96 protein-coding genes and 1 pseudogene (1 of these 97 cut by a window edge) are annotated in these 86,900 nt (G+C 63.6%); 58 read left to right on the top strand and 39 right to left on the bottom strand.

What is annotated here, in order from left to right; all coding sequences use genetic code 11:
• On the bottom strand, positions 1 to 432 hold a 432-nt coding region (locus OOZ51_RS05055), incomplete at its 3' end, for an acetyl-coenzyme A synthetase N-terminal domain-containing protein (RefSeq protein WP_323054677.1).
• A gap of 423 nt (positions 433 to 855) precedes the next feature.
• Between OOZ51_RS05055 and OOZ51_RS05050 the strand changes: the two genes are divergently transcribed.
• Genes OOZ51_RS05050 through OOZ51_RS05040 form a run of 3 tightly spaced genes read left to right on the top strand, consistent with a single transcriptional unit; the run spans position 856 to position 3,544 of the window.
• The gene (locus OOZ51_RS05050) at positions 856 to 2,064 is read left to right on the top strand and encodes a hypothetical protein (protein ID WP_265978040.1); all 1,209 of its coding nucleotides are present in this window, start codon (positions 856 to 858) and stop codon (positions 2,062 to 2,064) included.
• A 2-nt stretch (positions 2,065 to 2,066) separates the two neighbouring features.
• Positions 2,067 to 2,867: an endonuclease III gene (nth, locus tag OOZ51_RS05045; RefSeq protein WP_265978039.1), complete on the top strand. Its 801-nt coding sequence runs from the start codon at positions 2,067 to 2,069 to the stop codon at positions 2,865 to 2,867.
• Positions 2,864 to 3,544: an NUDIX hydrolase gene (locus tag OOZ51_RS05040; protein ID WP_265978037.1), complete on the top strand. Its 681-nt coding sequence runs from the start codon at positions 2,864 to 2,866 to the stop codon at positions 3,542 to 3,544. The genes nth and OOZ51_RS05040 overlap by 4 nt, the downstream gene beginning before the upstream one ends.
• Positions 3,545 to 3,596: 52 nt before the next feature.
• Here the strand turns inward: OOZ51_RS05040 and OOZ51_RS05035 are convergent, their stop codons facing one another.
• The 3 genes from OOZ51_RS05035 to OOZ51_RS05025 form a co-directional block, all read right to left on the bottom strand.
• Positions 3,597 to 3,797, bottom strand: coding sequence for a YegP family protein (locus tag OOZ51_RS05035; RefSeq protein ID WP_265978036.1), 201 nt, complete (start codon positions 3,795 to 3,797; stop codon positions 3,597 to 3,599).
• Positions 3,798 to 4,005: 208 nt separating this feature from the next.
• On the bottom strand, positions 4,006 to 4,869 hold the full coding sequence (locus OOZ51_RS05030; RefSeq protein WP_265978035.1) for a CHAD domain-containing protein: 864 nt from the start codon (positions 4,867 to 4,869) through the stop codon (positions 4,006 to 4,008).
• Between the two features lie 44 nt (positions 4,870 to 4,913).
• The gene (locus tag OOZ51_RS05025) at positions 4,914 to 6,608 is read right to left on the bottom strand and encodes a bifunctional 3'-5' exonuclease/DNA polymerase (protein ID WP_265978046.1); all 1,695 of its coding nucleotides are present in this window, start codon (positions 6,606 to 6,608) and stop codon (positions 4,914 to 4,916) included.
• Positions 6,609 to 7,019: 411 nt separating this feature from the next.
• Between OOZ51_RS05025 and ssd the strand changes: the two genes are divergently transcribed.
• From ssd to OOZ51_RS04960, 14 genes are all read left to right on the top strand, one after another.
• Positions 7,020 to 8,039, top strand: a complete 1,020-nt coding sequence (ssd, locus tag OOZ51_RS05020; protein WP_265978034.1) for a septum site-determining protein Ssd — start codon at positions 7,020 to 7,022, stop codon at positions 8,037 to 8,039.
• Positions 8,036 to 9,334 carry a TadA family conjugal transfer-associated ATPase gene (locus OOZ51_RS05015; RefSeq protein WP_265978032.1) on the top strand — a complete coding sequence of 433 codons (1,299 nt, stop codon included), beginning with the start codon at positions 8,036 to 8,038 and terminating at the stop codon, positions 9,332 to 9,334. The genes ssd and OOZ51_RS05015 overlap by 4 nt, the downstream gene beginning before the upstream one ends.
• On the top strand, positions 9,331 to 10,122 hold the full coding sequence (locus OOZ51_RS05010; protein WP_265978031.1) for a type II secretion system F family protein: 792 nt from the start codon (positions 9,331 to 9,333) through the stop codon (positions 10,120 to 10,122). The genes OOZ51_RS05015 and OOZ51_RS05010 overlap by 4 nt, the downstream gene beginning before the upstream one ends.
• Positions 10,122 to 10,769: a type II secretion system F family protein gene (locus OOZ51_RS05005; RefSeq protein WP_265978030.1), complete on the top strand. Its 648-nt coding sequence runs from the start codon at positions 10,122 to 10,124 to the stop codon at positions 10,767 to 10,769. Before OOZ51_RS05010 ends, OOZ51_RS05005 begins: the two co-directional genes overlap by 1 nt.
• 197 nt (positions 10,770 to 10,966) lie before the next feature.
• Positions 10,967 to 11,215 carry a hypothetical protein gene (locus tag OOZ51_RS05000; RefSeq protein WP_265978029.1) on the top strand — a complete coding sequence of 83 codons (249 nt, stop codon included), beginning with the start codon at positions 10,967 to 10,969 and terminating at the stop codon, positions 11,213 to 11,215.
• A gap of 18 nt (positions 11,216 to 11,233) precedes the next feature.
• The gene (locus OOZ51_RS04995) at positions 11,234 to 12,670 is read left to right on the top strand and encodes a recombinase family protein (RefSeq protein ID WP_265978028.1); all 1,437 of its coding nucleotides are present in this window, start codon (positions 11,234 to 11,236) and stop codon (positions 12,668 to 12,670) included.
• Positions 12,671 to 13,338: 668 nt separating this feature from the next.
• Positions 13,339 to 13,587, top strand: coding sequence for a hypothetical protein (locus tag OOZ51_RS04990; RefSeq protein WP_265978027.1), 249 nt, complete (start codon positions 13,339 to 13,341; stop codon positions 13,585 to 13,587).
• Positions 13,584 to 13,841, top strand: coding sequence for an FDXHR family putative zinc-binding protein (locus OOZ51_RS22600; protein WP_489667150.1), 258 nt, complete (start codon positions 13,584 to 13,586; stop codon positions 13,839 to 13,841). Before OOZ51_RS04990 ends, OOZ51_RS22600 begins: the two co-directional genes overlap by 4 nt.
• On the top strand, positions 13,838 to 14,221 hold the full coding sequence (locus OOZ51_RS04985) for a hypothetical protein (protein WP_265978026.1): 384 nt from the start codon (positions 13,838 to 13,840) through the stop codon (positions 14,219 to 14,221). The genes OOZ51_RS22600 and OOZ51_RS04985 overlap by 4 nt, the downstream gene beginning before the upstream one ends.
• Positions 14,218 to 14,982, top strand: a complete 765-nt coding sequence (locus tag OOZ51_RS04980) for a hypothetical protein (RefSeq protein ID WP_265978025.1) — start codon at positions 14,218 to 14,220, stop codon at positions 14,980 to 14,982. Before OOZ51_RS04985 ends, OOZ51_RS04980 begins: the two co-directional genes overlap by 4 nt.
• Entirely contained in the window at positions 14,982 to 15,326 is a 345-nt protein-coding gene (locus tag OOZ51_RS04975; protein ID WP_265978023.1) for a hypothetical protein, read from the top strand. Before OOZ51_RS04980 ends, OOZ51_RS04975 begins: the two co-directional genes overlap by 1 nt.
• Positions 15,320 to 16,243, top strand: coding sequence for a hypothetical protein (locus tag OOZ51_RS04970; RefSeq protein WP_265978022.1), 924 nt, complete (start codon positions 15,320 to 15,322; stop codon positions 16,241 to 16,243). Before OOZ51_RS04975 ends, OOZ51_RS04970 begins: the two co-directional genes overlap by 7 nt.
• A gap of 15 nt (positions 16,244 to 16,258) precedes the next feature.
• Positions 16,259 to 16,522, top strand: coding sequence for a hypothetical protein (locus tag OOZ51_RS04965; protein WP_265978021.1), 264 nt, complete (start codon positions 16,259 to 16,261; stop codon positions 16,520 to 16,522).
• Positions 16,519 to 16,734: a hypothetical protein gene (locus OOZ51_RS04960; protein WP_265978020.1), complete on the top strand. Its 216-nt coding sequence runs from the start codon at positions 16,519 to 16,521 to the stop codon at positions 16,732 to 16,734. Before OOZ51_RS04965 ends, OOZ51_RS04960 begins: the two co-directional genes overlap by 4 nt.
• A 130-nt stretch (positions 16,735 to 16,864) precedes the next feature.
• Here OOZ51_RS04960 and OOZ51_RS04955 read toward each other — a convergent pair whose 3' ends face one another.
• The 4 genes from OOZ51_RS04955 to OOZ51_RS04940 all read right to left on the bottom strand — a co-directional run bounded on the left by OOZ51_RS04955 (position 16,865) and on the right by OOZ51_RS04940 (position 18,790).
• Complete coding sequence (locus tag OOZ51_RS04955) at positions 16,865 to 17,401, bottom strand: DUF2510 domain-containing protein (RefSeq protein WP_265978018.1); 537 nt, start codon at positions 17,399 to 17,401, stop codon at positions 16,865 to 16,867.
• Positions 17,402 to 17,618: 217 nt separating this feature from the next.
• Positions 17,619 to 18,014, bottom strand: coding sequence for a hypothetical protein (locus tag OOZ51_RS04950; RefSeq protein ID WP_265978016.1), 396 nt, complete (start codon positions 18,012 to 18,014; stop codon positions 17,619 to 17,621).
• A gap of 99 nt (positions 18,015 to 18,113) precedes the next feature.
• Positions 18,114 to 18,506, bottom strand: a complete 393-nt coding sequence (locus OOZ51_RS04945; RefSeq protein ID WP_265978014.1) for a hypothetical protein — start codon at positions 18,504 to 18,506, stop codon at positions 18,114 to 18,116.
• A 107-nt stretch (positions 18,507 to 18,613) separates the two neighbouring features.
• Complete coding sequence (locus OOZ51_RS04940) at positions 18,614 to 18,790, bottom strand: hypothetical protein (RefSeq protein ID WP_265978012.1); 177 nt, start codon at positions 18,788 to 18,790, stop codon at positions 18,614 to 18,616.
• Between the two features lie 112 nt (positions 18,791 to 18,902).
• On the opposite strand from OOZ51_RS04940, the gene OOZ51_RS04935 reads away from it, so the two are divergent.
• Positions 18,903 to 19,583 (top strand): recombinase family protein, encoded by a 681-nt coding sequence (locus OOZ51_RS04935; protein WP_265978011.1) that lies wholly within the window; start codon positions 18,903 to 18,905, stop codon positions 19,581 to 19,583.
• On the opposite strand, the gene OOZ51_RS04930 is transcribed toward OOZ51_RS04935, so the two are convergent.
• On the bottom strand, positions 19,574 to 19,837 hold the full coding sequence (locus tag OOZ51_RS04930; protein WP_265978010.1) for a hypothetical protein: 264 nt from the start codon (positions 19,835 to 19,837) through the stop codon (positions 19,574 to 19,576). The two genes, OOZ51_RS04935 and OOZ51_RS04930, sit on opposite strands and share 10 nt — an antisense overlap.
• Before the next feature lie 129 nt (positions 19,838 to 19,966).
• Between OOZ51_RS04930 and OOZ51_RS04925 the strand changes: the two are divergent.
• From OOZ51_RS04925 to OOZ51_RS04910, 3 genes and pseudogenes are all read left to right on the top strand, one after another.
• Positions 19,967 to 20,095 (top strand): annotated as a pseudogene (locus tag OOZ51_RS04925) (DUF4244 domain-containing protein); the annotation flags it as partial.
• Entirely contained in the window at positions 20,092 to 20,733 is a 642-nt protein-coding gene (locus OOZ51_RS22395) for a TadE family type IV pilus minor pilin (protein WP_323054674.1), read from the top strand. The pseudogene OOZ51_RS04925 and the gene OOZ51_RS22395, both read left to right, overlap by 4 nt.
• A 104-nt stretch (positions 20,734 to 20,837) precedes the next feature.
• Positions 20,838 to 21,215 (top strand): Rv3654c family TadE-like protein, encoded by a 378-nt coding sequence (locus tag OOZ51_RS04910; protein WP_265978008.1) that lies wholly within the window; start codon positions 20,838 to 20,840, stop codon positions 21,213 to 21,215.
• A 73-nt stretch (positions 21,216 to 21,288) separates the two neighbouring features.
• Here OOZ51_RS04910 and OOZ51_RS04905 read toward each other — a convergent pair whose 3' ends face one another.
• Entirely contained in the window at positions 21,289 to 23,613 is a 2,325-nt protein-coding gene (locus tag OOZ51_RS04905; protein WP_416346345.1) for a DEAD/DEAH box helicase, read from the bottom strand.
• Between the two features lie 95 nt (positions 23,614 to 23,708).
• A complete protein-coding gene (locus tag OOZ51_RS04900; RefSeq protein WP_265978005.1) occupies positions 23,709 to 24,404 on the bottom strand; it encodes a GNAT family N-acetyltransferase in 696 nt (231 codons plus the stop codon).
• A 125-nt stretch (positions 24,405 to 24,529) separates the two neighbouring features.
• Between OOZ51_RS04900 and trhO the strand changes: the two genes are divergently transcribed.
• On the top strand, positions 24,530 to 25,423 hold the full coding sequence (gene trhO / locus OOZ51_RS04895; RefSeq protein WP_265978004.1) for an oxygen-dependent tRNA uridine(34) hydroxylase TrhO: 894 nt from the start codon (positions 24,530 to 24,532) through the stop codon (positions 25,421 to 25,423).
• 50 nt (positions 25,424 to 25,473) lie between these two features.
• Here trhO and OOZ51_RS04890 read toward each other — a convergent pair whose 3' ends face one another.
• Positions 25,474 to 26,010, bottom strand: coding sequence for a DUF6023 family protein (locus OOZ51_RS04890; RefSeq protein ID WP_265978002.1), 537 nt, complete (start codon positions 26,008 to 26,010; stop codon positions 25,474 to 25,476).
• 58 nt (positions 26,011 to 26,068) lie between these two features.
• A complete protein-coding gene (locus OOZ51_RS04885) occupies positions 26,069 to 26,506 on the bottom strand; it encodes a DUF6023 family protein (RefSeq protein WP_265978000.1) in 438 nt (145 codons plus the stop codon).
• Between the two features lie 95 nt (positions 26,507 to 26,601).
• Here OOZ51_RS04885 and OOZ51_RS04880 point away from each other — a divergent pair, with 95 nt between their 5' ends.
• From OOZ51_RS04880 to proC, 8 genes are all read left to right on the top strand, one after another.
• Positions 26,602 to 28,308: a DUF7059 domain-containing protein gene (locus OOZ51_RS04880; protein WP_265977999.1), complete on the top strand. Its 1,707-nt coding sequence runs from the start codon at positions 26,602 to 26,604 to the stop codon at positions 28,306 to 28,308.
• 9 nt (positions 28,309 to 28,317) lie between these two features.
• On the top strand, positions 28,318 to 28,959 hold the full coding sequence (locus OOZ51_RS04875; protein WP_265977998.1) for an ArsR/SmtB family transcription factor: 642 nt from the start codon (positions 28,318 to 28,320) through the stop codon (positions 28,957 to 28,959).
• 231 nt (positions 28,960 to 29,190) lie between these two features.
• On the top strand, positions 29,191 to 31,914 hold the full coding sequence (gene topA, locus OOZ51_RS04870) for a type I DNA topoisomerase (protein WP_265977997.1): 2,724 nt from the start codon (positions 29,191 to 29,193) through the stop codon (positions 31,912 to 31,914).
• Positions 31,915 to 32,052: 138 nt separating this feature from the next.
• A complete protein-coding gene (locus OOZ51_RS04865) occupies positions 32,053 to 33,114 on the top strand; it encodes a hypothetical protein (protein WP_265977995.1) in 1,062 nt (353 codons plus the stop codon).
• 135 nt (positions 33,115 to 33,249) lie between these two features.
• The gene (locus tag OOZ51_RS04860; protein WP_265977993.1) at positions 33,250 to 33,747 is read left to right on the top strand and encodes an SseB family protein; all 498 of its coding nucleotides are present in this window, start codon (positions 33,250 to 33,252) and stop codon (positions 33,745 to 33,747) included.
• 71 nt (positions 33,748 to 33,818) lie between these two features.
• Positions 33,819 to 34,883: a Ppx/GppA phosphatase family protein gene (locus tag OOZ51_RS04855; protein ID WP_265977991.1), complete on the top strand. Its 1,065-nt coding sequence runs from the start codon at positions 33,819 to 33,821 to the stop codon at positions 34,881 to 34,883.
• A gap of 1 nt (position 34,884) precedes the next feature.
• Positions 34,885 to 35,721: a sugar phosphate isomerase/epimerase family protein gene (locus OOZ51_RS04850; RefSeq protein ID WP_265977989.1), complete on the top strand. Its 837-nt coding sequence runs from the start codon at positions 34,885 to 34,887 to the stop codon at positions 35,719 to 35,721.
• Positions 35,722 to 36,085: 364 nt separating this feature from the next.
• Positions 36,086 to 36,916 (top strand): pyrroline-5-carboxylate reductase, encoded by an 831-nt coding sequence (gene proC / locus OOZ51_RS04845; RefSeq protein ID WP_265977987.1) that lies wholly within the window; start codon positions 36,086 to 36,088, stop codon positions 36,914 to 36,916.
• 44 nt (positions 36,917 to 36,960) lie between these two features.
• Here proC and OOZ51_RS04840 read toward each other — a convergent pair whose 3' ends face one another.
• Genes OOZ51_RS04840 through OOZ51_RS04825 form a run of 4 tightly spaced genes read right to left on the bottom strand, consistent with a single transcriptional unit; the run spans position 36,961 to position 40,271 of the window.
• Positions 36,961 to 37,932, bottom strand: coding sequence for a magnesium transporter CorA family protein (locus OOZ51_RS04840; RefSeq protein WP_265977985.1), 972 nt, complete (start codon positions 37,930 to 37,932; stop codon positions 36,961 to 36,963).
• A 49-nt stretch (positions 37,933 to 37,981) separates the two neighbouring features.
• Positions 37,982 to 38,620, bottom strand: coding sequence for a potassium channel family protein (locus OOZ51_RS04835; protein ID WP_171983496.1), 639 nt, complete (start codon positions 38,618 to 38,620; stop codon positions 37,982 to 37,984).
• A gap of 40 nt (positions 38,621 to 38,660) precedes the next feature.
• A complete protein-coding gene (locus tag OOZ51_RS04830; protein WP_265977984.1) occupies positions 38,661 to 40,094 on the bottom strand; it encodes a TrkH family potassium uptake protein in 1,434 nt (477 codons plus the stop codon).
• A 54-nt stretch (positions 40,095 to 40,148) separates the two neighbouring features.
• Entirely contained in the window at positions 40,149 to 40,271 is a 123-nt protein-coding gene (locus tag OOZ51_RS04825; protein WP_265977982.1) for a hypothetical protein, read from the bottom strand.
• On the opposite strand from OOZ51_RS04825, the gene OOZ51_RS04820 reads away from it, so the two are divergent.
• Positions 40,270 to 41,418 (top strand): acetoin utilization protein AcuC, encoded by a 1,149-nt coding sequence (locus OOZ51_RS04820; protein ID WP_265977980.1) that lies wholly within the window; start codon positions 40,270 to 40,272, stop codon positions 41,416 to 41,418. The two genes, OOZ51_RS04825 and OOZ51_RS04820, sit on opposite strands and share 2 nt — an antisense overlap.
• 39 nt (positions 41,419 to 41,457) lie before the next feature.
• Here OOZ51_RS04820 and OOZ51_RS04815 read toward each other — a convergent pair whose 3' ends face one another.
• Entirely contained in the window at positions 41,458 to 41,940 is a 483-nt protein-coding gene (locus OOZ51_RS04815) for a hypothetical protein (RefSeq protein WP_265977978.1), read from the bottom strand.
• 175 nt (positions 41,941 to 42,115) lie between these two features.
• Between OOZ51_RS04815 and OOZ51_RS04810 the strand changes: the two genes are divergently transcribed.
• Positions 42,116 to 42,670 carry an ArsR/SmtB family transcription factor gene (locus tag OOZ51_RS04810; protein ID WP_265977977.1) on the top strand — a complete coding sequence of 185 codons (555 nt, stop codon included), beginning with the start codon at positions 42,116 to 42,118 and terminating at the stop codon, positions 42,668 to 42,670.
• 91 nt (positions 42,671 to 42,761) lie between these two features.
• Here the strand turns inward: OOZ51_RS04810 and OOZ51_RS04805 are convergent, their stop codons facing one another.
• On the bottom strand, positions 42,762 to 44,066 hold the full coding sequence (locus OOZ51_RS04805; protein WP_416346343.1) for an alpha-hydroxy acid oxidase: 1,305 nt from the start codon (positions 44,064 to 44,066) through the stop codon (positions 42,762 to 42,764).
• Between the two features lie 79 nt (positions 44,067 to 44,145).
• Here OOZ51_RS04805 and OOZ51_RS04800 point away from each other — a divergent pair, with 79 nt between their 5' ends.
• Positions 44,146 to 44,850, top strand: a complete 705-nt coding sequence (locus tag OOZ51_RS04800) for a FadR/GntR family transcriptional regulator (protein ID WP_265977976.1) — start codon at positions 44,146 to 44,148, stop codon at positions 44,848 to 44,850.
• On the opposite strand, the gene OOZ51_RS04795 is transcribed toward OOZ51_RS04800, so the two are convergent.
• Complete coding sequence (locus OOZ51_RS04795) at positions 44,840 to 45,853, bottom strand: LacI family DNA-binding transcriptional regulator (protein WP_265977975.1); 1,014 nt, start codon at positions 45,851 to 45,853, stop codon at positions 44,840 to 44,842. The two genes, OOZ51_RS04800 and OOZ51_RS04795, sit on opposite strands and share 11 nt — an antisense overlap.
• Before the next feature lie 316 nt (positions 45,854 to 46,169).
• Between OOZ51_RS04795 and OOZ51_RS04790 the strand changes: the two genes are divergently transcribed.
• The 3 genes from OOZ51_RS04790 (at position 46,170) to OOZ51_RS04780 (ending at position 47,955) form a co-directional block, all read left to right on the top strand.
• Entirely contained in the window at positions 46,170 to 47,312 is a 1,143-nt protein-coding gene (locus OOZ51_RS04790; protein ID WP_265977974.1) for a 3-deoxy-7-phosphoheptulonate synthase, read from the top strand.
• Between the two features lie 158 nt (positions 47,313 to 47,470).
• Positions 47,471 to 47,683 (top strand): helix-turn-helix domain-containing protein, encoded by a 213-nt coding sequence (locus OOZ51_RS04785; protein WP_265977972.1) that lies wholly within the window; start codon positions 47,471 to 47,473, stop codon positions 47,681 to 47,683.
• Between the two features lie 173 nt (positions 47,684 to 47,856).
• Positions 47,857 to 47,955, top strand: a complete 99-nt coding sequence (locus tag OOZ51_RS04780; protein WP_003792170.1) for a 30S ribosomal protein bS22 — start codon at positions 47,857 to 47,859, stop codon at positions 47,953 to 47,955.
• A gap of 255 nt (positions 47,956 to 48,210) precedes the next feature.
• Here the strand turns inward: OOZ51_RS04780 and OOZ51_RS04775 are convergent, their stop codons facing one another.
• Complete coding sequence (locus tag OOZ51_RS04775) at positions 48,211 to 49,029, bottom strand: HAD family hydrolase (protein ID WP_265977838.1); 819 nt, start codon at positions 49,027 to 49,029, stop codon at positions 48,211 to 48,213.
• 143 nt (positions 49,030 to 49,172) lie between these two features.
• Here OOZ51_RS04775 and OOZ51_RS04770 point away from each other — a divergent pair, with 143 nt between their 5' ends.
• Both OOZ51_RS04770 and OOZ51_RS04765 read left to right on the top strand, forming a co-directional pair.
• Positions 49,173 to 49,427 carry a glutaredoxin family protein gene (locus OOZ51_RS04770; protein ID WP_265977837.1) on the top strand — a complete coding sequence of 85 codons (255 nt, stop codon included), beginning with the start codon at positions 49,173 to 49,175 and terminating at the stop codon, positions 49,425 to 49,427.
• 50 nt (positions 49,428 to 49,477) lie between these two features.
• Complete coding sequence (locus tag OOZ51_RS04765; protein ID WP_395798710.1) at positions 49,478 to 50,200, top strand: redox-sensing transcriptional repressor Rex; 723 nt, start codon at positions 49,478 to 49,480, stop codon at positions 50,198 to 50,200.
• Between the two features lie 68 nt (positions 50,201 to 50,268).
• Here OOZ51_RS04765 and OOZ51_RS04760 read toward each other — a convergent pair whose 3' ends face one another.
• The 3 genes from OOZ51_RS04760 to OOZ51_RS04750 form a co-directional block, all read right to left on the bottom strand.
• Complete coding sequence (locus OOZ51_RS04760) at positions 50,269 to 51,111, bottom strand: hypothetical protein (RefSeq protein ID WP_265977835.1); 843 nt, start codon at positions 51,109 to 51,111, stop codon at positions 50,269 to 50,271.
• 244 nt (positions 51,112 to 51,355) lie between these two features.
• On the bottom strand, positions 51,356 to 51,826 hold the full coding sequence (locus tag OOZ51_RS04755) for a hypothetical protein (protein WP_265977834.1): 471 nt from the start codon (positions 51,824 to 51,826) through the stop codon (positions 51,356 to 51,358).
• A 430-nt stretch (positions 51,827 to 52,256) separates the two neighbouring features.
• Positions 52,257 to 52,805 (bottom strand): YceI family protein, encoded by a 549-nt coding sequence (locus OOZ51_RS04750; RefSeq protein ID WP_265977832.1) that lies wholly within the window; start codon positions 52,803 to 52,805, stop codon positions 52,257 to 52,259.
• A gap of 203 nt (positions 52,806 to 53,008) precedes the next feature.
• Here OOZ51_RS04750 and OOZ51_RS04745 point away from each other — a divergent pair, with 203 nt between their 5' ends.
• Genes OOZ51_RS04745 through ccsB form a run of 5 tightly spaced genes read left to right on the top strand, consistent with a single transcriptional unit; the run spans position 53,009 to position 57,897 of the window.
• Positions 53,009 to 53,674: a histidine phosphatase family protein gene (locus tag OOZ51_RS04745; protein WP_265977831.1), complete on the top strand. Its 666-nt coding sequence runs from the start codon at positions 53,009 to 53,011 to the stop codon at positions 53,672 to 53,674.
• A 2-nt stretch (positions 53,675 to 53,676) separates the two neighbouring features.
• Positions 53,677 to 54,327: a TlpA family protein disulfide reductase gene (locus tag OOZ51_RS04740; protein ID WP_265977830.1), complete on the top strand. Its 651-nt coding sequence runs from the start codon at positions 53,677 to 53,679 to the stop codon at positions 54,325 to 54,327.
• Between the two features lie 14 nt (positions 54,328 to 54,341).
• Positions 54,342 to 55,097: a cytochrome c biogenesis CcdA family protein gene (locus OOZ51_RS04735; RefSeq protein ID WP_265977829.1), complete on the top strand. Its 756-nt coding sequence runs from the start codon at positions 54,342 to 54,344 to the stop codon at positions 55,095 to 55,097.
• Entirely contained in the window at positions 55,097 to 56,833 is a 1,737-nt protein-coding gene (gene resB / locus OOZ51_RS04730; protein WP_265977828.1) for a cytochrome c biogenesis protein ResB, read from the top strand. Before OOZ51_RS04735 ends, resB begins: the two co-directional genes overlap by 1 nt.
• Positions 56,833 to 57,897 carry a c-type cytochrome biogenesis protein CcsB gene (gene ccsB, locus OOZ51_RS04725; RefSeq protein WP_265977827.1) on the top strand — a complete coding sequence of 355 codons (1,065 nt, stop codon included), beginning with the start codon at positions 56,833 to 56,835 and terminating at the stop codon, positions 57,895 to 57,897. Before resB ends, ccsB begins: the two co-directional genes overlap by 1 nt.
• A 232-nt stretch (positions 57,898 to 58,129) precedes the next feature.
• On the opposite strand, the gene OOZ51_RS04720 is transcribed toward ccsB, so the two are convergent.
• Positions 58,130 to 58,507 (bottom strand): PLD nuclease N-terminal domain-containing protein, encoded by a 378-nt coding sequence (locus OOZ51_RS04720; RefSeq protein ID WP_265977826.1) that lies wholly within the window; start codon positions 58,505 to 58,507, stop codon positions 58,130 to 58,132.
• An 81-nt stretch (positions 58,508 to 58,588) separates the two neighbouring features.
• On the opposite strand from OOZ51_RS04720, the gene OOZ51_RS04715 reads away from it, so the two are divergent.
• On the top strand, positions 58,589 to 58,897 hold the full coding sequence (locus OOZ51_RS04715) for a DUF4229 domain-containing protein (RefSeq protein WP_265977825.1): 309 nt from the start codon (positions 58,589 to 58,591) through the stop codon (positions 58,895 to 58,897).
• A gap of 91 nt (positions 58,898 to 58,988) precedes the next feature.
• On the opposite strand, the gene OOZ51_RS04710 is transcribed toward OOZ51_RS04715, so the two are convergent.
• The 5 genes from OOZ51_RS04710 to OOZ51_RS04690 all read right to left on the bottom strand — a co-directional run bounded on the left by OOZ51_RS04710 (position 58,989) and on the right by OOZ51_RS04690 (position 63,365).
• A complete protein-coding gene (locus tag OOZ51_RS04710) occupies positions 58,989 to 59,870 on the bottom strand; it encodes a 1,4-dihydroxy-2-naphthoate polyprenyltransferase (RefSeq protein WP_265977824.1) in 882 nt (293 codons plus the stop codon).
• A gap of 57 nt (positions 59,871 to 59,927) precedes the next feature.
• Positions 59,928 to 61,061 carry an AMP-binding protein gene (locus OOZ51_RS04705; protein ID WP_265977823.1) on the bottom strand — a complete coding sequence of 378 codons (1,134 nt, stop codon included), beginning with the start codon at positions 61,059 to 61,061 and terminating at the stop codon, positions 59,928 to 59,930.
• An 8-nt stretch (positions 61,062 to 61,069) separates the two neighbouring features.
• On the bottom strand, positions 61,070 to 62,023 hold the full coding sequence (locus tag OOZ51_RS04700) for a 1,4-dihydroxy-2-naphthoyl-CoA synthase (RefSeq protein ID WP_265977822.1): 954 nt from the start codon (positions 62,021 to 62,023) through the stop codon (positions 61,070 to 61,072).
• A 21-nt stretch (positions 62,024 to 62,044) separates the two neighbouring features.
• On the bottom strand, positions 62,045 to 62,482 hold the full coding sequence (locus OOZ51_RS04695) for a VOC family protein (RefSeq protein ID WP_265977821.1): 438 nt from the start codon (positions 62,480 to 62,482) through the stop codon (positions 62,045 to 62,047).
• Positions 62,483 to 62,636: 154 nt separating this feature from the next.
• Entirely contained in the window at positions 62,637 to 63,365 is a 729-nt protein-coding gene (locus OOZ51_RS04690) for a CPBP family intramembrane glutamic endopeptidase (RefSeq protein ID WP_265977819.1), read from the bottom strand.
• A 202-nt stretch (positions 63,366 to 63,567) separates the two neighbouring features.
• Between OOZ51_RS04690 and OOZ51_RS04685 the strand changes: the two genes are divergently transcribed.
• Positions 63,568 to 65,043, top strand: a complete 1,476-nt coding sequence (locus tag OOZ51_RS04685; RefSeq protein ID WP_265977818.1) for an amino acid permease — start codon at positions 63,568 to 63,570, stop codon at positions 65,041 to 65,043.
• Between the two features lie 75 nt (positions 65,044 to 65,118).
• Here the strand turns inward: OOZ51_RS04685 and OOZ51_RS04680 are convergent, their stop codons facing one another.
• Positions 65,119 to 65,844: a dienelactone hydrolase family protein gene (locus OOZ51_RS04680; protein WP_265977817.1), complete on the bottom strand. Its 726-nt coding sequence runs from the start codon at positions 65,842 to 65,844 to the stop codon at positions 65,119 to 65,121.
• Between the two features lie 72 nt (positions 65,845 to 65,916).
• Between OOZ51_RS04680 and OOZ51_RS04675 the strand changes: the two genes are divergently transcribed.
• From OOZ51_RS04675 to OOZ51_RS04655, 5 genes are all read left to right on the top strand, one after another.
• A complete protein-coding gene (locus OOZ51_RS04675; protein ID WP_265977815.1) occupies positions 65,917 to 66,375 on the top strand; it encodes an SRPBCC family protein in 459 nt (152 codons plus the stop codon).
• The gene (locus tag OOZ51_RS04670) at positions 66,375 to 67,034 is read left to right on the top strand and encodes a pentapeptide repeat-containing protein (RefSeq protein ID WP_265977814.1); all 660 of its coding nucleotides are present in this window, start codon (positions 66,375 to 66,377) and stop codon (positions 67,032 to 67,034) included. Before OOZ51_RS04675 ends, OOZ51_RS04670 begins: the two co-directional genes overlap by 1 nt.
• A 166-nt stretch (positions 67,035 to 67,200) precedes the next feature.
• Positions 67,201 to 68,430, top strand: a complete 1,230-nt coding sequence (locus OOZ51_RS04665) for a thiolase family protein (RefSeq protein ID WP_265977813.1) — start codon at positions 67,201 to 67,203, stop codon at positions 68,428 to 68,430.
• A complete protein-coding gene (locus OOZ51_RS04660) occupies positions 68,430 to 69,212 on the top strand; it encodes an enoyl-CoA hydratase/isomerase family protein (RefSeq protein WP_265977812.1) in 783 nt (260 codons plus the stop codon). Before OOZ51_RS04665 ends, OOZ51_RS04660 begins: the two co-directional genes overlap by 1 nt.
• Positions 69,209 to 70,072: a 3-hydroxyacyl-CoA dehydrogenase family protein gene (locus OOZ51_RS04655; protein WP_265977811.1), complete on the top strand. Its 864-nt coding sequence runs from the start codon at positions 69,209 to 69,211 to the stop codon at positions 70,070 to 70,072. Before OOZ51_RS04660 ends, OOZ51_RS04655 begins: the two co-directional genes overlap by 4 nt.
• A gap of 68 nt (positions 70,073 to 70,140) precedes the next feature.
• Here OOZ51_RS04655 and OOZ51_RS04650 read toward each other — a convergent pair whose 3' ends face one another.
• Positions 70,141 to 71,094, bottom strand: a complete 954-nt coding sequence (locus OOZ51_RS04650; protein WP_265977810.1) for an endonuclease domain-containing protein — start codon at positions 71,092 to 71,094, stop codon at positions 70,141 to 70,143.
• Between the two features lie 146 nt (positions 71,095 to 71,240).
• Between OOZ51_RS04650 and OOZ51_RS04645 the strand changes: the two genes are divergently transcribed.
• Positions 71,241 to 71,834: a GNAT family N-acetyltransferase gene (locus OOZ51_RS04645; protein WP_265977809.1), complete on the top strand. Its 594-nt coding sequence runs from the start codon at positions 71,241 to 71,243 to the stop codon at positions 71,832 to 71,834.
• Positions 71,835 to 71,885: 51 nt separating this feature from the next.
• Here the strand turns inward: OOZ51_RS04645 and OOZ51_RS04640 are convergent, their stop codons facing one another.
• A complete protein-coding gene (locus OOZ51_RS04640) occupies positions 71,886 to 72,740 on the bottom strand; it encodes an SGNH/GDSL hydrolase family protein (protein ID WP_265977807.1) in 855 nt (284 codons plus the stop codon).
• Between the two features lie 265 nt (positions 72,741 to 73,005).
• On the opposite strand from OOZ51_RS04640, the gene OOZ51_RS04635 reads away from it, so the two are divergent.
• The 4 genes from OOZ51_RS04635 to OOZ51_RS04620 all read left to right on the top strand — a co-directional run bounded on the left by OOZ51_RS04635 (position 73,006) and on the right by OOZ51_RS04620 (position 77,563).
• Positions 73,006 to 73,641 carry a LysE family translocator gene (locus OOZ51_RS04635; RefSeq protein WP_265977806.1) on the top strand — a complete coding sequence of 212 codons (636 nt, stop codon included), beginning with the start codon at positions 73,006 to 73,008 and terminating at the stop codon, positions 73,639 to 73,641.
• A gap of 185 nt (positions 73,642 to 73,826) precedes the next feature.
• Positions 73,827 to 74,552, top strand: a complete 726-nt coding sequence (locus tag OOZ51_RS04630; protein WP_265977805.1) for a tyrosine-protein phosphatase — start codon at positions 73,827 to 73,829, stop codon at positions 74,550 to 74,552.
• A gap of 241 nt (positions 74,553 to 74,793) precedes the next feature.
• Positions 74,794 to 76,896 (top strand): phenylacetic acid degradation bifunctional protein PaaZ, encoded by a 2,103-nt coding sequence (gene paaZ / locus OOZ51_RS04625; RefSeq protein WP_265977804.1) that lies wholly within the window; start codon positions 74,794 to 74,796, stop codon positions 76,894 to 76,896.
• A gap of 259 nt (positions 76,897 to 77,155) precedes the next feature.
• Complete coding sequence (locus OOZ51_RS04620; protein WP_265977802.1) at positions 77,156 to 77,563, top strand: VOC family protein; 408 nt, start codon at positions 77,156 to 77,158, stop codon at positions 77,561 to 77,563.
• A gap of 150 nt (positions 77,564 to 77,713) precedes the next feature.
• Here OOZ51_RS04620 and OOZ51_RS04615 read toward each other — a convergent pair whose 3' ends face one another.
• From OOZ51_RS04615 to OOZ51_RS04605, 3 genes are read right to left on the bottom strand one after another with little or no spacing between them, the layout of a single operon-like run.
• Entirely contained in the window at positions 77,714 to 78,316 is a 603-nt protein-coding gene (locus OOZ51_RS04615) for a TetR/AcrR family transcriptional regulator (protein ID WP_265977801.1), read from the bottom strand.
• Positions 78,317 to 78,369: 53 nt separating this feature from the next.
• Positions 78,370 to 79,710 carry a phenylacetate--CoA ligase PaaK gene (paaK, locus tag OOZ51_RS04610; RefSeq protein WP_265977800.1) on the bottom strand — a complete coding sequence of 447 codons (1,341 nt, stop codon included), beginning with the start codon at positions 79,708 to 79,710 and terminating at the stop codon, positions 78,370 to 78,372.
• A 7-nt stretch (positions 79,711 to 79,717) separates the two neighbouring features.
• Positions 79,718 to 80,200, bottom strand: a complete 483-nt coding sequence (locus tag OOZ51_RS04605) for a hotdog fold thioesterase (protein WP_265977799.1) — start codon at positions 80,198 to 80,200, stop codon at positions 79,718 to 79,720.
• Positions 80,201 to 80,449: 249 nt separating this feature from the next.
• Here OOZ51_RS04605 and OOZ51_RS04600 point away from each other — a divergent pair, with 249 nt between their 5' ends.
• The 3 genes from OOZ51_RS04600 (at position 80,450) to OOZ51_RS04590 (ending at position 82,188) form a co-directional block, all read left to right on the top strand.
• Positions 80,450 to 81,004 carry a GNAT family N-acetyltransferase gene (locus OOZ51_RS04600; protein ID WP_265977797.1) on the top strand — a complete coding sequence of 185 codons (555 nt, stop codon included), beginning with the start codon at positions 80,450 to 80,452 and terminating at the stop codon, positions 81,002 to 81,004.
• 66 nt (positions 81,005 to 81,070) lie between these two features.
• Positions 81,071 to 81,928: a response regulator transcription factor gene (locus OOZ51_RS04595; RefSeq protein WP_265977796.1), complete on the top strand. Its 858-nt coding sequence runs from the start codon at positions 81,071 to 81,073 to the stop codon at positions 81,926 to 81,928.
• 83 nt (positions 81,929 to 82,011) lie between these two features.
• On the top strand, positions 82,012 to 82,188 hold the full coding sequence (locus tag OOZ51_RS04590; protein ID WP_265977795.1) for a hypothetical protein: 177 nt from the start codon (positions 82,012 to 82,014) through the stop codon (positions 82,186 to 82,188).
• Between the two features lie 284 nt (positions 82,189 to 82,472).
• Here the strand turns inward: OOZ51_RS04590 and OOZ51_RS04585 are convergent, their stop codons facing one another.
• The 3 genes from OOZ51_RS04585 to OOZ51_RS04575 form a co-directional block, all read right to left on the bottom strand.
• Complete coding sequence (locus tag OOZ51_RS04585; RefSeq protein WP_265977794.1) at positions 82,473 to 84,119, bottom strand: hybrid sensor histidine kinase/response regulator; 1,647 nt, start codon at positions 84,117 to 84,119, stop codon at positions 82,473 to 82,475.
• A 66-nt stretch (positions 84,120 to 84,185) separates the two neighbouring features.
• A complete protein-coding gene (locus OOZ51_RS04580) occupies positions 84,186 to 86,405 on the bottom strand; it encodes a S9 family peptidase (RefSeq protein WP_265977792.1) in 2,220 nt (739 codons plus the stop codon).
• Positions 86,406 to 86,469: 64 nt separating this feature from the next.
• Positions 86,470 to 86,900, bottom strand: the end of a protein-coding gene (locus OOZ51_RS04575) for an LCP family protein (protein WP_265977791.1). The gene runs 625 nt beyond the window's last position; the window shows 431 of its 1,056 coding nt (coding positions 626-1,056); the start codon falls outside the window, past its right edge — the gene reads right to left on this strand; it ends in the stop codon at positions 86,470 to 86,472.

Raw genomic sequence — 86,900 nt, 5'->3', positions numbered from 1 at the left:
GTTCGCGCACCTTTTGACCTCCTCGGTCAGCTGCGCGTACGTGTAAGAGCGCGTGTCGCCGGGTTCGCCCTCGAAATGGATCGCCACCCGGTCCCCGAGCCCGTTTTCAACGTGCCGGTCCAGGGCGTTGTAGGCCGCGTTGACCTGCCCGCCGACGAACCACTTCGCGAACGGCGGGTCGGACCAGTCCAAGGCCTGGTCGAAGTCCGTCTCCCAGTCCAGGAGTTCCCGGGCCTGCCTGGCCCAGAACGCGGGACGGTCCGCATTCGCTTCCGCGTAGACTTCCGCGCCGACCACGGCGTTGGCGGCGAATTCCGCGGTGGGCGCGAACTTCCGGTTCTCATGGAGAAGGTTTTCGAGGGCATCGCCGTTGACTGCCCCGTCAGATCCGGGTGCAGCGGTGGTCGTCGATCCATTTGCGTCCTGGGACATGTGAACCTCATCATTCATCGATCTCTGCCACGCGGGTCCTGTGGTGGGCTGCCCTGCCCAGACGCGCGTAGCATGCACGGCGTTGGGCTGCGGCGCCTCACGGGATTCCGCAAAGAGCTTTTCCGGAACCCACCTTAGCGTTTTGAGCTGACAACAAGTGTCTGCGGTCACAATCTGGACCGTGAGCGGCGCCTGATTCGCGCCGAACGGCTCCGGCGGCTCTTAGGGTAGCTCCAAAAGCGGAGATTACAGGCCCGCCTCCCAGTCTCCACGCACGTACCAGCTAGTGGACTGTCAGAAGGGTGGCATAGGCTGAAGAGGTCTCGAGACGCGAAGACTTGGCGCCCCTGCCTTGCCCGAAAATACTGGGTGCAGCCTTGGGCGGCAGCGTATCGGGCACCGCCGTACAAAGGAGATTTGCACATGAACCAGACGAGCCAAGGCCCGAAATACGGTGCGCTCGCGCCCGGATCGGGCCCCGAAGCAGCAGCTGGAGCCGGGGCGCCAGAGCCGGGTAGCAAGACCTCCCCGAAGTACCAAGCGATACTGGGACCTTTCACCATCCGGGACGTGACTGTTTTCGGCTCCACTTTGCTGATGTTTGTAGGTTCCCTCCTGCCGATGTTTGGTGGGCGCTACAACCTGTGGAACCTGGACAACCTCTTTTTCCTGGCCCTGGGCATCATCCTTCCCCTTGTGGTGACGGCGTTGTTCGTTGCGCGACGCCTGCAGCCGGGGAACGTCGTGAGAATCGGTTCGCTTTCGATTGACCAGTTCGCTTCCGTTGTGGCGTCGTTTGCCGTGACCATGTTCTTCCTCGCCACGGCAGGGGCGTTTACTGTTTACGCCCTGGCGGGCCTGATCGGCTCGGTGGGCCTTCTCGCTGCGACGGTCCTGGCTCCGCACTTGCCGGTGCTCCGCGAGGACTTCAAGGACCGGGCCGAACAGCCCGCGCACGTTGTGGCCCGGGAAGCAGCCATCCCAACACGCAAGCCCGTCGCGCCGAAGCCGGTGGTGCCCAAGCCCGAAGCCTCGCCTGAAGCTTCCGCCCCCTCCACTCCTGAGCCCTCCACGCCGGCAGTCGTCACGTCGGTGCCCGAAACGCCAGCTTCCGAAGCTTCAGCGCCGTGGGCTCCGGCAGCTGCCGCTCCGACGTCGTTCGGTCCAGCTGACGCAGTACCGTCCAGTCCGGCGGTAACAGAGTCCGCTGACGCCGCACCCGCCGCTGCCCCCGCTGCCGGGGACGCCGCCGTCGTACCCGCCGAGCCCGCCAGGCCCACCGGAACCGCCACCCAGCACATCGGGACAGTCCACACGGCAGGCGTGGGGAACCAGCCCAACCCAGAGCAGCCCAATCTCGAGCAGACCAGGGCGCATCAGATCATCGGAGCCACCGTTGATCCGGCGACGCGAACAGACGAAGAAGGACACAGCTCCGGGTACGAGGCCTTCTGGTTCGCCGTGGCCCATCCCCGGGCCGTCGTCGACGAGCGCACAGGAATGCCCGTCTTCACTATCGAACCGGGAACGTGGGTCCTGGCCCTTGAAGACCGAGGCCGGGAATTCCTGGTGCAGGATACCGATGGCAAAGTGGGCATCCTGCGCGATCTCAGCCACATCGAACGCGGCTAGCCATGCCCGCCGTGGACACCGCCGTCGAAACCCCTCTGGCGTTGAAGCGGCGTGCTCGCAAAATCAATAAGGCTCTCGCCGAGCTTTATCCCTACGCCCATGCGGAGCTTGATTTCCGGAACCCGTTCGAACTGGTCGTGGCCACGGTGCTGTCCGCCCAGACCACCGACGTGCTGGTCAACCAGGTCACCAAGATCCTGTTTTCCCGCTATCCGGATGCCAGGAGCATGGCTGAGGCCGAGCCCGCCGAGCTGGAGGCGATCCTGCAACCCACCGGTTTCTTCCGCGCCAAAGCGCGGAACGTCCTGGCCCTCAGCACGCGTTTGGTGGACGAGTTCGACGGCGAGGTTCCCGGCAGGCTGGAAGATTTGGTGACGCTCCCCGGCGTCGGGCGCAAAACGGCGAACGTCGTGCTCGGCAACGCTTTCGGTGTTCCCGGAATCACGGTGGACACGCATTTTGGCAGGCTGGCGCGCAGGTTTGGGTGGACGACGTCCGAGGACCCAGTGAAGATCGAATTCGACGTCGCCGAACTGTTCGAGCCCAAGGACTGGACCATGCTGTCCCACCGGGTGGTTTTCCACGGACGCAGGGTCTGCCATGCGCGCCGGCCGGCGTGCGGAGCGTGTCCGGTGGCCAATTGGTGTCCCAGCTACGGTGAAGGCGAAACCGATCCAGCCAAAGCCGCCAAGTTGCTCAAATACGAACTGGCGCCGGGCAACGAAGCACTTTTGGCAAGGCTGCTCGCCGAGACCCACCGTGCTGCGGAGATTCGGATGGAATCGCAAAGGAGCCCACGATGACCGCGCTGGAAGACTTGGTCAGCCTCATCACCCAGATTGATTCCGGCCTTCACCCAGGCCCCGATCCGCGGATTGCTGCCGCAACGGTGGATCCCGACAAGGCAAGAAAAGCCGCCATTCTCATGCTGTTCGGCGTCTTGGACGATGTCCCCGCTGAATCCGGGAAACCTGTGGCCCCCGCCGACTTGGATGTGTTGCTCCTGGAACGCGCGCACACCCTGGACGATCATCCGGGCCAGGTGGCGTTCCCCGGCGGCAGCATCGATCCCGGGGATGAATCAGCCGTAGCGGCAGCCCTTAGGGAAGCGGTAGAGGAGACCGGCCTGGACAGCGGAGGCGTGCAGGTGCTGGGCGTCATGCCGGAACTCGGGCTGATCCGCAGCAATTTCGTCGTCACCCCGGTGTTGGCATGGTGGGCGTCGCCCTCGCCCGTTCGCGTTGTGGACTACGCCGAATCGGCGCAAGTGTTTCGAGTTCCCGTGCAGGACCTCCTGGACCCTGACAACCGTTACACCGGGACGCTCACCCGATTCGGCCGGACCTTCTCGAGTCCCGTCTTCAAAGTCAACGGACTAGTGGTCTGGGGTTTCACCGGGATGGTGCTCGGCGGCCTTTTCGATGCCTTGGGGTGGACGGTTCCGTGGGACGCGGAACGGGTTCTCGAAATCGAGATCTAGCCCGCGGGCGTGCCGCCGACAGGCCGGGCGCCCGGCGGCGCCGCGGGTCCCGCTACGCTGCGTGCGGGGTTATTTTTGAGTGATCCACCACGATGCCCGTGGCGGCATTTTCCCGCACGGCGGTGATGCCGGCCGCCACGGCCTTCAGGTGCTTAAACTGCGGAGACTCCGCAACCAGCGTTCCGTTGGCTGTCACCAGCCGGAATCGGTAGCCGTCTTCGCCGTCCTTGAGAATTTCGAATCGTCCAGCCATCGTTGCTGTTCCCCCTTGTTTACTGCTCGGACAGTGAGTGCGTCTTTGCACCGTGGCGCTCCTCACTTCGAACGCCATAAGGCGAGACTATCCAGAAGGAAGGGAGTGCTGAAGTTACTTTGGGGTATATTACTTGCCTGAGTCATGCTAGGTTCGTTTCCGCCTTATGACTCGCTTTCGGCCCCGTTGGGGGCTATCGTTCCGGACTTCAAAAGGTCAGTGCTCGCCTCGGGGCCGGCACCGGATATTCCGCGATGGCCATCCGGAATTCTTCCTCTGCGTTGAGTCGCCGCCGGACTTCCATTGCCTCCAACCTTTGGGTATCGCCCGCGTCTACGCCGGGGGTGTTCGCCAGTTCCCTGATCCAGTCTCCGGCCACGACGGCGTCGTGCTGCTCGCCCAACAACCGCTGCAGACCGATCGCCGGTTGGATCACTCCGGCTGCATGGTGGCTGAAGGCGTCCGCAACCGCCTCCACCGAGTACCGGAGGCACTTGACGTCTTTGCGGGCTTGGTGGAGCGCGGCGTTGCGCACGTCCGCGTCATCGCTGCCCGCTTCCTCCGCGAGGCTGTGCTGCAGCCGCTCCCACTGCACTTGGAGGCGCTCCGCAAGGTCCGCCGTCGGGGACTTGTATTCCCTGGCATCGGGGGCGTCCACTAGCGCCGCCCTGGCAGCCCGCACTGCCCGCCTGCTGCGCTTGCGCCTGCCGAGGGCGGACGCCAGCCGGGCGCTGGACGATTCCAGTTCCTCAACGGCCAGGCGCAAGGACTCGGGAGCGTTCCATGAATCCTTCGTGTCAAGGGAGAGCCGTATCCTCTGGGCCAGGACGTAGGCATCCCGGGACTCGCCGAGCGAGGTTGCCAGCCATCTGACTTCCTCGCGCGCCGGCCGAGGGAGCTTTGGGACCAGGCCGCGATAGCAGCTGAGCACGGAACGGATCCGGCGAAGCGCGAGCCTGGCATTGTGTACGGCTTCCGGATCAGCCGCTCCGATCAACGGCAATTGGCCCTCCAGCTCTGTCAGCTGGAAGGCGATGTATGCGGCCAATAGCGTCCGGCCTTTGCTTCCCACGGGGCAATCGTCCTCCGCTGTTGAGCCGGGGGCAATAGGGGTGCCTACTTCGCCTTGTCGTACGAATCGACGACGGCGATACTCACCGGAAATTCCACCGGAACCCGCCCGAACAGCAGCTCCTTCGCAGCTGCCGCGGCCTCCTCGATGGCGCTGATGCAGGCATCCACGGACTCGATAGGTGCGTGAACCATGACTTCGTCGTGCAGGAAGAACACGAGTTCCCCGGCAGGCAGGCCATTGGCTCGTTCGGTGCGCAGCCGCCGTCGAAGTTCAGCCAGCCAGCACGACGCCCAGTCCGCGGCGGAACCTTGCACCACAAAGTTCCGCGTGAAACGTCCCCGTGACCGGGCGATGCTGTCCGCCCGCCGCTGTTCTTCCGCCGTCGTGGATTGCTGGCTGCGGATCCAGCGGTCCGACGGCGGCGGGCTGCTGCGGCCTAACCTGGAGGTCACGGTTCGGCCGGCTTCGCCGTCGCGGGCTGCCTGCTCGACGTAACCGACTGCTCGCGGATAGGTCCGGGTCAACTGAGGCATGAGCCGCCCTGATTCGCCCGTGGTGGCGCCGTAAATTGCACCCAGCAACGCGATTTTGGCCTTCGCGCGGTCGCCACCGAAGCCTTGAGCGGCGATGCCGGCGTACAGATCCTTGTCCCGGGCAGCCTCGGCCATCTTCGAATCCTGAGCCAGGGCCACCAGGACACGCGGCTCAAGCTGGGAGGCGTCGGCGACGACCAACTTGTAGCCAGGGTCGGCATGCACCGCGCCCCGGATCTGGCGGGGGATCTGCAAAGCGCCGCCTCCCCTGGAAGCCCAGCGGCCGGAAACCACGCCACCCACCACATACTCGGGACGGAACCGGCCTTCGCTCACCCACGCGTCCAGCCAGGACCAGCCATTGGCCGTGAACAAGCGGGAGAGCTTTTTGTATTCCAGAAGGGGCTCGATGGCCGGGTGCTTTGATTCCTTGAGTTCCCATTGGCGGGTCGTCTTCACCTCGATGCCGTTCCGGTGGAGGGCACGCATGAGGTCCTGTGGTGAGTCCGGGTTCAGCCTGGGAGTGTTGAGGATCCCGCGGAGCTCGTTGCACAGTGCCTCGAGCCGGGCTGGCCGGTGGCCGACCACAGGGCGGGGACCCAGGTGGCCTTCCAGGATTTCTTCGTGCAGTGTCTCCTGCCAGGGCACCCCGGCGAACTGCATTTCCGCGGCGATCATGGCGCCGGCGGATTCCGCGGCCAGCAGGAGTTTCAGGCGGTGCTGGCGGCCTTCTTCCGTGGAAGCCTGGCCAAGCGCGTCCTGCTGGGCCGCGAACTCGGCGCGGATGTGGTCGAGGCCGGGCTGCGTGTTGCGAGGGACAAGATCGTCAAAAAGCGCGTCTTGCTCGGCGGGGGCCGGAGGGGGCTGCAGGACGCGCGGAGGAACCGGCATTTCATCGTCCTGCGTGAGCTTTTCCGCATTGCGGGCGTAGTCGGTGTGTGCCGTGAATTCCGAGTGGACCAGGATGGCGCGGCAGAGCGTGAGGTCATGGCACCGTTCCAGCTCCACTCCGGCCTGAAGCATCGCCGGGTACCAATCCTGCGTCCGGTTCCAGATCCAGCGAGGCCTCCGCTTCTCCAGCCCGCGTACGACGCCGGGAAGATCGGCTTTTCTTACGACGCGCGGCTCTGCCAGGGCTGCTCCAGCCGCATTGCATTCCTGAATAGCTGCGCCGTCTGGATGGGCGGCGAGCAGCAGGTACATGATCTCAATTCTGCCCTGCGGTTCGGTGGAACCTTGCACGTTGCGGACAACTGCCGTCCGCAATCCTTCTGAGCGCATTGCTTCGGTGCGCAAGGCTTTTCTTCGTAGCGCTTTGTTCGGGCGGACTCGTCCTCCACAGGGCCTTTTGTGGTTGCTTGTCCACATAGGCCAATACGGTTCTTCAATGCTCCCGGGTAACCGGGGGACAGTGGCTTCATGAGCGGGCAACATCTCCAACAGAGCGACGACAGCGGTGGCAGAGCCGCTGGCAGGGGCGGCGGTGTACCTCGCGCCGAGATGCTTCAACGTCGCGGCCACCGGTCAAGGACATCCCGCACGGGGCCCGGGCCTGATCCTGGCTCGGTGCCGGGGGAGTCATGGCTTCCCGTCGATTCCGCCGAAGTCCTGTTGGTGACTGGCAATACCCGGCTTCAGGCTGAGATGGAAAGGATTGCAGCGGCCGTAGGTGCCAGCCTTCGGACCGCGGTTGATTCGTCCGAGGCCTTGTCGGTGTGGGACTCCGCCCGGATGGTGCTGCTGGGTAGCGATATCCGCGAACTGCCGCCCCGCCGTCGTGCGCCTTCTGTCTTGCTTGGACTCAACGGCGAGGGGGACTCTTTGTGGCAGTTGGGGGCCGCCTTGGGGGCCGAACGCGTCGCCGTGTTGCCGGAAGCCGCCGCATGGCTGGCGGAGCACCTCAGCCGCTCCCATGCCCCTGACCCCGGAGGCCTGGTGCTCGGAGTGACAGGAGGATGCGGCGGTGCAGGCGCCTCCACGGCCGCAGTCTGGCTGGCCCAGGAAGCGGCCATCCATGGGGTGCGGACATTGTTGGTTGATGGTGACCCCCGGGGAGGCGGTCTTGAGCTTTGCCTTGCTGCGGAAGACGCGCCGGGGCTGCGCTGGCCCGATCTTGCCGGCGCCAGTGGCAGCATCGACCCCGGGCAGCTGAGCGACTCACTGCCGGTAGCAGGCGGATTCTCTTTCCTGTCCTGGCCAGGCAGCCGCGACCGCACCTCGGAGGTCGGGTCGGGTGCAGTCGCAGCTGTTCTGGATGCGGGCAGACGGGGTTTTGAACTGGTCATTGTCGATATTGGCCGAGGAACGGAATCGCTTGGCAGCTTCGGCTGGGACTGCGACAAGATCCTACTGGTAGCCCCGGCACAGCTCCGGGCAGCCGTCGCCGGTGCCCGGCTTCTCCAGGAGCTGCCGCCCGTGGAAACGGCGCTCGTGATCCGCGGTAACACCGGTTCTGCCGTGGATGGACCTCTCATTGCCGAGTCGCTTGGCCTTCCCCTCCACGGCGTCCTGCCCGAGCTTCGGGGAACCACCGGGGCCGCGGAGCATGGACGCCTCTTGGAGTTCGGTAAGCGCAAGGCCGTGCGTCGCTTTGCGGTATCCGTCCTTCAACTGCTCGACGGGGGAGCAGCATGAGTACGCCTGGATTCCCAACCGGCGGGCGCCGGCGTCTGCCGCAGCGTTTGGACGCCGCGCTCCTTAAAACCGTTCGGGAAACGGTTATGTCCGACGCCGGCCCCGTCACGCCATCGCGGGTGGCCGCAGCCGTCCATGCCACGGGCCGTCTACTCGGAACCGCCGGTGCGCTCGCCGCCGTCGAATCGATCAGCGCTGAACTGAGTGGGCTGGGGCCTCTCCAACAACTTGCACGGGATGCCTCCGTGACGGACATCTTCGTGAATGGCCCGGACTCCGTCTGGTTCGACCGCGGCAAAGGACTGGAAAGAGCCCAACTGCATTTTGACGGCGAACCTCAAATCCGTGCCCTTGCCTCCCGGCTTGTGGCAGCCGGCGGACGCCGCTTGGATGACGGATCACCCTGCGTCGATGTCCGGCTCGACGGCGGCTACCGGGTGCACGCGGTGCTTCCGCCGATTTCCACGGCCGGTACCTTGTTGTCCGTGCGGATCCGGCGCGAGGAAGTGTTCTCCATGGATGAGCTTTGCGAGGGCGGAATGTTCGGGCCATCCATCCGGCAGGTGTTGGAAGCCATGATTGATCGCCGGCTGAGCTTCCTGATCAGCGGTGCCACCGGGTCCGGAAAGACCACATTGCTGTCCACGATGCTCGGGCTGAGTAGTCCCCATGAGCGGCTTGTGCTGATTGAAGACGCCTCAGAACTAAACCCGGTGCACCCGCACGTCGTGTCCCTTGAGTCCAGGCATGGAAATCTTGAAGGCGGCGGCGTCTTGGACCTCGGCGAGCTCGTCCGGCAGGCGTTGCGGATGCGGCCGGACCGGCTCATCGTGGGCGAATGCCGGGGAGCCGAAGTCCGCGAACTGCTGACGGCACTCAACACCGGCCATACGGGTGGCGGCGGCACGATCCACGCAAACGCAGCCGCCGCCGTTCCCGCCAGGCTCGTCGCCTTGGGCGCCCTTGCAGGACTGAGCAGGGATGCCGTCGGCTTGCAACTTTCAACAGCATTGGATGCCGTGGTCCACGTTGAGCGGACCCCTGCCGGAAGGATGGTTTCGTGCATCGGGCTATTGGCGAACGTCGGAACAGGCCAATCCGTGGTGCCTGCCGTAGAGCTGCGCGAAGGCGCCGCTGTTGCCGGTCCCGCCTGGACGGAGCTTGCAGCCCGCCTTGAACTGGACCCGGGGCTCCTGCCTGCTTCACTCGAGTTGCCGCGGCAGGCTTCGTCCGAATTGCTCAGGCCGGATGGACCGATTGCACGTTCGGATCATCGTCTTGGAGCTGTCACGTGACCGGGATCCTCATATTCGTCCTTGCAGGCGCTGCGTGGGTCACGTTCCAGCCGTCCCGGCGACGTGGCAAACGGGTGGTGCGCGCTCTGGCACCTACTCCCTCGGTCCCGGCTGTAGTGCGCAGGCCGTGGAGACGCACCCGCGTGGACGCGTTGCCGCTCACCGTGCTCGTGCAGCAGTTGGCTGCGCTCCTCCGAGGCGGCCGGTCGCCGTCAAGGCTTTGGGAGGAACTGTGGACGGTTCATGGCTGCAGGGACCAGGGCGATGGTTCGGCCGACGCCGGGGTACCAAAGGCACGCGGGAAGGCTTCGGGATCACCCGGGCTGTCGTCCGGCTCCCTTCGCGTTCTGGCGGCAGCGCGGTCGGCCTCCACGATCGGGGCGTCCGTCGCCGAAGCCATCAGAACGTCGGCGGCGAAGGATCTGACGGCCGGGCTTCCCATAGAACGGCGAATCTGGGGAGAACTTGCCGCGTGCTTGGACGTTGCCGAGGCAAGTGGTTGTCCGTTGGCGGATGTGTTGACGCGGTTTGCCTCCCAGCTTGAAGCGGAAGACGACGCCGGTGATGCCCGGCAGACTGCACTGGCCGGTCCGAAGGCCACCGTCCGTCTCCTGACTTGGTTGCCCGTGTTCGGGCTTGGACTGGGCATGGTGCTGGGGGTGGATCCCTTGGGGATCCTGACGGCCAATGGCATCGGATTGGCGGCGTTCGCGGCGGGGATCGTCTTGACGATAGCGGGCAGGATCTGGTCATCGCGATTGGTGCTGGTGGCGGCGGGCATCGACTGATGGATTCGACTTTCCCTGCCATCGCGGTGTCCGTGGTCTTGATTTCTGCAGTAGTCCTCGGGCTCGCGAATCCGGGAAGATCCCGGCAGCGTACAGTCCTGCGGATGCTTCGCGGCTCGCCTGGGGGCATTGAGCCGCCGAAGCACCTTCATGGGGGCCAGTCCTCCGGCGTGGCCCGGAATTCCCAGAGGCGGCGATCAGATGGGCACGAAGGACTGCGCAACGTGCCAATGATTCTTGAGCTGGTGGCCGCCATGCTCGATTCAGGGGCGGGACTTGGACGGACGCTCGAATTGATCGCTGGATGTGCGAGCCCGCAGCTCAGCCGCTCCCTGGGATCCGTGGTTGCCGCTCTGGACATCGGAACGGACTGGGAGACCGCGTGGCGAAGTTCGGGCCAGCAGTGCGCTGAAGCACGCAGGCTCAAGGACGCCCTCGCCTTCGCCGCCCTGACAGGCGCGCCATCCTCGGCCATTCTTTATGCCCAGGCAGCCCGCCTGCGGCGTGAACAGTTCAGGGCTGCGGAAAAGCGCGCAGCGGCCCTCGGGGTGAAACTCGTCATCCCGCTGGGCTTGTGTTCCTTGCCCGCCTTTATCTGTCTCGGAATCGTCCCGGTTCTGTTGGCCATGCTTCCGTCAGCGGGATAGTCGGGCGCGCGGCCTGAGGCGGCGGCGGCGCTTGAGCCTGGTGCGGCGCGTGGCGCAGCCTCTCGAGTCTTCCTCCCCATGAGGTGCCAGAAGCGCGTTTTTCCACATAGGAAACTTGGGTTCTTTTGAAGACCAGATCCCAACGGGAGAGTCGAAGTATGGCCGGCAGCAAGCCGGTCCCAGCGAAAGGAATTGAAATGAACGCAACCGCGGATACCTTGATCCAAGCCACCCCTTCCCAGCCGGAGGCCGAGGTTCTGGGGCTGTTCCCGGGCTCACAGCGAAATCAGCCCGTCCGGCCACCCATCCACCCGCGCTCCTCCAGCGAAACAAGCCCCACGCAGTCCGACGCGGAGCTTCCTGCAATCAGACCGTCCATGAGGCGGCTTATTGGATCCGAGCTTGGGATGGCCACAGCCGAGTATGCCACCATCGCTTCAAGTTAGCAGGGCTACACTTAGACCGTGACACTACCCAGACCGCGAAGAGCGGCCATCTACACGCGCATCAGTCGAGACATTGAAGGCAGCGGCCTTGGTGTCGAGCGTCAGCTTCAGGACTGCGAGAAGTTCGCGGAGGCCAAGGGCTACGAGGTGGCAGGGCTCTACTCGGACAACGACATCAGCGCATCAGGCGCCAAGCGCAGGCCGGACTATGAGCGCATGCTCTCAGACATCGAGGCCGGAAAGATTCAGACCGTCGTTGCTTGGCATAGCGACCGTCTCCACCGGAAGACCCTTGAGCTTGAGCGGTACATCAGCCTCTGCCAGACGCACAACGTCGAGACGCACACGGTACACGCCGGGCACCTTGACCTCAGCACAGCAAGCGGCCGGGCAGTGGCAAAGATCCTCGGCTCGATTGCACAGCAGGAGTCAGAGCAGAAAGCCGAGCGTATCCAGCGCCAGAAGCAACAGGCCGCTAAGGCAGGCAAGTTCTTGGGCGGGCGGATCCCGTGGGGCTGGCAGCGCGACGGCGAGGCAATCGCCCTTGAGCCAGTAGCGGCGCGGTTCATTCTTGCAGGATCCAAAGCCATCCTCGAGGGGCATTCGCTGATTGAGGTTACGCGGCAATGGGCTGACGGCGGGGCGGTTAGTCTCAGTGGCACGAGGATGAACACAACGCAGGTGCGGCGGGTGCTGCTGCGCTCGCGGAATGCAGGACTCGTGACCTTCCACGGCGAAGTGGTGTCGGACGGCTGGCCGCCCATCGTGACTATTCAGCAGTTTCGGGCGGTGGAGGCGAAGCTGAACGATAAGAGCATCCCGCGGCAGTCGGCTGCCAAGTTCAAATACCTGCTATCCGGGCTGGTGCTGTGCCACTGCGGGCGGTACCTGACGGGCTACGGCGCACAAGCGACGGCGGAGAAGCCCAGCTATCGGAGGATGTACCGGTGCAAGATCCACCAGGAGGGCGGACGATTTGTCCGCGGACACGTCATCCGGGAGATGGGCAAGCTGGACAAATACGTGCAGTGGATGATCGCGACCTATCTGAACCAGGAAGACATCGGGCCGGCACTGCTGGCCGAGGCAACGGCTCTATCTGCGAGCGCACGGACGAGCCCCGCGGACACGTCCCAGCTACTGCACCGCAAGCAGGAACTCGCCCGCATGTTTGCCGCTGGTGTCATTGAAGAGTCGCAACTGGTGGAAGGCACCGCGCAGATCCGGGCAGAGCTTGCCGAGATTGAGCGCTCTGCCGTCTCAGCAGGCGGCAACAGCGAGCTAATCGCCGTTCTCATGTCCGACGATCCGGCGGGAGGCTTTCTAAGAGCGCAGATCGGCGCACAGCGCTCAATCATCCGCGCCGTTGCAGACGTTCGTATATTGGCAGGGGCGAAGCCGGGCGCCGGTTTCAACCCTGATCTAGTGGATTTCGATTGGAAGGTGGGCAGGTAGTGACACGCCGCGAGAGTGACAAGAATCGCCGGAAGGCAGAGCGCAGTTCTCCCGAGGGCATGGCCGCATATTACGCGAACCGCGCCCAAGAGATGGAAGTCAAGGGATGGGATGCCGGAGATGCCACCTTGGCCCGGGCCGACGAACGCTACGAGGCAGACACAGGCAAGGCAGCTTTTAGGCACGCTAGAGGGCCACTACGGCCCACGGCGATTCTCGCGGCCCGCTGCCGTGGCTGCTTTCTCTTGATCGCGCAGCTCAGCTACCAAGGAAGTATGCAGTGGGAATCGACAGAACAACTCGCCCGGTACGCGTATTGGACTGCGCCCAAGATTGGGATGGGGCCGAAAGGGAGGCGCAGACCTTGCCTGGATTCCGGAAGTCTTCCCGATCCGGCCGACCTCTTGCCCCAGATCGACAAGGCCCGCGCCAGCAAAAGGGGCCAGCTAGTGCTTCAGGATGACGAGTTTGATCTACCTGATCGCAGGAATATCTACGAGATTCGACTTTCGCCGCATACATAAGCTACGTTGTACCCGTAGTAAACACAGCTCTACGTGGGCTGACGGTGGCCACCAAGCCCCCCGCAATCAGCGGGCAGTCAGAATCCCCAATACGTACTGATGGTTGAGCGCGTCGGTCAGTGCCCTTGAAAGGGGTCTGGCTGCATGCCTATGCCAACCGTAATTCCAACCGTGTTCAGCGCTCGCGGAGCCAATGCCATTGCTAAGCGCTGGCACCCTGAGCAAGTCCCTGATCGCAAGCGCGATCTCGAAGTCTCCAAACTCGCCGCACACATTGACGCCGTGGTTGCGGCCGCGCCAAAACCTACGCCAGCACAGCTCAAGGAACTCGCTCGGCTGTTACTGCCGAGCCTCACTAGCGGCACCAATTGCGCTGAGCGTGATGCAGCATGAGCGGGCTGGTGATCCACCCCAAGTGCGGCAAGCGCTTCGCATCCGGGGACCGTACCGGCCATTGTGCCGCGTGCTGTGAGACGTTCTACGGGCTCGCTGCGTTCGATCAGCACCTGATACGCGCAGACCACCGCGTTAGCTGCTCTGTGCCGACTGCTGACGGCGGGGAATGGCACCTCGACAGCGCCGGACGCTGGCACATCGGCGAACCCATGAGCGCGGCCGCTGTCGCTCGATTGCGGGGCGCCGCGTGAGCACAATAAAAGAAGTCCCCGCCAGCGGTGTAACTGACGGAGACTCAATCGAAAAGCTTCTCAAGCTCGACGCAGGATCCAGCTTACAGGGGCTTCCGGATGGCGTACAAGCCGCCTACGCCTTTGCGCCTGAAGATTGGCGTGCGGACTGCGAGCGCCTCATTCATGAACTCGCGGCAACGGGGCAGGTATTCACCGTGGACTCGTTGCGGCGCCACGGCATCGAGGAACCCGATAAGGCCGTCCGTTGGGGCAGTATTTTCGCGGCCATGCGCAAGCGCGGCGTCATCGAGCAGACGGGCGTACACCTTCACCAGGCAGCCCGCGGCGGTATCTCAGCAATCCGTGAGTGGCGCGGCGTTGCCCAGGTGAGCCCATGACCTGGCTGAAGCTTGGCGAAGAGTTCACAGTCGAGGTTGGCAACCTCGATCTGTCCGACGCTGCATTCAGGACTCATGTCGAGGGACTGGCATTTGCCACGGACCGGGAGAATGACGGGCTGTTTGCCGAGCGGGAGATTCGACGGTTTGCCGAGTCCCCCAACGCTGGGGAAGCGGCACAGGAACTCGTCGATAAGGGCCTGTGGCAGCGGCGGGCAGATGGCAAGCTGCAGATCATCCACCACATGGCCGAGCAGCCAACGGCCGACTACCTCCGCGGCAAGCGGCAGGTTGAAGCCAACAGGCAGCGGCGGCACCGGGAAACCAAGGTACTCGAGGCTCAAGGCCTGTCGGGTGAAGCTATCGAGGCAGTCTTGCAGGAGCGAGGTATCCCACTCGCTGCCACCGACGGGAAAGCCCGAAAGCCCAGGGCATCAGGCCCCAACACAACGCGTGACACGACGCGTGACGTAACGCGTGACACGACGCGTGACCCGGAACGGAACGGAGCGGAACTGAACGGAGCGGAGCGGAGCAGTAAAGAAGCTCTTGATAGAGAAGCTCTTTCCTTTGCTTCGAGTGATGTTTCTTCTCCCGCTCAGTCCGCACAGGATCAAGCTTGGCTCGCTGGGGAAGCTGTGGCGGTTGGTGTGGATCCGGGTAAGTGCACATCCCCGCTTTGTGGTGGCAGGGTCACGGATTACAACCAAGGGCAGGGCATCCGCGAATGCCTCGACTGCCTGAGGCGGGGGGCGAAGTGATGACGCACACCAGTCAGCGCCACCCCATGGAACAGAAGCCATCCGGGCGGAAAAGCGCAATCGAGCCCTTGGATGCCGCTGAGTCGCTCGCAATGAGCCATGCCGCACAGAGTGCCATCTCTCCCGCCAAAGGCCAGGAACGGCCGCGCCAAGCCCCAGCAGTGGCCGTAGCGGGGCGCGTATGGCCCAGCCAATGCGACCGCTGCATCCCCGTGGTTCGCATCGTCTCCGCTGACTTCTTTGTGACGGTCACCGAGACAGCCCACGAGCCCACTTGTATTCACCACCCCCTCGAGAACACCCAGACACTCAATTCACTTTCAAAGGAATCCACCACATGGTAAACGCCATCCTCGGCATGAGCTACGACCTCAGCCAAAAGCTCCAGTCCATCGAGACCAGACTCCGCGACCTTTCCACCCAGCCAATGCTCTTGAATGCCTCCACCGGGCAGGATGGTGGCAAGGGTCTGGTCACAAACAAGGACGGGTTGCATATCTTCAGTCCTTCCGGTGTTGAAGTGGCACGCCTCGAGACCTCAGACGGCGCCCTCGTCAACTACGACGCAAGCGGCAACGAAATTGCCCGCTACGGCCTCCTCACGCACACGGCAGCGGGCACGTACGGCGCTGAGGTTCTTGTCTCGGGAACGTGGGTCCAGCTCGGCGCGCAGACCACGACATGGGCAACAGTGTCAGGGAAGCCCGCCACATTCCCGCCGTCCGCCCACACGCACGTAGGCGCTGACATCACGTCCGGGACCGTGCCACAGTCGGACGGCTCACAGTACGGGTGGACAAACAACGTTGCCGGCACAACCCAATACGCCGTCTGGGTAGGCAATGACGGCGGCTTCCACTTCGGCCGCAACGTCTCAAGCATCCGGTACAAGGAAAACGTCCGGAGCCACCACACCAACCCCGCCAGCGTCCTCGCACTGACACCCGTGCTGTACGACAAGATCAGCGGCGGGCCTGACAATTACGGCCTCATCGCCGAACAGGTAGCCGAACACTGCCCCGAGCTCATCTCCTGGTTCGAAGGGAACATCGACTCAGTCCGCTATGACCTGCTCTCAGTCCAACTGCTGAACGTCGTCAAACACCAAGACGCGCAAATCCAAGCACTCAACAAAGCCATGGCCACCTTGGTCCCGGGCTTCACACCTCCGGCAGCGGGTCCTGTCGCGGCGAATGTTCCGTCGTCCATGGCTCCATCCCCGCAGCCCACACCGCTGACCTACACCATCCAACCCCAGTAACAGGAGACACGCAGCATGAGCACTTATCCAGAAGACCTTGAAGGCATCCTTCCAATGAACGAACAGTCCGAACTCTTCCAGGGCGCACTTCTGGCCCATCACTACGAACTCATGGGGCAGATTCAGAATCAGCTCGACATGATCAAATCGACACCGGAGGGCATGACGCCCGAAATCGCCACGTTCTTTGAGAATGTGCTGGACGCGGAGAGGCAGTGGCTCGAGTCCCACGGCATTTATTTCCCTGATTCCTCCGGGGGCGGAGGTGGAGGACAATGAGTGAGATGCAGGGAATTCAAGCGGCCATGGCGCCACTGACCAAGGCGAACGTGGCCGAGGTCATGGCCCAGCTCGAGGCGTTGCTCGAAGCGCTCCCTGCTGACACTTCCAGTGATACGGATGCGCGTCTCCGCCATGACATCGAGGTGCTCCTGGCTGGATACAAGGCGGGAACACCACGCCAGCGACCGCGGACACCAGCGACAAACTGACCCACCCCGGAACACAAAAGAGCCCTGCCCTGTGACTAGCAACCACGGGGCAGGGCTTGTTTTCGTTGGGTCGAGCAAATCATGGCGATCGCATGAGGTAATGCGTGACCATCGGACCCATGCGGGTCTTCTAACCGACGCTGACGGGTCCGCTCCACTGATGATCGGATGGGCTGTAAGTGATAGAGCACGTGTAGCTTGAGCGGATCTTGGCCCCGAAACTATTCTGAGCATCGACCGAGCCGGTGACGGTCCAGCTAGTCCCTGAACCAGAGACGCTCTCGTTGCTGAAGTCGGCTGTCGACGGTGCCTTCAGTTTGTCCTGAACCATTCCGCGGCAGGCGACTTTTGCGTATGCGCCGTCGCCCAGGTTTGCGGGGTCTTGCTTGCCAGCATTCGCCATGCAACTGGACATAACACTGCCAAAGATCAACGCAAGCACCAAGACCACTCCGCAGCCTATTGCCGTTTGCTTGCCGGTAGCCTTCGACTTCTCCGGCGCCTTTGTTGCTTGAGGCGCCATGGGCGGTGTGGGTGGGATCCGGGAAGCCCTGCCGACGCCTTGTGGATCAAACGGATGCGTCTGGCCCGTCCAGTCTTTGCCGTCCCAGTAGCGCGCTTGGTTCGCGTTGGACGGGTCTCGATACCAGCCTGCGAGATTGCTCATGAAATTCCCCCCATAGTCTCTGCATGAGCCTCCAGCGGCTCAAGGTTGATCGTAAGTTCTCGAACGATTCGGCGGGACTCCTGAGCCTCGGTGTCGTTTTCACATTGTGGGGCGGCGCGTCCTGCGGCGTGTGCTCTGTGGCACTGGTCGAGCGGCCTCGGAATCCGAGAGGATCGTGGCCCAGATGGGCCTCGGTCAATCGCACGGAACTGAGGCTTCAGTTCTTCAACTGTCCGCCGAGCTTCGCTTGAACGGCCTTGACCTCAAATTCTGGCCCCCTAATCATCCAATTCGCTCCGACCAAAATAGACTCCCTCGAAGCCGCGTACTTGACACTGGTAGTCACCTGTTGATCTAGGCCGGACTGGGAATCGGCGACGAGAAGCACGGTATTCATTCCGCAATTCACCGTCTGCCAGCCCCATTGGGCTTTCCCATCCTCGGTGACCTTGCTGTCACACTTTGGATCTGCGACCGCGCCCGTTGCGACGTACGCGTCCCTTAGCCCCAGGACATCACTATAAGAAGCGTCTTTCTGGATGCTCGATCCGCAACCCGTCAGGGCGAGAGTCGCTACGGCGGTTCCTATTAGGGCAAAAGCGATTCTATTCATTCGTTCCCCCTGAAATGAATACTGGAAACCTCGGCCGAAAAGCCGGATTTCTTCGGACGATATCATTCAACGGACCTGCCGGGCAGCAGCCCTTGCTGGTCACGCCCTCAGAAATGCTTGGAGGGCTGCGGCAGCATTCGCCAGGTACGCCGCTGCGGCTTCGATCTGCTCTCGAGAGCCGACCATCTCAAAGACGCTATCGTCGGCCGGACCGTCATATTCAAGCCCGATCCACTCGAGGCCCTCGTACGGGATCTGGACGGCAAAACCGATGTGCTCGCCTTCGTGGATCACGTCAGCGATACTCGCCGTGGATTCACCGTAAATGTCATCCGCGCCAAGGGATCGGGAGTTCTCTCTAGGCAGATCATCAGTCGAGCCGGTGCGTTCCCTGATGTCCGCGGCAAGGCATGCCGCCGCTCCATGGCGCACTCCATAGTCTGCAAGTGACGGCGGAGTAGCTGTGATCGTGCTGATTGTCGTGGTGCTCATGATATTTCCCCCTGCGGGACTAGTTGGTTTGGTTGTGGTGGGGAGCAACCGAGCGCAGACCTTGAATGCTCGGTGCTTTGTTGTTGTGAACTCGGGCGTTGTGGACGCTAGTCCGCGGGTACGACAATTTGCAGGTCTTCAGGGTGCAATAGCTCCCGGTGCCCGTCCGCAAAGGTGACCCAGATGCCGCGGGTGGTGACTCGCCAGACTTTCCCGGTCGGCCCGTCCGTGTTGCCCATCGGCCCGATGAACTGGACGCGCTTACCGGCGAACATGTCTTTCATGTTTTGAAGCTCCATGACTGGCGAGCCCTTCCGCGTCGTTATCTGCTGACATTGAAAGACTAGATCAGTTTCCCCATATACACAATGGGAACCCTTCATGTATATTTGAACTATGAACAGCAGCCAGCCACAGCAGCCACTCAAGGTGATCGGGTATCTCCGCGTAAGCACCAACAAGCAGGACATCGGGCCGGAAGTACAGCGCGCAGCGCTGGAGGCTGAAGCCAAGCGGAACGGCTGGGAGCTCACCATCCGCCGGGAAGAGGCAGCGTCGGCCACAAGCTTGAAGAATCGGCCCGTGCTCGCCTCAGCACTTGCAGACCTCAAGGCTGGCACCTATGAAGCTCTGGCAGTGTCGAAGCTTGACCGGCTTTCACGGTCGGTCAGCGACTTTGCCGGCATGCTGGAAACGGCGAACCGGCAGCGGTGGGCGCTCATCTGCCTAGACCTCGGCATTGATACCTCCACTATCACCGGCGCGGCCATGGCTCAGGTGACATGCGCTTTCGCGGAAATGGAGGCCAAGAAGATCTCGGAGCGTACCCGCGCTGGCATGGCGGAGATCAAGGCCACCACGGGCAAGCACATGGGGCGCCGAAGCGCACTGCCTGAGGCTACCGTCCGTCAGATCGTCTCAGAGCGCCAAGGCGGCGCGTCACTGGCTGGGATCGCCCGGAGCCTCAATGACGGCGCTGTGCCGACTGCTGCGGGCGGCAAATGGTACGCCTCCACAGTGAAGCAAGTGCTGGGGAGTGCCGCGGCGGCGCAGCTTGGGCTTCCCCGTCAGGTTTGATTGCTGGTGGCTTCCCCGGCGGCCTTGGCTTCGAGATATTCCCGCGTCCGCTGCTGGATCTTAGTGGCCCATCGAGACCAACCGACGCCCGCGATAATCACCAGGACGACGCCAGCGAAAGCCATAGATTGCGCGCCGGTGAAGCCGACGATCAGGCAGACGATGGCGGCGAGCATGATCCATGCGTATTTGGACTGTGATTTCCTGGCCTGTTCGATCGATTCGGCGGTGAACCGTAGAAGCTCTTCGGACATCATTCCCCCATACGAATATTCAAGCCCGGCCGAGACGGGGCCGGTAGTTCTCGGAGATTAGCACCCCCTACCCCGGCTGACGCGGACCGAAACCAAATCGTGATCATCGGAACCGGCTAACTTGAACCAACATCGGCATATGCCATCGCCACGCTTGCCGCGGTGGGCTTCGCCGGACTCTTGGTGGTCATCCTTCGCAGCGAGGAAGTGCGCGGTTTCCTCCTCAACCTCATTCGCAGCGCACTCGCCCTGCCATGACGAAGAGGCAGGGATCCAAGCGTTGTGCTGAGAATTCTGCACGCCCGTGGGCACGGGCTGCCAGGCGCTGGAGGCACAGCATCATCGCGCGGCGGCGTTCTTCCAGACGGTCTTCTTCGGAGGAAAAACTTCATGGCTCGGGGAAGGGCCGTCGGAGCCTCGCTCTCCCCGAGAGAGATCAAGGTGCCGTCGCTGCGGAGTTCGCAGTGGCACTCCCGGCTGTCTTGTTACTTTTGGCCTTACTTCTCGCCGGATCCGCGGCCGGAATTACCCAGCTGCGTTTGGAAGAAGCAGCGAGGGCCTGTGCCCGGGCTCTGGCCCGCGGTGATGGAAATTCGGCCGTGGAAGGGATCGTCCGGAGATTGGCAGGGGATGCCGCCATGGCTGTTGTTTCGGACGACGGCGAATGGATCAAGGTCACGGTCTCCGCCCCGGTGGCTGGCCCGCTCGGATCCCTCACCCCATGGACGCTTTCAGCCGCGGCTTCGGCCAAGGGAGAGACGCCTCGGACATCAGCGGCCACTTCGCTCTTCCCCTATGTCGGGGACAGGGTTGTTGATTTCAAGGGTGGCGCGCCAGTCGCGGCGCCGGTGGCGAGGCTGGGACTCCAACGCCTTGAGGAAGGGGTAGCGGCGTGAGGGCAGACATCGCCTGCGCCAATGAGGGCCGCGGTCATAGGGAGTGTGGCGTGCGTGCTGGGGTTGCCTGCGCCAACGTGGGCCCTAGCAATGCGGAACGTGGCGTGAGGGCAGATACCGCCCGTGCCAATGCGATCCGTAGTAAAGGGGAACGCGGCTCCGGCACCGTCCTGGCACTTGCCTTGGGACTTGTCGTCATGATCTGCATGTCAGGAGCACTCATGTTGGCCCAGGCCGCGGCGATGGCGCAACGCGCCGCCACCGCCGCCGACCTTGCCGCACTCGCCGGAGCGGACGCTGCCCGTGGACTGACAGCAGGAGATCCTTGCGTCGTCGCCAGCGAGGCCGCTGCGAGGCACGGAGCGTCGTTGTCGGCCTGCATTCTCAGGCATGGTGAGATCGTGGACGTCCGCACGGAGTTGGTTCGTGGCGCGGTTTTCGGGACGGCAACCGGCCGTTCAAGGGCTGGTCCGCCGCCCTAGGCGGCTGCTGCCCTGGCCAGCTGCTCTTGGACAGCGTCCCGCAGGAGCACGTCGATCAGGGTGACCGCCGCCCCTAGACAGCGTCCCGCAGGAGCACGTCGATCAAGGTGACCGCGGCATCCTTGTCCAGGGGGTTGTTCTTGTTGCCACACTTGGGGGACTGGACACAGGAAGGGCACCCGTTCTCACACTCACATGCCTTGATGGCATCTCTTGTGGCCGTCAACCACACTTTGGCTTTCTCGAAGCCACGCTCGGCAAATCCGGCACCGCCTGGATGGCCGTCGTAGACAAAGATCGTGGGAACCCCTGTATCGGCGTGAAGCGCCGTCGAGACACCGCCGATGTCCCAGCGGTCACTTGAAGCCACCAAAGGGAGAAGCCCGATCGCTGCATGCTCAGCAGCGTGGAGCGCACCCGGGAACTGTGCTTCGATAAGGCCCGCACCTGTCAGCGAGCGGTTGTGGACCACAAACCAAACTGCCTTGGTGAAGAGGTCCCTGGCCCCGAGTTCCAGCGGCTCTTCCCCTAAAACTTCATTGGAAATCAATGCCTTACGTTGGAAGGAAACTACCTGTGTTGTCACTTTCACTTCCCCGAAGTGAACTGCGATGTCGCCCCATTCCATGGTTCGGAGAGTCTGCAGGACTTCGATCTGTGTCACGTCCCGGGCTGTCGTGTAGTAGTCCGGGTTGGCTCGCCGAACCATCACGCAATGGTCTTCTTCGTTCAGTTCCTCAACTAGGTAACTTTCACCCTGATGCACATAGATGGCACCGGTGTGGGCCTGGTAGTGCGTTTGCGGCGAATCCATGGTGCCCAACAGAGAGCCAGTCTCGGAATCCACGATGCTCACGGGGCCGCCGCCGTCTGCGCGCAGGTTCACCATGGCCGCGGCGCTCTCCGGGTGGGTCCAGAACCAGCCGGCGGGCCGTTTCCTCAGGTACCCCTGCTCCACCAGCTGATTCAGCAGCGGTTCGGACGTTGGTCCAAACAGGCCAAGTTCAGCCACTCCGATTGGGAGCTCGGCGGCCGCCGCGCACAGGTGGGGACCGAGTACGTAGGGGTTCCCGGGGTCGAAGACGGTGGCTTCGACCGACACATCAAAGATTGCCTCCGGATGGTTGACGAGGTAGGTGTCCAGCGGATCGTCGCTGGCCACGAATGCGGCGATGGCGTCTTGGCCCGCGCGGCCTGCTCGTCCGATTTGTTGGAACAGGGAGGCCCTTGTCCCGGGCCAGCCTGCTACCAGTACCGCGTCCAGTCCGGAAATGTCGATTCCCAACTCCAACGCTGACGTGCTGGAGACTCCTAGCAGTTCGCCCGAGCGCAGGGCCTTCTCCAAGGCGCGTCTCTCCTCGGGGAGATAGCCAGAGCGATACGCGGCAACCCGCTGGGGCAAGCTGGGGTCTACTTCGTCGAGGAGGCGCTTGGCGATGGATGAAATTGTCTCCGCCCCACGCCTGGATTTGATGAAGGCGATGGTCCGGACGCGGGAGGACACCAGGTTGGCCAGCAAGTCTGCGGTCTCGGCCACGGCAGTCCTGCGGGCTTTTGCTCCGTTTTCGCCCTTCAGATCGGTCAGGGCAGGTTCCCAAAAAGCCACTGTGGTGGAGCCGTGTGGCGAACAGTCCTCGGAAACTTCGCGCACGGGAGTCCCGATGAGCCGGGCAAAGGACGTCCCGGGGTCCGAGGCCGTCGCGGACGCGGCAATGAACACAGGCTCAGGAAAGGAGTTGCCGGCACCGTAGTACGCGCAGATTCGGCGGAGCCTTCGCATGAGGTTGGCGACGTGTGACCCGAACACTCCGCGGTAGCTGTGGGCCTCATCCACGATGACGTACCGCAGCCGGCGGAAGAAGCGGGCCCACCACGTGTGGTTCGGCAGGATCCCAAAGTGCAACATGTCGGGGTTGGCGAGGATGAAGTTGGCGTGGTCGCGGATCCAGCGGCGCTGTGACTGGTCGGTATCGCCGTCGTACGTTTCGGCCCGGACCGTGGGGAGCTTGAGGGAGCGGATCGCTGCCAGTTGGTCGGCGGCGAGGGCTTTGGTGGGGGAAAGATAAAGGGTGACCGCACCGTCGTCGTGGATCTTGCCCGGTTCGGATAGCACCCGTAACTCGGAACGGTGGATCGCATCGAGGGCAGGCAACTGATAGGCAAGGGACTTCCCGGACGCGGTGCCCGTGGCAATGACGACGTGCTGGCCCGAGTGGGCGAGTTCGGCCGCTTCGATTTGGTGCCGGTACGGTTCGTGGATGCCCAAGGTTCCGTAGGCGGCAACGATATCCGGATGGGCCCAGCCCGGCCATGCCTCATGGATTGCTTGGCGTGCAGGAATGGTTCGGACATGTCGCAACTGCTCCGGGTCCGGGCTCCTGCCCAGCAGGGAGATCATAGATTCAGTTGCGTTCACTTAAGCATTCTGTCATCGCGCCGGAAACCGACCGTTGCTGACGCCGCTGCGGACCCGCTCCGGCCGCCGAAGGGACGCTACGCCACAGATAGATCAGTCTCGTCGACCCGCTTGGTAGACATCATGAGTACTTGGCTCACGTTCTTCCAGCCCAGGTGTGAATAGAGGTGCTGTCCGTCCAGCGAAGCCAGGAGGAGTCCGCTTTCGACGTCGTGCTCAAATGCCTGTGCGGCGAGGGCTTTCATGATGAAGCTGCCCAGTCCTCGGCGTTGGTAGTTGGGTTCGGTGACGATCTTGTCGAACACGGCCGTCTGCTTGACCACGAATACCTGGCCGCTGGCTGCCACCTTCTCGCCGGCGTGGACCACGGCGTAGTGCACGCCCTTGCTTTCGGAGGTCGTGAGTTTGAGATCGTCATCGGAGAGCCACGGGTCTTCGGCATCCTGCGTTTCCATGTCCACGATCATCATGGTCTGGGAATCGGAAGTGATGTTCAGCCCGTGCTCCCGCGCCAGCTGGTCATAGCGGGCGACGTCGTTCGTAAGTATGGTCAGGATGCGGGTGTCCGCTTGGGCGGTCTTGGCAGCAAGTTCGGCAAACTCGGCATCCGAGGGGTCGTGCGCAAAGTACTCCCAGTCGCCGGACTTGTCGGCACGCAGTGCCGCCGGGAACCGGCCTTCCTTCCGCGTCTCGTAACCCCGGGAACCTGACCAGCCAGCAACCCAGACTTCCAGCAGATCAGCGATGTCTTCAACCAAGGCGTCGTGACTCATGTAGAGAGACTATGCCAGCAGTCTGGGAATCAACAGGGGCGGCCAGTAACAGCTCAGTTAACACTTTGGGAAGGCGGACAGCTGCTCAACACAGGAGTTTGGGGCCACCAAGTACCCTTAAATACGTGGCTTTAAACAGAATCGTGCTCTTCTATGGCTTTACCCCGATTGCAGACCCGGACGCGGTGCGGCTGTGGCAGCGTGCCCTGTGCGAAAAGCTCGGCCTTACCGGCCGCATCCTTATTTCCCGGGACGGCATCAACGCCACAGTCGGCGGGGAGCTGAACAACGTCAAGCAGTATGTGAAGACCACCAAGGAGTACAAGGGCTTCCACGGTATCGACTTCAAATGGTTCGAAGGCGGCGCTGCCGACTTTCCCCGGCTCAGCGTCAAGGTACGCGATGAGATCGTGTCCTTCGGTGCTCCCGGAGAACTGAAAGTGGACCAGAACGGCGTAGTTGGCGGCGGCACTCACCTCCAGCCGGAAGAGCTCCACGCATTGCTGGAGCAAAAGAAGGCAGCCGGGCAGGAAGTGAAGTTCTTCGATGGACGCAACGCCTTCGAAGCCCAGATCGGCAAGTTTAAGGACGCAATCGTTCCCGATGTCGCCACCACCCACGACTTCATCAAGGAACTCGACTCCGGGAAGTACGACGAGCTCAAGGACCAACCCGTGGTCACATACTGCACCGGCGGGATCCGCTGCGAAGTCCTTTCCAGCCTCATGGTGAACCGCGGGTTCAAAGAGGTCTACCAACTCGACGGCGGCATAGTCCGCTACGGCGAAACCTTCAAGGACCAAGGCCTGTGGGAAGGCTCCCTTTACGTCTTCGACAAGCGCATGCACGTGGAATTCAGCGAGGATGCCAAGACCATCGGCCAGTGCGTCCGCTGCCAAGCGCCCACCAACAAGTTTGAGAATTGCTCCAACCTCAGCTGCCGCAACCTCACCCTGTATTGCGCCGAATGTGCCTCAAGCCCGGAAACGTTGCGCTGCCCGGAAGGCTGCCCGGCCTAGGTCCCGGTCGCCTAGGTCCCGGTCGCCTGGCTCTCTGTCGCCTGGGTCGCCTAGATGCGGCTCACGCGGTATGCGAAGTTCGCCGGGGCATTGGCTGTCACCGTAATACCCAGGACGGCATCTTTCTCGAGTTGCAGGACGTTGACCCGCGTGGTGCCGCACTGCAGCATCAGCTCGATGAGGACGTCACTCCCGTTTCGCACAGTGAATTCGGTGCTGCGGGCGCCGCGGCACGCGAGTGTCACGGCATAAGAACCGCCGGGAAGTTGGGTTGTTTCTTCAGCGCGGGATTCTCCACGTGACAACAGTCCGTAGCTGTTATAGAAGGATTGCCCGTTCGCGTCCGGAAGTACGTCCCGCGCCCAGGCTTTCAATGCATCGCCAGTGACGGTCTGGCTCAATGCCGGATCGCGGGGCAGCACGGGATCCGTGAAGACTGCAGACGGCGGACCGCTCACCGGCGCGCGACCGTCGTCGTAGGTGTATTCACACGAGGCCAGCGTGCCGCACGCGAGCACACCACAAAGCACGACGGCGGGAATCGCCACCCGTGTCTCCGGTACGTTCAGGGCGTGTACCCACCCCATAGTCCGACTCTACGCCGGGCCGCCACCGTAGGAACGCCGCCGTAGGAACAAGAGGGCGTCAGGAACCCGGAACCAGTTGGTACGCGTAGATCAACGGCGCATCGACGCTGCTTGTGCTGATGCTCAATGGACCGGACGAGGGAACCTTGATCCGGGATGTTTCGCGGCTGCCATTACACGCCGCTCCTGCCTCGGTGAGCTGCTTGCCGGACACGGAAACGGCGAAGAATGCCTTGCCACCGCCATCGCAGGCCACCGTCAAGGTGTACGTGCCTGCAGCCACGTTGGCTACGCTCTTGACCAACGGTTCGCGGTTCAGGATTCGTCCTGAATCCTCCAGGACGATCCCGGCCGCGGAGGGAATGGTCGTTGCCTTCCACGAAGGGATGTTGGCGTCGGTGATGGACCCTGCAGGGACGCACGCCGTCATTGCCAGAGTGCCGGCGCCGATAGCAAGGAGTGCTGCGTGCCGCCGGCTGGAGGAGTGAAATGCCATGATTCAACGCTACCCGCTCGGCCGCCTGCCCCGGGACGCGAAGGCCCGCTCCGAGACGGCGGGTGCCCACCCGCCAGCCCCAATAGACTTGCACGGTGACTGATCCCGCAACGCCCACCATCTTCGGGACCACCCCGAACACTCCCAACACTCCCAACGCTCCCCGCAGCGACCTCGCAGAACTGCTCACAGCGCTCGCCGGCGACCTGCGGAGCGTGGGCTACACAGTGGACGGAGTGGCAGAACTCCTCGGGGCGTCGGCCCACGCTGCCCTCGCCCGGGATCAGCTCATTCCCGCACTGATCGTCACCGAACCGACTGCCCGCACCGGAGAACCGGTGACCGGCGGCACAAAAGCCGCGCTCGCCGTCGTCGTCCGCTTGTGGCTCCTGGCCGTCCCCCAAACTGCAGACGACATCGACGCCGCCCTGCCGTGCGTCCGCTCCTCGGGCCTGCTGGAGCTTGGGTTGGTGGTGAAGAACGACGCCGGTGCTGTCGCCGCCAAGGTGGATTTGCGGCCCTATGGTTGGGATTCCAATGAAGACGGCAGCGGCGGTGCCGAGCTGTGGGTTGCCAGCGATCTCGCGGCCCATCAGCAACCCGGCGTGCTCCGGCATGACCACGTGCTAGGCATCGGTCAGGCGTCCACCACGCTTGTGCAGACCACTATCCGACGGCACTCGAAGCGCGCCCTGGACCTCGGCACGGGCTGCGGAATCCAGACCTTCCACCTGCTGCACCACAGCGAGCACGTCACGGCCACGGACATCTCCGAGCGGGCCCTCGCCTTCACGCGTTTCAACCTGATGCTCAACGCCGAGGCGTTGCACGTTGATCCGGCTGATCTTGAGCGGCGCGTGAGCTTGCGGCTGGGATCCCTTTTGGAGCCCGTGGCGGGTGAGACGTTCGATCTGGTGGTGTCCAATCCGCCTTTCGTCATTACGCCACGCAGTGCCGGCGAGCACGCGTCGGATCAGTTCACGTACCGCGACGGCGGGCTGCCCGGCGACGACATCGTCGCCAACCTCGTCCGCACGTTGCCGGACGTCCTCGCACCCGGTGGGACGGCGCAGATGCTCGGCAACTGGGAGATCCCCGCTGGCACTGGATGGAGCGATCGGCCCGCCTCGTGGCTGGCCGGTTCCGTCACGGAAGCGTGGTTCATCCAGCGGGAACAGGTGAGCCCGGAGCTCTACGCGGAGACCTGGTTACAGGACGCTTCCGAAGGCCGCGACCGTGAGCTCTACCGCGAGGCCTACGCCGCCTACCTCGATGATTTCGCCTCCCGGAATGTGGAGGCCATCGGTTTCGGGATGATCTGGCTGCGGCGGCCCGTGCGGGCGGGTATCGCGCGTCCCGGGGCGGTGGCCGCCCGTTTCGAGGAAATCACGTATCCCATCGAGCAGCCGATTGGTCCGCATCTTGCCGCCGCGATCGAACGCGCCGACTGGCTGGACTCCCACGAGCTCGCCGACGCCCACCTGGTGGTGGCCGAGGACGTGACCGAGGAACGCCACCAGCGGCCGGGCGCCGAACACCCCGGAGTCATCTTGTTGCGCCAGGGCGCGGGGCTGCGTCGGACGAACCTGTTGAGCACCGAGCTGGCCGGCTTCGTTTCTGCGTGCGACGGCGAACTGTCCGTCCGCCAGCTGATCGGCGCCTTGTCGGCGCTGCTGGGGGGAGGGGACGACTTCGACGACGATGCTTTCCGCTCCGGATTGCTCTCCGACGTCGCAAACCTGGTCCGCGACGGTTTTTTGCTGCCCGTGGCTTCGGACAATCAGGGCGACGCTGCCGGATAAACTGTTCCGGTGAATGAAGACAACGGGGTATCCAACGGGCTGGCATCCCCGAAACGCCGGAAACGGCCCGGGAAAACGGTGGAGATCACCGACCCCAAAGCCATCCGGGCGCTCGCCCATGCCGCCCGGCTTGAGGTCATCTCGGAGCTCTATTCAACCCAGCTGAGCCGCACGGCAACGGAACTCGCCGCACTGACAGGGCTCACGCCCAGCGCCATGAGTTACCACCTGCGGGCCCTCCAAAAATGGGGCATCGTGACTGCTGCGGACAACGAAGGCGATGCACGCGAACGCCGGTGGAAGGCCGCCGGTTCGGACTTCACCATCAAATCGGGCGGCAACGCACCGAGCCCGGAGATCGCGGTCGTCGAACTCGAACTGGACGCGTTCCGGCGTCGGGCCACCGCCTTCACCCGGGCCCGCGGTGAGCGGCGAAAGCGCGGCGAGTCAGCGAACGAGGCCGCCGCCATGCTCTTGTCCAGCGATCTGCTGTACTTGACTTCGGATCAGCGGACGGAGCTCAAGGCCAAATTCCATGACCTCATCAGGTCATATGAGCTCGAAAATCCCACGCAGATCCCCGAAGGCGCGGTGCGAATCGCTACGATGTGGTCAATGATTCCGGACGACCGGACGCCCCCCGCAAGCTAGTCCCCACCGGCTCCCAACCTTCGCAAGCTCAGGTCGGGGCCCTCGCCGGCGTGGGCCCACCCACCGCCACCCTAGCCTCGCAAGCGCGGCCAGGGAACCCTGGCGGCGTGGGCCCAACGCACTGTTCCTCCACAGCAGTTATCCACGTGGAAACGCACGATTCTGCAAAATATGGTGAACTAGGCCAATATGGGCACGAGCCCAAGCAATTCATTTTTCTGTAGGAGAACCGTGCCCAGCAAGGCAAAAACCGGCAAGAAACTCGTGATCGTGGAGTCCCCGGCCAAGAGCAAGACCATCGCCAAGTACCTGGGCGAAGGCTTCATTGTCGAGGCCTCGATCGGCCACATCCGCGACCTCCCGCAGCCGTCGGACCTCCCTGCAGAACTGAAGAAGACCTCGGTGGGCAAGTTCGCCGTCGACATCGAAAACGACTTCAAGCCGTATTACGTGGTGTCGCCGGATAAGAAGAAAAAAGTCGCCGAACTCAAGGCCCAGCTGAAAGACGCTGACGCGCTCTACCTCGCAACCGATGGGGACCGCGAGGGCGAGGCCATCGCGTGGCACCTCTTGGAGGTCCTGAAACCAAAGGTTCCCGTCTACCGCATGACCTTCGGTGAAATTACCAAGGAAGCCATCCACCGCGCCATGGACAACCTGCGCGACGTCGACAGCGCTTTGGTGGATGCCCAGGAAACGCGCCGCATCCTGGACCGCTTGTACGGCTACGAAATCTCCCCCGTGCTCTGGCGAAAGGTCGCCCGGGGCCTGTCGGCCGGCCGGGTGCAGTCCGTCGTGACCCGCATGGTGGTGGATCGCGAACGCGAACGCATGGCCTTCAAATCCGCGTCCTACTGGGACCTGACCGGCCAGTTCGGAACCGGTTCCGCGTCCTTCAAAGCGAAGCTTGCTGCCGTGGACGGCGCTAAGGTGGCCAGCGGCCGCGACTTTAACGACGACGGCGTCCTCACCTCTTCGAACGCCGTGCACCTCAACGAGGAACTCGCGACGTCGTTGGCGGCCGGACTGGAGACCGCGGATTTCCGCGTCCGCTCGGTGGACACCAAACCGTACACGCGCCGTCCCGCTGCACCGTTCACGACGTCGACACTTCAGCAGGAAGCCGGCCGCAAGCTGCGCTTCACCTCCAAGAGCACCATGCAGATCGCCCAGCGCCTGTATGAAAACGGCTACATCACTTATATGCGTACGGACTCCTCCGCATTGAGCGACGAAGCGCTCACGGCCGCCCGCCGCCAGGCCGCTGAGCTGTACGGTCCCGAGTATGTGCCGCAGTCTCCCCGCGTCTACGCCAACAAGGCCGCCAACGCGCAGGAAGCCCACGAAGCCATCCGCCCGGCGGGTGACTCCTTCCGCACCCCGGCGCAGGTGGCAAGCCATTTGACCGGCGACGCCTTCCGCCTCTACGAACTCATCTGGAAGCGCACCATCGCCTCACAGATGGGCGACGCCAAGGGCTCCACGGCCACCATCCGCCTCGGCGCGGTGGCTGCCGATGGGCGCGACGCCGAATTCTCGGCCTCCGGTACTGTCATCACCTTCCCGGGCTTCCTCGCGGCCTACGAAGAAGGCAAGGACGAGAGCCGCGGCGACGACGAGTCCGATGAAGCCCGCCGCCTGCCCAACGTGGCCAAGGACGATTCCCTAACGGCTTCGGAGATCGTCGCCGTGGGCCACGAGACGTCCCCGCCGCCGCGGTACACGGAAGCGTCGCTGACGGCGGAGCTTGAAAAGCGTGGCATCGGCCGTCCGTCCACCTACGCCTCCACCATCTCCACCATCCAGGACCGCGGCTATGTCCGGAAGCAGGGCTCCGCGCTGGTTCCCAGCTGGATCGCCTTCTCTGTAATCCGCTTGTTGGAGCAGCATTTCACTGACTACGTGGACTACGAATTCACGGCGGACATGGAAGGCGACCTGGACAAGATCGCCAACGGCCAGGCCGTCGGTGCCGCTTGGCTCAAGCACTTCTACTACGGTGAAGACGCCGATCCCGGACTGCTGAGCATCGTCAACAACCTCGGCGAAATCGATGCCCGCGAGATCAACTCCGTGCCGATTGCCGAAGGCATCACCCTGCGCGTCGGCAAGTTCGGCCCGTACCTGGAGAGCTCGATCCCCACTATCGACCCCAAGACCGGCGAGGTCGTGGAGTCGGCGCGTGCTAACGTCCCCGAGGACCTCGCACCGGACGAACTCACTGCGGCCAAGGCAGTGGAGCTCATGGAAACGGCAGCCCCCGAGGAACGCGTCCTCGGGGCGGACCCGCACACCGGGCACACCGTGGTTGCGAAGAACGGCCGCTACGGCGCCTATGTCACCGAAATCATTCCGGAAATGACGGAAGAACAACTGGCAAACCAGCCGGTGGAGTATTACAAGAACGGCAAACCCAAGCCGCCAAAGAAGCCCGTCAAGGCCAAGCCGCGCACAGGTTCGCTGTTCACGTCCATGTCTGTTGACTCGATCACGCTCGACGAAGCAATGCAGCTCATGAGCCTGCCCCGCGTCCTCGGCGCGGACGCCGAAGGCAACCCCATCACCGTGCAGAACGGCCGCTTTGGGCCTTACCTGAAGAAGGGCACGGACTCGCGCTCGATCGGATCCGAGGAAGAGATCTTCACCATCACCCTGGAACAGGCACTGGAGATATACTCCCAGCCGAAACAGCGTGGTGCACGCTCAGCCGTCCCACCGCTGGCCGAGTTCGGTCCGGACCCGGTCTCGGAGAAGAACATCGTGGTGAAGGAAGGACGTTTCGGCCCCTACATCACCGACGGCGTCACCAACATCACGGTCCCCCGCGCTACGTCCTTGGAAGAGCTGACCCGGGAGCAGGCAATCGAGCTGCTCGCCGAGAAACGCGCCAAGGGCCCGGTCAAGCGGACCACCACGGCCCGCAAAGCGCCGGCGAAGAAGGCTGCGGCGAAGTAGTAGCAGTTGCCGAAATCGTGGGTGGGCCGGGTGCTGCGTTCTTGAACGCAGCACCCGGCCCACACCCACGTAACGGGGTTTTGCACATAGCTAGATTGGCTGCTTCCGGGATCTCCAGCGTTCGAAGAAGCTGGTGCAATGAACAGTTACGGAAACATCGACTCTCGTATCCCGGTGGACCCGCTCGCGGAACTTTGGGATTACGTGGAACCGGCGAAAACCGCAGCAGGTTCAGCGCACGCGGGCCCGATAAGCACGGCAGTTTCAGCGCCCACAAGCTCGGGAGCGCCCTTGCTTCCCCTGCACGGAAACATGTGGCGGACAGAGGAATTGCTGTCCCAAGGACTGAGCAAGCGATGCATCAATGAGCACCTCCGCTCCGGCTCCCTGGTTAGGGCCCGGACGGGAGTCATGGTCCGTGGCAGCTTCTGGAATGGACTCGCGGACGACGGTCGCGAAAGAGCCCAGTTGGCCGCATATAGTCGACGAACTCTCCCGGCCTCCGCAGACGGATTGACGTTCAGCCACACCTCCGCCGCACGCCTGCATCGCTTGTACCTGTGGAAGGTGGATCAACTGATCCACGTCACCATTCCATACCACGCAGCAAGGGGATCCCACGCCGCCGACGTCAGAGCTCATTCAGGCCTCATCCTGCCCGGTCAGCGGATTGAGATTGACGGACTGCCGGTGACAACGCTTGATCGCACTGTTGTGGACTCCGCGCTGGTGTTGAACTATCGGCAGGCATTGATACTCCTCGACCACGCTCTGCGACGTGGCTGCGGCCATGAATGGCTGGAATCGGAATGCGCAGGGCTGGCCGGTGTGCGTGGAGTCGCTGCCTTCCGCAGGGCCTTGGCATTCTCGAACCCATTGTCCGAGTCCCCGGGGGAGACTCTCACCAGGGATGCGATCGCCAAACTGGGATTCCCGGAGCCAGTACTCCAGTTTCGGGTCCAGACGACTCGGGGCGCCAACAGGTTCGACTTCGCCTGGCCGCATCTTGGAGCCGCTTTGGAGTTCGACGGCAAGGCAAAATACTTCGACTACATGCCAACTGCGCAAGTGATCTTCGAAGAACGGCAAAGGGAGAAGCTGCTGACTGAGCAGGGCTGGCGGATCCTGCGCATCGATTGGAAAGACCTCTTCGACGAACGTGGCCTCAAGGTACGTCTACTCAGGCTCCTTCGAGGCTGAGATCGTGGGTGGGGGCCGAGGACTACGTTCCGGAACGCAGCCCCCGGCCCAGACCCACGATCTCGGCGGCGGACGGACTGCGGTTGGATGGTTAAGGAATTGCGTCCGGCATGGGAACCATGATCGAGTGGAACCATGACAGATCAGCCCGCCGCCCCGGAATCCCTGCCTTTGAACGACCTTGAGTCCAAGCTCGCAAAAGCCGGGCAACCTGACGCGAACCCGGTGGACGTCATCCTGGCCTTCCTGAACAACGAGGTCTACATCCTGAGCACCGACTCCTTGGAAAAGCCTGACGCAGCCGTGGAGCCACTTGTCCTCGCCAACTCCGAGGGCCAGCCCGTCCTTGCTGTCTTCAGCCACCCTAGCCGGGTGGAGTCGCAGTTCCTGGAGTCCGCGCCCAACGTCCTTGGTACCCATGGCGCTGCGATTCTGGACAGCATCGGTGACGAACTTGGCCTCGTGATCAACCCCGGCAGCGAGCACGGCTTCGAGATGGGCCCGGAGGGCATCGCCAACGTCCGCAGGGACTTCACCCGCGCCGACGAAGGTGCCGACGCGGCTCCACACGCGGCTCCACACGCAGCCACCAGTCCTGCCGATGGCGCCACAAACGCCGGGCCCCAGGAATAATTGACTAGCCGCCAACACGAATCGGCAGTCGCACTTGCTTCACTCGCTTCGAATCGGGGAATAATGGCAGAATGCGTCTTGGCGTCCTAGACATCGGTTCCAACACCGTCCATTTGCTTTTGGTGGACGCGCACCCGGGCGCACGCCCGGTCGCGTTTGCCTCCCATAAGCGACCCCTTTCGCTGGTCCAGTTCCTGGACGCCGAAGGTAACATCAACGACGCCGGACAACACGAGTTGATCGAGTTCGTCCTTGAGGCGTGGGAGTTCGCAGCCCGCCACAAGGCCGAGGATCTCCTTGCCTTTTGTACGTCGGCTATCCGGGAAGCCACCAACGGTCCCGAAGTCCTGGCCAGGGTGAAGCACGAGACCACCGTGACGCTGCAGGAACTGACCGGTAGCGAAGAGGCCTCCATGACCTTTTTCGCGGTTCGACGCTGGTATGGCTGGGGCGCCGGTCCCATCCTTGACCTGGACATCGGCGGCGGCTCTTTCGAAATGGCATTCGGCCAGGACGAGCTGCCCGAGCTCGCGGTCTCCGTCCCCCTGGGTGCCAGCCGCTTGACCCGCGACTGGCTCCACAATGACCCGCCGACGGCCAAGAGCGTCAAGGAACTGCGCAAGTACATCCGCCAAACACTCAAACCCGTGGTGCGTGAGTTCAAGCAACTCGGCCGGGCCAACCTGGTGGCCGGGACCTCCAAGACCTTCCGTTCGCTTGCACGCATCGCAGGCGCCGCCCCCAGCGGCGCCGGTCCCTACGTCAAACGCGAACTCCATGCCACGGACTTGGGACTCTGGACGCAGCGCATCTCGGCCATGACTGTCGAAGACCGGCTCTATCTCCCGGGGGTCTCGGATGCGCGGGCCGGGCAGATCCTTGCCGGAGCCCTCGTAGCAGAGGCGGCCTTGGAAATGTTCGAGTTTCCAAGCATGGAGATCTGTCCGTGGGCATTGCGCGAAGGCTTGATCTTGCGCCGACTCGACCAGCTGATCTTCGACGGCCCGCTGGCCCCGGCCCCGCACGTCGGGCTCGGCGGTGCGGTACCGGTGCCCCGTATGGGCGCCAACACCCGAACGGCCGCGCCCGCGGCAGCGTCCTTTCCCATCCCAACCGCTGGCAGGCAGGCCAACTGACATGAGCACCGACGTCGAGCACTCCGAAGAAGACACGCCGAGGATCCCGGTGGCGCTTTCCAGCGCTTCTGTCTATCCACTCAGCGTCCATGACGCGTTTGCGGTGGCCCAGGACCTGGGGTACGACGGCGTGGAGGTGATGGTGACCAATAACGCCACCAGCCAGAACCCGGATGCCCTGATCCAGCTCAGCCATCGTTACGACCAGCAGATCGTCTCCATCCATGCACCCACCTTGCTGCTGACCCAACAGGTCTGGGGTCCGGCGTGGAACAAGATCGAGATGTCCTGCCAAATGGCGCGGGAGGTCGGCTGCAACACGGTGGTGGTTCACCCGCCGTTCCGCTGGCAGTCGAACTACGCCGAGAACTTCGCCGCCGGTGTGCGCGAGATCGCTGCGATGTACCAAGTGCACATCGCGGTGGAGAACATGTATCCGTGGCGCGTGCGCGGCCGGGAAGCGCTTGCTTACCTTCCGCACTGGGACCCGATGGGCCAAGATTACGACGACGTCACATGGGACTTCTCGCACGCCGCCACTGCTGGGGCCAACAGTCTTGAGGCCGTGCGGGCGCTCGGGAGCAAGTTGCGCCACGTCCACCTCACCGACGGTTCCGGTTCGGGCAAGGACGAGCACCTGATCCCCGGGTACGGGACCCAACAGTGCGCCGAGGTGCTGCAGCACCTGGCATCCAACGGATTCGAGGGCACAGTGGTCGCCGAGATCTCCACGCGCAAGGCAAAAGCTGCCGGAGAGCGCGAGGAGTGGCTCGCTGAAACACTGCGCTTTGCGCGCCAGCATTTGGGAGCGCCACTCGTGGGAGCCTTCGAGATCTAAGGGCTGTTGAGATTTAGCCGCACGACGACGCCGGGCGGCTGAGTTGCTCTGCCCCGCCGTCGCGCATGCACGGGGTCGCCCCGCGTCGCGCTTGGTACGTGACCCGATCACGCGGCTTAAACGAGAAAGCACCGGCGGTCGACACGGGAAAATGGGGGGAAACCCGTTCGACCACCGGTGCTTGTGGCGGACATCCCCATGCCCGCCTCATCACTCGCACCCTCAATGAGGTAACTACTAAGTTACGGAGCGATATTGGGTGCAGCCTGCAATAAGCTTGGGAACTAGCTGGGAATCCTGGGCGCCTCTGGACAACCCTGCAATTGGATCTGCAGCGGCGCAGCTGAACTGGCATCATGGAGCCATGAGCATCCGAATCGCATTCCTTGGCTGTGGGTCCATGAACGAGGCCATTCTGGGTGGCTTGCTGGCCGCCGGAACGGATCCGTCGGACGTCGTCGCCACCGTACGCCGCGCAGAACGCGCCGCCGAACTGGCCGAGCGCCACCATGTCATGACCATCGCCGGAGCAGAGGAACCAGACAACAACAAGCTGGCCACCAAAGGCGCGTCGGTTGTCATCCTGGGTGTCAAGCCCGCGGGCATTGCTGATCTTGCCCGCGAGATCTCGCCCGCGCTGGCCAAGAACACCATTGTGATCAGTGTTGCCGCTGCCGTGTCCATCGCCCAGCTCGAAGCAGCGTTGCCGGCGGGCCAGCCGGTCATCCGCACCATGCCCAACACACCCGCCAAGCTCGGCCGCGGGGTGGTCTCAGTTTCTCCCGGAACCAACTGCACTCCCGAACAGCTTCAGCAGGCCAAGGACATCCTCGCCACTGCAGGAACCGTGGTGGAAATCCCCGAGGAACAGGTGGATGCCCTGTCTGCCATCAGCGGCTCCGGGCCCGCGTACGCGTTCTACCTTGCCGAGGCCATGGCCGCTGCGGGCGTCGAACTTGGCTTGGATCCCGAGCTTTCCCTCATGATTTCCAGGGAGACCGTGGCAGGCGCCGGCTTCATGCTTGCCGAGCCGGGCGCAGATCCGACCGCCCTGCGCATCGCGGTGACCAGCCCCAACGGCACCACGGAGCGCGCCATCGCCGCCTTCAACGAAGGCGGCATACCCGCCATCATCGCCGACGGTGCCCGTGCAGCCGCTGCCCGCGCCGCAGAAATCACGCAGCAACTCGCCTAGCCTTCTCCCTCAAAGAAGCACGCCGCCTGCGCCGCGGGAGTCGGCTAGATCCAGTCCCGTTTCTTGAACGCCAGGTACAGGAAAATTGATCCGCCGGCCATGAGTGCGCAGGACAACCAGAGACCGTAGTCGCTTTGGAAGCCGAAGAACGGCACGTTCTGTCCGAAGAAACCTGTGACGGCTGTGGGGACGGCGATGATCGCGGCCCAGCTGGTGACCTTTTTCATGACCAGGTTCATCTGGTTCCCCTGGATGCTGATATGCGTTTCCAGGATGGTGGTGACCAGGTCACGGAGCGATTCTGTCCATTCCGTGGCGCGCAAGACATGGTCGTAGACGTCCTGCAGGAAGGGCTGCATCTCGGGACTGCAGCCGACGAGGTCATCGCGGCGCAGGAGGGTGTTAAGGACTTCGCGCATGGGCAGGATCACGCGGCGGAGCCGGACCAGGTTCTTTCGCAGCTCGAAGGTCTTCCGCTGCAGGTCGTGGTCGGGGGAGTGGTCGTCAAAGAGTGATTCTTCGAGTGCGTCGATGTAACCGTCGAGTTCCTGGACGGCGTCGAAGTGCCCGTCGACGATCAAGTCCAGCAGGCCCCAGAAGAGGAAGGGCGCCCCATGGGCGGTCAGGTCAGTTTCCGCGTCCCAATGCGCCATCAACATGTCGGTGTCGAAATCAGGGCCGTGCACAGTCACGAGGGCGTTCCGCGTCACGAAAGCCGAGATTTCGGCGATCGAGAGTTCGCCGGTGCCGGACTTCAGCCCTGCCTGATAGGCCGACAGGAACAAATGGTTCGGGTACCGGTCCAGCTTGGGCCGCTGGAAGTCATGGACGGCGTCCTCAACGGCGAGGCGGTGGAGCCCGTATACCGTCTCGACGCCCAGGAGGTCATCCGCTGTCGGATTGGTGAAGTCGATCCACAGCACCACGTCATCCTGGTGGGCCAGGGCCTCGATCTCGTGGGCGCCGACGTCGTCGCGTTCGAGTTTTCCTTCGCGGTACAGCCGTATGAATACCATCCGCCCTATGTTACGGGAGCTGTCTCCGAACATTGGTCTCGAAGGGGACTTACGGCCGGGCCGCGAAGCGCTCCAGCAGGTCCACGTGGCCGGACACAATCAGCATGTCGCGGCCGGAAACCTTCGTGTCCGGCCGGGCATAGGTGAAGTCCTCGCCCGGGGATTTCACGCCGACAATCGTCACGCCGTACTTGGATCGGACCTTGGACTCATCCAGCGTGAAGCCGACGGTTTCCTTCGGCGGGTACATTTTCACGATCGCGAAGTCGTCGTCGAACTCGATGAAGTCCAGCATGCGCCCAGAGACGAGGTGGGCCGCACGGACCCCGGCGTCGGCCTCGGGATAGATAACGTGGTTGGCGCCGATTCGCGTGAGGATCTTGCCGTGTGAGGCAGTGATCGCTTTCACCCAGAGGTGCTCGATGCCCAGATCCACGAGGTTCACCGTGATGAGCACAGAGGACTCGATCGACGTACCCACGCCCACCACTGCGGAGCTGAATTCCTGCGCGCCGAGCTGGCGGAGGGCGTCGATGTTCGTGGCGTCGGCCTCCACCACATGAGTCAACACGGACGCCCAGTTCTGGACGAGCGTGCGGTCCCGCTCGATGGCCAGGACTTCGCGTCCCTGCTTGACGAGCTGCTCGGCAGTGGCTGCACCGAAGCGGCCCAGGCCGATCACCAGCACGGGGGCGTTGTGCGCCGGCCGGTTGGGGGCGCCTGTTGAATTAGCCAATGATTGGCCTCTCTTCCGGGTAATGGAATAGCTGCCTGCGCTGGCGGAGGGCCAGGGCGGAGGCAAGGGTGATGGTGCCGATGCGGCCGGCGAACATGAGGACGGCCAGAATGTAGACCCCCGACGGAGGCAACTCGGCACTGAGGTTCGTGCTGAGGCCCACTGTTGCGAAGGCTGAAATGGTTTCGAAGAGTACTCGGTCCAGGCTGGCCCCGCTGATGGCCAGCAACAAGAATGCTGCTGCGCAAACCAAGGTGGCACCGGCTACGATCACCGAGATGGCCACCCGCATGGTGCCCTCGGGGATCGTGCGGCCGTAGACCTTGACGTCGTCGTCGCCACGTGCCTCAGCGACGATGGCAAGGAACATGACCGCGATGGTGGTCACCTTGATGCCGCCCGCCGTCGACGCCGAACCGCCGCCGGCGAACATGAGCGCGTCCGACAGCAGCCTGGTAGTGGAATCCATATGGCTCTGGTCAACCAAGTTGAAGCCTCCGGAGCGCGTCATGACCGAGGCGAAAATGGAATGCGTGATCTTGTCCCCAAAGCTCATGTTGGCGATGGTGTTGGTGTTGTCCCACTCCATCAGGGCCCAGAGGACTGCGCCGGCAACGAGGAGAATCAGCGAAACCTGGATGGTCAGCTTGCTGTGGAGGCTCCACTTCTTCCAATTGAGGCCGTGCCTCCGGAGCACCAGCATCACGGGGAAGCCGAGGCTGCCGAGGAACACGCCAAGCATCAGCGGCACCAGAATCCACAGGTCCGCCTCGTACGGCACGATGCCGTCGGAATGGGGTGTGAAACCGGCATTGTTGAAGGAAGAAATCGAATAGAAGACCCCGTGCCAGACGGCCTGCCAGAAGTCCTCTCCGAGCGTCAGGAACCGGGGAATCATCGCGACGGCCAGTACGGCCTCGATGGTCACGGACGTCGAGATGACGATCCGCAACAACGTACCCACCTCGCCCAAACGTCCGGCGTTGTTCATCGCCTCCTGGGCAATGAGCTTGCCCCTCACGCCCAGCCGTTTGCTGACCATGAGTGCCAGGAGGGAAGCGAGTGTCAGGGTTCCCAAGCCCCCCACGAAGATGCCCACGAGAATCACGAGCTGGCCGAAGAAGGTCCAGTGCGTCGCCGTCGACACAACGGTCAAACCGGTCACACAGACGCTGGAGACAGCGGTGAACAAGGCCTGGTGGATGGGAGTGACCGCGCCGTCAGCCGATGCCGCTGGCAGGGAAAGCAGGCCGGTGAACAGGAGGATCGCGAGGCCATAGGCCGTCAGCGCCAATCGGGCCGGTGTGGTGTTGGCGATGTTGTCGATGAAGTCGCGAATACCCGTGAAAATCCACAGGCCTCCCCGCTCCGGCTGGACGGTTTGCCAGCTGGCCGGGTCTCGGGACCTCGACTGGCTCTGAGTCATGGCAGTGCTGTTCGCTTCTGGTCGATTGATTCTGCTTTCTTGAGTAGTAAACCACTAATCGCCCGCCGTAACGGGGCAGGTGCGCTCCCGCCGCTCGGGTAGCCTGTCATTGATGACTTCCTGGGCAGGCCCCCGTCCGTCCGCGCTGCCAACGACGGTGGCGTGGGATCCCGCCATGACCGCATACAATTTCGGTCCCTCGCATCCGATGGCCCCCGCGCGGCTGGAACTGACGGCCAGGCTCGCCGCGGCGCTCGGACTCTTCGACCTGGAGCATGTGTCCGTCCAAGCGCCCGAGGTCGCGACCGACGTCGAACTCCTCGCCGTTCACAGCGCCGAATACGTCGCCGCCGTGCGGCGCGCCAGTGAGGACCCGACGACGCCGGACCCGGAACGCGGACTCGGCACCGAAGATGATCCCGCGTTTGCGGGAATGCACGAAGCAAGCGCCCGTCTTGCCGGCGGATCGTTGCTCGCGGCCGAGGCCATCCTGTCCGGGACCGCGGTCCGGGCCGTCAACTTCGGCGGCGGCATGCATCATGCTTCCCGTGAGCGGGCCAGTGGGTTTTGTATCTACAACGACGCCGCCCTCGCCGCGCAGAGGCTGCTCGACGGCGGAGTCCGGAGGGTTGCGTACATCGACATCGACGCCCACCACGGTGATGGCACCCAGAGCATCTTCTGGAACGATCCCAGGGTCCTGACGATCTCCCTGCACGAGAGCGGCCTCTCGTTGTTCCCGGGAACGGGATTCGCCAACGAGATCGGCGGTCCGGATGCGCTCGGCGCAGCCGTCAATGTGGCGTTGCCTGCGTGGACGGGCGACGCCGGGTGGCTGCGCGCGTTCCATGCAGTGGTGCCGCAACTCGTGCGGGCCTTTGATCCGGAAGTCATCGTGAGCCAGCACGGCTGCGACTCCCACAAACTCGATCCGCTCACGCACCTCAACCTCAGTGTGGACGGTCAACGCGAGGCGGCCACCGCCATCGCGGGTCTCGCCGCCAGGGTCTGCGAGAACCGCTGGATTGCCACCGGGGGAGGGGGCTACGACATCACGGGAGTGGTACCGCGGACCTGGAGCCACTTGATAGGAATCGTGGCCCAGCATCCCGTGCAGTTGACAGCTCCGGTCCCGGAAATCTTCCGGAGCTACGTCAAGGAGAAATACGGGGACTCGGTTCCGGAACTCATGGGCGACGGCGTCGACACCTGGTGGCGTTCATGGGAGGTGGGGTACGACCCTGCCGACGCCGTGGACCGCACCATCATTGCCACCCGCAAGGAGATCTTCCCCCTCTACGGACTGGACCCCTGGTTCGACTAGCGTTCCCGCCAGCATCAAACCGATCGGCTGGCCTCAAGGCTAGTGGCTTGGCTTCTCTGTCTGGAAAACGACGCCGGCCGCTCCCACCAACCAGCCCAACAGGGACAGCGCGAAGGCGCCGATGAGATCCGTGGACGCCGTGCCCTTGAACAGCCAAAGGATCAGCACCAGCAGCCCGATCACCATGTACACCATGATCGCGGCGATAATCCGGCCGGACAGCCTGGCCGCCACCTCGCTCGGGTAGGAGGCAGTCTCCACCCTCTCGATGGTCTCGACGACGCGGTCCCGCCGGATTTCGGAAATCGTGAAGCCCAGGGCCGACGCCGTTAGTGAACTCAGAGACGTGGCCAGGACGCCCGCCGCAGTGACCAAGGCGCCGTTGAGGCTTGGTGCTGCGGCGTCGCCTACCGGAATCCAGGTCAGCACGCGGATGAGTACCGCCAGCCAAACGGCCACGAAAAGAAGCAGGAACACAGCGGCGATAACGTTGAACAGTTGCCGGCGGAAATATTCAGTCATGGCATCGCACCCCAACCCGCTCAAACGGCCCTGACCTGGATCCGCGCTTCCGGCGGGCCGTGGCGGACCGTGAATCCGTTCTAGCACCGGCCCCGGGCGCGGTCAACGATTCCTTGCTTCACGCCGACCGAAATAGTTGATGCCTTTTGGCGTATATGTCGCTAGGGTGGGAGGCATGGTGACTGACGACGTATTTGCCGTCATTGCTGAGGCAACCCGGCGTGACATTCTGGTTTCCCTCCGCTCTGGGGATAAAGCTGTGGGGGAACTGGTGGAGGAGCTCGCAGCGAGCCAGCCCACCATCTCAAAACATTTGAAGGTACTCCGCGAGGCGGATCTCGTCAGCATGCGCGCACAGGGGCAGAAACGCTACTACGCGTTGAACCCCAAGCCGCTCGCTGGGGTTGCCAGCTGGCTGGAGACGTTCGACGTCGGACCCGCCCGGCCTGCCGCCGAGGCAGCCGCCGCGGCTGGTAGCCCGCGCGCCGCGAGGAAGCAGCTCCCGCAGCCCGACGGCGAGCCGGAGGTCCCGACGTCGGCGAGCGCCGACGTCGCGCGCTCGCCTGAGCCCACGCCGGATTCGGGCGCCGCTGCCGCCGCCGCGGGAATGGACGACACCATGCCGCAGCAGATCGGCCGCACGGTTGGCCGTGCCGCCACGAAGGCAGCGGACCTCCTGGCGAACCTGCCGAACCTACCCAATCTGCCGAAGTTCGGCCGGAAGAAGTAGCGCGTAGCCACCCCAACTAGCTAGCAGTTGTTGTCGTTTTGGAGGCCCAAAACGTCATTAAGTGCGAGCTAGTTGGGAGGGTAGCCGCAGGTTAGTGCTGCAGGAGACGCACGTGGTCCGGGGTCAGTTCCGAGACCTTCGTTACTCCAAGCAGGGCCATGGTGCGCGCCATGTCCTTCTCCAGGATCTGGATGGTGCGGTCCACGCCGGCGCGGCCACCGGCCATGAGCCCGTAGAGGTAGGCCCGGCCGATCAGCGTGAAATCGGCGCCGAGGGCAAGGGCCGCCACGATGTCCGCGCCGCTCATGATGCCCGTGTCCAGGATGATGGCCGCGTCGCTGTTGTCCGCTTTCAGTGCGGCGGCGACCTCCGGAACGAGGTGCAGCGGAATCGGCGCGCGGTCCAGTTGGCGTCCGCCGTGGTTTGAAATCACGATGCCGTCTGCGCCGTGGTCCACCACCTTGCGGGCATCTTCGACCGTCTGGATGCCCTTGACTACCAGCTTTCCCTTCCACGTTTCGCGCAGCCAGTCGAGGTCGTCAAAGGTCAGGGTGGGATCGAACATGGAGTTGATGAGATCGGCCACTGTGCCCGTGTAGCGCGAGAGTGAAGCGAAGGTCAGTGGCTCGTGCGTGAGGAAGTTGAACCACCAGGCGGGCCGATAGGAAGCATCCAGCACGGTCTTCACGGTGAGCGCGGGCGGAATGGTCATGCCGTTGCGGACATCGCGCAACCGGGCGCCCGCGACGGCGGTGTCCACCGTGACCATGAGGGTGTCGTTTCCGGCCTTGGCAGCGCGCTCGATCAGTTCGAGTGACCTGTCCCGATCCGTCCAGAGGTACAGCTGGAACCAGTTGCGGCCGTTCGGAGCCGCTGCGGCAACGTCCTCGATGGAAGCAGTGCCCATGGTGGACAACGTGTAAGGAATACCAGCCGCTTCGGCAGCCTGCGAGCCCGCGTACTCACCTTCCGACTGCATCATGCGCGTGAATCCCGTAGGCGCTATGCCGAACGGAAGCCGGGACATTTTGCCCAGGATCTCGGTGCTGAGGTCGATGCTGGAGACGTCCCGCAGGATTCCCGGGCGGAACTCGATGTCCTGGAACGCCTGGCGGGCCCGGCGGAGGGTGATCTCCGCCTCGGCCGCGCCATCGGTGTAGTCGAATGGTGCTTGGGGAGTTCGCCGCTTGGCCATGTCCCGCAGTTCCCAAATGGTAGATGCGCGGCGCAGCCTCGCCGCGTTGCTGAACTCGGGCTTCTTGAATTTCATCAGGGGAGCCAGGTCTGCGTATTTGGGAATCCGACGCTTCAGCGCAGCGGGGCGCTCGACGGCAGTAGGGACGTTCGCGGGCACCTCGAGGGAAGGGGTGCTGCTCGGCTGGACGGTCTGCGTCATGATGCTGTCTCCAGGGTGATTGTGTGGTTGGACCACACTCTATGCCATGTGGTCCAACCACATCAACTAGTATTTATCCATGCGAACGCACGAACTCGTCCTCAGTTGGATCGAAAAGCAACTGTCGGACGGACATTTGGTGCTGGGCGGGCGGCTTCCTGCCGAACGGGCGCTCGCCGAGCAACTGGAAGTCTCACGGACATCGGTCCGTGAAGCCATCCGGATCCTGGAAGCCATGGGTGTGGTGCGGGCTGGCGTAGGGTCCGGCAAGGACGCCGGGACCGTAGTCATCGCCGAACCGGCCACGGCCCTCGGCTCCGCGCTCCGCCTTCACGTGGCCACGCAACATTTGCCCGTCGCCGACATCGTGCAAACCCGGGTCCTGCTCGAATCGTGGGCGGTATCCCGCGCCAAAGCCGACGCCCCTGAACTCGTGGAAGCAGCGAGGCTGCTGGACAAAATGGACGCAAGCTCCGCCGTCGACGACTTCCTCGCGCTGGACGTCGCCTTCCACCTGGCGCTGGCGGAAGCCGCCGGAAATGCCGTGGTGAGCACCATCATGGGCTCGCTGCGCGAAGCGATCGAGGGCTATGCCGCGGCACTGACTGCCAACCTGCCGAATTGGGATAGCACCGCGAACCGCCTGCGGTGCGAGCACCGCGCCATCTTGGAGGCGGTGCACGACGGCGACGGCGGCCGGGCAGCCACTCTCGTCACAGCGCATATCGAGGGGTACTACCGCGAGGCCGGGCTGGGCCGGCCGCCCGGGGAAACTAGGCCTTGACGGGCCCGGTGCTGCCCCTGAGCTCAATCCGCGGGGGAAAGTAATTCGTGGGGGAGGCGGCGTCGTTGGCCTGGATCTGCTCCCGCATGCGGCGCCACGCAAGATCGCCGAGGTCGGTGATCGGCACGGCCGCGGTGGTCAGCGGAGGCATGGTGTACCGGGCGAAGGGCATGTCATCGAAACCCGTGAGGGACAAGTCTTCCGGCACGCGGATTCCACGTTGGCTCAGGCCGCTCAACAGGCCCATCGCGGCGACGTCGTTGAAGACGAGGATGCCGGTAGCGCCGCATGAGGCGACGGCATCGCTCGACTCAAACCCGGCGTCGAACGTGTTGCCTCCCGGAATGAACTGCAATTCGACGTCCGGGTACTCAGCCGTGAACTTCTCGAGCCCGCGGAGCCGCTGCACGTTGGACGCGCTCCGGTCCGGACCTGTCAGGTAGGCCAATTTTCGATGGCCCAGCTCAACGAGATGGGCGGCAAGTTCCTGAATGCCTTGGCCATAGTCCACCACCAAGCTGGGCGTCGGAACCGACTCGGTGGTCCGGTTGATCAGCACGAGCGGATAGAGCGTGGGGGCGAGTTCTTCGAGTTCGGCGTCGCTCATGCGGGGGGCGCAGAGAACGACGCCGTCGCAACGCCGCCGGGCTTCCCCCGCGAGAATTGCTTCTTCACTGGAGACCTCGGATGAGTCCGCGATCAATACGCGGTAGCCATCGCGGGCGGCGGCAATGCTTAGCCCGCGAAGAATGGCCTGGAACGTGGGATTGGACAGGTCCGGAACCACGATTCCGATGGTGTCCGTCTTTCCCAGGGCCAGGCTTCGGCCCACCGGGTTCGGCTTGTATTTCAGTTCCGCGGCGGCTGCGCGAACGCGCGCGGCAATGACCACATCCACCGTGGTGTTACCGTTCATGACCCGGGAAACCGTGGCATGCGAAACGCCGGCCATGGATGCCACATCTGCGATGCCCACCCGCCGGGTATTTCTTCCGCCTGCCATGGGTTCCTTCCTGGAGCCGCTGCCGCCTCGGGAGCGGCGATTTTGTTCTGAGGTGAAGTTTATATTGCGCGGGGAAGCGGTTTCTCTTGATGTCGTTGCATTTCGATTTGCGGGCAGCTGGAAACCGACGCTATGGTTTCGCTATGACTAACCGTTGGTATGCGTATTTTTCGTTGGCTCTGGAGGGGCCCGCGTCTAACTGACACGCATCCAACTTTCCTTCAGAGCCAACAGGGCAGAGATCATTCTCTGCCCTTCGCCATTTCCAGGCGGGCTCTGAGTAGGGTCCGCTCCTCTCCGGAACAGGACCCACTTCATGACCAGCATCGCCGCAGAGCCCAGCACACATAACGCGGACGTCGGGACTGCCGCCGCGCAGTCGACGTCGAACCTGCGCGTCAGCCGCTTCGAACCGCTCCCCACGCCGCAGGACATCATCGCGGAACTGCCGCTGGACTCCAGGGCCTCCGCCGTCGTCGAGCGCGGACGCGACGGAGTCCGCGCCATCATGGACGGCGTTGACGACCGCCTCCTCGTGATCGTTGGCCCGTGCTCCATCCACGATCCGAAGGCCGGCCTGGAATACGCCCGCCGCCTCGTCAGCCAGGCCGAGAAGCACAAGGAGGACCTGCTGATCGTCATGCGGGCCTACTTCGAGAAGCCGCGCACCACCGTCGGCTGGAAGGGCCTCATCAACGATCCCCACCTGGACGGCAGCCACGACATCGCGGCCGGGCTCCGTGCGGCGCGTGGATTCCTGCAGCAAGTGACGGCCCTCGGCCTACCGACGGCCACAGAGTTCCTGGAACCCATCAGCCCGCAATACATGGCCGACCTCGTTGCGTGGGGCGCCATTGGAGCCCGTACCACCGAGAGTCAGATCCACCGCCAGCTCGCCTCCGGACTCTCCATGCCGATCGGCTTCAAGAACGGGACCGACGGCGACCTCCAGGTAGCGATCGACGCTTGCGGTGCGTCTGCCGCAGCGCAGGCATTCTTGGGGATCGACGGCGATGGCCGCGCCGCCCTCGTGGCGACCTCGGGCAACCCGGACACCCATGTGATCCTGCGCGGTGGCCGCAAGGGCCCGAACTACTCCGCCGACGACGTCGCCGATGCCTCGGAGAAGCTCTCGGCCAAGGGACTGAATCCCCGGCTGATCGTGGACGCGAGCCACGCCAACAGCGGCAAGAGCCACCATCGCCAAGCCGAGGTTGCACTGGAGATCGGCGCCCAGCTGGAGGACAACGTGGCTTCGCCGATCGCCGGCGTGATGCTGGAAAGCTTCCTCGTAGGTGGGGCACAGAACCTGGAGGTGGAACGGCAGCTGGCTGGGGAACAGGATTTGGTGTACGGCCAGAGCGTTACCGACGCCTGCATGGAATGGGACGTCACAGTGTCCGTCCTGGACCAGTTGGCGGCCTCGGCACGCAAGCGTCGTGTGGCAGCTGCAGACTAGCGAAAACCATGCCCACAGTTGGCCGAAACACTTTCACTTTGGTACCAGCAGCCTCTAGAGTATCTAGCACATGGTTGTTTGATGGCTCAGCATCGGCACACCAGGTAATGAATGCTGGGGTTCGCCGCTAACCGCTGAGAGCAAAGGAATATGGAGAAATGTCCGCAGAGACTAACTTCTCGAACGCGCGTTTCATGACCGTGGCCGAGGTTGCCGAAGTCCTCCGGGTTTCCAAAATGACCGTGTACCGCCTGGTCCACTCGGGAGAAATGCCAGCCGTCCGTTTTGGGCGGTCATTCCGTGTCCCCGAGGAAGCAGTGAACCAGTACCTCAAGGGTGCGGTCGTCGACGGACGCTCGGAGACCGCTTGAGACTTGCTTGGTTTCCATAGGGCCAGCGGTCATCGGGTGCCCCCGATAGGCGGTACCCTGTTAAGGAACGTTTTACGTCATTGTAAGAATCTGTCAGTTGTAAAAGTCTGTTGCTCAGTTCAAGGACCTCACCCAGCAGACAGAATCTCAATCTAGTTTGGTAAGGAACTTACGTGGGTTCAGTTATTAAGAAGCGCCGCAAGCGTATGGCCAAGAAGAAGCACCGCAAACTGCTTCGCAAGACCCGCCACCAGCGCCGCAACAAGAAGTAGAGATACTTCCTACAGCGTGAATGCCCGTTGCCTTTCGAGGCCGCGGGCATTTTTGCGTTTATCCCCCGACGACGCTCGCTCACGTTTGTAGCTTGTTTCGATGACGCCCGCTCACTTACGTCCCCAAAAAGCCGAACCCTCCTTCACATCGAGTCGCCCAGTTCATATCGAGTGCAGGAGGGTTCATCGTTTCGCCGAAAGATCCGCAGGAGGATCGGCTAAAACCGGCACGGAAGTGAGCGAGGATCGCGTGCGCTAGGCCCTGGGGCTGCGGAACTTGGAGAAGCCCCGCCAGAGGCCGTACACGGCGCCTCCGACGGTCGCAGCTTTGAGGCCTAGCGTGGCTGCCCGGCGGCCGGAACGGAAGTCGTAGACGGGCCAATTGTTCTCCCGCGCATGGCGCCGCAGTCTGGCGTCGGGATTGATGCACACGGGGTGGCCCACCAAAGTGAGCAGCGGGATGTCGTTATGTGAATCGCTGTATGCCCAGCAGCGGTTCAAATCCAGGCCTTCTTCGTCAGCCACGCGCTGCACCGCCACGGCTTTGGCCGGTCCATGGAGGATTTCGCCTACCAGGCGCCCGGTGTAGGCGCCATTTTCAACCTCGCCCACGGTGCCCAAGGCGCCTGTCAGCCGCAGCCGGGTGGAAATCACGGTGGCGACTTCGATGGGGGTGGCGGTCACCAGCCAGACCTTCCGGCCAACGCGCAGATGCTGTTCCGCCAAAGCCTTGGTACCGGGCCAGATCCGGGACTCGATCATCTCGTCGTAGACTTCTTCGCCCAGCTCCTGGATATCGGAAACCTTGATGCCTGCCGCGAGGATCAGTGCGGAATCCCGGACTGAATGGACGTCCTCCATGTTTTCGCCCCGCAGGACAAACTTGAACTGCTTCCAGGCGAAGCCCGCGGCTTGGGAGAGGGTGAACGCCTTACGTTCGTACATCTTGCGCGCGACGTGGAAGAGGCTGGCGCCCTTCATAAGGGTGTTGTCGACGTCGAAGAATGCAGCTTCGCCGCGTTGGTGCGTTGCGGCCGGCGTGATGGCCACAACAGCGTTCTTCTCGACGGGCATGCCATGAGTCTAGTCAATCGCCCGGCTCCGTGCCGTTCGTGAGGGTGCCTTGCGGTTCCGCGTCGAGCGTTCTTTGGGCTGCGTGACGCTGGGTTGAGGGCTGTTTTCAGGCTGGGTCCACGCCAACGCGATACCGTTGAACCATGCCGAATCCCGACGTCGTACTCCTCACCAAAGCTGACTGCCACCTGTGCACTGCGGCACGCGACGCCGTCGAACGCGCGACCTCAAGCCTTGGGCTCGAGTGGACTGAGCAGTCGATCGATACAGACCCGACACTCCGCGAACGCTATGCCGAGGAGATCCCGGTGGTATTCGTGGACGGAATACAGCGGGACTTCTGGAAAATCGATGAGGCGAGGCTGGTGCGGGTCCTGAAGAAGGCTTTGGCTTCCTGAACATGCGTCCAATGCTTTGTGGCAATAGAGTGGGAAAACAAAGCGACGCAATGGAGAAGAACGTGACTGCGCTGGAACCGTCCGCCGAAGCTCTACCCGGGGACGCTGTACCTGGGGACAAGGACTCTGCCGCGAAGCAGATACCCCCCGCGGCCGTGGCCCGGATGACGCTTTACCTGCGCGCGCTGAACTCCCTGCTGGGCGAGGGCGTGGAACGGGTTTCTTCCGAGGCGTTGGCCGAGGCGTCAGGAGTCAGTTCCTCCACCCTGCGCAAGGACCTCTCCTACGTTGGCTCCTACGGAACGCGTGGCGTGGGATACGAGGTGCAGTATCTGAGCCGGCACATTGCTGCGGCGCTGGGCCTGACCCACGACTGGAAAGTGGCGATTGTGGGTGCCGGCAACCTTGGCAAGGCCTTGGCCCGGTACGGCGGATTCGAATCGCGCGGCTTCGACGTGGTGGCGATCCTCGACGCCGATCCCATGGTCATCGGGAACGAAGTCGGCTGGCTGCGGGTCAGCGATGCCGCGAATCTTGAAACGGTCCTTCAGCGGACCGGCACCAACATGGTTGTCCTGGCTCTCCCGGCCGCGGTGGCGCAGGACGTCTGCGACCGCGTGATCAGCGCGGGGATCCGCAGCATCCTCAGCTTTGCTCCTGTGCTGCTGCAGGTTCCGCCTTACGTGAATCTGCGCAAGGTGGACATGGCCACCGAGCTGCAGATCCTTGCGTATCACGCACAACGGGCACAGACCCCGGGCCAGGCTCTTTAGGCCAAGGCCGGGTCTGCGCCCGTTGTATTCGTCGAGACGTGCCCCCTAGAGGCCGAACGACCTCAGGGCTAGCGGCCGTACGGCGCCTGGTTGTAGGGGTTCGCGAAAGGCTGTGCTTTCCGGAAATACGGTGCCGAGCCCGGCAAATACAACAGCACCATGGCGGCGATGCCCAAGAGGATGGTGATGGTCTGGATCAATCCGTAAAGCAGGCCGAACGTGAATGATCCACCAAGAAGGCCAAAGAGCGAAATCGCCGCGAAGACGGTTCCCAAGATCCGGGCCCAGTTCTTACCCTTACGGACCGGGAATGCGACAAGCGCATAAAGACCCAGCGATATCAGGCCGCCGATGATGGCGCCAAAGACGATGGCGCCCTGCATGCCTTGAAGAGCGCCGGCGGGAAGCCGCTGACCCTGCTGGGCTGCGGACTGCTGCATTATGGCCGTAAAGGTGTCGCCGCCGGTGAATGCGAGAACCAGTGCGCTGACGAAAGAGAGGACGGCAGCGGAGACGATCATCAAGAACGCAGTGTTCACCAGTTGCGGGATACCGGACGTCCCAGCGGGCTGCTGGCTCGGCCACGTGACGGGTCCGCTCTGCCCGTACTGCGGAACGGAGGACTGACCGTACTGCGGGACGGAGGACTGACCGTACTGCGGGACGGAGGACTGACCGTACTGCGGGACGGAGGACTGACCGTATTGGGGCTGTTGGCCCGGCTGCGGAGCCTGTTGGCCCGGCTGGGGAGCTTGCTGGCCGTACTGCGGAGCTTGCTGGCCGTACTGGGGTGCGGAGGGCTGGCCGTATTGCGGCTGTTGGCCCGGCTGCGGAGCTTGCTGGCCGTACTGGGGCTGCTCAGGTGTGGGGTTTTCGCCCGGAGTGGATGGCGGATACGGAGGGGTGCTCATGGCATTCCTTTGCGTGTCGACTGCAGATACGGCTGCCGGGTGCAACGTGCCCTGCCCCCAGCTCGGCTTAATTCCACCGTACCCCGGCAGAACAGTGCCCGGGATGATTCACGGCAAGAATTCTGCCCGGACTGGTTCGGCGGATCTCCCGCGTGTGAACAGTGCCGGGCAAAGGGAAGGCCGCGGGGTCCCCCGGGAACCTGCCGCGGCCTTCGACTCGAAAAACCGGCTTAGAGCAGTGTGGCTAAATGGTGCTCTTCACTGACTTGAACCATGTTTGCGAATTAGGCAGCCACATCAGGATGGTTGCCACGAGGCTGATGACGAAGCTGAACCAGTTGTTGCTCTGTCCATTGGCCATCGCTCCTCCCACGATCGAGAGAATCAGGGAAATACCTGCGATTACGGTCAGCGCGAGGCGCGCCCACTCCTTGCCTTCCTTCATCTTCATCGCGAAGACGATCTGGGCGGCCGCGACAACCAGCGCGACCAGCACCAAAAGGAGGACGACGACGGCGAGTCCCGGCGCGAGCGCGAAAAGCACCACGGAGCCAAAGAGGCCGAGCAGGCCACCCAGGAGGCCCAAGAGCCCGCCGATAAGCCAGATCCAGTACGAGACCTTCAGCTCGATGGGCATTCCGGTGACATTGAACATGCCGGAAAAACCGCCCCTGGGCAGGACATCGTTGAAGTTCTTTGGACCGTCAGTAGGCATCTCGAAGTGGAAACCTTCGCTGTGCCCGGGTTGGCCCGTCGGAGGGCTGCCGGGGGCTGGCTGCTCGTAACCGGGGGCTGGCTGCTGGTAGGACGGGGGCGCTTGGTAGGAAGGGGGTGCTGGGTATCCCTGCGGAGGCTGGTAACCCGCAGGAGGGGCGGTGCCGGGCTGCTGAGGCTCAGCTCCGGGCTGCGGTGGCTGGGCACCAGGCTGCTGAGGCTGAGGAGCTTCGTTTGGGTTACTCATGGCATCACTTTAGACCTGAGGTTTAAGGATTCATAGGAAATTCTTAGCCAATTCGCCGCTAAGTATCGGGTTTTTCCCGAACAATAAGCGGGTGACACCGCTAGCAACGAAATGGCGCCTCCGGGGCCGCACGATGGATCGCATGCAGCCCCGAAGACGCCATTCAGGCCAGGAACCGGGTGGATTAGGCAGCCGGTGCGATGAAAGCCAGTTCGAGGTTGATGACAACCTTGTCGCTGACGAGCACGCCGCCGGCTTCGAGCACGGCGTTCCAGGTCAGGCCGAAGTCTTTGCGGCTGATGGTGGTCTCACCGGAAACGCCTGCGCGGGTATTGCCGAAAGGGTCAACTGCCACGCCGTTGAACTCGGTCTCGATGGTCACCTCTTTGGTGACGCCCTTGATGCTCAGGTCGCCCACGAGGTCGAAGCTGTCGCCATTGGCCCTGACGTGGCGGGAGACGAAGGTGATTTCCGGGAACTTCTCCACGTCGAAGAAGTCCTCGCCCTTGACGTGGCCGTCGCGGTTGGCGTCGCCGGAGTCGAAGCTGGCGGTCTGGATGGTGGCGTTGACCTTGGAGTCAGCCAGGCCGCTGCCGAGTTCCAGGGTGGACTCGGCCTCGGTGAACTGGCCGCGGACCTTGCTGATGCCTGCGTGCCGGACGGTGAAGCCGATCTCGCTGTGGGAGTTGTCGAGGGTCCAGATGCCGGTGGTGACGTTGGCGGGAAGTGTCATGGCGTTCTCCTTGGGAAGGTGTGGTCGTAGCTTCATCGGACGTTCGATCGCACTTAGTTGAAGTGTCAACCGAACCTTGTGTCAAGTATAAACATGCAAATGCATCTTTTATTCCATCTTCAGGGAACATTCTGGAGAAACTTTCAGTTCTACGAAACGTAGAAGATTTCAGATCGCCCGCCTTCTTTGAGAAACTGGTAAACATGCCCCAAGCAACTGTCCATCTGCTCCGCCATGGCGAGGTCTACAATCCCGACCGTATTCTGTACGGCAGGTTGCCCGAATTCCACCTCTCCGAACGCGGCCGCGAGATGGCCCAGATGCTCGCGGACCACTTTGCTGCCCGCGCTGCGCAGGGGGCGAACATCGTCCACCTTGTCGCCTCGCCGTTGACCCGCGCACAGGAAACTGCCCTTCCCACGTCCCACGCGTTGAACCTTGAGATCCACACGGAACCGCGGATCGTCGAGGCCGCGAACCACTTCGAGGGGCTCAAGGCCAGCGCCTCCGAGTTCATCAAGCCCAAGCACTGGTTCGAGTATCGGAATCCGCTGCGTCCGTCCTGGGGCGAGGCCTACAAGGACCAGGTCACTCGCATGCGTGCCGCCGTCGAGGACGCCCGCCTGAAGGCGATCGAGCTCGGCGGCGACGGCGCGGAGGCAATCCTGGTCAGCCACCAGCTTCCCATTTACGCCACGCGCCTTAGCGCGGAGGGCCGACGGTTGTGGCACGATCCGCGCAAACGCGAGTGCACGCTGACGTCACTGACGTCCCTGGTGTTCGACGACGACGGCAAGGTTGCGCGGGTGGAGTACAGCGAACCTGCCGCCGTGCTGCTGCCCGGTGCCGCGAGCACTCCCGGAGCATGACAATGAACCGCACCGCCAACGGCATAAGCAATGGCATTAAGACCACCAGCGCAGCCCTGACCTCCCGCCGCAGCATCCTTGCCGCCGGGGGGCTGGCGCTCACTGCGCTGACCATGGGCCTGTCCGCCTGTGCGCAAGAAGACGCCCTCGCCAAGCAGGCGAAGGCCGGCGACAACAAGAACTACGTCGCCGGAGACGGCTCCGTGACGGAATTCGTCAAAACGGACCGAAAGGCCGCCGTCGGGATCAAGGGCACTTTGTTTGACGGAACTGCCGTGACACCGCAGGACCTGCTCGGCAAGGTGACCGTCCTCAACTTCTGGTTCGCCGCGTGCGCGCCGTGCCGAGTCGAGGCGCCGATCCTCGAAGAGTTGCATCAGGAGTTCAAGAGCAAGGGCGTCCAGTTCTACGGCGTGAACCTCAGGGACGAGAAGGCCACGGCCGATGCGTTCGACAAGACCTTCAACCTCACGTACCCCAGCTTCAATGACAAAGACGGTGCCGTGCTCCTGTCTGTCTCCGGCATTGTGCCTCCCGGCGCGGTGCCCACCACCTTGGTCCTGGACAAGGAAGGCAAGATCGCTTCCCGAGTCCTGGGTGAGATCGAGAAGAGCACCCTCAAGGCACTCATTACGTCCGCGGTTGCCGAGTAGGTGGCACGGACAGCGTGAACAGCCCCTTCGCCGAGACCATCCTGAGCGGTTCCTTGCTGCTGGCCATCCCCGTGGCCTTGCTTGCCGGACTCGTGTCCTTCCTGTCGCCATGCGTCCTGCCCCTGGTCCCTGGCTACCTCGGCTACGTGACCGGGCTGACCGGTATGGACCTCCAGAAGCAGAAGCGTGGGCGCATGCTCGCGGGAATCGGCCTGTTCGTGCTGGGCTTTTCCCTGATTTTTGTCCTGCTGGGTGGTGCCTTCGGCCAGTTGGGGACCCTCATTACCGGCCCGCAGAACGCCTGGATCACGCAATTGCTGGGCTTGCTGGTGATCATCATGGGCGTCGTTTTCCTCGGCGGCTTTGGTTGGTTGCAGCGCGACGCCAAAATCCATGCCAAGCCCCCAGCCGGGCTGTGGGGTGCGCCGTTGTTGGGCATCACCTTCGGGCTGGGCTGGGCGCCGTGCATCGGCCCCACCTATTCCGCCGTCCAGCTGCTGAGCCTCTCCGGGGGATCGTCCGCGGCGAAGGGGGCACTCCTGGCGTTTGTCTATAGTCTTGGCTTGGGCATCCCCTTCCTGCTGATCGCCCTCGCAGTCCGCCGGGGGATGGGTGTGATGTCTTTCTTCCGCAAGCACCGCTTGGCCATCCAGCGGATGGGCGGGGGCATTCTGATCCTCCTCGGAATCCTGATGGCCACGGGAGTGTGGGGCGCCTGGGTTACCGGGCTGCAGTACTGGTTCCAAACCGATGTGAAGTTGCCGATCTGATGAGCGAGCCTGTGCAAGGTAAAACGAAGTCCAACAAGTCCGCGAGCAAGCCTGCGGGTGGCAAGGCAGCTGACAAGCCGATTGACAAGCCGATCGACAAGGCAGTTGACAGGGCTAAAGCCCAGGCAGCACTGCCGGTTCTGGGGATCGTGGGCATGCTGCGCTGGGCCTGGACCCAGCTGACCAGCATGCGCACCGCGCTGTTCCTGCTGCTGCTCCTGGCCGTCGCGGCGGTGCCCGGCTCGCTGTTCCCGCAGCGCCCGGTGAACCCTTCGATCGTGACCCAATACATCAAGGACCACCCGGACTACGGCAAGATCCTTGACTCCGTGCAGCTCTACGACGTGTACTCCTCTGCCTGGTTCTCGGCCATCTACATTCTGCTGTTCATCTCGCTTATCGGTTGCGTCACGCCGCGGGCCATTGCCCACTACAAGGCGATGCGCTCGCAACCGCCACGGACGCCCAAGCGTCTCTCCCGCCTTCCGGAGTACGGCACACTCGTGCTGCCCGCCGACGCCGGGATCCCGGCGTCGAAGGCTATTTCGGATGCCGCTGCCGTGCTGAAGAAGCGCGGCTACCGCGTGGAGGTGCGCGACGCGGACGGAGCCATGCCTTCCTTGGGTGCCGAGCGCGGCTTCCTCAAGGAAGTGGGGAACCTGGTGTTCCACGCCTCGCTGATCGGGGTGCTGGTTTCAGTTGCCGTCGGAGGGCTGTTTGGCTACAGCGGGCAGCGCATCCTGGTGGAAGGCGACACCTTCGTGAACACCTTGGTGGGCTATGACCAATTCAGCCCTGGCACAAATTTCCAGAGCAGTTGGCTGCAGCCGTACTCCATCCAGCTGAACAAGTTCGACGTCCAGTTCGATCGTGAATCGCCTGCGCATTTCGGCCAGCCCATCGACTTCACAGCGGCCGTCACCACCAAGGACACGCCCGATTCGCCCGCCAAGAAGCAGACCCTCAAGGTCAACGATCCCGTGACGCTTGGCGACACCAGCATCTACCTGACGGGCAATGGCTATGCCCCCGTGGTCACAGTCCGGGACGGCGCCGGCAACGTCGCCATGCAGGGACCTGTGGTGGCCAAGCTGCAGGGTGACAACTACTATTCCTCGGTGGTCATCAAGGTTCCCGATGCCAAGCCCGATCAGCTCGGCTTCGCTGGGTTCTTCCTGCCCACGGCGATGGTCACGGACAAGGGTGTCGCCTTCAGCGGCGATCCCGAACTCATCAACCCGCAGTTGAACCTCAACTCGTACTACGGCGACCTCGGCCTGAACAAGGGCACGCCGCAGAACGTCTTCGAGCTCGACGTGGCCAAACTGACCCCGCTCAATGGCCGTGGCATGGCGGAGAAGGCCATCGCGCTCGCCCCGGGAGGCACATACACGCTTCCGAACGGCAAGGGCAGCATCACTTTTGACGGCGTCAAGAAGTACGTTGGCGTTGACATCCACCACAACCCGGGCCAAGCCACTGCGCTGATATTCGCGTTGCTCGCGGTCGCCGGACTGATTCTCTCCCTCTACCTGAACCGCCGCCGCGTCTGGGTCCGGACGGGAACCCACGACGACGGGCGCACAATGGTGGAGTATGGCCTCCTTGCCCGCGGCGAGGACCACGGGCTGGCCGGCGAAGCCGCCGCGATCCGCGAACTGTTGCAACGAGAATGGCTGCCCTCCGCGGAGCAACCCACCGACACCGTTTCTTCCTCAACCTCGAAGGACCAGTAATGTTCCCCATCAACGAAACCATGGGCCAATACAGCGAGCTTTTCATGCTGCTCGCGGCCGGCACTTACACGGTGGCGTTTATCGCTTTCGCGTGGGACCTCGCCAAGAGCAGCAAGACGCTGCGGGCGGTGGACCTGAAGGCAGCCTCTGCTGAGGCCGTCGAGGTCAAGGTGCCGGTGGCTGCCGGACGTGCCGGTGGGAACGACGTCGGGGGACCTGCTGGCCGCATTGAGCGCCCGACGTCGGCGGTCACCTCAGTCAGCCAGACCGCCGGCGGCGACATGAAGTATGCCGCTGAGCGCCGCATTCCCGCTCGCGTTGCCGTGGCGGTCGCCATTATCGGCGTGGCTATCCACGGAGCCGGTGTGATCACCCGTGCGATCGGCGCGGGGCGCGTGCCGTGGGGCAACATGTACGAGTTCCTGACCACTGGCGCGTTCCTGGTTGTTGCTGTCTTCCTGCTGTCGCTGATCCGCCGGGACTTGCGCTTCCTTGGCACGTTCGTCCTGGGCCTGGCAGTGATCATGCTGGTAGCGGCGTCCGTGGCTTACTGGACTCCCGTAGGGCATTTGGTTCCCGCGCTGCAGAGCTACTGGTTGGTCATCCACGTCTCCATCGCAGTGATGTCCGCGTCCCTCTTCACGTTGACCTTCGCCATGTCCGCCCTGCAGTTGGTGCAATCGCACCGGCAGAAGACCCTGGCGTCCGGCGGAGCAGACAAATTGGGCTTCATGCGCCTGGTTCCCAACGCCTTGAGCCTGGAAAACCTGTCCTACCGCATCAACACGGTCGCATTCGTGGGCTGGACCTTCACCCTCATGTTCGGCGCCATCTGGGCCGAGAAGGCGTGGGGCCGTTTCTGGGGCTGGGACACCAAGGAAGTCTGGACGTTCGTCATCTGGGTGGTGTACGCAGGCTACCTGCACGCCCGCGCCACCCGCGGCTGGACCGGGACCCGCGCAGCGTGGCTGTCGATCGTGGGCTACTTGTGCGTGATCTTCAACTTCACCATCGTGAACCAGTTCTTCAACGGGCTGCACTCTTACTCGGGGCTCGCGCAGTAGGGTCTTCAACGCGCCGACGTCCGCGGGCCGGGTCCGCGGGCATCAGCGCCTTGCCGTCGCTTAGCGTTCCGCCCTTCCCCAAACTTCGCAAGCTCAGTTCGGGGCCCTGAGGGCGTCTCTTCCTCCCGACGCCTCACTCGGCCGCGGGCGGCCTCATTCAGCTCTGGTCGGCGATGCGCTCCTTAGCAAGACCCTGACGCCCTCTCGTGCCGCAGGTTCTGTTGGCGGGGTGTCAGGTGTTGACGTCGCCGCTGTCTTCAGCGTTGGATCCGCCCTTGAGTTTGCGATCCTTGGCTTCGAGCTCGGCCTTGAGCTTCTTGAGGCGTTCGGCCTCGGCTTGGTTGCGACGGCGGATCTCGAGGTTCCGCAGGAAGTCGGGGTCGTCGTCGGGCGCGGTGGGATGGCTCGCGGGCCGCGGGGTGGGGCGGCTGTTGTAGGGGCGGCCCAAAATGAACCAGAGAGCGGCTCCGAGGATCGGCAGCAGAACTACGACAATGATCCAGGCGGGTTTGGAAATTCCCCGGGTGGCGCGGCGGTCCGTGCGGATGACGTCCACCAGCCCATAGACGTACACGAGCAAGACGGCGACAACTGCAACTACGCGGAGCATACCGTCAAGTCTAGTCGCCGTCGGGTCCGGTGATAGCTGCACGATCAGGGTGCAATCAGGCTGTGCGGCTAAACTTGATTCGTGGCTTTCCTCAAATACTCCTTGATCCGCATGGCGCTCTTCGTTCCGCTATTCGCCCTGTTCGTCTTTCTGCAGACGGGTTGGTTGCTGGCGGTGATCTTCGCGGGTCTGATTGCGTTCGCCATCAGCTACCTGTTCTTCCAGAAGCAGCGCGACGCCGCTACTGCCGCCATGCGCGAACGTTTCACAGGCCGCGCCAAGCCAATCCGCTCCGCATTGGAGATCGAAGATGCCGAGGTCGAGGACCGGCTGGTGGATCAAAACCCCACGGTGACGGTCGAGAACGACAGGCGCCCCAAGGAAGCCTAGAAACTCAAAGCTGCGCGAGCGTCGGGGGAAAACGCTCGCTCACCTTTGGAGGGTTTCCTGCGGACGCTCGCGCAGATGATGTGAGCGAGGGTTAGAAGCCGTGGCTCAGGATGAGGCCCAGCGAGAACAGCACGCTGTAGCCGAGGTTGATCAGTCCGGTCTGCTTGAGCACCGGGATCAGGCTCTTGCGCTTCCTGCCGTTGACCATGAGCCATGCCGGCATGAGGCAGGCGGGGATCAGCAGCAGCACGATCAGCATCCACGGCTTGGCGGGCGCCAGCACGATCACCAACAGTATGGCTACGGCCAACATCAGGACGTAGCTCTCGCGGGCATGACGGTCGCCAAGGCGCACCGCCAGGGTGCGCTTGCCCGCGGCCATGTCCGTCGGGATGTCGCGGACGTTGTTGGCCATCAGCAGGGCGCAGGCGATCAATCCCGTGCCGATTGCTCCGATGACGGCCGGCATGCTCACCTGCCCGGCCTGCGTGTAAGTGGTGCCAAGGGTTGCCACGAGGCCGAAGAAAACAAACACGAAGAGGTCGCCCAAGCCCATGTAGCCGTACGGGTTCTTGCCGCCGGTGTAGCCCCAGGCAGCAAGAACGCTGCCGAGGCCCACTAAAATCAGCCACCAGCTCTGCGTGATGATCACCAGAACCAGGCCGAACACCATGGCCAGGCCGAAGGCGCCGAAGGCAGCCCACTTGACGTGGTCCGGGCGTGCCACGCCGGAACCAACAAGCCGGAGTGGGCCTACGCGGTCCTCATCGGTGCCGCGGATGCCGTCCGAGTAGTCGTTGGCATAGTTGACTCCGATCTGCAGCAGCAGCGCCACCAGGGCGGCGAGGATGGCATTCAATACCCGGAAAGACTGCAGTTCGTAGGCGGCCGCGGTGCCGATCAGCACCGGCGCGATCGCGGCCGGCAGGGTGCGTAGGCGGGCGCCTTGAATCCATTGTGCAGCTGTTGCCACGTTCAGTACCTCGTGTTGTTTCGCGTTGGGGAAGGCTGACGGTCGGGGAGAACTTGTCTATTCTCCCTGATGCACCTCGGTGAGCAGCTCGATCATCGCCAGCCGGTCCGGTTTTCCGTTGGGGAGCATGATGAGCCCATCGGTCGTGAGCACCGTTTTCGGAGCGAGGGACCCCAGCTTTTCCTGGCAGAGCGCCTTGTAGTGCTCAATGCCTTCCGGGGTGCTGTCCTCGACCGCCACGTAGGCCGCCACTGCCTGGCCCCACTCACGCGAAGGTACGCCGGCCACGAAAGCCGCGGTCACGCCGTCGAACTTTTCAAGCTCCGCCTGGATGAACGCGGCGGAGGCTTTGACGCCGCCGGTGATGATGACGTCGTCGGCGCGTCCCAGCACAGTGAGTGTGCCGTCTGCGGCGAGCTCGCCGAGATCGTTGGTGCGGTACCAGCGGGTGCCATCCTCCTCGAAGAACGCCTCGGCACTCGCCTCGGGCGCGTCCAGGTAACCGGAAGCCACGGTGTCGCCGCCCAGGAGGACGCGGCCGTCGTCGTCGAGCATGACCCTGACGCCCTCCAGTGGGCTTCCGTCGTACACGCAGCCGCCGCACGTCTCAGCCGAGCCATAGGTTGTCACAACCTTCAGCCCGGTCTCCCTGGCAGCGTCCAGCAGCGCGGCGGAGGCAGGTGCCCCGCCCAGGAGGATGGCGTTGAAGCGGCGAAGGACCGCAAGGGTTTGCGGCGAGGGCGAGTCCAGGAGTCGCTGCAGCTGGGTGGGCACCAAGGAAGTGAAGCGGATTTTGTCCGTGAGTTCTTCGGCGGCTGCGGTGAAGGCCTCGGATGTGAAGCCGTTGGAAAGGTCCATGGTCCACGGACGCGTGCCTGCGAAAAGCGAGCGGACCAGCACCTGGACCCCGGCGACGTACTGCAGCGGCAAGGCCAGGAGCCACTGTCCCTCGCCCCGGAGTGCGATTGCTGTGGCCATGGAAGAAGCTGCGAGCTCGTCGACCGTGAGCACGGTGGCCTTGGGCGTGCCGGTGGAACCGGACGTGCGGACCACCACTGCCGCATCTTCGAAACCGGGTGTTTCGATGGGGGAGGCGTGCGGGACGCCGTCCTCCGATGCGGTGATTTCGACGGCGGGGCCCTCGTCGTGGAGGGCGGCGGCCAGGGCCTTGAGAACGGGATCGATGTTCACGGGCAGTCCTAGAAGTAGTAAGGGAAGTTGGACCAATCCGGATCGCGCTTCTCGAGGAATGCTTCCTTGCCCTCCACGGCTTCGTCCGTCATGTAGGCCAGGCGCGTTGCCTCGCCTGCGAAGACCTGCTGACCAGCAAGGCCGTCGTCGGCCAGGTTGAAGGCGAACTTGAGCATGCGAATGGCCTGAGGAGACTGGCGCGCGATGTCCGCGGCGTACTCCAGGGCCACCTCTTCGAGGCGGTCATGGTCGACAGCTTCGTTGACGGCGCCCATCCGCACCATGTCCGCTGCGGAATACTCACGGGCCAGGAAGAAGATCTCGCGGGCGGCCTTCTGGCCGATCTGGCGGGCGAGCAGCGCCGAGCCATAACCGGCGTCGAAACTTCCCACGGTGGCGTCGGTCTGCTTGAACTTGCCGTGCTCGCGGGAGGCGATAGTCAGGTCGGAGACAACGTGCAGCGAGTGCCCGCCACCGGCTGCCCAGCCGTTGACGACGGCGATGACCACCTTGGGCATGGTCCGCATGAGCCGCTGGACCTCCAGGATGTGCAGGCGGCCGGCCCGGGCGGGATCGATGCTCTCCTGCGTCTCGCCGTCGGCATAGCGGTAGCCGTCCCGGCCGCGGATCCGCTGGTCCCCGCCGGAACAGAAGGAGTGGCCGCCGTCCTTGGGGGAGGGCCCATTGCCGGTGAGGAGCACCGTGGCGACATCCGGGGTCATTCGGGCGTGGTCCATGGCGCGGTAGAGCTCGTCGACGGTGCCGGGACGGAAGGCGTTGCGGACCTCCGGCCGGTTGAAGGCGATCCGGACCGTGGGAAGGTCTTTTGTCACGGAGCCGGCTGCGTCCCGCTCGACTTGCCGGTGGTACGTCATGTCCTGGAAATCGTCGAAACCGGACACGCTGCGCCAGCGCGACGGGTCAAAGACGTCGGATACCTTGGCGGGGAAGTCGTTGCTCACCCTCCGAGTCTAGTAATCCCCTCAGCTGATGCAGAACTCGTTGCCTTCTGGGTCGGCCATGGTGTGCCATTCGTGCGGCCCTTGCTTGGCCGTCCACAGGTATTTCGCGCCCCGGGCTTCCAAGGCGTCGCGGACCTCGTCCTTGTCCTGTCCGTTGAGGCGAACGTCCCAGTGGACGCGGTTCTTGACGGTCTTGTCCTCCGGGACGGTCTGGAACAGGAAGCGCCTGCGGGTGTCCTTGTCCCGGTCTTCCGCCGGACCAATGGCAGCGCCGTCCTTCCACACGAGCTTGCCGTTGTGCGTGGTGGTCTCAGACTCGGTGGCGAATCCCTGATCCACCATGGACCGGATAAACGCCTCGTCCTGGGGCTCCACAATCCAGTCGAGCGTCCCGGCCCACCAGTCGGCCAGGACGTGCGGATTTTTGCAGTCGACTACTACCTGAAAGTTCAGTGCCATGGACTGAACCTACGACGACGGCGCGTGGCAACGGAAGTGCCTAGCGGACAGTTTCGGTCCGGGTTGCCCAACTGACTCGCAGTTGTTGTCGTTATGAGCCCTGAAAACGACACCTACTGCGAGTCAGTTGGGTGGGTTAACCGAGTTCGGTTGGTTAGCCGCCCAGCAGTTGCGGCGGGATCGCGTAGATGAGCAGGAGTGCCAACAGGTTCTTGGTGGCGTGGACGAAGTAGGAGAACATCACATTCTTGCCCGTCCAGACATACACGGCCACCAGGACGGCCCCCATTCCGAGGTAGGGCGCCAGAGCGGGAAGCACCAACCCTTCACGTCCCACCACATGGATGGCTGCGAAGCAGAGTCCTGACAGGACACAACAGACCCAGATGTTCAGGTGGCGGGACAGCTTGCCGATCAATAAATGCCGGAACAGGTATTCCTCCACGAAGGGACCCAGCACCACCAGCAAAGGCACCACGAACCAAGCCGGCAGTTGCTGGACCAGGGACTGGAGGCCCAGTTGGTTCTGCGATTCCTTGGCGGATCCGGTAGCTGACACCAGAACGGCGGTGAGCACCAACATGGCCACGATGGATAGGGGAATCATGGCCAGCGTGAACCACGGGCGCGTGGCCAGAATCAGGAGGTCGCGGGCTATCACGCGCCACGCGGACGCAACCGCGAACAAGCCAACCGACGCATAGAAAGCAAGGTTGATCGCATAGACGGCGGTAGCCGGGTCCGGGAGTATCTGCTGCACGAAGGCTGTCACCGGGGCTGCGGCGAGGCTCAGGACAGCCGCCAATGATGCATAGAGTCCTGCGGCCGCAGCGTCCAGGCCGGTGAAACGGTATAGCCTCCCGGCCGGCGGAATGGTGCCCATGTGTCCAGCGTAGCGCCCCTCTTTGTTGCCCCCGTCACGGTCGACCGGAATCACCGGGTACGATTGTCTTGCCGGATTTACCTTCGACGCTTCCGTGTTTGCGCTACTGATTCGACTCGCCAACAGGCCAAAAGCTCGAATTGCGTGCGCCGAGACGCGTGAAGCCAGGGCCGGTATTTTCCCCAACCCACAAGGAACAGCTGTGCCTCAAAACACCACAACCGACCTTCAGCGCGAGCCGGAAACCCTGGCAGCGCCCAGTACTTCTACAACGTCCGAAAACCTCAGTGCCGAGGGCTACAAGAAGACCCTGAGCGGCCGCCACGTCACCATGATCTCCATGGGCGGCGCCATCGGCGTCGGACTCTTCATGGGTGCCGGCGGGCGGCTGGCCTCCACCGGGCCGGCCCTGATTTTCTCCTACGCCATCGCCGGCGTCATCGCCTACCTGCTCATGCGCGCCCTCGGCGAGCTCATCATGTACCGCCAGACGTCCGGCTCCTTCGTCAGCTACGCCGGCGAAATGTTCGGCAAGAAGGGCGCCTTCCTCTCCGGCTGGATGTACTTCATCAACTGGGGCATGACCGGGATCGCGGAACTGATCGCGATCGGCCTGTACTTCCAGTTCTTCTTCCCCAATGTGCCAGTCGAGGCGTCTGCCATCTCGGCGCTGTTGTTGCTCGTGGCCGTGAACCTGCTCAGCGTCAAGGCGTTCGGCGAATTCGAATTCTGGGCCTCGGTCCTCAAGGTCGGCGCCATCGTGATCTTCTTGGCCGTAGGCACCTTCATGGTGGTCACCAACGCCAAGGTGGGTAACGGCCACGCGTCGGCGGCCAACCTCTTCGACGGCGACGGGGGAATGTTCCCCAAGGGCGCCCTCGTCATGGTCCTCGTCCTGAACGCCGTGATCTTCGCTTACAACGGCATCGAACTCGTCGGCATCACGGCCGGTGAGATGCAGGATCCCAAGCGTGAAGTGCCCAAGGCGATCCGCGCCGTCGTGCTCCGCATCGTGGTCTTCTACGTCGGCTCCGTCCTTCTGCTGGCCATGCTGCTGCCGTCCGACCAGTACAAGGCCGGCGTTTCGCCGTTCGTCACCGTGTTCGGTCAGATGGGCCTTGGCTGGGTGGGCGACGTGATGAACATGATCGTCATCACGGCCGCGCTGTCCTCCTGCAACTCCGGCCTGTACTCGATCGGCCGCGTGTTCCGCACCATGGCCAACAATGGACATGCCCCGCAGTGGCTCACCAAGATGTCCTCGCGCCACGTCCCGTACGCCGCGATCCTGGCCATCGCCGCGTTCTACCTCGTGGGCATCCTGCTGAACATCTGGCTGGGCGGCTCGCATGCCTTTGACCTCGCGCTGAATACTGCGTCCATCGGTGTCATCTTCACCTGGGGGGCCATCTTCGCCAGCCAGATCGCACTGCGCCACCAGAAGGGCAAAATCTCCACCCTTCCGATGCCCGGATCGCCGTGGACCAGCTGGGTGGGCCTCGTTGCCCTCTTGGCCATCACGGTCCTGATTGGCTTCGACACCATGACCAGCAAGACCGGCGAGGTGTTCCTCCTGGGTCTCTGGACCCTGGCCACCATCCCGTTCTTCGCCGTCGTGCTGTGGCTCGGCTGGCAGAAGGTCAAGAACAACGAGCCAAAGAGCGAGCTGTTTAGCTAATTTCCCCCTAAGTAGCCCGACGACGGCGGGCGCCTCCCGCTCCGGGTGCGCCCGCCGTCGTACTTTGTTCAGCCCTCAGCCCTTCAGGTACTTCGCGAAATGGTCCTCGATGCGCTGCCAGGCTTCCGGCGCGGCAGCGGGATCGGGTTTGATGCCCATTACCCGCATCAGTGGCCTCAATGCCCGGGGCCCAACCGGAGTGTCGTTCAAAAAGGCGTGGCCCGCCGTCGGGAATTCCTTGACGTCGTGCTCGATCCCGAGGTCCGTGAGCGCGGCTTCCAACTTGGCGGACGCTCCCCGCAAGGTCCGGTCCTGGCCTCCATAGTTGGCCACCACCGGACATGCCCCCTCCAACGCCTGCTTCAGATCCCGCGGCAATTGGCCATAGTTGACCGAGGCGGCGTCGAAGTCGTCATGGGCCGCGAGCAGGGCGAACGCGCCTCCCATGCAGAACCCGATGACCCCCACCTTTCCCGTGCACCTGGCATCGCCGCGGAGCCAGGACCGTGCCGTGGACAGGTCAGTAAACGCCCGGCCCGTGCGAGACATCAAGGAGCGCATGGTCGCCACGAGGCAGCGCCTCGCGCCGCCGTCGCTATAGAGGTCGACGGCGAGCGTCAGGTAGCCCGCCGCGGCGAGCCGATCTGCGTGGCGGCGCATCATGTCGTCGAGCCCGAAGGCTTCATGGATGAGTACGATGCCGGGGAACGGCCCCTCGCCGTCGGGCTCGGCCAGGTACCCCTGCAGCGTGCGGGAGCCTCCGGCCGCCGCGCTCTCCGTGCTCAAATCGATGTGCACCATGGTGCAATCCTGCCAGACCGCGCAAGTGTCTTGTCGGCTGTTTTTGTCTGCGGTCGCAGTTAGGCTCGATGCATGGACCACAGCACCACTCTCAGCCAGCACGTCAACGCCTCCCGGGAGAAAGTCTGGGCCGTCATCTCTGACATTCCGGGCTCGGCCAGGACCCTCTCGGGCGTGAAAGCGATCCAGATGCTCAGCGAGGGACCCTATGGCGAGGGCACGCGCTGGAAAGAAACACGCGTCATGATGGGCCGGGAGGAAACCGTGGAAATGCAGGTTTCCCAGAGCGATCCGCCGGGCAGCACCACGGTCACGGCGCGGCAGGGCGGCGCGGACTACACCACCCGCTTTACCTTGAAAGAGCACGACGGCGGGACGGAACTGACGTTGTTCTTCGGTGCCGAGGTCCTCAAGCCGACTTTCCTCAGCAAAGTCATGATGGCTGCGTTCGGGAAGCTCGGGATGAGTGTCACGCGTAAGGCGCTCGCGAAGGATCTTGCCGAGATTGCGGCGAAAGCGGAGTCGCTCTAGTGGCGGCGGTCGGCAAGGTGACGGCACCCCGGATTTCCCCGATCAGGCTTGACGAGCTCCGCGACGATCCCGCCCCGGACTTCCAGCGGGGCGAACGGTACGACGGCGTCCGCTTTACCCGCGCAGTGGCTAACGGCGCGGAGTTGAGCGGGGCGGACTTCATCGAGTGCGAATTCAATGGAGTCTCATTCAACGAGGCTGAACTGCGCGGCGCGACCTTCCGCGACTGCATCCTGAACGAGCCCTACGCGCCGGTGTTCACCGCTGCGCGGACCTCGTGGCGTGAAGTGGAGATCAGCAACCCGCGTTGGGGATCCGCGGAGATGTACGAGGGCGCCTGGCATTCGGTGAAGATCGACGGCGGCAAGCTGGACTTCCTGAATCTGCGCGGATCCAAACTTACGGATGTGGTGATCACGGGCTGCATCATCAACGAACTCGACCTCGGGGCATGTACCGCGACGCGCATGGTGCTCAAGGACTGCACCATCGGGACGCTGGATGTCACGGGGGCCAAGCTCAAGGATGTGGACCTGCGTGGCTCGGATTTCCGGACGATCAATGGACTTGGCGGACTGTCCGGCGTGGTCATTGACGACTATCAGCTCAGCCTGATGGCTCCGCTTCTGGCAGGGCATCTGGGGATCCGGGTGATCTGAGTGAAACAACGGCCCCGCCAGGTGGCGGCGGTTGACCCGGTTGCACTTGACGGTGTCGCAGCTGACCACGCGGCAGTTGACCACATGGCGGCGCCGTGTAATCTTTATAGAACGAACGGTCGGTAAATTATTCACCGGCCCCGCTCCCTTCGCGAAGGATGTTCTCATGGTCGAGGCTTTTCTTGTTGGCGGTGCCCGCACCCCTGTAGGCCGGTATGGCGGAGCGCTTTCCGCGGTCCGTCCTGATGACCTGGCAGCCCTCGTGATCCGCGAAGCCGTGGCCCGGGCCGGCGTCGACCCCGACGCCATTGATGAAGTCATCCTGGGCAACGCCAACGGTGCCGGCGAGGAAAACCGGAACGTTGCCCGGATGGCCACCCTCTTGGCGGGACTTCCCCTCCACATCCCCGGCATCACGGTCAACCGCCTGTGTGCCTCCGGCATGAGCGCCATCATCATGGCCAGCCACATGATCAAGGCCGGCGCAGCGGACATCGTGGTGGCCGGCGGCGTCGAGTCCATGAGCCGGGCCCCTTGGGTGCAGGAGAAGCCCTCAACAGCCTTCGCCAAGCCGGGCCAAATCTTCGACACCTCCATCGGTTGGCGCTTCGCCAACCCGCTTTTCACCAAGGGCGAGTTGTCCCGCGGCGGCAAAATGACCTACTCCATGCCGGAAACTGCTGAGGAAGTTGCCCGGGTGGACGGCATCTCCCGCGAGGACGCCGACGCTTTCGCCGTCCGCTCGCACGAACGCGCGCTTGCTGCGATCGCCGGCGGCCGCTTCAAGGACGAGATCGTGCCGGTCACAGTGAAGACCCGCAAGGGCGAAACACTGGTAGACACCGACGAAGGCCCTCGCGAGGGAACCACGATGGAGGTTCTCGCCGGTCTCCGTCCCGTGGTTGCCGGTGGCTCCGTTGTTACTGCCGGCAACTCCTCCACGCTCAACGACGGCGCGTCCGCCATCATCGTCGCTTCGGAGGCTGCCATCGAAAAGTTCGGCCTCACGCCACGTGCCCGCATCATCGACGGCGGCTCGGCCGGCTGCGAACCGGAAATCATGGGAATCGGCCCGGTCCCCGCTACCCAGAAGATCCTGGGCCGTTCCGGACTCACCGTCGGCGAGCTTGGCGCCGTCGAACTCAATGAAGCTTTTGCGACGCAATCGCTCGCGAGCATGCGGCGTCTGGGCCTGGACCCGGACATCGTGAACACCGACGGCGGCGCGATCTCCCTGGGGCACCCGCTGGGTTCCAGCGGCTCGCGTATTGCCATCACCCTGCTGGGCCGCATGGAGCGGGAGCTCGCAGGCGCAACCAACGGGCGGAAGATCGGCCTCGCAACGATGTGCATCGGCGTCGGGCAGGGCGCCGCCATCCTTCTGGAAGGCATGTAATGGCTTTGGACGCCGGAGAATTCGGAACCCTGCTCATCGAGGAACGCGAGGACCGTGTCACTGTCCTCCTGAACCGGCCCGAGGTCCGCAACGCGATCGACCAGCAGATGGTGGACGAACTCCACCAGGTGTGCGATTACCTTGAGCGTGAGCCGAAGATCCTGATCATTGCCGGCGTAGAAGGCGTGTTTGCGTCGGGCGCGGACATCGGCCAGTTGAGGGAACGCCGGCGTGACGACGCCCTGCGCGGCATCAACTCCACCATCTTTGTCCGGATCGCCAAGCTGCCCATGCCCGTCATCGCGGCCTTGGACGGCTACTGTCTGGGCGGCGGGGCCGAGCTCGCCTACGCCGCAGACTTCCGCATCGGTACGCCCAGCTTGCGGATCGGCAACCCGGAAACCGGGCTGGGCATCATGGCCGCGGCCGGGGCCACGTGGCGCCTCAAGGAACTCGTGGGGGAGCCGATCGCCAAGGAAATCCTTCTGGCCGGTGCTGTCCTCCGTGCCGAGGAAGCCCTGCGGATCAACCTCATCACCCAGATCCATGAAGCCCCGGTGCTCATGGAAGCTGCCCACAACCTGGCTGACCGGATCGGCCGCCAGGACCCCTTGGCGGTGCGGATCACCAAGTCGGTCTTCCACGCTCCGGCCGAGGCGCACCCCGTGATCGACACCCTGGCCCAGGGCATGCTCTTTGAATCCCAAGCCAAGTTCGACCGCATGCAGGCGTTCCTCGACAAGAAGAAGCGCAGCGACAACCCAGACAGGACCCGGAAATGACAGCAGTCCCCGCAATCCCACATGTTGTCGGTGTCCTCGGCGGCGGACGCATGGGTGCCGGCATAGCCCACGCCTTTTTGACCAAGGGCGCTACGGTGATCGTCGTGGAGCGCGATCACGAAGCTGCGGCCGGTGCGCAGGGTCGCGTCGCTGAAGCTGTGGCCAAGTCCGCTGCCCGCGGCACCCTGACCGAGACCGCGGACGAAGTATTGTCCCGGTTCAGCACCTCCACCGACTACGACTCCTTTGTTCACTGCGGGCTCGTTGTGGAGGCCGTACCCGAGGATTACGAGCTCAAGGTTGCGGCCCTCAAGTCTGTGGAGGAACACCTCTCCGCGGAAGCGTTCCTGGCCTCGAACACCTCGTCCCTCTCGGTCACCGGCCTCGCTTCGCAGCTCCGGAGGCCAGCTAATTTCGTGGGCCTGCACTTTTTCAATCCCGTCCCGGCCTCCACGCTCATCGAGGTGGTCCTGGCCAGGGAGACCTCGCCCGAGCTTGCTGCCACAGCGAAAACCTGGACCGAGGCACTCGGCAAGACCGCCGTCGTCGTCAATGACGCTCCGGGCTTCGCGTCCTCGCGGCTGGGCGTCGCGATCGCCCTGGAGGCGATGCGAATGGTGGAAGAAGGCGTGGCGTCGGCGGAGGACATCGACGCCGCCATGGTGCTCGGTTACAAACACCCCACCGGACCGCTGAAGACCACGGATATCGTGGGCCTGGATGTGCGCCTCGGCATTGCCGAATACCTGCATTCGACGCTGGGGGAGCGCTTCGCACCACCCCAGATCCTGCGCGACAAGGTTGCCCGCGGCGAACTGGGGCGCAAGACCGGCAAGGGCTTCTTCGACTGGACAGACTGAGCCTCGGGCCTCCCAACTAGCTCGCATTAGTTGTCGTTTTGAGCCCTCATAACGACAACTACTGCGAGTTACTTGGGGATCCAGCCCCGGCCCAAAAGCACGGCACGAACTTTCGCGACGGCGGACCGCGCCTCCTTCTCCATGTGCCGTTTGGAGATCCTGACCAAGTGCCAGCCCGCACGGGAGAAGTCCTCTTCGCGGGCGATGTCCCGGACTATCTGGTCCGGCTCGGAATGCGGCTCGCCGTCGTATTCGACCGCCACGCGGTGTTCCGGATAGGCCAGATCCGGTTGACGTGCGACGCCGGCACTTAGCTCAGTAGCTACGTTCAGCTGCGGTTCCGGCAGTCCGGCGTTTTCAAGGGCCAGCCGGAGCCGCGTTTCGGGGGCCGAGTCTGAGCCGATCCGAGCCTGTTCGAGGGCCAGGCGCGCCTTCCGGATCCCAGGCGTTCCTTTGTGCCGGTCCAGCATGTCGGCCAATTGTTCCAATGTCGCGTACGGCTCTGTCCGGCCTTCAAACTCTGGCCGAGGGATCCGCACCAGATGGTCAGCCACAACGGTCAGTTCGACCACACTCATCTTCCTGGACACATCAAGCCAGGTCCGGGTGCGCGTGGTGACGAGGACACCGTCAAGACTGGTGATTTCGTCATCGAAGAATTGTCCCACATGTCCCACCACTCCGGTTCGTCGCGGAATCGCCATGGTGTCCGGGCGCGAAATGTGGATGCGCGGATCATCGCCGCCCGGCAGGAACCCTGGGAATGACCACAGCGAGAAGGCTGTGGCGTGAGATGCAGCTGAGAACTCGGTCACTGCGGTGAATGGCCGGACGACGAGCGGCAAACTGGCGTCCTTTGGTTGCTCTTGGGCAAAGGCTTGATCCGGAATCCTGATGCCCCGGCTTGGCGAGGGCAGCGATCGGTGCCGCAACCGCCGTCGGCTCACGCCGGCGTCGACCGCTTCCTGAAACGTAAACGGAGTACACGCCAGCAGCGCAGGCAAGGGTTGCGGGGTCCTCATCGCATTATCGTTGCAAATCCTGGAACGCCATTTTGAGTTATCCACAGGCACGCTCCTCGGATCCCCAACTGACTCGCATTTGTTGTCGTTTTCAGGCCTCAAAACGACAACAAATGCGAGCCAGTTGGGTCGGTTAGGCTAGCCGGGTGACTCTCATTGCACCTGTAACCCTGGATGGCCGCTTCGTAACCTTGGAACCGCTGAGCACCGAGCACCACGATGGCTTGGTGGACGCCGCCAAGGACGGCGAGTTGTGGAAGCTTTGGTACACCTCCGTGCCGTCGCCTGAAGGCATGGCTGCGGAGATCGGCCGCCGGCTCGCGCTGCAGGAGCAGGGATCCATGCTGCCATTCGCTACGCGGTTGAAGGCGGGCGGCAAGCTGATCGGCATGACCACCTACATGAACATTGACGCTGCCACCCCGCGCGTCGAGATCGGCTCCACGTGGAACGCCGCCTCTGCACACGGCAGCGGCAGTAACCCCGATTCCAAGCTGTTGCTCCTCCGCCATGCCTTCGAAACCCTTGGCTGCCCCGCCGTCGAATTCCGCACGCACTGGCTCAACCACCAATCGCGTGAGGCCATCGCCCGGCTGGGCGCCAAACAGGACGGCGTGCTCCGCAACCACTCGCGCACGGTGGACGGAGTACTACGCGACACGGTGGTGTTCTCCATCCTCGAACACGAATGGCCCGCCGTCCGTACCGGCCTGGAGTTCAGGCTCGCGAAGCGGTCCTGAGGTCGAGAGCCCGAGCGCGGCACCCGGCGAGGGGCCCGCGGGCAGCGCCAACTACTTCTTGAGGGCGCTGTTGACCGCCGTCCGGTACCCCTGGGAGTAGCCGGCGTCGTTCGGATGGAAGTTCTCCAAAGCGAGCGCAGGCGGATCCAAGGGCGATGGCTGGGTGTAGTGGATCCACGGATTATTGGAACCAATTCCGTGCCCAGTGAATCGCTCCGTCACGCTGACGTAGCCCACACCTGCGGCGGAGGCGGCGCCGGCAATGGTCGCATTCAGCTGGTCAGCCATTCCGTTCAACGTGGTGGCCAGCTGTTTTTGCGTGGGAGGCATCTTGGGGCCGACGGTGAAGAGTCGAGGGTAGCCCGTCAGCACGATGTCGGCGTTGGGTGCCTTCTGCCGGATGGACTGCACCAAGGCGACGATGTTGCCGGGCAGCGCGGGTAGGGCATTCCCCACATTTTGCACGGCCGAAGCACACGCCAGGGCGTCGCCGCTGGTGCAGGCCACCGCCACGGCTCCCGTGCCGACGTCGTTGCCGCCCACCGTGACCGAGACCTCGGTGGCGGATCCCAACGCGATTGCTGCAGGGTCGGTGGGGGCGAGGTTGTCCAGGCCCGCCTTGACGCTAAGCGACGTGGCGCCGAAGCAACCCAGATTGAGGCCGCCCAAAAGAGCTGGGTAGCCGTCCAGGCTTTGGTGGCAGGCAGGCAACGAGGCCGGGGCCGGGCTGCTGCCGCCCGTCCCGGCGGCATAGGAATCGCCGAGAGCTACATAGACATCGGCCGGTTTCGCCGTGACAGGGTTCGCTTGGGCCGGTCCAGTTCCGAGGCCGGCCACGAGTGCGACGGCGGCGAGCGCCCCACCCAGTAGGCGGCCGTGGCGGCGCCGCGGATTTGCTGTATGCATTACTTTTATCCCCCTCTTGTCGGTCTGCAGTGCCGCCTTGGCGGCGCGGGCCATCCCTGCCCCAGCAGTCTTGCGGCCCAGACTACGCGAGCCACGCGCCCGCGGCTACGAAAAAAGGCTTGGTTCTTCCATTCGGTTTAGGTCCGGCCACGCACCCGGCACGTCCTGCCACTGGCTTCCACGCGTCCGCTCTCCTTCGCCGGACGCGGCTACACTTTTGAAGGCAACAAGTGCCGAAGATCCACTCCTCCGGAAGCAGTCCTTGATGGTCGAACAACTGATGGCCTTTGCGCTGACGTGCGTCGTCGTGGTCCTCGTTCCCGGCCCTGATTTTGCGCTTGTGCTGAAAAATGCGCCCCGCGGACCCGGATCAGCGGCAACCACCGCAATCGGAATCATGGTGGGCAACACGATCCTTGCTCTTCTTGCCGTGCTCGGCGTCACGGCGCTGTTAGGGGCGTCGGAAGTTCTTGGCAACGCCATTAGGATCGCCGGTGCTGCGTACTTGCTCTATCTGGGGACCCGCGCTCTGCTGGAGGCCTTCGGCCGCCCCCGCAGTCAACCTATGGCGCCGGAACCCAGGTTTGGATTTCGAGCAAACTCACCATTCCTGCAAGGAATGGTGAGCAATCTGCTCAACCCCAAGGTCGCAGTGTTCTATCTGTCCCTTTTTCCTCAATTCAATCTCGCACCGCTTCCCCCTCTGGGACAGCACGCGTTAATGGCGGGCATCTTTCTGCTCACCGCGTTGGCGTGGTACGTCGTGCTGGTACATGCGCTCAAGAAGATCTCCACGGCACTGGCCCGTCCCCGCGTGAATCGGATCATCACTGGTGGATCCGGGACGGTCCTGATCGGCGTCGGCGGCACAATCCTGACGAAATCCCTCGCCTCCACCTAACGGTCCGCCAGACGTGGCGGCATCTTCGCGACCCTCGCTCACATCATCTGCGGGAGGGTCGGCCGGGAGGGGTCGATATCTGCAGGAGCGTCGGCGGGGAGTCGACGTTCCAAACCCTCGCTCGCATATATCGGCCTTTTGCGCGACCCTCGCTCACATCCGGGTCGTGTGGTTAGCTGTCCGGTATGGATGGGATCTCAACCGCCGCCAAGCAACGAGGCGTCCATTGGGACGGTGCCGTGAACGCCTGGCGCATCGCCGGAAGCGTGTACCGGATGGGCAGGCGGGAATGGCTCACCGAAGCTGGTTGGCAGCAAATGTACGACGCCGGCATCCGCACTGTGATCGACTTGCGGACCGCGCGTGAGCAGCAGCCCAGGGAAGTCGATCCCGCGGTATCCGCGCAGGCGACTGCACGCTTTGACATCGTTCGTTGCCCCACCGAGGACCCGGAGAACAAAGAGTTCACGGAGCGCTTTGGCCCGTACCTGAAGGACCCTGCCCACTACGCCGACTATGTGCGGCTCTTCCCGGACAGGCTTGCGGTGGTCTTCAAGGCCATCGCCGCGGCGACAGGCGGGGTAGTGGTGCATTGCGCGGCCGGGCGGGACCGCAGCGGAGTCGTCGCCGTGATGCTGCAGAACCTGGCAGGGGCAAGCGACGAGGAAATCGTGCGTGGTTACCAGCAGGGGATGCGCGGTATCAACGAGCGCCACCGGTATCATCGAGCCCCACATGCCCATGACGCCTTTCTTGAGGAAGAAGCGCTAGAAGCCATGCTGGCCATACGCACGGCCAGCCTCCTCGTATTCGCGCACTCCATCAATACCGCCGCTTTCCTGGCGGCAAACGGCGTTTCCGAGGCCGAAATCGGCGCCGTCCGTACCAAGCTCGGGAGCCGGGCGGGCTAACGGGGGTAACCACGCGCCGTCGTGACCTTCTTTGATGTCGGAAAGCGCTGACGACACGGCGAGTCGCCAATCCTGGGCGTCAAAACGCGTCAAAGAAGGGGAAAACGAAGCCAGTCCGAAGAAACATCTGGTGTGCAGATCGGGGCTCTCATGTATTCTGGGGATATTACCGAACGGCCGGTCAGTAATTTGCGGCCGTTCAGTCCATTTCGTGCCCGTGCCTTGGAAGGACCCGTCGACGATGACCAGTACCGCAGTCGCTCCGGAAGCCACAGTTGTTGAAACCGTGCCCAGTTTCGTCCAGGGCGAGTGGTGGACCCCCCGCGCCGACGCCTCCGCGGGCGTGCCCGTCCGCGACGCCAGCACGGGCGAGCTCCTCGCAACGGTCAACACCGACGGACTGGACCTTGCCGGCGTCGTGAACTACGGCCGCACGGTGGGCCAGCGCGAGCTCGGCAAGCTCACCTTCCACCAGCGCGCCCTCAAGCTCAAGGAGCTGGCCCAGTACCTCAACGGCCGTCGCGAGGAGTTCTACACGTCCTCATTCAAGACCGGCGCCACCAAGATCGACTCGATGGTGGACATCGACGGCGGCATCGGCGTTCTCTTCACCTTTGGCTCCAAGGGCCGCCGCGAACTGCCAAACTCGCGGGTTGTAGTGGACGGTCCCATGGAAATCCTGTCCAAGGATGGCTCCTTCGCCGGCGAGCACATCTACACCCGCATCCCGGGGGTCGCCGCGCAGATCAACGCCTTCAACTTCCCCGTCTGGGGCATGCTCGAAAAGTTCGCGCCCGCATTCATCGCCGGCGTCCCCACCATCGTCAAGCCGGCCACCCCCACCGGTTACGTGGCCGCCGTCGTGGTCAAGGCGATCGTGGAGTCCGGGATCCTGCCCGAAGGCTCGCTGCAGCTCATCTCGGGATCCGCCCGGAACTTGCTGGACCATCTCGATTACCGCGACATTCTTGCCTTCACCGGTTCGGCATCCACCGCCAACTCGCTGAAGTCCCACGTCAACGTGGTCCAGGGTGGCGTCCGCTTCACCTCGGAAACGGACTCGCTCAACGCCGCCATCCTCGGACCCGACGCAGTCCCCGGCACCCCCGAGTTCGACGCCTTCATCAAGTCTGTCGTCACCGAAATGACGGTCAAGGCCGGGCAGAAGTGCACCTCGATCCGCCGCACCATCGTGCCGCAGGCCTTGGTGTCCGACGTCGTCTCCGCCATCGGCGCGCGGGTGGACGAGCGCGTCGTCGTCGGTGACCCCCGCGCGGAGGGCGTCACGATGGGCGCCCTCGCGTCCCTCGAGCAACTCGCCGACGTTCGCGCGGCAGTGCAGTCAATGCTCGACGCCGGTGGGGAGCTTGCGTACGGGGCGCTCGATTCGCCGTCGGTCACCTCGCTCGACGGCACCGTTGGTGTCGTTGAGGGCGGAGCATTCATGTCGCCGGTCGTCCTGAGTTGGGCTGACGCGGACTCGGAAGCTGTCCACTCGCTCGAGGCGTTCGGTCCGGTGTCGTCCGTGATCGGGTACACGGACCTCGACGACGCCGTCCGCCTCGCCGCCCGCGGTGGCGGCTCCCTGGTGGCCTCCGTATGCACCAACGATCCCGCTATTGCCCGCGAATTGGTGACCGGAATCGCGGCGCACCACGGGCGGGTCCTGATGCTCAACCGGGAGGACGCCCGATCGTCAACCGGGCATGGTTCGCCCGTGCCGCACCTGGTCCACGGCGGACCGGGCCGTGCCGGTGGCGGCGAAGAACTCGGCGGTATCCGCTCGGTCATGCACCATATGCAGCGCACCGCCATTCAAGGCTCGCCGAACATGCTCACTGCCGTGACCGGCGTCTGGCACGCAGGCGCGGACCGCAACTTTACGGTGGAGACGGAAGGAACGCACCCGTTCCGGAAGTCCCTGGCGACTTTGCGGATCGGCGACGCTGTGCGGTCTGGACTACGGCAGGTCACCCTCGAAGACATCACCGCCTTCGCCAACTCCACGGGCGACACCTTCTACGCCCACACCAACCAGGCAGCAGCCGAGGCGAACCCGTTCTTCCCGGGAATCGTGGCGCACGGATACCTGCTGCTGAGCTGGGCCGCCGGACTGTTCGTGGAGCCCGCTCCGGGGCCCGTCCTGGCCAACTACGGCCTGGAGAACCTGCGCCTCGTCAAGCCCGTGCCGGCAGGGGATTCGATCCGCGTCACCCTGACAGCTAAGAAGATCACCCCGCGCGAAACCGACGAGTACGGCGAAGTAGCCTGGGATGCCGTCCTGACCAACCAGAACGACGAAATCGTCGCCACGTACGACGTCCTGACCCTCGTGGAGAAGTAACCCTCCCCCTTCCCCTCCCACCCCGACGCTCGCTCACGTTTTTCGGGTTTCCTGCGGACGCTCGCTCACGTTTGTGGGTGTTTGCCACCGCGTCCGGGATTTCGAAGACCCCGACGACGTCGGTCTCGCCGAAAACGTAGTAGAAACATTCGAGCGATCCGTCTACGGATTTGAGTGAACCGCGGTCTAGGCCAACGCTCGCTCACAAGTTCTTTCCGACCTCGTCCGGCGTAAGATTTTCAGCGTAGGAGGTGGCGAAGTGAACCTAGCACTCAGAACAGCCACAACTGTCTTGCCCGTCGACGACGTAGCCCGAGCCCGCAGCTTTTACGCGGAGAAGCTCGGCCTCCCGCACCGCGGCATGACGTGGGATGGAAATGATTTGTTTGGTATCGATGGCGGCCCAATGCTGCAGTTGATGCCCATCAAGGACGGCATGCACTCATCGCACACTGCCCTTTCCTTTGAAGTCAGCGACATCGAGCGGACAGTCGATGAAATGGAGGCGAGCGGCGTCGAATTCCGGGATTACGACCTCCCGGATCTCAAGACCGAACACCACATTTGTACTACCGACGCTGATCGGTGCGCATGGTTCATGGACACGGAAAACAACGTCCTCTGCGTCCATGAAAGCTTGGGGATCCAGGCCGAATACCAGCTCTGACTGGCTGAAAAGCACTCACGAACACCACGCAGAACCCTCCTTCACTTCTTAGTGAAGGAGGGTTCTGCCAATTGGCCATATATGTGAGCGAGCGTCGGGGGGGAGTCGGGCGAGGGGGGAGGAGGGGAGGGCAGAGGGGAGGAACGAGCCCTACGCCGAGGCGTGCAGGCCGTCGAAGGCCATGGTGATGACGTCGTCGGCCAGGCGCTGAGGGGACAGCGAGCCGCCCGGTTTGTACCACTCCACGATCGAGTTGATGGTGCCGAACAGAAGCCGGGTCACGGTGCGGGGATCGATGTCCTGGCGCAGCGAGCCTTCTTCGCGGGCGGCCGAGATCAGTGCGGCCACCTTGTGGTCGAAAGCACGACGCCGTTCCAGGGCATCGCGCTCGATCTCCGTGTTGCCGCGGAGCCGCAGAAGCAGCGTGACGAACGGGAGCCGCTCCACCAATACGGCGATGGTCTGCCGCAACACGAATTCCAGGCGTGCGTCGGCCGCCCCGGTAACAGCCTCGGGTTGATCCAGGATGGCCTCAAGCCCTCCCAGCGCGTGCTCAAGGGCGAGCTTCAGGAGGTCGCCCTTGGACGGCACGTGGTGGTAAATGGCCGACTTTGAGATTCCGAGGTTTTCGGCCAGAATGCCCATGGACGTGGCGTCGTAACCGTGGCGGTTGAAGACGTCGACGGCGATGAGCAGCACTGATTGCTGGTCGTATCCGGGGCGTCCCCGCTTGGTTGCTGTTTCACTAGGCATGCTGGCCATTTTCTCATGAACGGTCGGTTGATTCGTGCACCCGCCCGGCCACGTTACCTCTTGGGTCGCATGTCGTAGACGCGGCGCAGTTTGCCGTTGGAACGCTCGAGCGAACCCGGTTCCACCACATCAACCACGCACGAAGAACCCACGTGGATCTTGATCTGTTCCCGCAAGGCGTGTGCCGCCGTCGTACCCGCCTCGACGGAAACGTTATCTCGGCGCTCGATCTTGACCGTGAGCGAATCCATGCGCTTGCCCTCGAGGCGTGTGAGCTCGAGCTGGAAGTGTGGGCTGAGCTCGGGAATGCGCAGGGCGATTTCCTCGATTTGCGACGGGAAGAGGTTCACGCCGCGCAGGATGATCATGTCGTCGCTGCGGCCGGTGATGCGGCCCATGCGGCGGTGCGCCGGGCGGGCAGTGCCCGGCAGAAGGCGTGTGAGGTCTTTGGTGCGGTACCGGATGATCGGCAGCGCTTCCTTGGTGAGCGAGGTGAAGACGAGTTCGCCCGGCTCGCCGTCGGCCAGCACGGCGCTAACCCCGCGGGAGGGGTCGAACGGATCGATGATTTCCGGGCGGAAATGGTCTTCCCAAATGTGGCAGCCGTCCTGAGTCTCCACGGCCTCGCCGGCGACGCCCGGGCCCATGACCTCGGAGAGCCCGTAGATGTCGCAGGCCTTGATGTTCATGGTTGTTTCGAGCTCGTGGCGCATTTCCTCGGTCCACGGTTCGGCGCCGAGCACCGCGTACTTGAGTGAGGTCGACGCCGGGTCCACACCCATGTGTGCCATGGCGTCGGCAATGGTGAGCAAGTAGGTGGGGGTTGCCAGGATCGCGTCCGGCTTGAAGTCTTGGATCAGCTGGATCTGGCGTTCGGTCTGGCCGCCGGACATCGGGATGACGGTGCAGCCGAGCGCTTCGGCCCCGGCATGGGCACCCAGGCCGCCGGTGAACAGGCCGTAGCCGTAGGCGTTGTGAACCTTCATGCCTGGACGGACTCCGGAGGCGCGGAGTGAGCGGGCTACCAAGGTGGCCCAGTTGGCGAGGTCGTTTTTGGTGTATCCGACGACGGTCGGCCGGCCGGTGGTGCCTGAGCTCGCGTGGACGCGGGCTACTTCGTTCTGCGGGACGGCGAACATGCCGAACGGATATTCCTGGCGGAGGTCCTCCTTGGTGGTGTACGGGAACTTGCCGAGATCGGACAGTTCGCGGAGGTCCGTGGGGTGGACGCCGGCGTCGTCGAACTTGCGCTTGTACAGCGGCACGCGATCGTACGCGTAGGCCACGGTGTGCTGGAGCCGGCGGAGCTGGAGGGCCTCGAGCTCGTCGCGGGAGATGGTTTCTTCGCGGTCCAGCACGGGTGCGTCAGGAGCGGCGACGGTGTTCTGTGTCATGGTCTTCCTACTTCTTGGAAATGGTGCGGCTGCGGCCACGGAACTCGGCGATGAGCTCGCCGTAGCTGCCCGGATCCTCGGGCGACCCGACGGCGGCAGGTTCGCTTGCGTCGGCCGCGAAGATCTGGATGTCGTACAGGCCGCTGCGCCCGTTGTTGGCGCGGCGGTTCGCGACGGCGGTGATCACCTGGCCTTGATAGGCCGGCTTGAGGAAGTTGATGTCGACGCCGGCGGCGACAGTGATGTTGTCAGCCTCCGACGGCGATGGGACGGCCGGGTTGCAGGCGAGGGCAAACGCTGAATCTGCGAAGGCGAAGATCATTCCGCCGTGGGCCATTCCGAAGCCGTTGAGCATTTCCTGGCGGAGCTTCACGCGGACGGTAGCGTGGCCGTCGTCGATCTTGAGCACCTCTAGGCCCATCCACTCGGAGGCGTAGTCGTTCTTGAGGATCTGGTGCTGCGCTGCGCCAGAAAGGGTGGTCTCAACCATGCGTCATTGCCTCCAGCTTTATTTACCGAATGTTCATTAGGTAATCCCAGTTTGCTTGAACTGTCAAGAGGTGACCGCCCGGCGGACCCGGCGTGGGCCCCCATCGATTGCGACCCACCGGCTCCCAGCCTTCGCAAGCTCAGGCCGGGGCCCTCGCCGGCGTGGGCCCCCTTCACGGTCGTTTTCAGCCCCGAAAACGACAGGTTTGGAGCAATCGATGCGCCACCCCGGGCGTAGTAGCCTCGAGGCATGCCGCTCATCGAACTTCCCATTCGGACGCCGAGGCTCACGCTTCGCCGCTTCGAGGCCACCGATCTGGAGCGATTCCACGCCTACCAGTCCTTGCCGGAGACCGCGCGTTTCCTCCTCAGGCAGGAATTGACCCTCACGCAGTCCATGGAGGCGCTGGGCCGCTACGCCAACTTCAGTTTCGAACAAGAGGGCGACTGGGTGTGCCTCGCGATAGAGCGCGCCGACTCTCCGGGACTGCTCGGCGAAGTGGTGCTCAAATGGCTGCCGGGCACGGGGCAGGCGGAAATCGGCTGGATCCTGGCTCCGGAAAGCCGAGGCCAGGGATACGCGGCAGAGGCGGCCGAGGCCGTGCTCCGCCTGGGCTTCGAGACCCTCATGTTCCACAGGATCGACGCCAAGCTCGACGCCCTCAACACCTCCTCGTCAAGCTTGTGCGAGCGGCTCTGTATGCGCCGCGAGGCAGTCCTTGTGGACAACTGGCACTACAAAGGCCAATGGTCCACCGAAGTCATCTACGCCATCCTCGATTCCGAATGGCGCGCACGGAAGTAGCATGAGTGGGGATACCAGACTTTGCTGATGTTACGGTGGGCTGGGCAGCGGAGATCGGGGCGTGAAGTGAGCACAGCTGGCGTAGCTGTAGTAATCGAGGATGACGACGATATCCGGGAAGTGGTCCACGCCGTCCTCGAAGCTTCAGGGCTGGAGGTGTACGCGGCCGGGAACGGTATTGATGGTGTGGCTGCGGTCCGCCGTCACAACCCGGACGTCATTACCTTGGACCTTGGCCTGCCCGATATCGATGGCATAGAGGTCACCCGTCGCGTGCGGGAGTTCAGCGACGCTTACATCGTCATGCTTACGGCCCGTGCACGCGAGGTGGACACGCTACAAGGACTGGCCGTCGGTGCGGACGATTTCGTCACCAAGCCCTTCCGCCCCCGGGAGCTCCTTGCCCGGGTTGAGACGCTCCTCCGCAGGCCCCGGGGCAGCAAGCTATCGGGCGGCACTTCCGCAGGGATCACGACGGCGGAGCTGTCGCCAGCAGAGGGGGCGCCGCCGGCTGCGGCGCCGAACCCGTCGGCAACAGCGGTGCACCGAGGATCGCACGAAACAACCAACCCACAAGAGTCGGACCATACCGGGCTGGAACACAACGGCCTCTACTTGGACGTGGCCACGCGGACAACACGCGTCGATGCCGAAGAAGTGCAATTGACCCGAACTGAGTTCGACCTGCTCCAGGCGCTTATGGAAGCCGGACGCGTGGTCAGAAGTACGTCGGGGCTGGCCCGCTGGCTACATGCCAGGGAGTACGAAACCGGAGCCTACGTGAGCGAGTCCGAAGAGCGCGCCATCCAGGTTCACATCGCCAATCTGCGGCGGAAGCTGGGTGATTCGGCACAGTCGCCACGTTGGGTGGAGACCGTGCGCGGCATTGGATACCGCCTGGCCGCAAAGACTACGGAAAACTGATCCGATCTTAAGGGAACGTTTAACAACGCTCCTTACGCTGGGAAGGTCACCTTCGGATTTCTAACGGCTCAAAGGAGCAGTGCATGAAAAAATTCGCCGCAACACTTCTCATGACGGGCATGCTGGTTATTGGCGGATTTGTTACTCCTGCCAATGCCGCGCCGAAGACCACTCACCACACCACAAGCACCACGGTTACCACCGTCCCTGTTGTGTCCGACCCAGTGCTTTACGCGCAGGTCGGTTGGTGGCCCAACTAGGGCTGATCGCCAGACGTCAAGACTGTTCCAACACCGCCTCGGGGCCACCGCCCGGGGGCGGTGTTTTTTGCGGTGTCTTTTGGGGCCGCGGGTCAAAACGAGTTCCCGTCCTGACCTTGTTTGGCGGGTTTGAGCGCCGAAATAACGCGACTCGCCGTGTCGTAAGCGCTTTCCCACACGAAACAAGGTCAGGACGGCGCGCCGAACCGTCGTCCGCCGAGCCGAGGACGGCGCCGAACCGTCGTCCGCCGAGCCGAGGACGGCGCCGAACCGTCCGTGTCTCCTTAGCCGCCGGTATCCAGCGGAAGCCGGACCGAGACCGTGGTTCCCACACCGAGGCCGGACTCGATATTGAGCTTGCCGGAATGGCGCTCCACAATGTCGTGGGCTATCGCCAGGCCGAGCCCGCTGCCGGGGATGGCCGCGGTGGAGGCATTGGAGGCGCGGAAGAATCGCGTAAACACTTGGTCGATTTCCGTTTCCGGGATCCCGACGCCGGTGTCTTCGACGCGCACCACCACGCTGGGAACCGTCCCTGGATCGGAGGCGATCCCGCTGCTGACAGCGACGTGGCCGCCGTCGGGGGTGAATTTGATCGCGTTGCTGATGATATTGGCGAAAACCTGCTCCAGCTTGGCTTCGTCGGCCTGGACGGTTACGGTCCCTGGGGCATGCTCCACGGTGAGGGACAGCGAACGGGAGTCCGCGAGGGGCTGCAACGTCGAGACGACGAGCCTGAGCAGGGTGCCCACGTTGACGCGGCTCAATTGGAGATCGCCTGAAGTGTCCTGGTGCGAGACGGTGAGCATGTCCTCGATCAGGCGGCGGAGACGCTCGGCATTTCGTGAAATGACGTCGATCATCCGCGCCACACCCGCAGGAATCGGTCCGCCGGCGCCGCTGCGGATCATGTCCAGATAGGCGGTGATGGACGTCAGCGGGGTTCTAAGTTCGTGGTTCACCGTGGTGAGGAAGTCGGTCTTGGCCTGGTCGAGTTCCTGGAGTTTGTACATGACCTGCTGCTGTGCGCCAATCAGGTGGCTTTGCATCAGTCCATACGCCAAGTTCCCAGAAACGTGCTGGATCAGGCCGATTTCGGCTCGGGTCCATTCGTGTGCGGTGTCCGGTCGCGCGATCCAGATGACCCCGAGGACAAGATCACCTTCGCCCACAGGAACCACAACAGAGGCCGACGGCGAACCGGCGCCACCGTGCCGACCTGCTCCACCGGGGCGCCCCGGGAGAGCCCGGCCCGGCGGAGTTCCTTTCGGGAGCGGTTGCACGTCTGCTTCGGCCCATAGGCGCTCCGCCAGTTCGAACATGGAGGTTTCGTCAGCTAATTCGGGAGGCAGGACTCCTCGTGCCAGTCCCGGGGCGCTCCATTCGGCGGTGACCTGCGGCACGCGTACGTCCGGGAATGTGGTGAACCAGACGTGTTCCGCACTAAGGGCCTCGCCGATACCATCCACCAGGTGCCGGGCAATCTGTCCGGGATCAATGGTTGAGCGGATGGCCGAGGACACCTTCCGCAAGCTCTCACGCAGTGATTCGGCTTCGGAGCGGCGACGCATACGTTCGGCGGCCCGGGCTATGAGGACCAATGCCCTGGATGCCCGAAAGCCCGGTGCTTGGCCCTTGTATACAAAATCCGCAATTATCCAGGTTTCCAGGGCTGCGACATCCAGCTTGTCCTCGGAATCCAGCATGAGCAGGACGGGGACGCTGTTCCTGGGAAGGAATTCGCGGAGTTCGTTGTCCAAGACCACCACGTCGCTCGGCCCGCTTTCCAGCGCGGCCGCAAGCGAGCCGGCGTCGAACGCTGTACGGACCAAGAACCCCGCGGAGATGAGGGCCGCAACCGTCTCTTCGAGACGCACAGGATCGGGGTCGGCCACCAAGGCACGGTTTGGCGCCGATGCGTCGTTAGTCAAGCGACTCTCCACTGCGCTCCTACTGTTTCGGTTCGGCCCCCATGGGAGAGCCTACTATCGAGAACGCTACTTGAGCCCTGCGCCAGGCAGCAGATCGACGGCGCCGAGCGAGTCCGCGACGAAGGCATAGTCCCAGGCGCGCTCACGCCACTGCACGTACCGACCCGATGCCCCGCCGTGTCCACCTTCCATCTCGATCTTCATCACGATCGGCGCTGTGCCGGTGGTCTCGGAACGCAGCACCTGAACCCACTTGGCGGGCTCCACGTAGAACACGCGGGTGTCGTTGAAGGACGTCACTGCAGCAATTTTCGGATAGGAGACGGCACGGATGTTCTCGTACGGAGTGTAGGACTTCATGTACTGGTACACCTCGGGATCGGTGATGGGGTTGCCCCATTCCTCCCACTCGAGCGCGGAGAGCGGCAGTTCCGGGTCCAGAATGGTGTTCAGGGCATCCACGAACGGCACGGCGGCAACAACGGCGGCGTACTTCTCCGGCGCAAGGTTGGCCACGGCGCCCATCAGCAGGCCGCCGGCAGAGCCACCCATGGCCGCGATCCGGTTCGGTGCCACCCAGCCGGAGGATGCCAGCCAGTCAGTTGCTGCGATGAAGTCCGTGAAGGTGTTCTTCTTGTTGAGCTTCTTGCCGTCGTCGTACCAGTGCCGGCCGAGCTCGCCGCCGCCGCGGATGTGGGCGATCACCATGACGATTCCGCGGTCCAGGAGGGACAAACGCGCCACGCCGAAGCCCGGATCCATGCTGACCTCGTAGGAGCCATAGCCGTAGACCAGGCCCGCGCCGGTTGAATCCTGCGACACGGAGGCGTGCCGGAGCACGGAAAGCGGCACGTGCGTGCCGTCCGCCGCCGTCGCCCATTCCCGCGTGGCCACGTAGTCTGACGCGGCGTACCCGCCCAGCACCGGGCTTTCCTTCCGTAGCAGCAGTTCGCCCTGCGGGAGTGCGGCGGTGGGCAGCACGAAGTCGTATACCCTCGACGGCGTGAAGAAGGACGTGTAGCCGATGCGGATCACCGGGGCCTCGTAGTCCGAGCCGGCCACTCCTGCCGTGTACAGCTCCTCGTCGAAGGCGGGTTCCACCGCAGCGCCCTGCGCCGCCGTTCCCAGTCCAGCGAGGGGCAGCACCTGAACGCGTTCGATCGTGTCCTGCCGCACCGCAACCACCAGATGCGTCGACGTGACGCCGGCGCCGTTGACGCGAACGGAGCCGGAGTGCTCGACGACGGTGCGCCAGTGCTGCTGGGCCAGCGGCTTGGCGAACTCGGCCGGGTCCGCGATGGAAACCATCGAGTTGATGGCCTCCTTGTTGTGCGTAAGGAGGATGGTTTCAGCGCCATCCAGCAGGAACGGCTCGGCCTCGTAGAGGATGTGTTCGTCGCGGGATATCACGGTGGACAGGCCGGCGTCGTAATCGTCAAAGCGCAGCAAGCGCGTTTCGCTGAATTCCGAGCAGCCGATGCTCAGCACGAGGTACCGCCGGTCGGAGGAGATTTCGAATCCGAGCCACATGGCGACGTCGTCTTCTTGGTAGATGACCAGGTCATCGCTGACAGGCGTTCCCAGGACGTGCGACTTCACCTGGTAGGGGCGCCAGGCGTCGTCCACCACGGTGTAGAAGATCCGGGTGCCGTCTGGGGAGAAGGCCACGCCGTAGAAAATGTTCTCGATGACATCCGGCAGCAGTTCGCCGGTCCGCAGGTCCTTGATGCGAAGAGTGAATCGTTCCTCGCCGGAGTTGTCCACGGCGTAGGCATAAAGGTTGCCGTCCACCGTCACAGCGGTACCGCCAATGGAGAAGAACGGCTTGCCTTCCGCTTCGACGTTGCCGTCCAGCAGGACTTCTTCGCCCTGGAGTTCGACGCCGGGTTCCACCGCCGGCGGCGTCCAGTCGGCCACCGCATCGCCGGAGTGTGCTGCGCGGAAACGGCAATGGATGCCGTACTCCTTGCCCTCAATAGAGCGGGTGTAGTACCACCAGTTGTCCTTGCGGCTGGGGACCGAGAGGTCCGTCTCCTGGGTGCGGCCCTTGATTTCCTGGAAGATTGCTTCGCGCAGCGGTTCCTGGTGTGCGGTGACGGCCTCCTGGTAGGCGTTTTCAGCCTTCAAGTGCTCGACGACTTCGGCGGATTCCTTGTCCCGCAGCCATTCGTAGTTGTCCACGAAAACATCGCCGTGGTGCTCGCGGGTGTGCGGCACCTTTTTTGCGACAGGGGCTGTTGGGCCTTCGGTGTGGGACGGCTGGGCGGAACCGGGAGTCTGGGTCATGTTCTCAATATATAGAGCCTGCCCGAGCGCCGGAGCCTGCGTTCGCTGCGGGGGTAGCCGTGGCTCAGTAACCATGCGCGACGGCGTACTCCGGCAGTGTGTCGTCCCGCAAGGCGGCGGCCACTTCTCCGATTCCGGCGTAATCGGGCAGCACGATCGATTGCCCGTCCGGGGAAGTGCCGGTCCCCGCCGTGGGCAGGGTGAAGAAGACGGAGGCGCCGGGATCCACAGTTCGGAGTCCGTAGGCCAGGATGGCTACGGAAACGGGGTCGAATCCCTGGTCCACCGTGAGGTAGTTGGCCGCGAAGTTGACCAGACCGAGGACTCCCGCGGGGGTTTGGATTCCGCCCCTGAGCTTTGTCAGTAGGGCCTGGAGAAACGTGTGCTGGTTGCGGACGCGCTGGTAGTCGCCGTCCACGAATGAGTAGCGCTCGCGGACGAACTCCAGGGCTGCCTGTCCGTCCAAATGGTTGACTCCGGCGGGGAATACGTGAT

The sequence above is a fragment of the Arthrobacter rhizophilus genome (genome assembly GCF_026241105.1).
Taxonomy (GTDB): domain Bacteria; phylum Actinomycetota; class Actinomycetes; order Actinomycetales; family Micrococcaceae; genus Arthrobacter.
This window is presented reverse-complemented; position numbering and strand designations above follow the sequence as displayed.

Bases quoted from the DNA above. Each gene is read 5' to 3' on its own strand.
- OOZ51_RS05050 (WP_265978040.1), top strand. From the start codon at position 856: ATGAACCAGACGAGCCAAGGCCCGAAATACGGTGCGCTCGCGCCCGGA.
- nth (WP_265978039.1), top strand. From the start codon at position 2,067: ATGCCCGCCGTGGACACCGCCGTCGAAACCCCTCTGGCGTTGAAGCGG.
- OOZ51_RS05040 (WP_265978037.1), top strand. From the start codon at position 2,864: ATGACCGCGCTGGAAGACTTGGTCAGCCTCATCACCCAGATTGATTCC.
- OOZ51_RS05035 (WP_265978036.1), bottom strand. From the start codon at position 3,797: ATGGCTGGACGATTCGAAATTCTCAAGGACGGCGAAGACGGCTACCGA.
- OOZ51_RS05025 (WP_265978046.1), bottom strand. From the start codon at position 6,608: ATGTACCTGCTGCTCGCCGCCCATCCAGACGGCGCAGCTATTCAGGAA.
- OOZ51_RS05015 (WP_265978032.1), top strand. From the start codon at position 8,036: ATGAGTACGCCTGGATTCCCAACCGGCGGGCGCCGGCGTCTGCCGCAG.
- OOZ51_RS05005 (WP_265978030.1), top strand. From the start codon at position 10,122: ATGGATTCGACTTTCCCTGCCATCGCGGTGTCCGTGGTCTTGATTTCT.
- OOZ51_RS05000 (WP_265978029.1), top strand. From the start codon at position 10,967: ATGAACGCAACCGCGGATACCTTGATCCAAGCCACCCCTTCCCAGCCG.
- OOZ51_RS04990 (WP_265978027.1), top strand. From the start codon at position 13,339: ATGCCTATGCCAACCGTAATTCCAACCGTGTTCAGCGCTCGCGGAGCC.
- OOZ51_RS22600 (WP_489667150.1), top strand. From the start codon at position 13,584: ATGAGCGGGCTGGTGATCCACCCCAAGTGCGGCAAGCGCTTCGCATCC.
- OOZ51_RS04980 (WP_265978025.1), top strand. From the start codon at position 14,218: ATGACCTGGCTGAAGCTTGGCGAAGAGTTCACAGTCGAGGTTGGCAAC.
- OOZ51_RS04975 (WP_265978023.1), top strand. From the start codon at position 14,982: ATGACGCACACCAGTCAGCGCCACCCCATGGAACAGAAGCCATCCGGG.
- OOZ51_RS04970 (WP_265978022.1), top strand. From the start codon at position 15,320: ATGGTAAACGCCATCCTCGGCATGAGCTACGACCTCAGCCAAAAGCTC.
- OOZ51_RS04965 (WP_265978021.1), top strand. From the start codon at position 16,259: ATGAGCACTTATCCAGAAGACCTTGAAGGCATCCTTCCAATGAACGAA.
- OOZ51_RS04960 (WP_265978020.1), top strand. From the start codon at position 16,519: ATGAGTGAGATGCAGGGAATTCAAGCGGCCATGGCGCCACTGACCAAG.
- OOZ51_RS04955 (WP_265978018.1), bottom strand. From the start codon at position 17,401: ATGAGCAATCTCGCAGGCTGGTATCGAGACCCGTCCAACGCGAACCAA.
- OOZ51_RS04950 (WP_265978016.1), bottom strand. From the start codon at position 18,014: ATGAATAGAATCGCTTTTGCCCTAATAGGAACCGCCGTAGCGACTCTC.
- OOZ51_RS04945 (WP_265978014.1), bottom strand. From the start codon at position 18,506: ATGAGCACCACGACAATCAGCACGATCACAGCTACTCCGCCGTCACTT.
- OOZ51_RS04940 (WP_265978012.1), bottom strand. From the start codon at position 18,790: ATGAAAGACATGTTCGCCGGTAAGCGCGTCCAGTTCATCGGGCCGATG.
- OOZ51_RS04935 (WP_265978011.1), top strand. From the start codon at position 18,903: ATGAACAGCAGCCAGCCACAGCAGCCACTCAAGGTGATCGGGTATCTC.
- OOZ51_RS04930 (WP_265978010.1), bottom strand. From the start codon at position 19,837: ATGTCCGAAGAGCTTCTACGGTTCACCGCCGAATCGATCGAACAGGCC.
- OOZ51_RS22395 (WP_323054674.1), top strand. From the start codon at position 20,092: ATGACGAAGAGGCAGGGATCCAAGCGTTGTGCTGAGAATTCTGCACGC.
- OOZ51_RS04905 (WP_416346345.1), bottom strand. From the start codon at position 23,613: ATGATCTCCCTGCTGGGCAGGAGCCCGGACCCGGAGCAGTTGCGACAT.
- OOZ51_RS04900 (WP_265978005.1), bottom strand. From the start codon at position 24,404: ATGAGTCACGACGCCTTGGTTGAAGACATCGCTGATCTGCTGGAAGTC.
- OOZ51_RS04890 (WP_265978002.1), bottom strand. From the start codon at position 26,010: ATGGGGTGGGTACACGCCCTGAACGTACCGGAGACACGGGTGGCGATT.
- OOZ51_RS04885 (WP_265978000.1), bottom strand. From the start codon at position 26,506: ATGGCATTTCACTCCTCCAGCCGGCGGCACGCAGCACTCCTTGCTATC.
- OOZ51_RS04865 (WP_265977995.1), top strand. From the start codon at position 32,053: ATGAACAGTTACGGAAACATCGACTCTCGTATCCCGGTGGACCCGCTC.
- OOZ51_RS04860 (WP_265977993.1), top strand. From the start codon at position 33,250: ATGACAGATCAGCCCGCCGCCCCGGAATCCCTGCCTTTGAACGACCTT.
- OOZ51_RS04855 (WP_265977991.1), top strand. From the start codon at position 33,819: ATGCGTCTTGGCGTCCTAGACATCGGTTCCAACACCGTCCATTTGCTT.
- OOZ51_RS04850 (WP_265977989.1), top strand. From the start codon at position 34,885: ATGAGCACCGACGTCGAGCACTCCGAAGAAGACACGCCGAGGATCCCG.
- proC (WP_265977987.1), top strand. From the start codon at position 36,086: ATGAGCATCCGAATCGCATTCCTTGGCTGTGGGTCCATGAACGAGGCC.
- OOZ51_RS04840 (WP_265977985.1), bottom strand. From the start codon at position 37,932: ATGGTATTCATACGGCTGTACCGCGAAGGAAAACTCGAACGCGACGAC.
- OOZ51_RS04830 (WP_265977984.1), bottom strand. From the start codon at position 40,094: ATGACTCAGAGCCAGTCGAGGTCCCGAGACCCGGCCAGCTGGCAAACC.
- OOZ51_RS04820 (WP_265977980.1), top strand. From the start codon at position 40,270: ATGACCGCATACAATTTCGGTCCCTCGCATCCGATGGCCCCCGCGCGG.
- OOZ51_RS04825 (WP_265977982.1), bottom strand. From the start codon at position 40,271: ATGGCGGGATCCCACGCCACCGTCGTTGGCAGCGCGGACGGACGGGGG.
- OOZ51_RS04815 (WP_265977978.1), bottom strand. From the start codon at position 41,940: ATGACTGAATATTTCCGCCGGCAACTGTTCAACGTTATCGCCGCTGTG.
- OOZ51_RS04810 (WP_265977977.1), top strand. From the start codon at position 42,116: ATGGTGACTGACGACGTATTTGCCGTCATTGCTGAGGCAACCCGGCGT.
- OOZ51_RS04805 (WP_416346343.1), bottom strand. From the start codon at position 44,066: ATGACGCAGACCGTCCAGCCGAGCAGCACCCCTTCCCTCGAGGTGCCC.
- OOZ51_RS04800 (WP_265977976.1), top strand. From the start codon at position 44,146: ATGCGAACGCACGAACTCGTCCTCAGTTGGATCGAAAAGCAACTGTCG.
- OOZ51_RS04795 (WP_265977975.1), bottom strand. From the start codon at position 45,853: ATGGCAGGCGGAAGAAATACCCGGCGGGTGGGCATCGCAGATGTGGCA.
- OOZ51_RS04790 (WP_265977974.1), top strand. From the start codon at position 46,170: ATGACCAGCATCGCCGCAGAGCCCAGCACACATAACGCGGACGTCGGG.
- OOZ51_RS04785 (WP_265977972.1), top strand. From the start codon at position 47,471: ATGTCCGCAGAGACTAACTTCTCGAACGCGCGTTTCATGACCGTGGCC.
- OOZ51_RS04775 (WP_265977838.1), bottom strand. From the start codon at position 49,029: ATGCCCGTCGAGAAGAACGCTGTTGTGGCCATCACGCCGGCCGCAACG.
- OOZ51_RS04770 (WP_265977837.1), top strand. From the start codon at position 49,173: ATGCCGAATCCCGACGTCGTACTCCTCACCAAAGCTGACTGCCACCTG.
- OOZ51_RS04765 (WP_395798710.1), top strand. From the start codon at position 49,478: ATGGAGAAGAACGTGACTGCGCTGGAACCGTCCGCCGAAGCTCTACCC.
- OOZ51_RS04760 (WP_265977835.1), bottom strand. From the start codon at position 51,111: ATGAGCACCCCTCCGTATCCGCCATCCACTCCGGGCGAAAACCCCACA.
- OOZ51_RS04755 (WP_265977834.1), bottom strand. From the start codon at position 51,826: ATGCCTACTGACGGTCCAAAGAACTTCAACGATGTCCTGCCCAGGGGC.
- OOZ51_RS04750 (WP_265977832.1), bottom strand. From the start codon at position 52,805: ATGACACTTCCCGCCAACGTCACCACCGGCATCTGGACCCTCGACAAC.
- OOZ51_RS04745 (WP_265977831.1), top strand. From the start codon at position 53,009: ATGCCCCAAGCAACTGTCCATCTGCTCCGCCATGGCGAGGTCTACAAT.
- OOZ51_RS04740 (WP_265977830.1), top strand. From the start codon at position 53,677: ATGAACCGCACCGCCAACGGCATAAGCAATGGCATTAAGACCACCAGC.
- resB (WP_265977828.1), top strand. From the start codon at position 55,097: ATGAGCGAGCCTGTGCAAGGTAAAACGAAGTCCAACAAGTCCGCGAGC.
- ccsB (WP_265977827.1), top strand. From the start codon at position 56,833: ATGTTCCCCATCAACGAAACCATGGGCCAATACAGCGAGCTTTTCATG.
- OOZ51_RS04720 (WP_265977826.1), bottom strand. From the start codon at position 58,507: ATGCTCCGCGTAGTTGCAGTTGTCGCCGTCTTGCTCGTGTACGTCTAT.
- OOZ51_RS04695 (WP_265977821.1), bottom strand. From the start codon at position 62,482: ATGGCACTGAACTTTCAGGTAGTAGTCGACTGCAAAAATCCGCACGTC.
- OOZ51_RS04690 (WP_265977819.1), bottom strand. From the start codon at position 63,365: ATGGGCACCATTCCGCCGGCCGGGAGGCTATACCGTTTCACCGGCCTG.
- OOZ51_RS04680 (WP_265977817.1), bottom strand. From the start codon at position 65,844: ATGGTGCACATCGATTTGAGCACGGAGAGCGCGGCGGCCGGAGGCTCC.
- OOZ51_RS04675 (WP_265977815.1), top strand. From the start codon at position 65,917: ATGGACCACAGCACCACTCTCAGCCAGCACGTCAACGCCTCCCGGGAG.
- OOZ51_RS04665 (WP_265977813.1), top strand. From the start codon at position 67,201: ATGGTCGAGGCTTTTCTTGTTGGCGGTGCCCGCACCCCTGTAGGCCGG.
- OOZ51_RS04660 (WP_265977812.1), top strand. From the start codon at position 68,430: ATGGCTTTGGACGCCGGAGAATTCGGAACCCTGCTCATCGAGGAACGC.
- OOZ51_RS04655 (WP_265977811.1), top strand. From the start codon at position 69,209: ATGACAGCAGTCCCCGCAATCCCACATGTTGTCGGTGTCCTCGGCGGC.
- OOZ51_RS04650 (WP_265977810.1), bottom strand. From the start codon at position 71,094: ATGAGGACCCCGCAACCCTTGCCTGCGCTGCTGGCGTGTACTCCGTTT.
- OOZ51_RS04640 (WP_265977807.1), bottom strand. From the start codon at position 72,740: ATGCATACAGCAAATCCGCGGCGCCGCCACGGCCGCCTACTGGGTGGG.
- OOZ51_RS04635 (WP_265977806.1), top strand. From the start codon at position 73,006: ATGGTCGAACAACTGATGGCCTTTGCGCTGACGTGCGTCGTCGTGGTC.
- OOZ51_RS04630 (WP_265977805.1), top strand. From the start codon at position 73,827: ATGGATGGGATCTCAACCGCCGCCAAGCAACGAGGCGTCCATTGGGAC.
- paaZ (WP_265977804.1), top strand. From the start codon at position 74,794: ATGACCAGTACCGCAGTCGCTCCGGAAGCCACAGTTGTTGAAACCGTG.
- OOZ51_RS04615 (WP_265977801.1), bottom strand. From the start codon at position 78,316: ATGCCTAGTGAAACAGCAACCAAGCGGGGACGCCCCGGATACGACCAG.
- paaK (WP_265977800.1), bottom strand. From the start codon at position 79,710: ATGACACAGAACACCGTCGCCGCTCCTGACGCACCCGTGCTGGACCGC.
- OOZ51_RS04605 (WP_265977799.1), bottom strand. From the start codon at position 80,200: ATGGTTGAGACCACCCTTTCTGGCGCAGCGCAGCACCAGATCCTCAAG.
- OOZ51_RS04600 (WP_265977797.1), top strand. From the start codon at position 80,450: ATGCCGCTCATCGAACTTCCCATTCGGACGCCGAGGCTCACGCTTCGC.
- OOZ51_RS04590 (WP_265977795.1), top strand. From the start codon at position 82,012: ATGAAAAAATTCGCCGCAACACTTCTCATGACGGGCATGCTGGTTATT.
- OOZ51_RS04580 (WP_265977792.1), bottom strand. From the start codon at position 86,405: ATGACCCAGACTCCCGGTTCCGCCCAGCCGTCCCACACCGAAGGCCCA.